The sequence below is a fragment of the Streptomyces sp. NPDC005955 genome, assembly GCF_042871255.1.
Taxonomy (GTDB): Bacteria; Actinomycetota; Actinomycetes; order Streptomycetales; family Streptomycetaceae; genus Streptomyces.
In genome coordinates this window covers 112475-223516 of the sequence record NZ_JBIAIF010000014.1, presented here as the reverse complement: position 1 = coordinate 223516, position 111042 = coordinate 112475, and the positions used below count along the sequence as shown (strand labels likewise).

Genomic DNA, 111042 nt, shown 5'->3' with positions numbered 1-111042 from the left:
ACCAGGCCCAACCCGTGGGCGTGGTCACAGATCGCCCGGATCTCGTCGGGCGTGTAGACGGTGCCCAGCTCGGTGTTCTGGGTGAGGGAGACGACCTGCGGCATCGCCCGGTGCTCGTCCTCGAAGCCCCATGCCTGACGGTCGATCAGCTCCGGGGTGAGCTTGCCGTCGGGGGTGGGAACGGTGAGCAGCTTGAGCCCGCCGACCCGCTCCGGTGCGCCGCCCTCGTCCACGTTGATATGTGCGCTCTCCGCGCAGATGACCGCGCCCCAGCGGTCGGTGACCGCCTGGAGCGCGACGACGTTGGCGCCGGTCCCGTTGAAGACCGGGAACGCCTCGGCGGTGGCACCGAAGTGGCTGCGGATGACTCCCTGGAGGTGTGCGGTGTAGTCGTCCTCGCCGTAGGCGACCTGGTGGCCGCCGTTCGCGAGGGCGAGCGCCGCCATGACCTCCGGGTGGGCCCCCGCGTAGTTGTCACTGGCGAAACCGCGGACCTCCGGATCGTGATGGCGCTTCGCGTCGGTGCGGGGAGGGTTCACGGCTTCTCGGTGAGCCACAGACGGGTTCCGTTCACTTCGCTGGCGGGCCGCTCCCAGACCCCGGCGATCCGGTCGGCCAGGTCCTTGACGTCGGTGAAGCCCGCGAACTTCGCGCTGGGGCGCTCGGCGCGCATCGCGTCGTGCACCAGTGCCTTGACCACCAGGATCGCAGCCGCCGCGGCGGGGCCGTCCTCGCCCCCGGCCTTGCGGAAGTCGTCGCCGAGGGCGAGCGTCCAGGCTTCGGCCGCGGCCTTGGCCGCGGCGTAGGCGGCGTTCCCCGCGGTGGGGCTGCTGGCGCCCGCGGCGCTGATGAGCAGGAAACGTCCCCGGTCGCTGCGCTTGAGGGGCCCCTCGAAGGCCAGCGAGGTGTGCTGGACGGTACGGATGAGGAGCTTCTCCAGCAGGTCCCAGTCGGCCAGGTCCGTCTCGGCGAACGACCGGCCGCCCCGCCAACCGCCGACGAGGTGCACCAGGCCGTCGATCCGCCCGTACTCCTGCTCGATCCGCTCGGCCCAGGCGTGGGTGGCCGGCTGGTCGAGGAGGTCGACGGTCTCACCGGTGACGGTGGCTCCGCCGTGCGCGTAGCGCGCCGCGTCGACCGCCTCGGCCAGTCGTTCCACGTCGGCGTCGGCGCCGACCACCGTGGCTCCGGCCTCGGCGAGGCGCAGCAGTGTCGCCCGTCCCGCCGGGCCCGCCGCTCCGGCCACCGCGATCACCGCACCGTCCAGCGCGTCCTTGCCGTCCATCGTGCTCACCTCCGGGCTGCCCTCCGGGTTCACGCGGCCACCTCGCGGGTGCCGACGGGGTCGGCGGACCCGGTGTCCGGGGTGGACGCGGTGATGCCCCTGGTCGAGGCGATCACGTTCTTGAGCTTCTTGGCAAGCGCCTCATAGAACATGCTCAGGGGAAACTCGTCCGGAAGCACGTCGTCCACGAGCTTGCGGGGCGGCAGGGTGAGGTCCAGGGCGTCGGGACCCTTGGCCCAGCGGGAGCCGGGGTGCGGAGCGAGATAGGTGGACACCAGTTCGTAGCCGGCGAACCAGTGGACGAGCTTCGGGCGGTCGATGCCGTCCCGGTACAGCTTCTCGATGTCGGCGCACAGCTGGTTGGTGACCTGCGGTGCCCGGTCCCAGTCGATGTGCAGCTTGTTGTCGGTCCAGCGCACCACGTCGTGCTGGTGGAGGTACGCGAAGAGCAGCTGACCGCCGAGGCCGTCGTAGTTGCGGACGCGCTCACCGGTCACCGGGAAGCGGAACATCCGGTCGAACAGGACGGCGAACTGCACGTCACGCCCCTGCGGGAAGCCGTCGGCCTCCAGCTTGACGGCCTCCTTGAAGGCCGTGAGGTCACAGCGCAGCTCCTCCAGGCCGTACATCCAGAACGGCTGACGCTGCTTGATCATGAACGGGTCGAAGGGCAGGTCGCCGTGGCTGTGGGTGCGGTCGTGGACCATGTCCCACAGGACGAACGCCTGCTCGCAGCGTGCCTGGTCGCCGATCATCGCGTCGATGTCCGGGGGCAGCTCCAGCCCGAGCAGGTCCACGGAGGCGCTGGTGACCCGACGGAAGCGGGCGGCCTCGCGGTCGCAGAAGATGCCGCCCCAGGTGAACCGCTCGGGGGCCTCGCGCACGGCTATGGTCTCGGGGAAGAGCACCGCGGAGTGGGTGTCGTACCCGGCGGTGAAGTCCTCGAAGGTGATCCCGCAGAACAGCGGGTTGTCGTAGCGGGTGCGCTCCAGCTCGGCGAGCCAGTCGGGCCACACCATGCGCAGGACGACCGCTTCGAAGTTGCGGTCCGGATTGCCGTTCTGCGTGTACATGGGGAAGACGACCAGGTGCTGGAGGCCGTGCTCACGGCGCGCGGCCGGCTGGAAGGCCAACAGCGAGTCGAGGAAGTCGGGCACCCGGAAGCCGTCGGCGGCCCACCGTCGCAGGTCGGCGACGAGGGCGGCGTGGTAGGCGGCGTCGTGCTCCAGCAGCGGCGAGAGGTCCTCGACGGCCGCGGCGACGCGCTCCACCGCGGTGGCGGCTTTGGCCGGGTCCGGCGCGCGGTCGGCGTCGAAGTCGATCGACCCGTCCTTCGACTGCCAGGCCCTGATCTCTTCCACGGCGGCCTTGAGCAGGGGCCAGGACGGGTGGTCGACCACCCGCTCCGACGGAGAAACCCGCCCCTCCGCACCCGTCTGCACAAGAACATCCGTCATATCTCACCCTCCACGGGAGAACCTTCCGTATGGACACCGTATGCGGGCAAGGATCTCCACAGCAAGAGGGGCACCGGAAAATATCCTGCCCAGAGTCACTACGACGGTGATTCTTCCTGTCTCCACTCCGTCACTCAAGGGTCGAGGGCCGACGGCGCCCCTCCGGGGAACCGCGCTCCGGCCCCGCCCGCGGTGGCGGATAGGCTGCGCCGAGCCCCAGGGCGGCACCCCGGCGGCGGCCGGGCGCTGCCCGGTGGACCGCACGGGACCGTCCGCCGTCGACGGAAGCGAGCACCCGTGCACCTCCTCACCATCGGTCACCGCGGCGTCATGGGCGTCGAGCCCGAGAACACCCTCCGGTCCTTCGTCGCCGCCGAGGAGGCCGGTCTCGACGTCATCGAGCTGGACCTCCACCTCAGCAAGGACGGCGCCCTCGTCGTCATGCACGACACCGAGGTGGACCGGACCACCGACGGCAGCGGTCCCATCGCCGGACACACCCTCGCCGAGCTGCGCGCCCTGGACGCGGGGCGCGGGGAGCGCGTCCCCGTCTTCGAAGAGGTCCTGGACGCGGTGCGCGCCCCGCTCCAGGCGGAGATCAAGGACGTCGCCGCGGCCCGTTCCCTCGCCGCCGTGATGCACGCCCGCGACCTGGTCCGACGGGTCGAGGTGCTGTCCTTCCACGACGCGGCGCTGGCGGAGGTCTCCCAACTGGTCCCCGGGGTGCGCACCGCGCTGGTGGCGAGCCGGTACGGACTCGACGTGGTGGACCGGGCCACCGCCGTCGGCGCGGGCACGCTCGTCCTGAACATCCGCCGCCTCACCCTCGAACTGGTGGAGCGCGCCCGCAAGGCCGACCTGCGGATCATCGGATGGGTCGTCAACACCCCGGAGCACCTGGCCCTGGCCCGGGCGCTCGGCCTCGACGGGGCGACGACCGACTACCCGGAGATCAAGCGGGCCGCCGCCGGCACCGACTGAGCCGGGCGCGCCCGAAGCGTCCGGTGCGCCCCGAGCAGCCGCCGGTGCGGTGGTGTGAAGCCCTCGGGGTACGTGACGAGTTCCTCGCCCATCGTGGTGAACGGGTACGCCCCGCCATCCGTTGTTGGGGACGAAGGCTCGGTGCGCAAGCGGCCCCGGGGGTCTCCTGGGACCGGCTCCCGACGCGCGCCGAGCCACTCGGCCTCGGGCTCGTGCACACACCCGGAAGCGAGTCCGTCAGAGGCCGGGTAGGAGACCGTACGCCCGAAGGGACACCGCACCATGACCGTCTCCCGGCCGCCACGCGACCGCGTTCCCGTTCTCGACACCGCCTTCCTGGGTGCCGCCTGCATCGGCCACGAGCCCGAACTCTTCTTCCCCCGGGGGGAATCGGAGCGTTGGGAACAGTCCATCGAGAAGGCCAAACACATCTGCGGAAGCTGCACGATACGGGTCGACTGCCTACGGCACGCGGTCGACAACTCCGAGGCCGACGGGGTGTGGGGAGGTCTCACCCCCGCGGAACGCCGTAGGTTCCGGCGCGCCCTGCGCACCCTCTACGGGGCGGACGACGCGCTGGTGCGACGGCTGCTGACCGGTGAACGGCTGGTGGTGCCGCCGGAGCACCTGGGTTCCGTCGTCTGGCAGTTGGCCTGGCACGGCTGGCGCATCGAGCGCATCTGTCTGGCGACCGCGGTGCCCCGACCGCGGGTCCGGCGCTCCCTGGCGGCGGCCCAGTCGTCGGCGGACTTCCTGCGCGCCGCCGGGATCGACCCGCGTCCCCGGTCGACGCGCGTCACCGGTTCGGGGACCCCGGACCGCGCCGGACGACCGGGCGCCCCGGCACCGGGCAGCCAGCAGGTGGCCTGATCCCCGCCGGGGCCGTCGGAACGTGGCGGCGGGAGCGACGGCCCCGGCGGCCGGTGGTGGGGCGGCTTCCGGGGCCGCCCCACCGCCTCCGCACCGCAGTGGGCGCGCCAAGATGGGTGCGCCGAGGTGGGCGGGACACGCCCGGCGCGCTCCGCACGGCCCCCCTCGCACGCCCGTGTGCACGCCCTTCTGCACGCCTGTGCGCCCGGTTCGTCGGCCTCCCCGCGGGCAGCCATCACCCCAGGGCGTCGAGCGGGAGGTGCGCGGTGCACACACCGGTCCCGGCCGCCTGGCTGCTCATCGCGCTCGGCGCACTGAGCGGGGGCTACTGCCTGGCGCGGATGCTCACCGGTACCGGACGGCAGCGCCGGACGGCGGGGGGCGAGGCGCTGATGGGGTTCGGGACCGTCGTGATGGCCCTGCCCACGGCGCTGGTCGCGGTGCCCCGCCCCGCATGGGCACTGTGCACGGTGGTCTTCGCCGCGGCGGCACTGGGCGCCCTGCGGTACGCGCGGGACTCGGTGCACCAGCTGCACCACCTGGTGGGCACGGGCGCGATGGCCTACATGTCGGTGGTGATGGCGACGGCTCCGGCCGGGCACGGGCACGCGGGCTTCGCCCCGCTGACCGTCGCACTGCTCGGGTACTTCGCCGTGTACGTCCTGTGGACGGGCGCCCGGCTCGTCCCCGCTGCGCCCCCGCCCGGCGGTTCCGCCCGCCCGGACAGAGCGACCGGGGCGACAGAAGCGACCGGGGCGGCCCACCGACCGGAGCTGGCCCGGGCCTGCCGCCTCTCGATGGCGTTGGCCATGTGCGCCATGCTGCTCGCCGTCTGATCGGCCGTGCTCACGGCGCACGGACGGCTCCGGGGCTCGCCCCGACGAGCCCGCCCCCACCACGGACGAAACGTGTCCTACGTCACTTGCGCCGATCATCCGTACCACCACGTCACCACACGCAAATAGGCTGGTGGCATGACGGTATCCGTGGCACTGCTGCTGCTCGGCGCCCTTACCGCTGTCCTCGCGCCGCGGCTCCTGGCACGGGCCGACTGGCCCGAACGGGAACCCGTGGTCGCCCTGTGGGTCTGGCAGTGCGTGGTGGCGGCGGTCCTGCTGTGCTGCGCGCTGTCGATGACGCTCAGCGCGGCAGCGGCCTGGCAGGCGGTCCGCGGGCGGTTGTTCGCCCCCGCGCCCAGCGGTGTCGTCGAGGCGTACGCACTGGGAGCCGCCGGACCCTGGGCCGCGGCGACGGCGCTGCTGCTGGCCGGCGGCGGCGTGTGGACCGCCGCCATGCTGACCAGGGAGATCGTTCGCACCCGGGCCGCCCGCCGTGCCAGCCGCGCCGAACTGCGGGTCCGTTCCCCGCTGTTGCCGGGCGAGGAACCGGGCACCGACCGACTGGTGGTGCTGGAGGGCGAGCGGCCGGACGCCTGGTGGCTGCCCGGGACGGCGCCCCGACTCGTCATCACCACGGCGGCACTGCGACGGCTGAAGGGGCGGCAGCTCGATGCGGTGCTCGCCCATGAGCAGGGCCATGCACAGGCCCGCCACGACTGGCTGCTGCACGCGTCCTCGGCACTGGCCAACGGGTTCCCGCAGGTCCCGGTCTTCGCCGCGTTCCGCGACGAGATGCACCGACTGGTCGAACTCGCCGCCGACGACGTCGCCTCACGCCGGTTCGGAAGGCTCACCACCGCCCTGGCCCTGGTCGAACTCAACGAGGACCGCGGCGTGTTCGGACCGTGCCCGACCCCGCACGCACTCGTTCCGCAGCGAGTGAACCGTCTGCTCACCCCGCCGCGCCGGCTCACCCCGGCCAGGCGGCTGCGGCTCACCGCGGCGGCGGCACTGGTCCCGGTGGTGCCGGTCCTGGTGGCCTTCGTACCCGGGCTGCACGCCCTGCGCTGACCGGTCCCGGCCGCTTCCGGAGATCCCTCCCCGGGGCGACGGGCGCACGGGACCCGATCCGGCCACCCGTGCGGGCACCCCTCGGCCGAACACCCCGACCGCCCCGTGGATCCCTGCGGATTCCTGGCCTGCTGCACGCGGGGTCGGGGAGGATCACCCCCATGCACAAGGTGTCCCCACTCCCCCCATCGAGCCCACCCCGCCCCCTGACCTCACGCGCCCCACGCGTCGCGCTGGTCCTGGGCGGGCTCGCCACTCTGCTCCTGGTCCTGGTCGCGGCCCGCTGGAGCCCGTTGCTGGACGTGGACGAGCAGATCGCCCGCACCACGCACGACTGGGCCGTGGCCGACCCCGGTCTCACCCACGCCAACCGCATCCTCACCGACTGGGCGTGGGACCCGTGGACCATGCGGGCCTTGCTCGCGGTGGTCGTGGGGTGGCTGCTGTGGCGCCGCGACGCATGGTTCGCCGCCTGGCTCGCGGTTCCCTGCGCCCTGGGAACGCTGCTCCAACAGGCGCTCAAGGCCGGCGTCGGGCGGGAGCGCCCCCGCTGGCCCGACCCGGTGGACTCGGCGAACTACTCCGCGTTCCCCTCCGGACACGCGATGACCGCGACGGTGGTGTGCGGGCTGCTCCTGTGGACCCTGTACCGGTACGGCGTCCGACTCTCGCTCTGGCGGGTGGCGCTGGTCGTCGCCGCGGTCTCCGTCCTCGGCGTGGGGTTCACCCGCATCTGGCTGGGCGTGCACTGGCCCTCCGACGTGGTGGAGGGATGGCTTCTGGGCGGTCTGACCGTCTCCGTGGCGGTCCTGTCCTACGAACGGTTCCGCGGCCCGAGCCGGCTCCCGGACGCCGACCGCACCGGGCCGCTCCGCGGCCGTCCGTGACCGGACGCACCGCGCCGGCTCAGGACTGGTAGCCCTCGACCTGGGAGGACGGCCGCACCCGGGCCTCGTCGGGGTTCTCGCCGTACTCGGACTTGGCCCGCCGCTGACGGAGCAGGTCCCAGCACTGGTCGAGTTCCCGTTCCAGTTCGGCGAGCCGGGCGCGTTCCGCGGTGCGGTCGCGGCCCTCCGTGAGCCCGTCGCGCAGTCGCCGCTCGTCCTCGACCATGGCGGTGATCCGCTCCAGGATCTGTCGCTGGTCCATGTCATCGCCTCCTCGGCCCCGTCCCCACTGTAGGGAGCGGGGAGGAGTCCCGCGAGAAGAGCACGCGGCCCGGGCCACCGGGCCCGGGCCGCGTTCGTGCACCGCCGTCCGCATGGACGCTCCCCCGCTGCGCCCATGCGGACAGCGGACCGGGTGGGGCCGCGAGGCCACCACCGACTCCGCTGAGTATATTGGCTGGAAGCCAGTCAACGCAGGAGTACAGGATGACCCCGCGCAGCGCATCGGTCAATGAGGAGCTGCGACGGCGCAGCCGTGAGCGGCTGTTGCGGGCGACCGTGGAGCTGGTCGCCGAGCGGGGGTACGAGGCGACGACCCTGTCCGACATCGCGGACCGGGCGGGCACCGCCCGGGGCCTGGTGTCCTACTACTTCCCCGGCAAGCGCCAGCTCTTCCAGTCGGCGGTGCACCGGCTGATGCACACCGCCCTGGCCCAGGCCCTGGAGCGGGAACCGCGCACCGAGGAGGGCCACGAGCGGATGGCGCGCGCCATCGACGCGGTCCTGGGGCTCGCACGGGACAGCACGGTGTTGATGCGCGCCCACATGGCGGGCATCCTCCAGGCCGAGGGGTTCGTCCGCTGCGCTGAGCAGCAGCGGCTCGCGGAGTTGCTGCGCGACACCGTCGAGCGGTACGGGTCGCCCGCTCCGGACACGGACTATCCGCTGTTGCGGGCGTTGTTGATGGGGTCCGTGTTCGCGATCCTGCTGCCCGGCGCGCCGATGCCCGCCGAGGTGCTGAGGGCGGAGTTGTTCCGTCGGTACGGGCTGGCGTGGGAGTTGGGGACGCCGCCGACCGAGCGGCCACCACGGGTGGCGCCGCAGGGAGGGCCGCCGGCGGACTTCTCCGGGCTGTTCGGCGCGGGTCGCGGCGAGCCGGGGGACCCAGAAGACCGCTGACCGCTGGCGGTCTCCCCGCCCCGGTGCGGGGGCGGGGAGACCGCCAGCGGTCGGGCACCCCGGCGAGCTGGGGGTTCCGTCGCCGGCGAGCCCACTGCTTCGTCCGGGCCCGATCGGCCCGGTCGGGGTTCAGTCGGAGCGGGTCAGTCGTCGTCCCACTCGTCGTCGTCCCGGTCGAAGTAGTCCGGCTGGGTCTGGACGTTCAGCTCGTGCAACCTGACCCGTTCCGCGGCGTTGGTGCGGCGGTCGTCGAGCTTGAGCACGTCGAAGCCCTTGGCCATGTCGTTGGAGTAGATGTACCCGTTGTAGTAGTACGCCGACCACGATCCACCGGCGACCAACCTGGTCGTGCTCAGCGGGCCGCGCTCGAAGTAGGCGATCTCCTTGGGCTCGGTGGAGTCGGTGAAGTCCCAGACCGAGACGCCGCCCTGGTACCACCCCTGGACCATGAGGTCCTTGCCCCGCACCGGGATGACGGATCCGTTGTGGGCGACGCAGTTCTCGGTGTCGGCCTGGTGGCGCGGGATCTTGAAGTAGCTGCGGAACACCAGTTCGCGGTGGTCACCCCGGCCGACGATGTCGTAGATGCCGTTGGCGCCGCGGTCCGGGCCGATCGCCGCGTTGCAGGTCGCGGCGCCGCCGCCGCCCAACTCGTCGGTGAAGACGACCTTCTTGGTGTCCTGGTTGAAGGTGGCGGAGTGCCAGAACGCGAAGTTCACGTTGTCCTGGACGACGTCGATCACCTTCGGGCGTTCGGGATCCTTGATGGAGAAGAGGATGCCGTCGCCCATGCAGGCGCCCGCCGCCAGGTCCTTCGACGGGAGCACCGTGATGTCGTGGCACCCGGTGGTCTTGGAGACGCCCGGGTTGGTGGGTCCGCCCGGGTTGCCGCCCCCGTCGGGGCCGCTACCGGGGAAGAGCACCGGGAAGTTGACGACCGCGGCCTGCTGGGGCGCCTTCTTCGGCACCTTGATGACCGAGATGCCGTCGTGCGGGGGCTGGCAGTCGGGGAACGCCGCGTTCGGGGAGTACGACGAGACGTAGACGTAGACGTTCTTCCGGTCCGGCACCAGGGTGTGGGTGTGCGAGCCGCAGGCCGTCTCCACGGCGGAGACGTACTTCGGGTTGCGCTTGTCACTGATGTCGAAGACCTTGACGCCCTCCCACGAGTCCTTGACGCTCGCGGGTTGGGACGTGCTGGCACAGGAGTTGTCGCTGCGGGACGAGTCGGTCGACAGGAACAGCAGGTTGCCGGAGACCGAGATGTCGTTCTGCGAACCCGGGCAGAGCACTTGCGAGACGGTCTTCGGTGCCTTCGGATCACTGATGTCGAAGATCCGGAAGCCGTCGTAGTTGCCGGCGAACGCGTACTTGCCCTGGAAGGCCAGGTCCGAGTTGGTCCCGGGGAGCGCGTCCTTCGGGATGTTGGCCAGGTGCTTGATGTTGTCGGAGTGGACGATCTCGTCCTGGCCGGGTATCTCGCCGGCGGTTATCGCCTCCCTGGTGTCCCGGGCGTCCTCCTGGGACACCCGCTCGGGGGTCGACGGGGCGTCGCCGGGGTCGGGGATCGCCGCCGCGGGTGCGGCGGTGACCAGCGTGGCGAGCAGCCCCACCACTGCGGCGGCGACTCCCAGGCGTCTGCGCCGCGTTCGGGGATCGTTCGACAGGGTCACTGCGTCCTCCCTCTTCGCCGTTCACGGTGTGGAACGGTTCAGGAACACCCGCAGTATCGTCTTCATCATGCTCATATCAATAGGGGGGCAACGCAATCGTCACAAAGGCTTTCGATCACCGCCCGCGGAAGGGTGCTAAGACGGTAGACGGCACACCCAACCCGTCCCCTCCGCCCGACGGCGACCCCACAGGGGCCGCCGACACCCCCTCCACCCCGCCGTCAACTCCCCCCGCTTCGCAGGAGGATGCCTTGTACCGCAGTCGCAGCAGCCAGGACGAAGCACGTCGGACGCCGGCCGCAATCCGCCGCAACCCCCGCCGCCAGCAAGGCCGTTCGGGTGTCGCACTGCTCTGTGCGGCCCTGCTGCTGACCCTCGCGGGTTGCGATGCGGAAGGGTCCGGCGGGGCGGCCCCGCAGAAGGCGGCGGGGCCCTCGGTGATCGCCCCGGGGAAACCGGGCGAGGGGGCGGCCACCCTCTCGGCGGGGGAGGCGAAGAAGCGGCTCGGTGACGATTCGCCCAACTCCGCGGACTTCGACTACGTCCAGATGATGATCAAGCACCACGCCCAGGCCCTGGTGATGACCGAACTCGTCCCGGCGCGCGCCGGGTCGGGAAAGGTCAAGCGGCTCGCCGCCCGGATAGCCGCCTCACAGAAGCCCGAGATCGGCGCCATGGAGGGCTGGTGGGAGAGCAACGGCGGACCGAAGCACAGCGCCGGCAGCGGCCACGCCCACGCGTCCATGCCGGGCATGGCCACCGAGGCCCAGTTGGCGAAGTTGCGGGCCGCCCGGGGCGGGGCGTTCGACGAACTGTTCCTCGCTCTGATGATCACGCACCACGAAGGGGCCGTGACGATGGCCGCCGACGCGCTCTCGGAGGGCAACAACGTCCTCGTGGAGGAGATGGCCAACGACGTGATCGCCCAGCAGACGGCGGAGATCGGACGGATGCGCGGGCTGCTGTGACGCGGCCGCCCCGCGACCGGAGCACCCGGGTGCCGTGGTCCGGTCGACGCCCGGTCGCGGGGCACGCCCACTGATGCCGAGCCGACGAAGGGCCCACCGGAGCCTCACCCGGGCCGGGCTCCGCCTGGGCCCTGTCGGGTCGCTGCTCAGGGGGTGACCCGACGCGCCTCCTCGGCCGCCGCGGCGGCGAGCACGCTGAGGACCAGGCCGGGGAAGAGCGCGTCGAGGTCGCCCTCCCGCAGCCTGCTGTACTTCGCGGTGCCGCGGTAGTGCTGTTGGATGACGCCCGCCTCGCGCAGCACCCGGAAGTGGTGCGTGGTCGTCGACTTGCTGACCGGCAGCGGGAAGTGTGAACAGGGGAACTCATCGCCGGATTCGGCGAGTTCCCGTACGACGCGCAGCCGCATCGGATCGGCGAGGGCGTGCAGCACGGCTTCCAGGGTGATCTCTTCGCGGCGCGGGTGCGCCAGTTCACGACTGCTGGTGGTGGCGGTCACGGCGGCTCCCGGGTCTGTTCGGTGGGTCCAGTGTACGGCTTGGTTCGACACTCATCGTAGTTTGACAGTTGCCGTACTACGAGGGCTATCGTACTACCCAACGCCCCGTTCGCCGGCCCCGGTTCACCACATCCGCGGGCCGCGCCACGGAGCGTCCGCCGCCCGGCCCCCTGAAGGGAAACCGCCATGAGCGCCCTGTTCGAACCCCTCACCCTGCGGTCGCTGACCATCCCCCACCGGGCCTGGATGGCCCCGATGTGCCAGTACTCCGCCGCGCCCGTCGGACCGCAGGCCGGGGTCCCCACCGACTGGCACTTCGCGCACTACGCGGCACGCGCCGCCGGCGGCACCGGACTGATCCTCACCGAGGCGACCGCGGTCAGCCCCGAGGGACGGATCTCGATCGCCGACGTGGGTCTGTGGAACGACACCCAGACGGAGGCGTTCCGCAGGATCGTCGACTTCCTCACCGAGCAGGGCACCGTCCCGTGCGTGCAACTCGCCCATGCGGGCCGCAAGGCCTCGACGGACGTCCCCTGGCGCGGTGGCGGTCCGGTCGGCCCCGAGGCGCACGGCTGGCAGACCGTCGGACCGAGCCCCCTGCCCTTCAGCCCCGAGCACCCCGCCCCTCGGGAGCTCACGACCCAGGAGATCGCCGAGATCGTCGAGCAGTTCGCAGGCGCGGCACGGCGGGCCCTGGCGGCCGGGTTCAAGGTGGCCGAGATCCACGGGGCGCACGGCTATCTGATCGGCGAGTTCCTCTCACCGCACGCCAACCGGCGCACCGATGCGTACGGCGGGTCGTTCACGAACCGGAGCCGCTTCGCGCTGGAGGTGGTCGACGCCGTCCGCGCGGTCTGGCCCGACGAGTTGCCGCTGTTCTTCCGGATCTCCGCGACCGACTGGCTGGAGAGCGACGGTTGGACCGTGGACGACACGGTCCGTTTCGCCGCCCTGCTCCAGGAGCACGGGGTGGACCTGCTGGACGTCTCCTCGGGCGGCACGGCGTCCGGAGTGCGCATCCCGACCGGCCCCGGCTACCAGGTCCCGTTCGCGGCCCGGGTCCGCGCCGAGACGGGGTTGCCGGTGGCGGCGGTGGGTCTGATCACCGGGGCGGAGCAGGCGGAGCGGATCGTGGCGAGCGGCGAGGCCGATGCCGTCCTCCTCGGCCGGGAACTGCTGCGCAACCCCTCGTGGGCCCAGCACGCGGCCCGGGAACTCGGCACGCGGATCACGGTGCCGGACCCGTACCTGCGCGCGGCCTGATCCCGCGGACGGGGCGGGGGACCCTGCGGGGCGGGGACGGGCTAGCTTCGGTGGTGTGCACACCACCGCCACCGGGTCGGCCCGGTTCCCGCGCCCCTCCCTGGTCACCGCCCTGACCCGGGGTCCGCTGGTGCTGGACGGCGGGCTGTCGAACCAGTTGGAGGCGCAGGGCGAGCGCGTCGACGGCGACCTGTGGTCGGCGCGGTTGCTCGCGGACCGTCCGGAGGCGGTCGTCGCGGCGCACCGGGCGTACTACGAGGCGGGTGCGGACATCGCCACCACGGCGAGCTACCAGGCGACCTTCGAGGGGTTCGCCCGGCACGGCACGGATCGCGCGCGGGCCGCGGAGTTGCTGCGGGCGAGCGTGACCCTGGCGCGGGAGGCGGCCCGGACGGCACCGGGCGGGCGCCCGCGCTGGGTGGCCGCCTCGGTGGGTCCGTACGGGGCGATGCTGGCGGACGGCTCGGAGTACCGGGGTCGGTACGGCCTGACGGTGGCGGAACTGGAACGGTTCCACCGGCCCCGGCTGGAGGTCCTCGCCTCCGCGGGGCCCGACGCGTTCGCCCTGGAGACGGTGCCCGACGTGGACGAGGCCCGGGCCCTGCTCCGTGCGGTGCGCGGGCTCGGGGTGCCGGCCTGGTTGTCGTTCAGCATCAGCGGGGACCGCACCCGGGCGGGACAGCCGCTCGCCGAGGCATTCGCGGTGGCGGCCGGGGCGGCGGAGGTGTGTGCGGTGGGCGTGAACTGTTGCACCCCGGCCGCCGCGGACGCCGCGGTGGCGCTGGCGGCGCGGATCACCGGCAAGCCCGTGGTCGTGTACCCCAACAGCGGTGAGCGCTGGGACGCCGCGCGGCGCGCCTGGGTGGGCCCCGACCGGTTCGCCGCCACAGCGGTGGACGGCTGGCTGGCGTCGGGCGCACGGCTGGTGGGCGGCTGTTGTCGGGTGGGACCGCGCGCACTGGCCGGGGTCGCGGAGCGGGTGGCCGCACGGTCGCGGTGACCCCGCCGGACGGGGGCCGGCCACGGTCGCGGCCCCCGTCCGGGGTGCGCGCGTCCCGTGGCGGCCGGCCGGCCCTACGGCGGAGGTGCCGGGCGCACTGGACGGCGGGGCGAGCCGGACCCCGTCGAACGCGGGCGGGCCGGCGGTGCTCCGGCCCGATGTGGACCCGGACCCCCGCGGGGGCGCCCACGGGGGTGCACCGGACCGTCCGGCCCCCGGTCCGGCTCCCCTGCTGCGCGGCCGCCGGAACGTGTACCCCCGCGACGGTGCGGGAGCGCTCCCGCACGGGCGCCGGTCGGGGGCGCCGTCGACCCGCGGCACCGCAGGGACGGCGGGAGCGGGTCGTTCGGGGCGAGCGCGGGGGCGTCCACCAGGCTCCGCTGCGGGTCGACCGCCCGCTGACCGGCGCCGTCCTGCGTTCCGCGGACCGGACGGGGCGGCGGGCGGGCGGTCACCGGCGCGCGAAGTCCCCTGCGGCACGGCCCTCCGGGAGGCCCCGCGCATCGACCGGGGGACCCCCCACGAGCGGGTCCCCCAACGATCGCAACGGCGAATTATATGCCCCGCCGAACGGCGGAGAGGTCCGGGTCCGCCCCGCCCCGCATCCCTCGGGCGCCCCGTGTGTGCACGCCGCAGTCACCCCATAACACGGTGCAACAGAGGGCCATTTCAGCCACGCGGCCGAAAATCACCGTGACGAAAAACATCATGGAGTCTTCATTCCCTTTCGAAACCTGCACACGCTCGTACCCGTTTCTCTAAGGGAGGGATAAGGAACCGACATCCCCTGTCATGGAAGGAGACCACCGTGGTCCCCGTATGCCCGTACTGCAAGCGTGTGGAGTGCATCTGCCGGGCCCTCGGGGGCGTCACGCCAGGGGAATCGCGTGGCCGTCCCGGGGCAAGGAACCGCATGACACGGCGGTACTCTTCGAGCCGCGCGGGCGCCCACCGCTCCGCGTGGGTCTCACCGCACACCTGAGCATCCTTGGGGGCACGTCCGCGTGGCAGCACGACCTTTGCACGAGATCGTCGAAGCGGGTTGGGCCAAGGCCCTGGAACCCGTCGCCGACCAGGTCGCCAGGATGGGCGACTTCCTGCGCGCGGAGATCGCCGCGGGCCGCACCTACCTGCCCGCCGGAGCGCACGTGCTGCGTGCCTTCCAACAGCCCTTCGACGAGGTGCGGGTCCTGATCGTGGGTCAGGACCCCTACCCGACGCCGGGGCACGCCGTGGGGCTGTCGTTCGCGGTGGCGCCCGAGGTGCGCCCGCTGCCCGGCAGCCTGATCAACATCTACCGGGAGCTCACCAGCGACCTGGGGGTCCCCCCGCCCTCCAACGGTGATCTGACCCCCTGGACCCGCCAGGGGGTCCTCCTGCTCAACAAGTCCCTGACCACCGCTCCCCGCAAGCCGGGAGCGCACCGGGGCAAGGGCTGGGAGGCGGTCACCGAGCAGGCCATCCGTGCACTGGCCGCCCGCGGGCGGCCCCTGGTCTCCGTCCTCTGGGGCCGGGACGCCCGCAACGTCCGCCCCCTCCTGGGCAACCTCCCCGCCGTCGAGTCCGTCCACCCCTCGCCGATGTCCGCGGACAACGGCTTCTTCGGCTCCCGACCGTTCAGCCGCACCAACGACCTCCTGGTTCAGCAGGGCGCGCAGCCCGTCGACTGGCGGCTGCCGTGACGGCCGGCCCCGTCGTCCTCGCCGTCGACTCCGGGGGCTCCGGGCTGCGCGCGGTGCTGGCCGTGGACGGACGCCCCCGCTCCGCGCCGCTCCGCTCGGCCCGACCGGTGCGGACCGGGCCGCAGGGGATCGACGCCGAACACTTCCTGGAACAACTGGTCCCGATGGCCCGCGCGCTGCTGGCCGACGCCCAGGTCACCGAGGTGCCGGCGGCAGCCGTCGGGGCCGCCGGCATGGCGACCCTCGGCGACCGGCTGCGCGCCGAACTGCCGGGCGCACTCGCCCGGGAGTGGGGCGTGCGCCGGCTGGCGCTGGCCGCCGATGCCGTCACCGCCTACGTGGGGGCCCTCGGGTTCCGCCCCGGCGCGGTCGTCGCGGGCGGCACCGGCATGATCGCCACCGGAACGGACCTCGTCTCCTGGCGGCGCGCCGACGGCTGGGGCCATCTGCTGGGCGACTGCGGCGGCGGGGCCTGGATCGGCCGGGCGGGACTCGACGCCGCGATGCGCGCGCACGACGGGCGGCGGGGCGGCTCGGCCGCGCTGCTCGCGCGCGCCGAGGCCGTGTTCGGACCCGCTCCGGACCTGCCCGGGCTGTTGTACCCGCGCAGCGACCGACCCGCCGTCCTCGCCTCCTTCGCACCCGAGGTCGCCGCCTGCGCGGCCGAGGAGGTCGCCGACCCCGTGGCGCAGGACGTCCTGCGGCGGGCCGCCGCGCACATCGTGGAGGCCGCGGCGGCGGTCGCGCCGCGGTCCGCGCAGTGCGAGGTGGCGTTCACCGGCGGGGTGTTCAAGATGGGCGCGCCCCTGCTCGATCCGCTCGCGGAGGAGTTGGCCCGACAGTTGCCCGGCGCGCGCAGGACCGAGGCCGAGGGGGACCCCCTGCTCGGTTCGGTGCGGATCGCGACCGGGCTCCTGACCGACGGTCCCGGACTGCCGATCGACGGGCGCATGTTGTCGTCCCTGCACACCGAAGCGGACGATGAAGAACGGGTGTTCCGGGCTCATTCGTCCGGTAAATCTGATGAATCAGACAAAATATGACAGATACCGCTCACCCGCCCCCTCCCCGAACAGAGAGGGGGGCAAAGCCAGTAGCATGCGGCGCCATGAGCACCCCCACTGGGCCGGCCAACGACCTGCCCGTACGAATGCCGCGCCCCCGCCAGTCGGGGCGCCATCGCCGCCCTGAACCCGCGGTGGCACCCGACGGAGCACCCGCCCTGGTGCTCGCGGTTCCGGGCACGCCCAGTGGACCCGTCCGGCTGCTCGCCGACGAGGTCGTGAGCATCGCCCGTTCCGAGCTGCCCGGCCTCAACGCCCGGATCGGCTACCTCGACGGGGACGACGACGAGTTCCCCTCGCTCTCGACCGTCCTCGCGCGCACCGCGCAGGACCGCACCGCCCGCTACGAACTGGCCCGCGCGGCGGGCTCCGACGCGGCGGAGCCCGATGGCCCCGTCGCCGTCGTCGTCCCCCTGCTCGCGGGTGCCGACGGCGCCCTGCTGCGGGAGATCCGCCAGGCCATCGCCCGGAGCAAGGTCGCCGCCGAGCTGACCGACGTCCTCGGCCCGCATCCGCTGCTCGCCGAGGCGCTGCACGTGCGGCTGTCCGAGGCCGGGCTCGCCCGTGCGGACCGTGCCCGGTTGTTCACCGTGGCCACCGCCGCCGACGGCATCGTCATCGCCTCGGTGGGCGGCGAGGAGGCAGCCCAGGCAGCCGGCATCACCGGCATGCTGCTGGCCGCCCGCCTCGCCGTGCCGGTGATGGCCGCCGCCCTCGACAAGGAGGGCTCCATCGCGGACGTCGCCGAGCAGTTGCGCTCCTCCGGGTCGGGGCAGCTCGCGCTCGCGCCGTACCTGATCGGTCCGGAGATCGACCCGAGCCTGCTGGAAGCGGCGGGCAAGGAGGCGGGGTGCGCCGTGGCCGAACCGCTCGGCGCCTACCCGGCCATCGGCAAGCTGGCCCTGTCGAAGTACGCGACCGCACTGGGGATCCCGCAGACCGGAGCCGGCGCTCCGGTGCGCTGACGGGGGCGCCCGGCCCGCGTCCGCCCACCGGGCGGAGCGGAACCCGGGCCCCCCTCAGGACAGTACGACGCAGGACGCGGCGGGAACCTCCACGGAACCCGCGTGCCGCGGCAGGCCGGTTTCCGTGTCGACACCGAACCAGGTCACGTCGCCCGAGCGCTCGTTCGCCACGTAGAGACGGCTCCCCGTGGCGTCCAGGGCCAGGTCACGCGGCCAGTGGCCGCCGCAGGGGACCGTCGCGAGGAAGCGCAGGCGAGCGCCGCCCTCCTCGACCGCCAGGACCGAGATGACGTCCTCACCGCGGGTGGCGGTCCACACGAACCGACCGTCGGGCGCCACGACCACCGCGGACGGGTACGCGTCGCCGTCCGGGGCGCCGGGCAGCACGGAGGTCTCACCGAGCGGCCGGAGCACCCCCCGGGCGGCGTCCCAGTGGCAGACCGTCAGGGTCGGGGCCAGCTCGTTCAGTACGTAGGCGTGCGTCCCGTCCGGATGGAAGGCCAGGTGGCGGGGGCCGCAGCCGGGGCGCAGGGCGATCTCCCGGTGCACCTGCGGCTCCCCCTCGCGGTCCAGGTCGAAGACCCGGACGGAGTCCGTCCCGAGGTCCACGCTCACCGCCCAGCGCCCGCCGGGGGCGGGCAGCACCTGGTGCGCGTGCGGAGCGTGCTGGCGCTGCGGGTGCGGGCCGTTCCCCTGGTGGACGAGCACCCCGGAAGGCCCGTCGGCGAGGGTGCCGTCCGCGCGCAGCGGCACGGCGCTGACGCTGCCGGAGCCGTAGTTGGCGGTCACCACGTGGTCCGCGTACAGGGCGAGGTGGGTGGGCCCGTCGCCGCCCACCGGAACGGGCGCCCCCAGGGGGCGGGGGTGCCCGTCGGTGACGTCGAAGGCGGCGACCGCACCGACGGAGGTCTCGCTCACCGCGTACAGGGTCGACCCGTCCGCGGCGAGCGCGAGGTACGAGGGGTCGGCCACGGCGTCGGTCGCGCCGAGCAGGGCGAGAGCACCGGTGGTCGGTTCCACGGAGGCCGCCACCACGCCCGGCCCCCCGGCTGCGGTGAACGATCCGACGTACGCTCGACCGGCTTCCCTGCGCCCCGCTGTCACTGCTGTCCCCTCTCGGCTGCCAGATTGCTGCGCCGACGGTAGCAGCCGAAGATGATCGGTCTAGACCAAGTCCGGAACGACGTCTTCAGCACCCCGCTGCGGGGGCTGCGGGTGGTGGACGAACGCCGGCCGCAGCTGCGTGTCGTCGTAGGTCCGGTGGAAGACGGGGGTCGCGCTGCCGGAGATCGGCGGCACGATCCACGACCAGTCGGCGCCCACCGCACGGCCGACCCGCTCCTCGCGTTCCAGATGGGTGAGGAAGCGTCGGGACTCGGTGTGGTGGTCGGTGACGGTGACGCCGGCGCGGTCGAAGGAGTGCAGGACGGCGAGGTTCAACTCGACCAGGGCCCGGTCCTTCCAGAGCGTGCGGTCACTGCTGGTGTCGAGCCCGAGGTGGCGGGCGAGCACGGGGAGCAGGTCGTACCGGTCGGTGTCGGCGAGGTTGCGGGCACCGATCTCCGTGCCCATGTACCAGCCGTTGAACGGGGCGGCCGGGTAGCGGACGCCCCCGACCTCCAGGCACATCCCGGAGACCGCCGGCACGGCGTGCCACCGCAGGCCGAGGTCGGCGAACCACGGGTACCCGGGATGGCTGAGGGGGACCTCGTGCACGGCGTCGGACGGCAGCTCGAACCAACGGGGAGGCCCTTCGGCACCCCGGACGACCAGCGGCAGCACGTCGAAGGCGGTTCCGGGGCCGCCGGGCCAACCGAGGCGCAGGGCGAGGGCGGTGAGGTCCGCGTTGGCCGGGTCGCCCAGGACGGTGCCGTCCGCCCGGCGGTAGCCGGCGTACCTGACCAACTGGTCGTTCAGGATGCGGGGCCCGGGGCGGCCGGGGGCGTCGGGGGCGAAGACCGTGATCAGCGGGCGTATCCGCCCGTCGCGGCTGGCTGTGCGCAGGTGCTCCACCGCGGCTGCGGCGATGTCCTCGGCCGAGCGGAGGTGGCGCAGGTCGCGGACCCGCAGCGAGCGCCAGTACAGACGGCCTATGCACCGGTTGGAGTTGCGCCAGGCCACCCGGGCGCCGTACGTCAGCTCCTCGGCGGTGTGCCGGTACGTCCCGGTGCGGGCGATCTCGTCGTGCACGGCGGCGATGCGGTCGGCAGGGCACCCCTGGCCCTCCTCCTCGTGGTGGAGGGCCAGGAACTCGGTGGCCGCCCGGCCCAGCGCCGCCGTGCCGGCCGGGTCGGGGGTCGCGGGTCCGCCGGAGCGGACGGGCCCGGCGCCCACGGGCTCCCCGGGCGGCGCGTCCGGCGACGGGCCGTCGGGGTGGGGCGCGGAGTCGGGGTGTGCGGCGTCGAGGGGCACGCCCCTCGGGCACCCGGCCTCGCGCTCCACGGACGGGTGGCCCACGGACTCGGACAACACGGACCCGGGGAACACGGGACAGACCGCCGTCGCGGTCGTCGTCACGGTCCCGGTCCGGTACGGCAGGTTCGGCATGCACGTCCTCAGCCGACCCGGACCGCTCGCTGCGGCCCCGGACGGCACGTCGTCGTTTCGCCGCGCGGCACTTCCCGGCGGCCCGGTCAACCCCACTGGCGCCCCGCGCTGCTGATGAGCGCACGGCTTCCCCCTCCGCCGAGTTCCACTCCCGCCCCGCGCGGCGGGCCGACCCACGGTCCACACCGAACATCCGGAGAGTGACGGAGGAGATTCGGAGCGTATCCGGGACGAGGTCGGGGCGCAGGCCGCCCCGGGAGACCGGGGGGCACGAATCGATAACAAGGGGGCGCGCTCATTGATGCGCGCGCCGTCGATCCCGGCGGCTCCAGCGCCGCCCTCCGATCGGACCGCGGCCGCCGCCCGGGCAGGCGCCCCCGGAGGCGCGGCCGCCGGGGGCGCACCCGCCTCAACTGGGTTTTGGTCCAGACCTATTGACGGTAGGTCTGGACCAACTTACGGTATGGGCGCGCGCACCTCCCCCACTGCGACACCTCCCCCACCCCCACCCCCACCCCCACCCCCACCCCCACCTCCGCGCACCCAGCCGACCCCACCGCCCCACCGCACCGCCCCTCCCTCACGTTCCGCGTACGTCTCCGGGTTCCCCCCACCCGGGAGTCGGCACGCCCCCACCGTGCGTCGACTCCTGCCGTCCACCGCCGAGGCACGCCACCCCCCACGTGTGCGTGACCCGGTTCGAAGGGAGCACACAGCATGTTCCGCAGCATCGGCCGGCGCGTCCGGCTGTTCGGCATCGGCATCGCTCTCGCGACTTCCGCCCCCTTACTCGGCGCCGCCGCCTCCGGCGCCGCCCACGCCGCCCCGACCGCCCCGGAACGGGCCGCCGTCAGTACCTGTCCGGTGAAGTCGAAGCCCGCCGGCAAGGTCCTCCAGGGGTACTGGGAGAACTGGGACGGAGCCGCGAGCGGCGTCCATCCCGGCCTCGGCTGGATACCCATCAACGACAGCCGGATCGCCCAGCACGGTTACAACGTCCTCAACGCCGCCTTCCCCGTGATCCGTTCGGACGGAACGGTGCTGTGGGAGGACGGCATGGACAACCGGGTCAAGGTGCCCACCCCCGAGGAGATGTGCGCGGCCAAGGCACAGGGGCAGACGATCCTGATGTCGATCGGCGGCGCCGCGGCCGGGATCGACCTCAGCTCCAGCACGGTCGCCGACCGGTTCGTCGCGACGATCGTCCCGATCCTCAAGAAGTACAACTTCGACGGCATCGACATCGACATCGAGACCGGCCTCGTGGGCACCGGCAACATCAACACCCTGTCCGCCTCCCAGGCCAACCTGATCCGCATCATCGACGGGGTCCTCGCCCAGATGCCGTCCAACTTCGGCCTGACGATGGCCCCCGAGACCGCGTACGTGACCGGTGGCAGCGTCGTCTACGGGTCCATCTGGGGCTCGTACCTCCCGATCATCAAGAAGTACGCGGACAACGGCCGGCTGTGGTGGCTGAACATGCAGTACTACAACGGCGCCATGTACGGCTGCTCCGCCGACTCGTACAACGCCGGGACGGTCGCCGGGTTCGTCGCGCAGACCGACTGCCTCGACCGCGGGCTCGTCATCCAGGGCACCACCATCCGGGTCCCGTACGACAAGCAGGCGCCCGGCCTGCCCGCCCAACCCGGCGCGGGCGGAGGCCACATGACGCCCTCTCAGGTGAGTCAGGCGTGGAACCACTACGGTGGCCGACTCAAGGGCCTGATGACCTGGTCACTGAACTGGGACGGCTCGCGCAACTGGACCTTCGGCGACAACGTGAAGGCCCTACAGGGTCGCTGACGACCCTTCAGAACCTCCGGGCCGAAGTCGTGGGCGGCCCGGGGAATCGGGCGGGGTCCCGAGCCATGGAAGCGGCCATGGTTCGGGGCCCCGCCCATCCTTGTGGCCGGCCCCGGTCGGCGCACCCCGCCGCCGACCGCCCCCCTCCGGAGACCCCGGATCAGGGGGCTTCAAAATAACAACCCTTCTTTTTCTGCCCGTTACGCAAGATCAGTAATGGTCTAGACCTTGACGCGGCCTCCCCCCAAACGCTTGGGTAGCTCGTACACCCGTTACGGCGTGCCCAGGGACAGAGTCAACTGGGCTTGTCTGGCACGCCTGTTGACGCGCGAAAGGGAAAGTCGTGCTCAGAGAACGTATGAAGTCGCTCATGGTGGGTCTCGCCACCGCGGGCTCACTCGCTGCAACGATCATGGTGCCGGCCACCACGGCGAACGCCGCGACCGGCACGGACGAGTGCGCCATCGCACCCACCTGGTCCGCCGGAGCGAACTACCAGACCGGTGACATCGTCAAGTACTCCGACGGAAGCGTGTACGTCGCCGAGCGCGACAACCCCGGGTACAACCCCGTGACCAGCACGTACTACTGGGACCCGTACACCTGCGGGGGCAACGGGAACCCGAACCACAACAGCTTCGTGGTGAGCGAGGCCCAGTTCGACCAGATGTTCCCGAACCGGAACCCGTTCTACACGTACAAGGGTCTGACGGACGCCATGAAGGCGTTCCCGAAGTTCGCCCACACCGGTACGGACACGATGCGCAAGCAGGAGGCCGCGGCCTTCCTCGCGAACATCAGCCACGAGTCCGGCGGCCTGTTCTACATCACGGAGATCAACAAGGACAACTACCCGCACTACTGTGACCGGGACATGCCCTACGGCTGCCCGGCCGGACAGGCGGCCTACTACGGGCGGGGCCCGATCCAGCTCAGCTGGAACTTCAACTACAAGGCCGCCGGTGACTTCCTCGGCATCGACCTCCTCAACGAGCCCTGGCAGGTGGAGACGAAGCCCGACGTCTCCATGATGACCGCCCTGTGGTACTGGAACACGCAGGACGGCCCCGGTCCGGTCACCGCCCACGACGCGATGGTCAGCGGCGCCGGGTTCGCCCAGACGATCAACGCGATCAACGGCACCCTGGAGTGCAACGGCGGCAACCCCCGGCAGGTCGAGAGCCGGGTGAAGCGCTACAAGCAGTTCACCCAGATCCTCGGCGTTCCGACGGGCGCCAACCTGTACTGCTGACGCCCGTGGCACTGCCGCACGGACGTGACTGAACGGCGACGGGCCGGGGGGGATCCCCCGGCCCGTCGTCGTTGCCCGTCCCACGGGTGCGGTCAGGTACCCGACTTCCGGCCGTACACGAAGACGTCGTCACCGTTGCGGAGGTAGGACCAGTACTTCTTGGCGTCGGCCTTGCGCAGGTTGACGCAGCCACGGGAACCGGGCGGGTTCCACATGCTGACGCTCGCGGCGTGGAACGCCTGCCCCCCGTCGAAGAACTGCGCGTACGGCATCGGAACGTCGTAGAGGCTGGAGTGGTGGTCGATGTTCCGCAGGTAGACCTTCTTCGAACCGGTGCGCGTCTCATCGCCGTTGCGACCGGTGCGGACCGGGACGGGGCCGTACTTGAGCCTGCTGCCGTCCTGGATCCAGCTGATCTGGAGCGTGAGGTTGACGCAGGCGATGCGCCCCCGGTTCGTGGGACAACGACCGTCCCTGTTGGGCCTGTTGCCCACGGCCTTCTGCTTGTTCATCAGATCCATGACGCCCCAGGTCACCGAGCCCGCGTAGCCGGCGGCCGGGGTGATGCCGTGCTTCTTCTGGAAGGCCCGGATCGCGGTGCAGTCACCCGCCGACTGCCTGCCGTCGACCGTCCGCCCGAGGAACTTCTCCACCTTCTTCTGGTGGGGCCCGGCCTGTGCGGTGCAGGACGCGGCACTCGCCGGCGCCGCACCCAACGCGAGCGTCAACGGCGCCAGCAGTCCGGCGACCCCCAGCAACACGACGGCCCCCCTGCGCTTCTCCCCCATGTGAACCCTCTCCCCTTCCCCGCGTGCCCCGCACGCCGGTCTCCGCGCCCACCGCGCCGACCCGATCCCGATGGCGCCCGATTCCGCTCGGTGCCGCCCTGCTAGACCCGGCTCCGGACCCACGGGTTGTCTGCATACGGCACCTGTCACGCAGCTCGGACGATTGTCACCGGAACCGGACATTCGGCGCCGCCCGCACCCCTCCGGAAGCCCACCCCCGAAGCCTGCGCGCCAAGGAACCCCCTCCACAAGTGCGTTGCCGGCCCATTACCGGCTGTTGACAATCCCCCCACCGTGAACTTAGGTATGCCTTACCTAAGTCGAACGGGTGTGGCGCCCTGAATCCACACCCGCTTCCCGTGCAAGAAAGGTGCTCACCAGATGAGTGCTGTGCTGTCCACCCGTACGGTCGCCCGCGCCGGTCTCGCCGTGGTCTCCGCCGCCGCGCTGACGCTCGGTCTCGCCTCCTCCGCTTCGGCGGCCACCGCGAACCGCACGATCGTCGACGGGTCCACCACCTACAACCTCTCCGTCACCGGCCCGAACACCGCCCCCGCCACGGGCGCCAACGTCACGGTCACGGGTACCGGCTACAACTCCTGGCAGGGCGTCTACGTCGGTCTGTGCGCGGTGAGCGGCGGGCAGGGCGCCAACAAGCCGACCCCGTGTCTCGGCGGCCAGGACGAGGCAGGCACGACGGGCGCTTCCTACTGGGTGTCCAACTTCGGTGGCGGCCTCCTCCCGAACAGCTCCACCTTCAAGAGCGGCGGCAGCTTCACGGCCAAGATCCACATCAAGGCCGACCTCGGCGGCGGCAACATCTGCGGCGACACCGTCGACTGCGCCATCGTCACGCGCGCGGACCACACCGACTCCAGCGACCGCAAGTACGACGTCCACATCCCGGTGACCTTCTCCTGACCCGACCCCCAGGCGGGTTCCGGCACCCGGTGCCGGAACCCGCCTTCGGTCGCGTACACCGGTCCCGTACGACAAGGAAGCCATGAAAGACACATCCCCCCGGGCACGCGACCACGCCGGCCCGAGATCCCGGACCATCGCCCTGGCCACCCTGGCCGCGCTCGGTCCGGCCGCGGTGCTCGCGGTCTCGATCGGTACCGGCTCCCCGGTACTGGCCGCGGCCGACACCCCGGGCTCCGGCACCGGTGCGCACGGTCAGGAACTGACGGTGTCGGCGACGAAGGGGCTCGACCCCACCGGCCAGACCGTGCGGGTCACCGGCAAGGGCTACGACGCGACCAAAGGCATCTACGTCGCCCTCTGCAAGGACAACGGTCCGGGCCGCACGCCCTCCCCCTGCGCGGGCGGCGCCGACATGACCGGCAGTTCCAAGACTTCGGCGTGGATCGTTCCCGAGAACGACCCCTATGCCGGCGAACTGGCCAAGGCGTACGGCCCGGGCGGCAGCTTCGACGTCGAGTTGGAGTTCGAGGCCACCTCCTCGTCGGTCGACTGCGCCACGGTCGCCTGCTCGGTCGTGACCCGCTCCGACCACCGCGCGCTGGGCGACCGTTCCCAGGACGTCCGCATCCCGGTGACCTTCGCGGCGGGCCCCCCGCCCGGCGGCATCGGCGTGGACGTCCCCGAGGGAACGGTGTCGTACCGCACCTCCGCGGAGTTCACCACGGCCGGGAAGCCGTTGGACGTCCTGGTGCACCCCGAGTCCCGCAAGCTGTACGTCGGCGCGGACAACCTCCCCGACACCGCGGACCTCGACGAGCGGGGCCTGTACGTCCTCGATCCCGCCGACGGCAAGGTCCAGTCGCACATCAGCCAGGCGCCCGGCCCGGGGGGCGCCCTGCGCACCGCGGCCGTCGCCCGGATCGTGGCACCGCTGCCCGGGGACGGGGTCCGCTTCCAGTACCCGCTGCGCGGCATCGGCAGTGCCAAACCGGGTGACACGGCGGCCCAGGGCGTGTGGCTCACCGGCTCGTCGGTCACCGACGCGGGGCCGGGCACCTCCGCGGCGACGGCCGTCCTGGTCGCGCAGGGCAGCAAACTGACCGAGGTCGATTCGGCGACCGGTACGACCCTGCGCGAGCTGACCCTGGAGAGCGGCAACCGCTTCGCGGTGGACACGGCGCGCAAGACCGTGTGGTTCGCCGACATCGGCGGCGGCAAGCTCTACCGGGTCGACACCGAGTCCCTGACGGTGAAGCAGACCGTCGAGCTGCCGCCCGTCGAGGGCGGCGTCACCGGCTTCGTGGAGGTGGACCCCACGACCGGCGACGTGTGGGTGGGGTCGGGCTCCGCCGTCCTGGTGCTGGGCCCCGACGGCAAGCTCGCCAAGACGCTGACCGGACCCGACCGGGCGATCGCGGTGGCGTTCGACGCCGCCAGCAAGCGGGCCTTCCTGGTCCGCCAGGACGGCGGCAACCCGAGCGAACCGGGCAACGACAACAACGGTTCGCTCACCACGTACGACACCGAGGACCACGCCCAGACCACCGAGCCGGTGTCACTGCCGGGCAACCACGGTCAACTCGGTTCGGCGACGGTCGCCGTGGAACCGGGCGGTGCCACCGTCTACGTGACGCACCCCGCCGAGGGCAAGGTCGTCAAACTGGTGCGTCAGATGTCGCCGAAGGTCACCGAGTCGCCCACCGACGTCTCCACCAAGCCCGGCGAGGAGGTCCGGTTGGCCGCCGCGGCCGAGGGCACCCCGGAGCCGACCGTGCACTGGCAGGTCAGCGAGGACGACGGCGAGACCTGGCGACCCGTGACGGACGCCGTCTCCGGGACGCTGACGTTCACCGCGACGCTGGCGCAGAACGGTGACCGGTACCGGGCCGAGTTCAAGAACGACGCCGGCACGACCCGTACCCGACCGGTGACGCTGACGGTCGCCGAGGAGTCGGAGACGACCGCCGGCACCACGTCCGGAACCGACGGCGGCGGCGCGGACGGCGGCACCACCGAAGGGAGCACGGACGGCGGCACCGACGGCGGTACGGACGGGGGCACCGACGGCGGCGGCACCGGTGGTTCGGACGGGGGCACGGACGCCGGCGGGACGACGGGCGGCACGGACGGCAGCTCCTCAAGCGGCACCTCAAACGGTGGCTCGACCGGCGGATCGAGCAGCGGCACGAGCGGCACGAGCGGCGGTGACGCCGGCGGGTCGAACAGTTCGAACAGCTCGGGCGGCTCGGTGGGCGGCGGCAGCGCCGGCGGATCCACCGGCGGCAGCGGTGACTCCGGCAGCGGCGGCGGAACGGGCGCACTCGCCTCGACCGGCACGACGGTGCTGTCCGCGGCAGCGGTGGCGGTGGGCCTGGCCGCCGCCGGCACGGTGCTCGTACGGCGCCGCGCGGGTTCGCGGAACACGGCGACGGCGCCGACAGGGCCGGACGGCGTCACGAGCTGACGTCCGTGTGCGGGGTCGTCGGTTCCGGTTCCTTCCGGGGCCGACGACCCCCGCTACGGTTCGGCCGGAACCCGTCCGGGCACCGCGCGCCGATCGAGGTAACCGTGCAGCCCGCCCGCCCCCGCGAGCATCGCCCGGGAACGGCGGGTCAAGGACCGTTGGCGTTCGGCGACGGCGTCGTGCAGCGCCTCGCCGCCGGCCGTGCCGTGCAGCCCGTCGAGCACGGTCCGGATCCGGTCGAGCGAGTAGCGGCCCTGCCGCAACAGCGCGACCATCCGTGCGTCCCGCAGTTCGGCGGGGCCGTAACAGCGGTAGCCGGTGCCCGCCTCGCGCATCGGGGTCAGGAGGCCCGCCGCCTCCCACACCCGTAGGGCCGAGGTCCGCACTCCGAGCCGGGCCGCCACCTCACCGATCCTGAGCCCGCCCCGGGGGACCCCGACGCCATCGTCCGCGCGGCTCCCGGCCTCCCCCGCCACCGCGTGCAACGCCGTACCGACCTCCCGCAACGCGGCACGCTGCTCGTGCAGTTCGGCGTGGCCCGCATCGAGCAGGGACAGCGCGAGCGGCACGTCGTCGGCGTGCACCGCCCGCATGATCGCACCGGCCCGCTCCACCCCGTACCCGAGGACCAGCGCCCGGTAGGTGAACAGGGCCTGTCGGTGCCCCTCGTCGAAACAGCGGTATCCGGATTCGGTGCGCGGGACGTGGGGCAGCACGCCGGCGACCTCGTAGTTGCGGATCTGCTGGGTGGAGACCCCGGCGTCACGTGCGAGGTCGACGGGGCGCAGCGCACGCCGCTCCGCCGCCCGGGGGTTCTTCGCCACACGGATCACCCTAGCCCGGCCCGGTGCGCCCGTGCTCCGGCCGCCGCCCGCACCCCGGCCTTCCCCCAGTGTCGTGGCGCGCGTGGCCGGTCCGGCATGTCGGACCGCCCGGGTCGCACCCGCTCTGGCAGCGTGGCCGTTCCGTGCCGTCCCCACCGTGAAAGGGCACACTCATGCGACACGTCTCCCTCGGCGGTCTCGACGTCCCCCGGCTCGGTCTCGGCTGCATGGGCATGTCGGCCTTCTACACCGGAGCGGGTACGGACGAGGCCGAAGCCGTGCGCACCCTGCACCGGGCCGTCGACCTGGGGGTGACGTTCCTGGACACGGCGGAGGTGTACGGGCCGTACACCAACGAGGAGTTGCTCGGCCGGGCGCTGGCCGGGCGACGGGACGAGGTGGTGCTCGCCACCAAGTTCGGCATCCTCTCCCACGAGGGGCGCCGGGGTCTGGACAGTTCGCCGGCCAATGTCCGGGCGGCCGTGGAGGGGTCCTTGCGACGGCTCGCCACGGACCGCATCGACCTGTACTACCAGCACCGGGTGGACCCCGACACGCCGATCGAAGAGACCGTGGGCACGCTCGCGGAACTGGTCGCCGAGGGGAAGGTCCGGTACATCGGGCTGTCCGAGGCCGCGCCCGAGACGATCCGCCGGGCACACGCGGTGCACCCGGTCGCCGCGCTCCAGACCGAGTACTCGCTGTGGACCCGGGACCCCGAGGCCGAGCTGCTTCCGCTCACCCGCGAGCTGGGCATCGGGTTCGTCCCGTACTCGCCCCTGGGCCGTGGTTTCCTCACGGGCGGCATCCGCAGTCGTGAGCAGCTGGACGACGGTGACTTCCGCAAGGACAACCCCCGGTTCAGCGAGGAGAACCTGCAACGCAACCTGCGGATCGCCGACGAGGTCGCGGCCGTCGGGCGGGACGTGGGGGCCACCGCCGCGCAGACCGCGCTCGCCTGGCTGTTGGCGCAGGGCGACACGATCGCGCCGATCCCCGGGACGAAGCGCGTGGCCCGGCTGGAGGAGAACGCGGGGGCCGATGCGGTGCGGCTCGGTCCGGAACAGCTGTCCCGGCTCGGTGCGCTGTCCGCCCCTTCCGGTGACCGCTACACGGACATGTCCCCGCTCAATGGCTGACCACCGCCGCACGGTGGGCTCAGGGTTGCTCCTGCGGTCGTCGTCCGGTTAGGGTCCGGGACGTGACTGCCGGGTCGGCCTTGCGCCGCGCACGAGTGAGGGTCCCGGCCCCGGAGTGATTCCGGGGCGGGCGAGGGCCCCGCCTTTCTGCTTCCTTCTCCCCGCACCGGGCTCCGCCCGGTGCTCTTGCCGACCCGTAGACGTGGTCGCGGCTCCCCTGAGCACGGCCCTTCCCTCCCACGGGACGTCCCGGGCGCATTTCGCGCTGCCGTCCGGTCGGACGGGCGGCCGCTCCCGCACGCGCGCCGCCGCACCCAGGTCGTGCGCGTGCCCCTCCCCCCGCCGAGACGGCTCCCTCACATCAGCCGCGGCGGCCCTGAGAAGCAAGCAGAAAGCAGGACATGCCCCAGAGTTTCAATGACCAGGTCATCGAGGAGTTCCGCGCCAACAACGGCCGGGTCGGCGGCCCTTTCGCCGGAGCCCGACTGATCCTCCTGACCACCACGGGCAGGCGCAGCGGTCGACCGCACACGACTCCCGTCGGCTACCTGCCGGACGGTGGTGAGCGCATCCTGGTCATCGCCTCGGCCGGCGGGGCGCCCCGGCACCCCGCCTGGTACCACAACCTCCTGGCGGAGCCCGAAGTACAGGTCGAGGACGGTGTCTTCGTCTTCCGGGCACGGGCCCAGGAACTGACCGGCGCGGAACGTGACGAGGCGTTCGCCCGGGCGGCCGAGGCGGACCCCGGTTGGGCCGAGTACCAGGCGAAGACGGACCGGGTGATCCCGGTCGTGGCGCTGGTGGAGGTCGCGGCAGGACCGCCGGTGATCAACTCGCCGTCGTTCGCGGACGGCCTGAAGGTCGTGCACGACGGCTTCCGACGGGAACTCGCCACCATCCGCGCGGAGATCGCCGCCGCGGGCCCCGAACTGGGCGCCCAGTTGCGGATGAACTGCCTCACCGTGTGCCAGGGACTGAGAAACCATCACCAGGGCGAGGACCAGGGCCTGTTCCCGTACCTCGGCACCCAGCACCCCGAGCTGAGGGCGGTCATGGACCGTCTGGAACGGGAGCACGAGTCGATAGCGGAGCTCGTCGAGGCGCTACGAAAGCTGGTCGCGGAGCGGGACGCGGAACCGACCGCGCTGCTCGCCGAGTTCGACCGGCTCACCCGTGAGTTGGAGCGGCACCTCACCTATGAGGAGGAACAGTTGATCCCGGTCCTCGCCGCGGCCGGCGGGTGACGCACCGCGCCCCGGGGCGGCCGTCGTCGGTGCGGTGAGGAGGGGGAGTCGTCGCCTAGGGCGTTTCCCTCGGCTCGTCTCGTCGACCGATGTGGATGGCGGCGAGGTAGATGGTGACGGTCTTGTCGTGTCGAGTGGCTGGGCCGCGCCACCATCTGAGCTTGTTGATGCACCGGTCGACGGTGTTGCGCTGCTTGGATGCCTCACGGTCGCAGGCCGGCGGGCGGCCACCGGATCGGCCTCGCTTCCTGCCCTTGGCGAGCTGGTCGGTGGGCTGCGGGATCACCGTCCGGATCCCGGCCGACGAAGGCAGGTTCGGATCACCCGGGAACGAGTACGCTTTGTCGGCTAGGACCGCCTCCGACATGGTCTGTGCCGGCCGACTGGTCGGGGAAACCGTAAGCGGGCCATGACCTGCGGGAATGCAGGTGGGCATGAACATCCGGTTCACCAGCTGGGTCCCTAGTTCTGCGTGCAGATGTACGCGGAGCTACTGCCGAGTGGGCGCCACATGCTGAAACTCGACGACAACTACCCCGTGCCGACGTGGAACGAGGTCTGCGGTCGAGCCGCCGTCCCCGCACGGTCCTGGCTCGGATTCGCCGCACCGGTGACGGGCGTGGGTATCCTTCCCTGCCTCTGGTGGCAGGGAAGGAAGAAGGGAGTGGCGTTCCATGAGCGAGATGAAGGGTGTCGAGGCGGTGCCCCAGCTCTGGCAACGCTTCACGGAGTGGCTCAGGCACAACGCCCCTGAGGACCACACAGTGCTGTTGCCGGGGATCGGGGCGGAGGAGATCGGCACGCTGGAGCGGGAAATCGGCTTCCCTCTGGACGACGGGCTGAAGGCGCTGCTGTCGGTTTGCTGTGGGGTCGTGCCTCCTACGTCGAGCATGGAGCCCGGCGCTTTCTTCCTCCAGTACAGCTTGCTGGACGCCGCCGGGATCGTGGAGTGCCAGCAGTACTTCGCCAACGCGGAGCGGGACCTTGTCGCGGACGGAGACGACTGGGGCGTCGGGATGCTGGCGCACCACTCGTGGGTGCCCTTCGCCCGAGCCAACACCGGGGACGTGTTGTTCGTGGACCACCGGGACGGCCACGGAGGAGAGGTGGGGGAGATGTCCTTCGGTGACCCCCAGTACCGGCTGCTGCGGCCCGGTCTCACGGAAACACTGCACGACATGTGCGTCGCGGTCGAAGAGTCCGCCCCATTCCTGTTGCCCGAGTTGAGGCGGCGTCCTGTGGTGCACGAGGGGCGCATGCTGGAGTGGCACTAAGGGACTCGCAGAGCAACAAGCTGCGTTTTCCGCGCAGACGTTGTGCCCTTCTCCGTGTGGCGCCATTCCCTGCGGCGTCGCCACACGTTCGCGGGGCGGCCTCCGTGAAGCCGCCCCGACCACCCACCGGCCCGCCACACTCCCGCCGCCCGGCGAAGACCAGAGCCCAGGCAGCGAGATCCTGCTGGAGTACTAGTACTCGATGGCGGGGAGCAGTCCCGTGACCGGGGCGACCAGATCGGTCACCTGCCGGAGTTGCTGGAGCTGGGCGAAGCCGTGGCTGATGGTGCCGACCTGCCCGGTGACGGTCGGCATCTTGGCCTGGTGCTCCGGGCCCACCGACTGGGCGGACAGGGAGTCGACCTGCCCGATCACGGACGGGACCTCCACGCCCTGCTGGAGGGCGGGAGCGGCGGACGCGGCCGTGGCGGTCAGTGCGGTGACCCCCGAGGCGAGGGCCACGGCGGCGAGAATGCGGCGAGTTGCGGTCATGTACGGAGCAACGGGTGAGGGCCCGCGGGGTCACGGCCGCGGCTCCCGGCTCACTCGTGGGGCTCACGGCCCGGTGGTGGCGGCACGGCAGGGAGCCCCTCCCCACGACCGGGGAGGGGCTCCGAAGCCAGGTACTGCGCACGGTGGTTCAGGGGCAGCTCGCGATGGTGCTGCGGGCGCGTTCCGGGCTGGCGTGCACCACGTTGCACTGGTCCGTGTCGAGGCCGCCGTCGACGAGGCCCCAGCCGGGGCCGGCACGCAGGACGGTGTCCTTCGTACCGCGGATGGTGTCCTTGCCGGGACCGCCCTGGATGACGCCGCCGGCTTCGGGGCCGACGCCCTTCGCCTCGATGAGGTCGTTCTCGCTGCCTCCGAGGACCCGGCCGCCGAAGTCGATGACGCCCGTGGAGATGGCGTCGGCCCCGTCGTTGCCGAAGACCTGGCCGCCGCCGCGCGCGTGCTGGCCGGGGGCTCCCGACACGGTGCCGACGGTGATGCGGTCCTCCCCCTGGTCGCCGTAGATCGTGGCGCCGTTCTCGGTGCTGCCCATCACCGTGGGCACGATGATGGTGTCGTCACCGGTTCCGCCGCGGACCGACGCCTGGTCCGCGCGCGGGTAGAGGTGGCTGGTCTGGATGCGGTCGTCGCCGTCCCCGCCGAGCACCTGTGCGTCGATGATGAGGCCCTTGACCCGGATGTTGTCGTCGCCCCCGCCACCCCAGATGATGACGTTCTCGACGTCGTTCTCACACTCGATGACGTCGTCGCCCGGGGTGCCTTGTACGGTTTGGCCCGGCGGCACGGAGGAACCGTTGACCACGCAGTGGTGCGAGGGCAAACCCTCGTGGGCCTGGGCCGGGGCCGTCGACAGGGACGCGGCGAGCAGGGTGGCGGTGACGGCCAGGCCGCGTGCGACCGGGCGCGACGGACGAGGGCTGAGGGGCATACGGGTCTCCTGGGGGCAAAACGATATGAACTCGCCTACCGTGCGCCCCCACCGCAGGACACGCCCGCACATCCTTGCCCCGGGTCACCCGCCCGGCCCTGCTCCGGGCCCTCACCTGCGGACGGTCACGGGCCCGCCACGCCGGACGTGCCGGCAAGCGGGTGACGGACCGTCGCCCACCGCTCCCGTATCCCGCGCCGTCGCCGCGTCCCCGTCGCCCCGTCGCCCCGTCGCCCCGTCACATGGTTCCGTCACGACGCCCTCGCCACCGCACGCCCTCGCCGTAGGGAGAAGGACGCATGCTCCGCATCCACTTCACCGCCCGCGACCTCCTGAACGTCCGGATCGCCCGACAGCCGGACCCGTTGTGGGAGCTGATGTGCAGCGTCTGCCGCATCCAGACCCGGGAAGGGCCCGTCGACTTCGATCCGTGGCGGGACGCCGCCCGCCGGGTCCTGCGGGCCGACCCCCTCGCGCTGCGGAGCCTGCACGTACTGCGGACGGTGATCCCCCCGCTGGGGTACATCCCCGACTTCCTCACCCCGGCGCCCGATCCGGCGGGCGCCGAGCTGGCCGCGGGCCTCGACCTGGTCCGCGCGACCCCGCGCACCCGGCGGGAGCGCGAGTTGGCCGAGCTGTCGGGCGCCCGCAGGCCGAGCGGCCGGCTGGCGGCGCTGACCGGGAGCGACGGGCCGGCGCTGCTGACGGACGCGCTGCGCACGTACCACGACGGTCTGCTCGGGCCCCACTGGGCGCGGGTGCGGGCCGCGGTGGAGAACGACGTCCGGGCGCGGACGCACGGTCTCCTCTCGGGTGGTACGCAGGCACTGCTGGACGGGTTGCGCCCGTTCGCCCGGTGGCGGCCGCCGGTGTTGGAGGTCGACTTCCCGGTGGCGCGCGACCTGTTCCTGGCGGGGCGGGGCCTGCTGTTGCTGCCCTCGTACTTCTGCTGGCGGCGGCCGACCGCCCTCGCCGATCCGGACCTACGGCCCGTCCTGGTCTACCCGGTGGTGAAGACGCCGTTCGACGCGGGGGCCGCGACCGCGGACGGAGTGGTGCGCCTGCTGGGACGCACCCGGGCCGCGGTGCTCGCGCGGATCGCGGACGGCCGGACCCGGACCACCTCGGAGGTCGCCGCGGCGGTGGGGGTCTCGCTGCCGAGCACGAGCCACCAGATCGGCGTGCTGCGGGAGGGCGGGCTCATCACCAGTCGGCGCGACGGCCAGTACGTCGTCCACACGGCGACCCCGCTCGGATTGAACCTGCTGGGTGCCGCCGCGCCGCCCGGTCCGGGCTCAGCCCCGGTGGTGGATGACGGCCGGTCCGGGGGCCGCCGGGGTTCCACCGGGTGACACGGGCTCCTGGGGCGGGGCCTGCGTGGAGCCGGGCGCCGAGGACGGCGGAGGCTGCTCGGAGGGCGGGGGCGGGGGCGGGGACTCGGGTGCGGGCGACCCCGACCCCTCCGTCGGCGCGGACGGCGGGGACTCGCCGGTCGACGTACCGCCCGGCGACTCGGACGTCCCCTCCGAGGGCGGCGAGCTGCCCGGTTCCGGGCTGCCCGAACTGTCGGAGGGCGAGCCGTCGGGACTGGGGGTCGGGTTCTTCGGGGGCTGGGTGGGCCGGTCCCCGGCCCCGGTGTCACCGCGCTCGCGGGTGAACCAACCACCGCTGTCGGCGTCGTACATCACGAACGACTCCACCGGGTGCGGCGCGGGCTTCACGAAGACGACGTTGGACTCCCGGTAGCCGGGCCACGGGTCCCCGATCTGCTTCGGGTTGCCCCGCAGGGCGACCGGCTCCGCCAGCGGGTTGCCGCAGGCGCAGCGCACCTTCGGCACGCCCCGGTCGTCGACCAGAACGGCGGTGCCGGCCTCCAGCACCGCCTGGTACGCCGTCGCCCTGCCCCCGCGGTACCCGTGGTTGGTGACCCTGGTGTCGAGCCGCAGCTGAACGGGGGTCAGCGCCCGCAGATAGGCCGGCACCCCGGACGGTTCGACGTCGAGGACGGCGGCGAACGCCGTGTTCTTGGCGCTGTCGCGGCCCAGGTACTCGATCTGCTTCGTGACGTCGCAGCTGCCCACCTTGCGGGTGCCGCCGTACAGTCCGGGTTCGGCGCCCGAAACGCCCTGGGTGACGTACCCGCTCGCGGACTCCGAACGGTCGGACAGGGAGGGCGTGCTGGGCGGCGGGGAACTGTCCCGGGCGGTGGACGCGGTGAACGGGTCCCGGCCCGTGCTGTTCGCTGCCTGGAGGAAGACCTCACCGCTCCCGCCCCCGGTTCCGCCCCCTCCCCCGCCCCCGCCGTCGGGACGGGTCAGCACGACACCGAGGACGACCGCCGCGACCACGCCCAGGGCGAGCAGGGCCACCCGCGGGGCGCTGCGCCACCAGGGGGTACCTCCGCCGGCGCCCGGGCCGCCCGTCCCGGAGCCGTCGTCACCGCCGCCGCCACCCGAGCCGGGCGGTCGACCCGAGCCGGGCGGTGGTTCCGCCGCACCACCGCCCGCACCACTGCCCGTACCGCCGCCGGTGCCGCCGCCGGTGCCGCCCGTACCGCCGCGCGTGCCGTCCGGTGCGGCATGGGCGTCGTCGCTCGTCGGACCGGACGGGGGGCCCGCGGGCCGACCGGCCGGCGGGGGCGGCGGAGTCGGTGGGCGGGACGGTTCGGAGAGGGGGCCGGACGGCGGCCCGGACGGGCCGGTGGCGGAACGGTCCGACGGATCGCCCGGCCCCGTGGGGTCGGTCGGGCGGTCGGAAGACGGTGGTTCGGCGCTCACGGATCTCAGCTCCCGGTCTCGAACGACCCCCCGGGGCGCCACTGCGCCCGACCATTGTGTGCAGTGCCCCCGCGCACCCTGCAAGCGGACGCGGTCGGCCCCTCCCGGGGGGCGCCGGGGCGCGGGGCTGCTTAGCGTGGCTGCGTGAGCGACTGGCGAGCATCCGACCGGGGGGCCGCCGTTCGCGACCCCGCCCGGCCCGCGGCACACGGCTGGCTCCTGGCGCTCGCGACGGTGCTCGCCGCCCTGTTCGCCATGACGGTCCTCGCGGCGGCGGGGCTGTGGGCGGCCGGTGCGCACGGGTTGCCCAACGCGGCGTTCCCCCGGGTGGTGGTGGCGGTGGTGCTGCTCGCGGTCGGCGGGGACGTGGGGCTGACCGGCGGCAGCGGGGGGCTGGTCGAGGCGCACGGGGACCTCGTGGTGCTGCCGTTGTCGGTGAGCCTGGCGGGTGCGCTGGTCGTGGGGGCGGGGTTCCTCGCGCCCCTGCGGCACCGGGCCGTGGTGGGCGGACGGGAGTTGGCGGGGTGGGCCGGACGGATCGCCGTGCTGTGGCTGGCCGCGCTCCTCGGACTGTCGCTCGGCGCCCGCCAGGAGTTCACGGTGTCCCTGGGGGACCCGGCCCTGAAGGACGTCGGCGACCTGCTGGGGCTCACCCCCACCGTCGGGTTCGCGGCCGACGTGTGGACCAGCGTGCTCCTGGGACTGGTGTGGCTCGCCGGAGTGCTGCTGATCGCGTTGTTGGTGGCGCGCAGGGCGCCGCTCCCCGCGCGGCTGGTGCGGTTCCACGCGGCGGTGCGGCCCGCGGCGCACGCGGCCCTGGACGTCCTGCTCACCTACGTGGTCGTGGGACTGGTGGTCGGGGTGGTGGTCGCGGTGACCCACGGACACGCGGCCGACACGATCGCGGTGCTGCTGCTCGGCCTGCCCAACCTCGTGTGGCTGGCCTTCACCCTGGGGCTCGGAGCGGTGTGGGACGGGCGGGTCGACGGTCCGTTCGGGCTGCCGATGCCCCCGGCGCTGGACCGGGTGCTGCGGGGCACCCAGGACAGTGCGCTGAGCGTGCGGACGCTGGCCGAGCAGGACGGCCGGGCGTGGTGGTTGGTGCCGTTCGCCGCGGTGGTGCTGTTCGCCGCGGCGTACGTGATGGCCCGGCGGGCACCGGTCGGTACACCCCTGTGGCGGCACGCCGTGCACCTGGGAGTGGCGCTGGCGCTCACCGTCCTGACGGTGTGCCTGACCGTGCGGGTGTCCGCGCACTACGGCTTGTCGCTGCTGGGCATCGGCAACCTGGGCGGTGGGCTGTCCGGGCGGGTGCGGCTGGATCCGCGGACGGGCCAGGCGGTGGTGGTCGCGGTGGCCTGGGGCGTGGTCATGGGGGCGCTGGGCGGGTTGGCCGCGCGGTGGCGGCGCTGATCGTCCGACGGGCGGCGCGGACGCAGGCGCGGGCAGGGGCCGGGGCTGGGGCGGGGCTGGGGCGTGGCTGGGGCGGGGCCGGGGCACGTTTCGGGAGCGTCCGTGGTCACGGGTGTTCGGCCGCGCCCCGGAACACCGGGCGGGCCCAGGCGGGGGGCGCGGGTGGCGGCCCGGGGCGCCGGTCGGCCGCCCCGACGGCCCCGGTGTCCGGGGTGCCCGGGTGGTGGCCGCCCGGGTCCGCGCCCGTGGCGGCCCGCAGCGCGCCCACGAAGGCGAGGCAGGAGTCGTAGCGGTCGTCGGGGTGCTTGGCCAGGGCCTTCGTCAGGACCGCGTCCACTCCCGGGGGCGTGTCGGGGCGCCGCTCGGCCAGCGCGGGCGGCTCGTCGTACTGGTGGGCCCAGAGCAGTGCCATGTCGTCGTCGCGTTGGAAGGGCGGGCCGCCGGCCAGCGTCTCGTACACCACGCAGGCCAGGCTGTACACGTCGCACCTGCCGTCGACGGGGCGCCCCGAGATCTGCTCGGGCGCCACGTAGTCGAGCGTGCCCACGAACTGGCCCACGGTGGTGAAGCCGGTGAGGGACAGGGACTTCTTGGTGAGTCCGAAGTCGGTCAGGTACACGTGCTCCGGGTGGTCGCTGTCGGTGCCCCGGGCGACGAGGATGTTGCCGGGCTTGACGTCGCGGTGCACCAGACCGTGGTCGTGGGCGGCGTCCAGGGCGGAGGCGACCTGGGTGGCGATCCGTACCGCGGTGTCCCACGGGAGCACTCCGGCGCCCGCGGGGTCCGGGTGCTCGGCGCGCTGGTCGAGGAGGTGCCGCAGGTCGAGTCCGGCGACGTAGCGCATGGCGATGTAGAGGACGCCGTCCGCCTCCCCCGCCTCGAACACGGGCACGATGTGCGGGTGGTCGATCGCGGCGGCGACCCGCGACTCATGGGTGAAGCGGCGACGGAACGTGTCGTTGCGGGCCAGTTCGGGGGCGAGGAGCTTGAGCGCCACGGTGCGGTCGAGGCGCAGGTCCTTGGCCCGGTACACGACGGCCATGCCGCCCCGGCCGATCTCGCCCTCGATGCGGTAGTCGGCCACCTGCTGTCCCACGAGCCCCGACGGACGCCCCGTGTGTCCGTTCGGTTCGGGGCGGGACGCGTCCTGTCTCATGGAGCGCCACCGCCGGAACGCGGGTCGGGTCCCGGCCGGTCGGCGGGGCGGGTGAGGCGGCGGGTGCGGGTCCCGGACCGGTCTTCGGCGGCGGCGTCGGCGTCACGGCCGGGGTCGGCGTCACCGCTGGTGCTGCGGCCGGGGTTGCGCTCAGGTTCGCGTTCGGGTGCGGCTTCGGGGGGTGGTTCGAGGACGGTCGGGGGCTCCGCCTGTCCCGCGGCCGGGCCGGTGCCCGCCGCACCCGGGTCGTCCACGACCCGGGTGTGCGCCACGCCCCCGTCGCCCGGCGGCGGCTCCGGTTCCCGTCCGGTGGTGACCACGCGGGTGGGCGGGTACGGGTCGGGTGCCCGTTCGACCGCTCCCCCGCCGTGGCGGGCGTCCGGCGCGGCTCGGTCTCCGGGGGTCCCGGCGCTCGGAGCGGGAGCCGGTGGCCGCGGGGTGTCCCCGGTGGCGGCCCGGTCCGTCGCGAAGCCGCTCAGCCGCCGCCCGTCGCAGTAGACCCAGCGTTCGTGTTCGGCGTCGTACAGCCACAGCGACGTCCCGTCCACGACCATCCCCACCCGCAGCCCCCGGGTCCGCCGGTGGAAGGACTCGGTGTCGAGGGTGCCGTCCGCGAGTTCCCCGGCGGCGGCCCGGTAGCGGGTGACCGCCTCCTGGGCACGGGCCAACAGGGGCCGCGGGTCGGCCGTGTGGGTGGTGGGCCCGCCCGTGTCGGGAGGCTGCTGGGGCACGGCCACCAGGAGCCGGCCGTCGACCCAGGCGGTCCACCCGTTCGCACACGCCACCCGGCCCCAGTCGCCGAGCCGTTCGGTCAGTTGCACGGGCAGCAGCGCGTCCAGCGGCGCCGAGGGCCGGGCGGTGTCGGGAACCTCCCAGGTGGGCAGGCCACCGGGCGGAACGACATGGGTGGGGCGGAACTCGACGGTGGTCATGGGCGGCTCCCCTCGCGGTGCCTCACGGGACCCGGGCGCCGGAGCGCCCCGGCTGGATCACTTGCGCATCACGGCGGGTTCCTGGTGGCGCAGCAGCCGGGAGACGGCGAACAGGAAGACGAGGGACAGCACCACGAGCATCCCCATGTCGAGCAGCCAGGTCCCCGCCGTGTGCTGGAACAGTGCGTCGGCGCTCTGGTCGCCCGGCACGATCCGGGCGAGTCCGATGGTCGACGCCATCGCGGCGAACGCCCATCGGGCCGGCACCAGCCAGGAGAACTGTTGGATGCCGGGCACGGTGAGTTCGAGGAGGGCGCCGCAGAACACCACCTGCACGATGGCGATCAGCACCAGGAGCGGCATCGTCACCTCCTCCTTGGGGACCACCGCGGAGATCAACAGACCGAGCGTCATGGCGGTGAAGGCGAGCAGCGCGACGGCGAGGATGATCTCCACCAGGGGTGGGAGGAGCACCCCCGACCCGCCGGGCGCGTTGAGGTCGACGCCGAGCAGGGCGACCAGGGTCAGCACCACGGCCTGGAGCACGGTGATGGTGCCGAGCACGACGACCTTCGACATCAGGTACGCCGATCGGGACAGGCCGACCGCGCGTTCCCGGCGGTAGATGGCGCGTTCCTTCACGAGTTCCCGCACGGCGTTGGCCGCGCCGGTGAGGACGCCTCCGACGCACAGGATGAGGAGGGCGTCCATCGCGGACTGCGAGGTGAGGCGGCTCCCCGCGAGTGCGCGGGCCATCGCCCCCATGATGAACGGCAGGGCGATCATGATCGCGAGGAAGGTCCGGTCCGCGCTGAGCGCGGCGCCGTAGCGGCGGACCAGGGTGCCCACCTGGGCCCGCCAGCTCTGCGGCTTCGGCGGCGGGGGCGCGCTGGGCCGGCTCCCGGTGGGGACCGGGGGCCGTGCGGTGGCCTCGGTGATGTAGCGACGGTGGAACGGCGAGGCCCGGTACTCGCCCGCCCAGTCGCGCGAGTGGTCGGTGTCGAACGCCTCGAACGCCTCCGGCCACTGCGTGTGACCGAAGAAGGGGAGGGCGTCGTCCGGTGGACCGAAGTACGCGATCCGGCCGCCGGGCGCGAGGATCAGGAGCCGGTCGCAGACGTCGAGGCTCAGCACGCTGTGGGTGACGACGACGACGGTCCTGCCGTCGTCCGCCAGCCCGCGCAGCATGTGCATCACCGAGCGGTCCATGCCGGGGTCGAGGCCGGAAGTGGGTTCGTCCAGGAACAGCAGGGAGGGTTTGGTGAGCAGTTCGAGGGCGACGCTGACGCGTTTGCGCTGGCCCCCGGAGAGGCTGTGGATGGGCTGGCTCGCCCGCGCTTCGAGGCCGAGTTCGCGGAGGACCTCGTCCACCCGGGCCCGGCGTTCGGTCTCGGCGGTGTCCTGCGGGAACCTCAGTCGGGCGGCGTAGCCGAGGGCGCGGCGCACGGTGAGCTGGACGTGCAGGATGTCGTCCTGGGGGACGAGTCCGATGCGGCTGCGCAGTTCCGCGTAGTCCCGGTACAGGTCACGGCCGTCGTACAGCACGGTTCCACGGTCGGCGGGGCGCAGCCCGGTCAGGGCGTTCAGCAGGGTGGACTTGCCCGCTCCGCTCGGCCCGACGACGGCCAGCAGGCACTTCTCGCCGACCGGGAACGTCACGTCGTCGAGCAGGGTCTTGCGTCCGTGGTCCACGGTGACGCTCAGGTCCTGGGCGTCGAGGGAGACCTCGCCGGTGTCCACGTACTCCTGGAGTTCGTCGCCCACCAGGCAGAACGCCGAGTGTCCGACACCGACGATGTCGCCGGGGAGCACGGCCGCCCGGGTCACCGGTCGACCGTTGAGGTAGGTGCCGTTGTGGCTGCCGAGGTCCACGATCTCGTACGTGGCGTCCGGCCCGGTGCGCAGTTCGGCGTGGTGGCGGGAGACGACCAGGTCGTCCACCACGAGGTCGTTGTCCCGGCCGCGGCCGATGCGGACGGTGCGGGCGGGCAGCGGGCGGACGGTGGTGGGTTGCCGGAAGGTGCCGGTGGCGGCGGGGCCGTGAACGCCCGAGGGCCGGTCGGGCGGGGCGGGCGTCGAACCGGTCGCGGGCGGTGGTCGCCCGGTGTCGGGGTGGTCGGGCGGGGCGGGCGCGCGCGTGCTGCTCACCGGGGGCACGGGAGCCGGGGGCACGGGAGCTGGCGGCACGGGAGCCGGCGGCGCGGCGGTGGGGGGCGCGGTACCGGGCGGGGTCGGAGCGGTGGGTCGGGGGCGGTCCGGGGCGACGAGCAGGGCCCGGGGGCCGTCGGCCGCGCCGCCGAAGCGCAGCACGCTGCCGGGGCCCACGCCCCATTCGTGGATCCGCCGGCCGTCCGCGTAGGTGCCGTTGGTGCTGTTCTCGTCGGCGACGGTCCAGTGGCCGGCCGCCGCGCGCAGGACCGCGTGGTGCCAGGAGACCCGGTCGTCATCGATGACGATGTCGCTCGTGGGGTCCCGTCCGACGTGATAGTCGCGATCGGGTGTCAGCACCGTGGAGCCCGTGTCCGTCTCCACGACGAGCGCGGGCGCAGTCGGCACTCCGGGCCGCTCTGCCATGTCTGAATTCTAGCGATGTACGGCGTTTGCCGCCCTGGCTGGACCGCCCGGCCCGCCGGACCGCCGCGCACCGTCCGCACTCCCGGCACCCGCCACCCGTCCGCGCCACCTGCTGGCACCCACTGCAACCCGCTGCCACCCGCCGGCGCCCACACCATCGGCGCCGGCGGGCGACCCCCGCGACCGCCTCAGTGCCGCCCGTACACGGTCAGCCCGACGGGCACCCGGGCGTCCACCTCCTCGATGACGGCCTCCGCCACCTCCGGCCCCGGCGCCCCGTAGATCTCGATGAGGGCGAGTCCGGGGCCGAGTTCGCCGGCGACCCGGGCCGCGGCCTTCGCATCGGGCACGGCGACGATGGTGATCGGCCCGCCGTCCGAGGGCTTCTCGTACCGCGCCCGGTCCTGCACGGGGTCGGCGCCCCCGTGGACGACCAGGAACGCGTCGGCCAACGCCTCACCCGTCCCGAACCGCTCCTTGTAGGCGGCGATCGCGGTCAGCGACTCGAAGCCGTAGTAGACCGCTCCCACCCCGGCCCGGTCGCCCACCTCGCGGGCGATCCGTGCGTGCCAGACGGCGCCGAAGCTGCCGCACAGTTCGATGAGGTCGGCACCCTCGGTGACGAGTCGGGTGGCGAGTTCGACGGCCTGCGCCGGGTCGCCGACGGCACGCACCCGGGTGCGCCCGTGGGAGGTGCTGACCGACAGCAGGTCCACGGCCGGATCTCCGCCCTCCATCTCGTAGATGACGACCCGGTCCTGCGCGTCGATGGTCTCGGACATGGTGTTCCCTCCGTCCGACGGCGCCGGAGCGCGCCGTCGGAGCCATCCTGCGACCTCAACCAAGGTTGACGTCAACCTGGTTGGGCACACCCCCCGGGTACGGGAGGTCAGCGCCGTGCGGCCAGCCGCTCCAGGGTGCGCAGCACGGGCCGTACGCCGTCCTCCGCGGCCAGCCGACCGGCGAAGCTCCGGGCCGCCACCGCGTACGGGGATCCTTGGGCGGTCGCTCGGACGAGGGCCGCCGACAACTGCCCGGCGGTCAGCTTCCGCAGCGGCACGGCGGCCGGGGCGACGCCCAGGGCGACCAGGCGCGCGGACCAGAATCCGGCGTCGAACTGCACGGGCACCGGAACCGAGGGCACGCCCGAGCGGAGCGCCGCCGCCGTGGTGCCGGCACCGGCGTGGTGGACGATCGCCGCCATCTGCGGGAAGAGCAGGGCGTGCGGCAGATCGTCGACGGTGAGCATGTCGTCCCCGCTGACCGCCCCGTCCGCGCCCAGACCGCTCCAGCCGCGTTGGATCACACCCCGCAGGCCCGCGGCGCGCAGGGCCCGCACCACCGTCGCGCTGAGCCGCACCGGGTCGGGCACGGTGGCGCTGCCGAGTCCCACGTAGACGGGTGGCGGGCCCGCGGCGAGGAACGTCCGGACGTCTTCGGGCAGTCGGGCGTCCGACGGGTCACGGGGCCACCAGAAGCCGTCGACGGTCAGGCCGGGGGGCCAGTCACGGGGGCGGGGCACGACGAGGGGGCTGAAGCCGTGGTGCACGGGCAGCCCCTTGCGCTCCCGGGCGCGCCGGGCGGCGTGGACCCCCAGCGACGGGGCCCCGAGTCGGGCCCGTAGGGCGCGGACGGCGTCGGCGAAGAGGTGGTCGAGCCCGGCGTTCATCGCCTGCCCGGCGAGGCGGTTGGCGAACGGCCCGAAGGAGCCGGCGGTGATCAGCGGCGGGGCGAACACCCGGGTGGGGGCCTGTGGTTGGAGGTGCAGCTCCACCGCGGGCAGGCCCAGGCCGTCGGCGATCGCGTGCCCGAGCGGGGCGACCGCCGGGGCCAGCAGGAGGACGTCACTGCGTTCGGCGACGTGCAGCAGGTCGTCGGCGAACTCGCCCACCCGGTCCCGCAACATCGCGAACAGTCGGTTCAGTCGACGGATTCCGCTGGTGGTGCGGTGCAGTTCCTGGCCGGCGGTGGAGGCGAGTTCGGCGCGCGGGTCGAACGGCAGTGCGTGGAAGTCGAGTCCGGCGCCGGCCACGAGCGGCGCGAAGCGTTGGTGGGTCGCGAGGGTGACCTGGTGTCCGGCCACCGCCAACCCGTGCCCGAGGCCGGTGAAGGGGGCGACGTCGCCCCGGGAACCCGCTGTCATCACCGCTACCCGCACGCGCCCAGTATGGCGGAGCGGACGTCGGGTCACCAGCGGTTCACCGGGGCCGCGCCGGTATTCAGCGGGCCCGCGCGCCGGGTTCAGCGCGGGGGGGGGTGCGTCGGGGATCAGCGCGGGTCGTGCGCCACGGCCGGCCCGGTCCGCTCCGGTGGCAGCACTCCGGGGAGCCAGAGGACCACGAGGGCGATGCCCGCGAGCGTCAGGTTGCGGGCCGCGGCGTCCAGCCCGTTCCACTCGGACGACTGCCACATGGCGAACCACTCACCACCGATCGCGAGGAACCCGAGGCCGAACAGGAGCAGCACCATCACCAGTCCGAGGGTGCCGGTGCGGCGGGCGCGGGCGACCGCGGCGGGGTCGGGGTCGCGTCGGGTCAGGGCGCGCGCCCACTGCCACCCGGAGCACAGCAGGACGAGCGCGGCCAGCGTCTCCCACCCGATGACGGCGACGTACGCGAGGTCCGCGACGGTATGCGATTCGATGGCGCGCCACATGAGGTCCTCGTCCTTGAACGTGGTGTCCATGGCGAGGACGTGCCGGACGAACTGCTGGTTGGTCCCGAAGTCGGTGATGTTGCCGAAGGCGACGAGGGCCATGTAGACGGCGACGGTCACGGTCAACGCGGCTGCCGCCACCGGCAGCCCGCCGAGCCGGTCGAAGCGGGCGGCTCCCCCGGCGCGCCGAGCACCCCCGGCCCGCTCCGCACCGCCGGCCCGCTCCCCGCTCCCGGCCCGCTCCGCACCCCCGCGGGTGTCCGTCCCCTCGCCCACGTCCGGCATGTCGTCCTCCCCCGTGCGTCCGCCTCCGGTGCGGGCGGTCTCCCTGTGACCATGGCCCGCCCACGGCGCCGCCAACCGCCCGGCCGCCGGTGGAAAGTGACGCAACGGCGTGCGGTCGACCTGGTGTCCCGGCGGCGAGGGCGCGGCCCACTGCGCAGGAGCGGGTGAAAATCGACCACCGATGGTGAATCCGGCCCACGCGCCCGCGCGCCGGTGCGGGCTAGCGTTCCGGCCATGTCGCTACAGCCCTGGTTCCGTGACGCGAAGCTGGGCGTCTTCGTCCACTACGGCGTCTACGCCGTGGACTCGGTCGCCGAGTCGTGGTCCTTCTACACCGGAGAGGTCTCCCACGAGCGGTACATGAGCCAACTCGACCGCTTCACCGCCGTCCGGTACGACCCGGCGGCGTGGGCCGACCTGTTCGCCCGGGCGGGCGCCCGGTACGCCGTGCTGACCGCGCGCCACCACGACGGCGTCGCGCTGTGGGAGTCCGCGCAGGGCGGGCTGGACGTCGTCCGGCACACCCCGGCGGGGCGCGACCTGCTCGCCGGGTACGCGTCGGCGCTGCGCGAGCGCGGGCTCCGGGTGGGGCTCTACTACTCCCACTCGGACTGGAACCACCCCGACTACCCGACGCTGGTCCACCCCGATCCGCCCGCCCACGACGACGTCCTGGCCAGTGCCTACGTGACCCCGCAGGACGGGGTCGAGGACCCGGTGGCGTGGGACCGCTACCTCGCCTACCGGGACGGGCAGGTCGCCGAGTTGATCGACCGGTACCGGCCGGACCTGCTGTGGTTCGACGGGGAGTGGGAACGCACGCCCCGGCAGTGGCGGATGGCGGAACTGGCGAACCTGATCGGGGCCGCCGCGCCGGACACCGTGGTCAACGCCCGTCTCACCGGCCACGGTGACTACGCGACGCCGGAGCAGGGGCTACCGGTACGGGCGCCGGACGGGCCGTGGGAGCTGTGCCTGACGGTCAACGACTCCTGGGGCTACCGTCGCGGCGACGACCGCCACAAGTCCGTGCGGATGTTGGTGCGCTACCTCACCGAGACCGTCGGGATGGGCGGCAACCTGCTGCTGGCGGTGGGCCCGCGGGAGGACGGAACGTTCACCGCCGCGCAGACGGACCGGCTCACCGGGCTCGGCGACTGGGTACGGGCGCACCAGGAGGCGGTGTACGGCACGGTGGCGGGGGCGCCGCCGGGGCACCACTACGGCCCGAGCACCCTCGCGGCGGACCGGCGCACGCTCTACCTGGTCTGCTTCGACGTGCCGCGCGAGGCGGTCACCGTCCGCGGGCTGCGCACCCCCCTGCGGCGGGTCACGGTGCTCGGTACGGGAACCGAGCTGGGGCACCGGGTGGTCGGCGGACTGCACGAGGTGCCCGGCACGACGGTGATCGACGCACCGGACCCCCGGGACGTGGACCCGTACGCGACGGTCCTGGCGGTGGAGTTGGACGGGGAACTCGACCTCTACCGGGGAACCGGGTTGCGCTGATCCCCGGCCGGGGCCGGCACCGCGCCGGAGGCCGTGCGCAGCGCCCGCGGCGAGTGGCCGAACGCGCGCCGGCACGCCTTGTTGAACGCCTGGAGGTCCGCGATGCCGACGGCGGCGGCCACCGCCGTCACGCTCAGCGTCGACTCACGGAGCAGGTGCCGGGCGCGGGCCATCCGGCGTTCCCTGACGTAACCGACGACGGTCGTCCCCGTCCGGGCGCGGAACAGCCGGGTCAGGTGGTTGTGCGAGACGCCCGCCACCCGGGCCAGTGCGGGCACGGTGAGCGGGTCGGCGAGGTGCGCTTCGACGTGCGCCATGGCGGCGGCGACCGGGTCGGGCGGCCTGGCGGGGCCGCCGGGGACGCCGAGTTCGGCGATCCGCCACAGGGCCGTCCACAGCTCGGCGGCGGCCCGGGCGGGATTGCGCGGGGCCACGACGACGGCCCGGTGCAGGAGCGTGCCCAGGGCGGGGGCCTCCGCCCCGGCGTCCTGCACGAGCGGCACGTCAACGGTCGGGCCGGCCGGGCCGGAGCCGGGAAGGGCGAAGTGGGCGTACAGGTGCTCCGAGCGGCCCCGGTAGCGGAACCGCACCTCGGCGCCGGGCGGCACCAGGCTGACCCGGCCCGGTCGGACCGCGTGCACGACGGAGTCGACGGTCAGTTCGGCGCAGTACCCGTAGAGGTGCAGTTGCCACAGGTCGGGGAGGCGGAAGACCTCGGTGGTCGCGCCGGTGCCGTGGACGCCGACGCCGAGGCTGGCGACCCGCGGCGGGGCGTCGAGTCGCAGGGCCACGGTCGGCGACTGCCCCGGGGTGATCATGGTGAGAACGTACCAGTGGGGGTGTGCGCAGATGCGGGACTGGCCCGGGCGGGTGAAGCTGAAGACGGAAGAACCCCTGTAGGAGGTGGGCCATGTCCATGATGGACAAGCTCAAGAACATGCTCAAGGGGCATGGGGACCAGACGTCCAAGGGCGTCGACAAGGCCGGTGACTACGTCGACGGCAAGACGCAGAACAAGTACCAGGGCCAGGTCGACAAGGGGCAGGAAGCACTCAAGGACCGGCTCGGCAACCCGGACCAGGGTCAGCAGCCGCCGCAGACCTGACCCGGCGGCGGCGCCGGCCCGGCCGCCCGGGCCGGGCTCCGCCGACGGGCCCTCCTCCGGCGCGGAACCACCGCTGCGACCCGGCCCGCGCGGGCGCCCGGCACCCCCGGACGGCGTCCGGGAGCCGGCACGGAGCCGCGTTGCGTCTACTTGACGATAAGACCCGATCCCCTTTACCGTCAGACAGACGAAAAGGGGGTTCACCATGGCCGACATCACCCGGCGCCTGGGCTGGCGACACCTGCGGAGCGCGCCCACCGCCCATGTCCGTCACCACCGCGGCGGAAGGCTGGCGCACGAGGGCGCGGGGCTCAGCTTCTGGTACCGCTCGCTGTCCGCCGCGCTCTCCGAAGTCCCGGTGGACGACCGTGAGCTGACCATGGCGTTCCACGCGACGACGGCGGACTTCCAGGACGTCACCGTGCAGGCCACGGTGACGTACCGGATCAGTGACCCGGAGACGGCCGCCGCCCGGATCGACTTCTCGATCGACCCGGACACCGGCCTGTGGCGGGGCGCCCCGCTGGAGCAGTTGTCGACCCTGCTCACCGAGACGGCCCAGCAACACGCGCTGGACACACTGGCGGGCAGCCCCCTGGACGAGGTGCTCCGCTCGGGGGTCGCCGCGGTCCGCGGGCGGATCGACGCCGGGCTTGCGGACGAACCGCGCCTGGCGGCGACCGGGCTCACCGTGGTCGCGGTGCGCGTCGTCGCGATCCGTCCCGAACCCGAGGTCGAACGGGCCCTGCGGACCCCGACCCGCGAACGCATCCAACAGGAGGCGGACCGGGCCACGTACGAACGCCGGGCCGTCGCGGTGGAACGCGAGCGGACGATCGCCGAGAACGAACTCGCCAGCAAGATCGAGCTGGCCCGGCGCGAGGAAGGACTCGTCGAGCAGCGGGGCACCAACGCACGGCGACAGGCCGAGGAGTCGGCCGCGGCCGATGCGGTCCGGGCGGAGGCGGAGGCCGCGCGCACGGTGCGACTCGCCCGGGCCGAGGCCGAGGCGGCCCGCGAGGTGGGCGAGGGCCGCGCCCGGGCGCAGGCGGCCTGGCTACGGGTGCACGCCGACGCGGAGCCGGCGACCCTGCACGCCCTGGCGCTGACCCGGCTGGCCGAGAACGTGCCGAAGATCGACAGCGTCACCCTCTCCCCCGACGTCGTCACCGGGCTGCTGTCGCGGCTCGGCGGCCCGGCCGGCGGCCACGACCCGGCACCCCGGCCGTGATCCTGAGCCCGCGGGTGGTCCTCGTCCACCGCCGCACGGAGTACGAGGAGTTGATCGCCCGTCACGGCACCCACGGCCAGGCGGAGTTCTTCCTCGCCGCGCGCGGGCACGATCTGCGGGAGACCGCCGAACGGCACGAGCGCAACCGGGTCGCGCTGGCCGGGGCCACGGCCGCGGTGCCGCTGAACTGGCGCCAGGCCCGGGTGGAACGCGCCGATCTCGACCGGTTCCTGTTCGGGCCCGAGGACGTGGTCGTGGTGGTCGGGCAGGACGGTTTGGTGGCCAATGCGGCGAAGTACCTGACCGGCCAGCCGGTCATCGGCGTGGACCCCGACCCGGGGCGCAATCCCGGTGTGCTGGTGCGCCACCGGGCGGCCGAGGTGGCGGGGCTGTTGCGGGCGGCCGCGGCGGGCGGCGCCCGGGGCGAGGAACGCACGATGGTGGAGGCGGTCACGGACGACGCCCAGCGACTGCTCGCGCTCAACGAGGTCTACGTGGGGCGCCCCGACCACCAGACCTCGCGCTACCGGTTGGGCGCCGACGGCGACTCCGACGCACCGGAGGCACAGGCGTCCTCCGGCCTGGTCGTCGGTACCGGGACCGGGGCGACGGGCTGGCTGCGCTCACTGTGGCTGACCTCCCGGGCGCCGCTCGCCCTGCCGGCCCCGACGGACCCGGCGCTCGCCTGGTTCGTCCGGGAGGCGTGGCCGTCCCCCGTCACCGGCACCTCACGGGTGTCGGGCACCCTCGCCGGTGACGGACGACTGCGGCTGACCGCCGAGTCGGAGCGTCTGGTGGCCTTCGGCGACGGCATGGAGTCCGACGCGCTGGAGGTCACGTACGGGCAGACGATCCGGATCGGGGTCGCCGACACCCGGCTGCGCCTCGCCGGGTGAGGGCGCCGCCGCAGCCGGTCGGGCTCACCAGGGGGACGTGCCCACGGGCACCGCGGGTCCGGCGCCGGTGCGCCGCATCCGGAGGGTGTCCACGGACTCGGCCATCAGCTCGTACTCCGTGGTGTCGTCCTGGGCGGCGAACCGCAACAGCCGCCCCTGGGAGAGCTCCTCGGCGGCCCGGCCCTGCCGGTCGGGTTCGCGACACCACTCCCGCAGCGCGGACGGCACGTCCAGGGTGCCTTCGCCGACCGGGACCAGGGCGCCCGCGGGGTAGGCGCGGCCGCCGGGGTGGGGGTCGAGGCGGTCCGCGATCCACAGGGCGCGGTCACGCAGCCACCACAGGGCGAGCGGAAGGGTGGGGGCCCGGTAGGTGCCGAGCGGAACGCCGACCCACCTGCCTCCACAGACACCGTAGGCAGTGACGTGGCACAGGAACTCGTCGTGCACGGTCATCACCTCCGTGGTGACGCGCTTCGGGGGGCCGATGGGTGACGGCGGGAACGAGGGCACGGGTGCACCCCCCTTCTCTAGTTCACTCCATGACTGAATGTCACCACGCCGATCCGGCCAGTGTGCGGTGTTTCGAGCCGCCCGCGTTGACCGAAAGCGGCGCTGAGCCGCTTCGACCTGCCGGCACCCCGGGATCCGCCCGGCGGGAACGTGACGGGAAATCTTCGGCCGGGAACCCCAGGAGCCCCGTGGGCCCCATCCCTCGGAGCCTTCGGGTCGGGGGAGCGCGCCGGCGGCGAGTGCGCCCCACCCGTGACACCACCCCCGCCGGCGCGCGCCGGCCGCGTACCGTCGGACACGACGCGCCGCGCACACGGCGCGCGGAGCCCGCGCGCGGACGAGGGACTGGGGTAGATGACGACGGACGGCGGCGGCGACAGCGACGGCAGCGACGGTTGGCGGCTCGATGCGGCGGAACGGCAACTCGACGCCGAGGTCATCCGGGTCGCACCGGGCGGGGAGTACACCTCACCGGCCCCGGAGGCCGGCGACCTCTTGCTGTACGTGACGGCCGGCAGCGGGCACCTGGAGTGCGGTAGCCGCCTGGAGGCGGTCGACCCGGGCTGTGTCACCTGGGTGCCGCCCGGGGCCCGGCACACCCTGACGGCCGGGGCCGAGGGCCTCGGCTTCCTCGCGGTCCGCGCGCAGCCGACGCCGTCGACACCGCCGCCCCCGCCCGGGCGGGACGGGACCGGGCCGTCCGGCGGGGAGCCCGCGTGCCTGCTCCACCGGGTGTGCGCCCGCTGCGGCCGGCTGGCCCCGCAGGTGGCGGACCGGTACTGCGCGCAGTGCGGCGACCCGTTGCCGTCCTGACCCGGGCCGGCGCCGCGCATGCCCCACCCCACGAACGGACATATGGTGCATTTGTGTCCACGGTCGCCGGTGACCGTGCGCTCACGCCGAGGAGGCACGCACCATGTCCGAACTCATCGTCATCGGATACGAGGACCCCACGGTCGCCCACCAGGCGTACGAGCGCGTCCAGACGCTCCAGAAGGACTTCGTCGTGGACCTCGCCGGGCTCGCGGTCGTCACCGTGGACCAGGAGGGCAAGAACCACGTCGAAACGCCCAGCAAGATCGTCGGAGTGTCCGCGGCCTCGGGAGCCCTCTGGGGAATGATCTTCGGGCTGCTCTTCCTCGTCCCCGGATTCGGGTTGCTGGCCGGTGCGGCGTTCGGCGGGCTCTTCGGCAAGCTCAGCAAGTCGGGCATCAACGACGAGTTCCGGGGGCAGGTGCAGTCCCTGCTCACGCCCGGCTCTGCGGCCGTGGTGATCATGGCTGCGAAGATCACCGAGGACAAGTTCGCCGACGCCATGCAGCCGTTCGGCGGAACGCTCCTCAAGACCTCGCTGAGCACCGAGGACGAGAAGGAACTCGCCGAGCACCTGGGCACCGGACAGGCGCCGTGACGACGGACCGCGCGGACGGGCAGGACGGACGGCACCGGTCGTACGGACGGCACGGACGGCACCGCACCGGCCGCCGGCCCGCGCCGACGGCCACCGTCCGGGGCCTACTGTCCGTCGTGCGCCCGGCGCAGCGCGGCGATGTCGAACTTCGTCATGGTGAGCATCGCCTCGGTGGTACGGGCGGCCTTGTGCGGGTCCGGGTCACCGATCAGCGCGGGCAACTCGGTGGGCACCACCTGCCAGGACACCCCGAACCGGTCCTTCAGCCATCCGCACTGCCCCGGTTCCCCGCCGTCTTCCGCCAACCGGCTCCAGTAGTAGTCGACCTCGTCCTGGTCGGCACAGTGGATCTGGAACGAGACGGCCTCGTTGAAGGTGAAGTACGGCCCCCCGTTCAGGGCGACGAACCGCTGCCCGTTCAGGGTGAAGTCCACCGTCATGGCCGTCCCCGCGGGACCGGGCCCGGCCTCGCCGTAGCGCGTGACCGCACCCCGCTCCGAGTCCTTGAAGACGGATAGGTAATGAGCGGCGGCTTCCTCCGCCTTCCCGTCGAACCACAGGCAGGTGGTGAATGCTTCGCTGGTCATGGGTGACGCCTCCCGCTCACGCGATCGCTCCGACGAATGGATCTCACCCGTATGACCGATGCTCCACCGAAAACTCATCGCCCGCGCGCCGGAGGACGACGGACGCCTCAGGGCGGCCCCGGCCGGGTCCCCACCACCAACCGGAGGTACGGGCTGCCGTCCGGCCGTCGCTCCAGGCCCGGCAGGGGCAACGGGTACAGGGCCGTGGCGAACCCGGCCCGGTCCAGGTCGGCGAGCACCCCGGACAGCGGGAAGGTGCGGTAGTACATCACGAACGGCGGGTGCCACAGGGCGTTGCGGACCCGCATCGCGGCATCGAACCCGACCGTCTTCCAGTAACCGCTCGACCCGGGCACCGGTGGCGCCGCGACCGGGAAGGCGAACCTGCCGCCGGGCCGCAGCACCCGGTGCGCCTCGGTGAACAGGGCCGGCCGCTGACCCGGCAGGAAGTGCCCGAAGGCGCCGAAGCTGACGACCAGGTCGAACGCGTCCGCGAAGGGCAGTGCCAGCGCGTCCGCCCGCACCGCGCTCACCGCCGGCCCGCCCGGTGGCGCCGCGGCCCGGCCCGCCCTCAACATGCCGGCGCTGAGGTCCACCCCGACGACCCGCTCCCGACACACCGCGCGCAGCACCCGCGTCCCGGCGCCCGTCCCGCAGCACAGGTCGAGCCCGTGCGAGAACGGACCGAGCGGGCCGAGGACGCGCTCCGTCGCGTCGAGGACGTCGTCCGGGGTGCGGAAGGGGGTGCGGTCGAACTTCGGCGCCAGCAGGTCGTAACCGTGCTCGACGGAGGACAGCGCCTGGACGGCGAGTTCACGCAGCGTGGGACCTTCGGGACTGAACACCCCGCCCAGCATAGGTCGTGCGGCGCGGGGCCGGCCCGGACGGCGGCAGGGTGACCACGGCACCGCACCCGAAGGACGGGTGGCGCGCCCGGCTCGCCCGCGGCTTCCGCCGGTGGCGCGATCCGGTGGTGGTCCAGATCCTGCGGTCCACCGCGGCGGCCACCATCTCGTACGCCGTCGCCCTCCAGCTGAGTGACGTCGCGGCCCCGCTCACCGCCCCGCTCACCGCACTGTTGGTGGTCCAGGTGACCCTCTACGCCACGATCACCACCGGGGTCCGCCGGGTGAACGCGGTGGTGATCGGCGTGCTGATCGCGGTGGGCTTCAGTTCGCTGGTGGGACTGAGCTGGTGGAGCCTCGGCCTCATCATCCTGGCCTCCCTGACGGTCGGCCAGTTCGTGCGGGTGGGCGAGTTCGTGCCCGAGGTGGCGATCAGCGCGATGCTGGTGCTCGGGGTCACCGAGGTGGGGGCCTCCGCCTGGGACCGGGTGCTGGAGACGCTCATCGGCGCCGTGGTCGGGCTCACCTTCAACTTCGTCCTGGCTCCGCCGGTCTGGGTCGACACCGCCGGGGAGTCGATCGAGGGGCTGGCCCGCCGGCTACGACAGCTGTTGCTGCGCGACGCCGAACAGTTGGTGACGCCCACCCCGCCGCGCCTCGCGGACAAACGGCTCCACGAGGCACGCCAGTTGGACGACGACGTGGCGGACGTGGACGCCGCGCTGCGCCAGGCGGAGGACAGCCTCCGGCTCAACCCCCGCGTCCGGGAGGGCCTGCTCAACCGGGTGGTGCTGCGCACCGGATTGGACACCCTGGAGATCTGCACGGTCGTCGTCCGGGTCCTGTCCCGCACGCTCAGCGACCTGAGCCGGGTGCGGGCCGGGGCGCCCCTGCTGCCGCCGGAGCCCGGGGCCGCCCTCCGGGAGACGCTCGTCCACGTCGCCGACGCCCTGGTCAGCTTCGCCGTGTTGGTGACCGCCCAGGCGAGCAGTAGTGCCGACGCGGCCGAGGGCAGGCTCGCCGAGCAGTTGAACGCCGCGACGACGGCCCGGGGCCGCGCCGCCCAACTGCTCCTGGACGACGTCCGGGACGACCCCCGGGGCTGGCAGCTCCAGGGCGCCCTGCTGACCGAGGTGGACCGGATGCTGGCCGAGCTGGACCTGGAGCACCGGACCCGTCGGCTGATGGAGGAGCTCGACCGCAGCTCCCGCGAACAGCACGAGCGCTTTCCGTGGCTGGCACGGCTCCGTTCCCTGCTCCCGGGCGGACGGACGGGGTCCTGAGGTCCGGCCGCGCTCCCCTCCCGAACGCGCGTGCCCCGCTGCGCGCCCTGCCCCCGCGATCACCGTTGATCTAATCTTCCGATCACACGACCCGTGCATGGACCGGGACGCCACGCGGACCGGCGAGGTCCGGACGGGCCGGCACGGCACGCCGCGGCCCGGCACGGCCCAGCAAGAGGAGCACGTCATGCGCCGAGTGATGGACGCCCAGCCCCTGCCGGGGGAGCCCGAGGACCCGCACCTGGTCGACGTGCGCGCATGGCGGACGTACCCGCTCGACGCCCTCCGTTGGCGTGGCGACGACGGCGCCCCCCTGACCGTCTCCGGCCTGCCCGGGCTCACCCCCGCGGACATCGACCGCACCGCACGCTCGTTGTGGCGCTACCGCGCCGCGCTGCCACCGGACATCGAGCGGCCGATCAGCCTGGGCGAGGGGATGACGCCCCTGGTGGCGGGCGAGTGGTCCGGGGCCCCGGTCCGCTTCAAATTGGAGTGGTTCAACCCGACCGGCAGCTTCAAGGACCGGGGCAGCAGTGTGATGGTCTCCGCGCTCGCCTCGCGCGGGGTGACGGAGGTGATCGAGGACAGCTCCGGCAACGGCGGCTCGTCCGTCGCCGCCTACTGCGCGGCGGCCGGACTGAGCGCCACCGTCCTGGTGCCGGAGGGCACGTCGACCGCCAAGGTCCTCCAGACCCGGGCGTACGGTGCGCGCATCACCCCGGTGCCCGGCGGGCGGGACGCCACCGCCGCCGAGGCCCTGCGCCGCGCGGAGCACGTTCCGTACGCCGGTCACAACTGGCACCCGTACTTCCTCCAGGGGACCAAGACCCTGGCGTACGAGCTCTGGGAGGACCTGGGCTTCAGGGCCCCGGACGCGGTGGTCACCGTGGCGGGCGCGGGCAGCCTGGTCCTCGGCTGCGACCTCGGGTTCACGGAACTGTTGGGTGCCGGACTGATCGCCCGGCGCCCCCGGTTGCTGGTGGCCCAGCCCGCCGCCTGCGCTCCGATCGACGCCGCGTTCCACTCGGTCCCGACCCCGGCGTTCGGGCCCACCGTCGCGGAGGGCGCGGCGATCCGGGAACCGGTGCGGCTCGCCGAGGTGATCTCGGCCGTGCGCCGGTCCGGCGGCGACCTCGCCGCGATCCCGGAGGACGACATCGTCAGCGCGGTGCACCGGCTGGCCGCCCGGGGCCTGTACGCGGAGCCGACCAGTGCGGTGGCCGCCGCGGCGGTGGACGTGTTCCGGGCCCGGGGCGCACTGCGGGACGACGAGACCACCGTCGTCGTCCTGACGGGATCCGGGCTCAAGGCCACCGGGGCCATGGCCGGGCTGATGCCGCCCGCCGCGGACCCGGACGCCGAGCCGGACGCGGCGACCGACGCACCGTGAGGGGCGCCGTGGGCAGGGCCGGGGGCGCGGACGGGCTCACGCGGTCCCGTCCACCACCCCGAACAGGGGCAGCGCCGCCTCCAGTCCGGTGACCGCGACCCGAACGGTGCGGCGTTCGTCCCAGGTCCGGCGGTCCAACCGCACCCGCCGCACGGTGCGCGACTCACCGCGGACGGCAGCGATCTCCGTACCGTCGTCGCGGTAGCCGAGCTTGCGGGACACGGCCAGCGAGCGGGGGTTGTCGATCATCGCGGAGGACACGGCCCAGTGGGCGCCCAGCCCCGCGAAGGCGAGGTGCAGGGCCGCGGCGCGCATCTCCGTACCCAACCCGCGGCCCTGGTGCTCCCGCCCGAGCCAGGAACCCGTGCTCACCTGTCGGGTGACCGCGAAGTCGTCGCCCGACAGGTCCTGGCGGCCGACGATCCGGCCCTCGTGGCGGACGGCGAGACTGAGGGTCCACGCGTGCGGGGACCAGGCGGCGACGGTGCCCAGCACGTGCTGGAAGACGGCGCGCCCGCGGGCGGCGGGACCGGCGTCGCTCCACGGCACCGTGAAGGGCATGACGTCCGGGTCGTGGACCCCGTCCGCCGCCACCCGCGCCAGTTCGGACAGGGCGGCCAGATCGGGGAGGCCGAGTTCAAGACGCTCGGTGGTGAGCCGGAGTCCGTACGGGGGCCATGCGTGGGTGAGGAGTTCTGCCATGTCAGGAGACTGCCCGTCCGGACGGGCGCCGTCGACTCGACGGGCCCGGCCGACGGCGCCGCGCCGCCCCCCGCGTCCCGGCCCTACGGGGTCCGCGAAGGGGCTCGTGCAACCCGTCGACGGGGTGTTAGGGTCCGGTCCGGTTTCGCAGTTCCGACGAGGAGCGTCCATGGCCAAGGTCACCGTCAGCATCGACGCCGAACTCGTGGTGGAGGTCATGGTCCTCGCCGGCGTCGGATCGCCGCAGGACGCCGTGGAGCTGGTGGTGCGGGACTACATCGCCCGTGGGCACCGCACCGAGGAACGGACGGAGTCGAAGGGCGAGAGCGCGCGCACCGCGCCCCCCGTCCGGATCGATCCCCAGCAGGGCTGAACCGGAGCTCCACCGCCGGCGCCCGTCTCCCGGCACCGCACGCCCGCACGCCCGCCGCGCAGACGTCGTCCCCGCGGTCATGAGCACCGGCCCCGGCCCGGGAGACCCGGGGGGCTGCCGCCTGCTGCGCCGGTCCGGACCGTGTTGCGCGGCGTCCCCCTCCAGCACCCTCCGGATGGCGGGAGGACCGGGCGTACCCGACTGTTGCCCACGCAACCACCCTTCCTCAAAGCCTTGTTGCGCATGAGTCTGCTGTGCCAGGGTGTGCACCGTTCCCGCACGGACACGACCGGTCACCGAACGGTACGTCTTCCGCCGGCCCGCCGGAGGGTGCGTCCTTCCGTGCCCGAACGGCCCTGGTGCGGGGCCGCGTACGTCCCGGAAGGAAGACCCTCTGTTGCCCCTCCCCCTTCCACCCCGACCGAACCGACGACCACGCGCGGTCACGGAACCCGGTGGGTCCGACGTCGAGCTCATGGCCGCCGTGCGGTCGGGGGGCGGCGGCGGATCCCGCAGCCGCGCGGCCCTGTTGAGCCGCCACGGGGAAGCCGCGCACGACTACGCCGTCCTCTGCGCCGGAGCGACACCGGGCGGGGCTCCCGCCCTGGTGGCAGCCGCCTTCGACGCGGTCCTCGACGCACCGACCGCTCCCGGGACGTACCTGGCGCTGAGGCCCCGGCTGCTGCTCGCGGTGCGGGACGCGGCCGGAGAACGGTCCCAGGACGGACCGGATCGACCGCGCCCCCTCGCGGACCGTGCGTTCGGTGCCCTGTCGGGCCCCGCCCAACACCTGCTCTGGCACACGGAGGTCGAGGGCGAACCGCTGTCCGTTCCGGCAGCCCTGCTGTCCCTCGACCCCGTCGGGGCGGCGAGCGAACTGCACGGTGCGCGGCGGGACTTCATGGCGTCGCTCGCCCAGGCGCACCTCGCCCTGACCACCGGCCGGGAGTGCCGTCAGCACCTCCGTCTGCGCGACGTCCTGACCCGCCAGGGCGCCCCGCTCCCCCCGGAGGTCGACGCGCACCTACGGGAGTGCGGGCACTGCCGGTCGGTCGACGCGCACCTGCGGCGGGCGGCCGAAGAACCCGGCACTCTTCTGGTGGAGTCCGTGCTCGTCGACCACGCCGCCGCCTATCTGTCCCTCCGGGGCGGTCGCCACCAGCAGCCCACCGCCCCGCCGTTGCCGCCCGCCCACGCTCCCTTCCCCACCGAGGGGACCAGCGACGGGGCCACCGAGGGCGCACGACCACCGCGCCCGGGTCGCCACCGGGCGCGCGGCAGGGCGCGCGGCAGGGCACCGAACCCCGCGGACGGCGCACCGACGGGGGACGGCCCGCACCCGGCCAGGAGCCTGCTCGCCGGCGCTGCGGTCGGCGGGGCGGTACTGACCGCCGCCCTCCTGACGGCGGCCCTGTGGCCGGGGGGCGGGGGCGGCGCGGTGGGCTCCGCCCTGCCCGGAGCACTGCCCGGAGTGCCGCCCGCGCGTTCCGCCGGCCCCTCGGCGGCGCCCGGGTCGTCCGGACACGGGACCACTCCCTCCACCGACACCGTCCGACCGGTGGGGGCGTTGCGCGGAGAGCTCCGCAACCTCGCGGCCGGGCTCTGCCTCGACGTGGTCGGCCGGCATCCGCTCGTCGGCGCCCGGGCGACCCTGCTGCCGTGTGCGGACCGACGGACCCAACAGTGGTCGTACGAGGGCGACGGGCTGCTCCGCAGCGGGGCCGACCCGGGCCTGTGCCTCGACTCGCACGCGCACGAGGGCGTGGCGGCCCTCGGCAACTGCGCCGGCCGCGATCCGGACCACAGCACCGACGTGCGCTACGACCTCACCGTCCAGGGCCAGTTGGTGCCGCGGTGGAAGGACGACCTGGCGCTCGCGCCCACGGCGCCCGAGGCGGGTGCCGATGTGGTGGTGAAGGTCCGTGACCGTTCGGCGGCCCAGCGCTGGACGGTCGAACCGGGGTCGGCCGACGTCCGGATCTCGGCGGCCCTGGGACTGGCTCCGGATTGACCCGGTCGGGGGAACCGACGGCGTCGTGGGGATGATCCGGTGGACGGACGGCGTTGACGGGGTGGGGGAACCGACCGCAGTCGACCGATAGGACACGGCATGCCGCTGACAGGTGAGTACCAGCCCACTCCGACCGCATGGGTGCGCGACCAGGTGGAGTTGTACGAGAGCTCGGGCGGGACCGAGGGCACGACGATCGAGGGCATGCCCGTGGTCGTGCTCACCACCGTCGGGGCGAAGAGCGGCAAGCTCCGCAAGTCGCCCGTGATGCGGGTGGAGCACGAGGGGCGGTACGCGGCGGTCGGGTCCTACGGCGGCTCCCCCAAGCATCCCGTCTGGTACCACAACCTCCTCGCCGACCCCCGGCTGGAGCTCCAGGACGGGCCCGTGCGCCGGGACATGACCGCCCGGGAGGTCACCGGCGAGGAGAAGGCCCTGTGGTGGGAGCGGGCCGTGGCCGTGTTCCCGCACTACGCCGTCTACCAGGAGCAGACGGAGCGGGAGATCCCGGTGTTCGTCATCGAACCCGCCCCGCGGCCCCACTGACCCCGACCGCCGCCCGGCCCGCCCGCCCGCCGGTGGTGCGGGCCGGGCGCCGCACCGGCATCAAAGGAGATGCCCGCCCCGGCGGCCACTGCCTAGGCTCGGCGCATGCACGATCTACCTGCCGATGTGAGTGAAGCCGAACTGCGGGAGGCACTGCTGAAGTGGGGGGTGCGATCCGTCTCGTTGGCGTATGCGCCGGTCGGCTTCGGCGACTACCACTGGAGTGCACGGGACGACGAGGGGCGCCGCTGGTTCCTGACCGTGGCCGACCTGGCGAACAAGCCGTACTGCGGGGAGGGAACCACCGCCGCCCATGCAGGGCTGCTCGCGGCGATGGACACGGCGGGCGCACTGAGCGCCGCGGGACTCGACCCGGTGCTCGCGCCGCTGCCGACGCTGGACGGTGCCCGTCTCCACCGGCTGGGGGAACGGTACGCCCTGAGCGTGCAGCCCTGGGTGGACGCGCCGTCGGGTGCGTTCGGTCAGCGACTGACAGCTCGGGAACGGGCGGACGTCATGCGGGTGTTGGCGTCCCTGCACCGGTCCGCCCCGCCCGCCCCGGCACCCGTCCTGCCCCCGGGGCTACCGGGGCGCCGCCGTCTGGAGGCCGTGCTGCGCGGTGCGGACGACGGCTGGGCGGACGGCCCGTTCGCCGGACCCGCCCGGGAACTGCTCCAGGAGCGGGCGGCGGGACTGCGCGACCGGTTGGAGGAGTTCGACCGCCGGGTGGCGGCCCTTCCCACCGGCGCCGGCGCGCTGGTCGTCACCCATGGCGAGCCCCATCCGGGGAACCTCCTGTGGGGCCCGGACGGCGGCTTCCGCCTCGTCGACTGGGACACCTGCGGCCTCGCGGTCCCCGAACGCGACCTGTGGCACGTGGCCCTGCGGGAGGACGGCGGTTTCGACGCCGAGGCGCTCTCCGTGTGGGCCGAGGAGAGCGGACGGACCCCCGACCCGTCCGCCCTGGAGTTCTACCGGCTGCGCTGGGACCTGGACGACCTGTGCGCCTTCCTGGACGTGTTCCGTGCGCCGCACGGGCGTTCGGCCGACACTGAAGCCTCCTGGGGATGGTTGCGTGAGACGGTCGCCCGGCTGGTGGACGGCGGGCGCTGATCGCGAGCGGGTGACGGCGGGTGCCGACCGGGCGGCGCCTCAGGCCGCCAGCGGGCTTCGAGCGGGTTCCACAGCGGTCGCGCGACGCTGCGGGGAGGTCGGCAGGAGGCGTCCGGGACGACGTCGGACCGCTCCCAGGACGGGCGTCGGCCCGCGGCGGACGAGCGGGACGCCCTCCACCGATTCCACCCGGCGCGAGAACCACACCACCTTGCCGCCGCCCGGGGTCCGCCAACTCCCCCAGCCGTCGCTCAGCGCGGCCACCTTCGCCAGGCCGCCGCGCCGCGCGCCGAGCAGGCGCGGCCGGCGGTGGTCCCGGTCGGCCACCGAGGCGATCAGGTGCCGTCCGGTCCAGCAGAGTTCCACCACGGCGGTGGTGTCGTCGGTGTGCTCGACGACATTGGCGAACAGTTCACCGACGCCCCCGCACACCGGCTCCACCTGGTGGTCGAGCGCCCAGTGCGCGAGGTGGGCCGCGAGGATGCGCCGCACATGGGCGCCCCGCTCCGGGCTCGCTTCCACTTCCACGCCGTAGTAGCAGGGTCGGGGGACGGTCATGGTGTCGACTCCTCTACCCGCACCGCTCCCCCACCGCGCCCGTCGCCCGTTCGGCCGAGCAGCGGACACGAAGCGTGAGCGGTGGTGTCTGCTGGGTTGCCTCCAGCCTGCGGGCGTTGCTCCACTCGTGCAACACGAGTACGTTCCCGCAGTTCGGAACGGGTGTCGGCGGCGGCGTCCGGGTGACGGCGAAGTCCTCGACGCACAGGCGCCGGTGAGCCGGTGGAGCGAATCCTCCCCCCGCCCGACAGGAGGACCGCGCCCCGCCGGGTGAGGATGGGGCCACCGCACGACCGCGAGCGGCACGGGCCCAGTCTGGAGGTGGGAGACACGATGCTGCTGCCGGACAAGCCGCAGGTCGACACCCTGCTCAAGCGATACCGGGCGTGGGAACGCCTGATGCTCGCCAATCCGTCCAACGGAACCGTCCGAGGACGGTTCGAGGACACCGCGTACACCTTGTGCGTGTTGATGGGGCGGCGCAGCGCGCGTGAGGCGGCGCTCGCCGCCGAGCACTATCTACGACCGCGCGGAACTCGGTGTACCGCCTCGGAGCCGCTCGGGTAAAGTGCGCCTGTCCGCGTCGGCGCCCACCGGGGAGGTGAGACTCATTTCTGTCCGTTCAGGCAGGGTGCTCTCATCTGTCGGCCGCCCGGTACACCACCTCTAGCTCAGCGCCGGGTTCCGCACGAGCACCCTTTCGACGCCCGAAAGGTTCCTGTGCTCATGCCCGTTCCCCCGGTGCACCCCGTCCGCTCCGCCGCCCACGTCGACCCCGCGTCCGCCGCGGACCCCGCATCGCCCGATGCACCGCTCCCCCCTCAGGTGGCGGAGCTCGCGGCCCGACTGCGCGCCGCGGGTTGCGTGTTCGCCGAGGACGAGGCGCGCCTCATCCTGGCCACCGCCCGTACGCCGGACGAGGCCGCGGCGATGGCGGCCCGGCGGGCGTCCGGCCCACCCCTCGAACACGTCCTCGGTTGGGCCGAGTTCCTCGGTCTGCGGATCGCGGTGGGGCCCGGGGTGTTCGTACCGCGCCGCCGTACGGAGTTCCTGGCGTCCTCCGCGGTCGCCCTCACCTCTCGACGTCTTCCCGCGCCTCCCGTGGTGGTCGACCTGTGCTGCGGGTCGGGCGCGGTGGGGGCGGCGGTGCTCACCGCCGTTCCGGGGGCGGAACTCGTCGCCTCGGACATCGATCCGACGGCGGTGCGGTGCGCCCGGCGCAATGTGGAACCCCTCGGCGGGCGCGTCCTGACGGGCGATCTGTTCGACGCCCTGCCCCCGGCACTGCGCGGCCGGGTCGACGTGTTGATCGCCAACGTCCCCTATGTGCCGAGCGAGGAGGTGGCGTTGCTCCCGGGCGAGGCGCGCGACCACGAACCGCTGGTCGCGCTGGACGGCGGCGCGGACGGGCTCGACGTGCTGCAGCGGGTGGCCGTCGGGGCACCGCACTGGCTGGGGCCGGGCGGGGTGCTGCTCGTGGAGACGAGCGGGACGCAGGCGCCGCACGCGGTGGCGGCGTTCCGACGGGCGGGCCTCGGGGCGCGGGTGCGGGTGTGCGACGAGACGCAGGCGACGGTCGTGCTCGGCACCCGTCCGACCGGAGACGGCCGTCCGATCGGGTGAACACACGACCGGCCGGACGGAGGTGGCTCCTCCATCCGGCCGGTCCCCCACTGGGACCCCCCACACGGGCGGTCGGACCCGCCCCCCACAGGCAGGTGTCGACCGCGCCAGGTCCCGGTCTAGTGGGTGAGGGCGAGCACCCCTCGGGCGCTCCTCACCCGGTCGTCGCCGAACGTGCGTTCCGCCGCGGCCGGTCCGATCCGTACGAGCCCCACAGCTCGTACTCCGGCGGCTCCGGGCCGTCTGACCCGCCCGCGGTTCGGTGCCGCCGCACCGCTCCGCGGGCGGACGCGCCCGGCACCGCCCGTGCCGGTCGCGCCTCGGGAACCGACGGGGTGGTCCGTTCCCGGGATGACCGCCTCGCACGTCCCGAGGGTGGTGTTGCGCGCACTGTCCACCATTGCGTGCATCCTTCCGCTCGGAGAGGCATGACCCGTGGATCGGCGGGGCATCCGTTCGGCGTCGGTGAGTCTGCCGAGTCCTGCGCCGAAGTTCACGTCGACCCCCTGCATTTCGGTAACCTTGCGTATTGAAACAGTGGCGAGAAGTAACGGACCCATGCGGCCCGCCCACCCGCACGACCCGGGAATCAGGCGGAATCCCCCTCCTTTTCCAGGCCCCTTGGCCGAATAGGAGCGCCCGCGCAATCGGCCGGATTCCTTCCGCCCGGGGAAGCCCGGGGAAGCCCCACATCAGACCGGCGACGCCTTTCCCCGCGAAGTGCGAGCGATATCGCCCGCCGAGAATCCGAGCAACACGCAACGAACGGGGAGGAACATCCGTCCGTGAGAGGTACGGAGGAATTCCCCCATCTTTGCGGCAAGTGACCTCCTCGACGGGCACGCGCGACCCGGATCCGCGCCCCGGGCACCGGTCACGAAGAGCCATGAGGACGTCCTACGCGTACGGCCACCACGCCCCCGGAGGGGATCGCGGCGCACCCCGACCGCACCCGAACCGGCCCCGCCGCATCCGAGTGGCCGTGGACGACTTCCTCGGCGCGCCCGGTGGCCCTTCCCACCAGTTTCAGCTAGGTTAGGCAAGGCTTACCTAACACTGGAGGTACGAAATGGGTGTCCGCCCGGCTCGCACGACCGCACCCACCGCGGCGGAACGTGCCCGTTCGGTCCTGGCCGCCGCGTGGTCCTGCGCGGTGACGACGGACCACTGCCACGAGGAGCTGGTGGGCGCGCACTCCGTAGCCGCCGACGGTGCCGTCCGACTCTGCGTGCCGGCGGACAGCGCCCTCACCGCGGCCGCGGTCTGCGCCCCCCGGGGCGAGCCGACGGCCCTGCTGGAGTTCTCCGACCCGGCACCGGTGCCCGTACGCGAGCGTATCCGCTCACGGCTGTGGATGTCCGGACGGTTCGTCCAGGACGGTGACCACCTCGTGTTCCAGCCCGCCTGCGCGGTGCTGCACGTGCCGTCCGGTCACATCGGCATCGACATCGCCGACTTCGCCCGGGCCGAGCCCGACCCGCTCGCCACCGCCGAGTCCCGGCTGTTGACCCATCTCGCGGACGCGCACGCGGACGCGGTGGAGTGGCTGACCCGCCTCCTCGACCCGGAGAGTCTGGCCGAGGTCGTTCGGGTGCAACCGCTCGCCCTGGACCGGCACGGCCTGACCCTGCGCCTCGAACGGCTGGGCGGTCAGGAGGACGTGCGGCTGCCGTTCCACCGGCCCGCCGACGACCTCGCCCAGGTCACCGAGCGGATGCACGTCCTGCTGTCGTCCGCGCGGGCCACCCGGCGCCCCACCCTCAGGTCGGTGGCGCCGAAGGAGTGAGCGCCCGGGCGTTCACTCCTCGGCGCCCACCCGGTGCCGCGGGCAGCGGGCAGCGGGCAGCGGGCAGCGGGAGCAACCGCTCGTCCGGTGAAACCGCGCGCGGCGTACGGCAGTCTTACGGACCATGTCTGCACTGCCCCTCCAGCCTCCCCCCACCGCCGCCGAGCACATGGTCGTCTGCGGGGACGACGCCCTGGCCCGACGGCTCGCCGCCGAACTGCGGAGCGTGTACGGCGAACAGGTCACGCTCGTGGTCCCGCCCGCCGGACAGGCCCCCGGCCCGCCGGTCGTGGGCCGGGCCCGGGCGTCCGCGCTGTTCGGGCGGGTGTCCGCCGCGGTGCAACGCGCCACCGGGAGCACCGGAGTCAACGGGGGCAACGGGAACGCCAACGGGGACGGTGAACCGGCCGCTCCCGCACCTCAGTTGGAAGCCGCCGAACTCACCGACGAGGTGCTCGCGGAAGCGGGCGTCGAACGCGCCGCCGCACTCGCCCTGGTGCACGACGACGACGAGACCAACATCCGCGCCGCCCTCGCCGCCCGGCGCCTCAACCCACGGCTGCGGCTGGTGATCCGGCTGTACAACCGCCGGCTCGGCCAGTACCTGGAGGACGTGCTCGACCAGGCCGCCGCCCTCGCCTCCCCGGGCGTCGACCCGCACGCCTTCGACGCGTCGACCACGATCCTGTCCGACGCCGACACGGCCGCGCCCGCGCTCACGGCGGCGGCCGTCGCGGGAAGCAGCAAGGTCGTCCAGGCGCACGGGGTGTTGCTGCGGGCCGCGGAACGTTCGGCGGCCGCTCCCGGCGATTCGGCCCTGTGCACCCTGGCCCTGCTCAGCGACGCCGCGACCGACACCCAGGGGCCCGGCACCGCTCTGCCCCAACTGCTGCCGGACGAAGCGAGCGTCACGGCGGCGGACGGACGCGGCAGGATCGTGCTGGAGACCGTGTCGTACTCCGGCCCCGCCCAACCCGTCAGCCGGAGCCGACCGCTCGGCTCGCTGCTCTCGCCGCGACTGCGCTGGTCGTTCGTCGGAATCGTCCTCGGCGTGGTCGCCCTCGCGGTCACCGCCGTGTTCACCACCGGGGAACACCCGCTGCGCGCGGTGTACTTGACCCTGCTCGACCTGTTCTCCATCAACGAGCCGGCGATAGGGGAATCGACGTTCCGTCAGGTCCTCCAACTGCTGTCCGGGTTCGTCGGTTTGCTCCTGCTTCCGGTGCTGCTCGCGGCGGTCCTCGAAGCCCTCGGGACCTTCCGCAGCGGCGTGGTGACCCGTCGTCCGCCGCGGGGTCTTTCGGGACACGTCGTCCTGCTCGGTCTCGGCAAGATCGGCACCCGGGTCCTGGCCCGGCTACGGGAACTCGACATCCCCGTGGTCTGCGTCGAGTCCGACCCGGAGGCGCGCGGGATGGCGCTGGCCAGACGGCTGCGGGTCCCCGTGGTCCTCGGGGACGTGACCGAGGAGGGCGTCCTGGAGGCGGCCAAGATCCACCGGGCCCACTCGCTCCTCGCGCTCACCAGCGTGGACACCACGAACCTGGAAGCGGCCCTGTACGCCCGCTCGGTCGACCCGGAACTGCGGGTCGTGATGCGCCTGTACGACGACGACTTCGCGACCGCCGTGTACCGCACCCTGCGGGCCGCCCATCCGCGCGCCCTCACCCGTAGCCGCAGCGTGTCCTACCTCGCCGCACCCGCGTTCGCCGGGGCGATGATGGGCCGACAGATCCTCGGGGCGGTGCCGGTGGAACGCAAGGTGCTGTTGATCGCCGCCGTGACCGTCGCGGGCCTCGCCCCGCTGGAGGGTCGCACCCTCACCGAAACGTTTCGCCCGGGATCCTGGCGGGTGCTCGCCCTGGACACCTCGACGGGGGGTCCGGAGCAGCGCCCGGACGGACGGGAACGGCCGGAGGGCGTCGCTCCCCACCGTTCGGGCGACCCCTCCCCCGGACTGGTGTGGGACCTGCACCCCGGATACGTGCTCCGCCCCGAGGACCGGGTGGTGCTCGCGGCCACCGGGCGCGGCCTCGCGGAACTGCTGGGCCGTCGCCCGCGAACGGCTGCCCCGGCACCCGACGGCGGGGGCTGAGCGGAGCCGTTCCCGGCTCCGGGGCGGCGAGCCGTCAGATCAGGCATCAAGAACGCGTAAAGATTGCCGTCATCCGGAAATGAACGAAGACGCACACTCGTGCGAACATGGTGCAGGCCACGGCGGATCGCACAAGGGGGAGGCCAGGGCATGCAGTGGTTCCTCGGTCTGGGTATCGCCGGTCTCGTCCTGCTGGCGTTCGCGCTGGTCTTCGACGGATTCCTGGAAGGGCTCTTCGACTCGTTCAGTGCGCTGGACGGGGTCTTCGACGGTCTGCTGTCCCTCCCGGTGATCGCCGGATTCGTGTCGATGCTCGGCTTCAGCGGGGCGATCGTCCTCGGCACCACCAGTCTGGGGGTCGTGCCCGCCACCGTCGTGGGCGTGACGGCCGGAGCCGGAGCGGGGTGGCTGACCGCCCGGTTCAGTCGGGCCCTGATGCGGGAGCACACGCCGCCCGCGCCCCGCGCCGACGACCTGCTCGGCAGCACGGGCCAGGTGGTCACGGCGATCCCCGTCGGCGGCTACGGCGAGGTCCTGCTCCGACTGGCCGGCCAGCCCACGAAGTACGCGGCCCGCAGCACGGTCGCCGTCGAGCGGGGCGCCGAGGTCTGGGTCGAGTCGGCGCCCACCGCCACCTCCGTGGTGGTCCGTCCGGTCCGCGAGGGCGAGGACTGAGCCGCTCCGCGGTCCCCCGCTCGCACTCCCTCCGTCACCACCTGCACCACCGTCGTCCCCGTCACCGTTCTCCATCCGAGTCGTCCGAGCCGTCTGCTTCACCCACTCCAGCTGCTTCACCGCCTTCACCGGCGTCCCATTCACGCGAACTGCCGTCCCCGGAGGGCAGGGGGGATCTTCCATGAGCCCAGTAGTCATCGCCGTCATCGGAGTCGTCGTACTCCTCGTTCTGCTCGGCCTGGTGGTCATCACCCGGTACAAGGTCGCCGGGCCCAGCGAGGCGTTCATCGTCACCGGGCGGCGCGGCAAGCAGTCCACCGACCCGAGCACCGGTCAGGTCTTCACCGACAACAGCGGCCAGAAGGTCGTGGTCGGCGGCGGCGTGTTCGTGGTGCCGTTCGTCCAGCAGAAGTTCACCCTCGACCTGTCCAGCAGGCACATCCCGATCTCGGTGCGCGGCGCGGTGACGCTGCGCGGGGTGAAGGCCAACCTGGAAGGGGTCGCGATCGTCAAGGTCGGCGGCAACGAGGACTCGATCCGCGCCGCCGCCCAGCGGTTCCTCGCCCAGCAGGACGGCATCGTCGGCTTCACCCAGGAGGTGCTGTCGGGCGCGCTGCGCTCGATCGTGGGCCGGATGTCGGTGGAGGACATCATCCGGGACCGGGCCGCGTTCGCCGGTCAGGTCGCCGAGGAGGCCGAGGCGAGCCTGTCCGGACAGGGCCTGGTGCTGGATGCGTTCCAGATCCAGGACATCACCACCGAGGGCTCCTACCTGGAGGACCTGGGTCGCCCCGAGGCCGCCCGCGCCAAGCAGGAGGCCGACATCGCCGAGGCCGTCGCCCGACGGGCCGCCGAACAGGCGCGCCTGAAGGCGGAGGAGGAGATCGCGGTGGCCCAGCGGACCCTGTACCTGAAGCAGGCCGAGATCAAGGCGCAGACGGACGAGGCCGCCGCGCAGGCCAATGCGGCCGGTCCGCTGGCCGAGGCGGCACGCCGTCAGGAAGTCCTCGCGGAGCAGGAGAAGGTCGCCGCCCGACAGGCCGCGCTCACCGACCGCGAACTCGACACCCAGATCCGCAAGCCCGCCGACGCCGCCCGGTACCAGGCGGAGCAGGAGGCGGAAGCCCGACGGGTCGGCCTCGTCAAGGAGGCGGAGGCCGCGGCCGACCGGGCGCGGCTGACCGGTGAGGGTGAGAAGGCGCAGCGTGCGGCGCTGGCCGAGGCGGTGCGGATCGAGGGGCAGGCGGAGGCCGACGCGATCACCGCCCGGGGGACCGCCGAGGCCGACGCCATGCGCAAGAAGGCGGATGCGTTCGCCCAGTACGGCGAGGCCGCCGTCCTCCAGATGCTGGTCCAGGTACTGCCGGAGGTCGTGGGCAAGGCGTCCGAGCCGCTGAGCGCGGTGGAGAAGATGACCGTCATCTCCACGGACGGCGCCGGGCAGTTGTCGCGCACCGTGGCCGACAACGTCGCCCAGGGCGTGGAACTGCTCAGCGCCACGACCGGCGTCGACCTCGGGGCGCTGCTGAAGAACGCTGCGCGGAACGCCTCGCAGAACACCTCGGACGGCAACGCCCCGGGGGACGACGGGAAGATCCCGGTCACCGACTGACCGATGGCCAAGGACCGTCCGGGCCGACACGGGGGTGGGCCCGGACCCCTGCGGCGCCCTTCGCGGCGCCGAACAGGGTACGGGGGCGGTCACCGCGGGTGCGGTGACCGCCCCCGTACGCGTGTCCGGGTGGGCTACAGGCGCCAGCCGCGGTGGGTGTTGACCGTCTTGGTGTTGTCCCAGCGGAAGCGGAGTTGTTCGGCCGAGGCGCCGTCCGGGAGGGCGAACACCGCCCATGCGGTGACCTGTTCGCCGAGGAGCAGTTCTCCGTCGGCGTCCAGGGCCTCCCCTACGGTCAGTTTCTTGACGTCGGTCAGGGCCTTGTGCGCGCGGCCCTCGGAGTCCAGCACCGACAGGGACCTGGCCAGGATGCCGTCGTAGGTGTCCCAGCCGGTGTTGGCGATGGACACCTTCACGGCCTCCCAGTGCTGTCCGGCGGCGGGGGCCGTGCCGCCGCCCTTGGCGGGTAGGGCCCCGACGACCACGGACTTGGGGGTGACGGTGAGTTGGTACTGCGGCTCGTCGCCGTCGCCCGCGTCCGACCCGGGGGCGCTGAACCGGCGCCCGTCGCCCAGGTAGGCGGCACCGTACGCACCCGCCTGGTCCCGGACGCCCGCCGACACCGCGGCGTCGGCGCCCGAGAGGGGGCCCGCGGCCGGGGCGGCGGCGCCGCGGGCGCCGGGGGACGAGGAGGGTGCGGCGGTGTCCGTGCCGCCCTTCCCGCACCCCGTGCAGGCGAGAGCGATCAGGACGGCGGAGGCGCCCAATGCGCTGAGTGATCGATACACCACCGCATCATGACCCACGCCCCTGGCGTGACGGCCGAGGCATGGCTCCCCCGTTCGAGTGACTTTTCTGATGGAATCACCTGAGGTTCACTCTTTCCAGGTACCCCGGGCAGCGGCGTCCCGTGCGTAGGCGGAGAAATCGCGTGCCGGGCGGCCGAGCGCCTCCTCGACCCCGTGCACCACATGGGCGTTGCGTCCGCTGGTCATCAGGTCGACCAGTTCCAGGAAGTCCAGGGGCATCCCGGCGCCCTCCAGCACGGCGCGGAAGTCGTCCCGGGTCACGGCGACGTACCGGACCTCGCGGCCGACGGCCCGGGTGAGTTCCGCCGCGACCTCCGTGAAGTTCAGCAGCCGGGGTCCGGACAGCTCGTAGGTGCGCCCGATGTGCCGGTCGTCGGTCAGGGCCGCGACGACCACGTCGGCGATGTCGTCGACGTCCACGAACGGCTCCACCGAGTCTCCGACGGGGAGGGCTATCTCACCGGCGCGCACCGAGTCGACGAACATGCCCTCGTCGAAGTTCTGGGCGAACCAGCTGGCCCGGACCACCGTGAGGTCGACGCCGGAAGCGCGCACCGCGTCCTCGCTGCGGTGCGCCCCTTCCTCTCCGCGGCCCGACAGCAGCACCAGGCGCCGCACGCCCCGCTCGACGGCCGTCCGGGCGAAGGCCCCGACCGTTTCGGCCGCCCCGGGGAAGCCGAGGTCCGGGTAGTAGGTGAGGTACACCGCGCCCACCCCGTCCAGGGCGGCGTCCCAGGTGGCCGGCGACTCCCACCGGAAGGCCGGCTGGGCGGACCGCGACCCGATCCGCACCGGCAGCCCTCGTGCGGTGAGTCGCTCGGCCACCCGGCGTCCGGTCTTGCCCGTCCCGCCGATGACCAGGGTGGGCCGGCCGTCCGGGTCGGGGGCGCCGTGCGTCCGTTGCTCGCTGCTCATGTTCGTCGTCCTGTCTCCGTAGGGGCTTCCCGGCGGACCGTCCGCCGGGGTGGCCCGGGGTGCTCCGCGGGCCTGTGTCCAGCCAACCCCGCCGGGCCCCGGGCGGACCATGGCCGGGGAACTCACGCCCATGCGCGAGCGTCCAGACCCCGCACGTCCACCACCGTCGTGGGGCCGGGGTCACCGGTTCGGCCCACCCCCTCCTCCGTTCCGCCCCGTCCCGGCGGGGGCGTACGCCTATCCGGATCAAGCCGATCTGCGCGGCGCCCGGTCCGTTCCTACGGTGACTGAATGGTCATCAGATGTATCTCGCGCGCGGCCCTGGCCCGTTCCGTGGCACTCGCGCTCGGTGCCGCGCTGTTGTTGCCGGCGCCCGTGGCGGCGGCCAGGTCCCGGGAACCCGAGCCGCCGAAGCCGCGGCCGATGCCCGGGCGGACCCTGCTGGAACGTCCGGGCACCCAGGCCAACCCGGGCGGGCCGGGCACCCCCGCCCCGCCGGCCGGGCTGTCCGCGCTCTCGTGGCTCGTCGCGGACGCCCGTACCGGTGAGGTCCTCGCGGCCCGGGACGCGCACCGGAAGCTGCCGCCCGCCTCGACCCTCAAGGCGCTCTTCGCCGTGACGGTGCTGCCGCACGTCAAGGGCGGCTCCGCGCACACGGTCACGGACGAGGAACTCGCCGACATCGGCTCGGGCAGTTCGCTGGTGGGGGTGGAGGCGGGGTACCGGTACCGGGTCGAGGACCTGTGGCGGGGGGTGTTCCTGAGCTCCGGCAACGACGCCGTACGGGTCCTCTCGTCGCTGAACGGGGGCGTCGACGAGACGGTGCGCCAGATGCAGGCCAAGGCCCGTGAGCTGGGCGCGATGGACACCCGGGTCGTCTCCCCCGACGGGTACGACGCCGAGGGGCAGGTGTCCTCCGCCTACGACCTCGCCGTCATCGGACGGGAAGGACTCACCGACCCGGACTTCATCCGGTACGCCTCCACCAAGCTCGCGGACTTCCCCGGTGGCCGGGTCACCTTCCCCATCCAGAACACCAACCGCCTGCTCACCGGAGAGGACGGGGTCTCGGCGTACCGGGGGCTGATCGGGGTGAAGAACGGCTACACCACCCATGCGGGCTACACGCTGATCGCGGCGGCCGAGCGCGACGGACGGACCGTCATCACCACGGTGATGAACCCCCAGGACGGCGGCCACGCCGTGTACGAGGAGGCGCGGGAACTGCTCGACTGGGGGTTCGCGGCGATCGGCCGGGTGCGTCCGGTCGGTTCGCTGCTGCCCCCGCCGCCGCGGCCCGCGCCGGCTGCGGCCACCCGACCCGCGGCGGCCACGCCCCGGCCGCTGGCGGTGCCGGCGGCCGGGGCGGACGCCGCCGACGCCGAGTGGTCGACGGCGTCGTGGCTCGGCGGCAGCGCCCTGGTGCTGCTGACCGGTCTGACCGTCGTACGGGCCCGCCGGCGCGGCCGGGCCGAGCAGGAGTTCTGAGCCGGCGGGGCTCCGGAGCAGCGACCGCTGCTGCAACCGTCACGGGACGCCGTTCGTCTCAGGAGCACACAGGGGGAAACGACCGTCCTGGCGCAGTGCGCCGGGTGCACGGGGCACCACGGCACGGGCGCGTCCGCACCCCCACCGGGCACCGCACGACGAACAGGGGAACCAGGAATGCGCGTTCGTTCCGTACTCGCGGCCTCGGCCGTCACCACCTCCCTCGCCCTCCTCCTGCCCGCGACGCTCGCCGTCGCGGCCCCGCAGGACGCCCGGGCGACCCCCACCTGCCGCGAGGCCGGGGTGAAGGTGAAGGCGACCAAGACCGACCAGCGCACCATCGTCCGCATCACCGTCGAGAACACCACCCGCCGCACGTGTGTGGTCGACCACGTCCCGACGGTGACCTTCGGGAACCTGGACGGGGCCGCCCAACCGGTCCCGGCCACCACCAGCAGGCCGTACACGCTCCGCGCCGGGGCGAAGGCGCACGCCAAGGTCCGCACCGTCGAGCGGCCGGGCGACCCGTCCGCCCGGACCGTGCGGACGGTCTCCGTCGCCACCGACCCCGGCCACCGGGGCACGTCCTTCGGCGCCGGGGCCCTCGGCTCGCCGAACGGCGTCAAGGTCTACGAGCCGGTGACGACCTGGTGGCACGCGACGCAGGCCCTGGCCGACCGCGCGCTCCGTCGGGCCGGCTGACCGGGTCGGGACGTCTGACCCGTCCGGGCACCCCGCTAGCGCCCGGCGCCCGGACGGGTCACCCTGGTCGCAGCCGCCCGCCGAGGACGGCTGCGTACCGGGCGACCACCAGGAAGGGCCACGCCACATGAGCCAGCCGCGCGAGACCGTCACCGTCACCGACGTACCGGGTGAGCAGCGCTACGAGGCCCGCCTCGGTGACACCCTCGCGGGTTTCGCGCAGTACATCCGCACCTCCGAACTGATCGCCTTCGTCCACACGGAGGTGGACCCCGCGTTCGAGGGCCGCGGGATCGGCGGGGCGTTGGTGCGGGAATCGTTGGACGCGGCGCGGGCGGCCGGCGCCTCGGTACTGGCGGTGTGTCCGTTCTACTCGGGCTGGATCGCCCGGCACCCCGAGTACCGGGACCTGCTCTACACCCAACAGAGCAAGGTCAGCGACTGACGGCCCGGCGGGAGCGGAGCGAACGCCGTGAGCGGGGATCCGAAGGTCGGCCGGGAGCGGGACGACGGCCCCGGGGTGCGACTGTCGTCGGCCCGCGGGCGCTGGGTGCTCGCCTGCGTGGTGCTCGCCTCCGGGATGGCGATGCTGGACGGCACGGTCGTCACGGTGGCGCTGCCGCGGATGGGCCGCGACCTGAACGCCTCGCTGTCGGGTCTGCAATGGGTGGTCAACGCCTACATGCTGACGCTGTCGGCGCTGCTCCTGCTGGGCGGTGCCCTCGGTGACCGGATCGGCCGCAAGCGGACCCTGGTCATCGGCGTGGTGTGGTTCGCGGTGGCGTCCGCGCTGTGCGGGATCGCCCCCGACGACGCCACCCTGATCGTCGCCCGCGCCCTCCAGGGAGTGGGCGGCGCGCTGCTGACCCCCGGGTCACTGGCCCTGGTCCGTTCGACGTTCCACCCGGACGACCAGTCGCGTGCCGTGGGTGCGTGGTCGGGGCTGACCGGGGTCGCGGGCGCGCTCGGTCCGTTCCTCGGGGGATGGCTGATCGACGGGCCGGGCTGGCGCTGGATCTTCCTGATCAACGTGCCGCTGGCCGCCGTCGTCGTCGTGATCGCGGTGTGGCACGTGCCGGAGAGTCGTGACCCCGAAGCCGCCGGGCAACGCTTCGACCTGCTGGGCGCCTGTCTGGGCGCGCTGTGCCTCGCCGGCGTCAGCTACGCCCTCATCGGTGCGTCGGGGGGCCTGTCCGCGGCGGCGGTCACCCTGTCGGCCGCGGGGGGCGTGCTGGCCGGGATCGTGTTCCTCGTGGTGGAGCGGCGCACGGCGGCGCCCATGCTGCCCCTGTCGATCTTCCGGTCCCGGCTGTTCTCGGCCACCAACGCGATGACCCTGTGCCTGTACGCGGCGATCGGCGGCATCCTGTTCCTGCTGCCCGTGCAGTTGCAGACGGCGCTGGGCTGGAACGCGTTGGAAGCGGGAACGGCGACCCTGCCGATCACCGTGCTGATGCTGCTGTTGTCGGCGCGTGCCGGTGAGCTGACCCGACGGGTGGGACCGACGTTGCCCCTGGTCACCGGCCCGTTGGTCGCCGCGGTCGGGGTGCTGCTGATGGTGCGGGTGCGCCCCGGGTCGTCGTACGTGGCGGACGTGCTGCCCGCCGTGGTGGTGCTCGGCGTGGGCATGAGTCTGTTCGTCGCACCGCTGACGGCGACCGTGCTGGCGTCCGTGGACGCGACGCGCGCGGGACTCGCGAGCGGGGTCAACAACACGGCCGCGCGGATCGCGCAGTTCCTCGTGGTCGCCGCGTTGCCGCTCGCGGTGGGGCTCTCCGGGGACGCCTACACCTCGGCGGACGCCGTGAACACGTCGTTCCACCGGGCGGTGTTCGGCTGTGCGGGGCTCTTCGCCCTGGGGTCGCTCACCGCCGCGCTCCTGATCCGGCCGGTGTCCCCCCGGCTCCAGGACGCCCCCGCACCGCTGTGCAAGTCGAACATGGCGGCGAACTGCCCGCCGTTGGAGCCGGGCCCGCGCGCTCCGCAGCCGCAACGACGGGCACCGGACCCGGAACCCTGACCCCGCAAGGCCCGGCAAAAGCCGGGTCCGGGGACGAACGAACAGGCCACGGGCCCCACCGCTCGGGAAGGAGCGGTGGGGCCCGTGGCCGGCGGGGAGCGGATCAAGGAGGGGGGATCCGCCCACCACCCGTCAGGGGGGTGACTCAGTCACCGCGCTTGCGGGACGCCCGGAAGCGGCGGCGCAGGAGCGCGCCTCCGAGCAGGGCGAGCCCGGCGGGCGCCACCAGGGCCAACGGGTCGTCGGCCCCGGTCTGGGCGAGCGTCGCCGGACCCTCGGGGGCCTGGGTGCGCTCCTCCTCTTCCCGCTCCTGCTCCGGCACCACGGTCGCCGGAGGCTTGGCCTCCTGCTGCGGAGCGTGCTTCACCGGCTCCTTGACGGGCGGCTTCTCGGGCTTCGGTGCGACCGGGGGCTCCGGACGCACGGGGGGCTGCGGCGGCTTGGGTCCGGACACGTTCTCGGAGTGGTTGCCGAAGACCGGGTTCCCGACGCCCACGACGTTCACCGAGTTGCCGCTGACGTTGACGGGGAGGTCGATCGGCAACTGGACGCCGTTGCCCGAGATCACCCCCGGTGAGCCCACTGCGGCGCCCTCGGCCGTCGCGCCGCCGCCGTTCGAAGTACCGGATCCGACCTGCCCGCCGGGCGCCGCCGGGTCTCCGTACCCTCCAGGTGCCGCCGCGCTTCCCCCCTGGTTGGCGCACGTGTTGCCCGCCGCCGGATTGAGGAGACCGACCACGTTCACCGTGTTCCCGCACGCATTGACGGGGACGTGTACCGGCAGCTGGATCGTGTTCCCGGACACCGCACCGGGGGAGCCGACCGCCGCGCCGTCAGCCGCCGCGTCGGCGAACGCCGGTGCCGCACCGACGACGGCGCCTGAGGCGACGGCCGCGGCGATCAAGCCATTCCGGGCAACCCGCTTCATAGGTTCCCTGCCTTCCAGATCGTCTGCGGGCAGTCGCCCGCACTGGAGGAAACGCGAGAGAACGGTTCGAGTTATGGCCAATCAGGCTTTCACCCCATTGGGCTATCAGACGGTCGAACTGACCCACGTCGCCCTCACGAGCGATCACCTGTGCGAGAAACGCACCGGCCCGCGAGGGGCACGGTGCCCACGGCTCGCTGGGCGCGCTCCCCCGGACGGGCGCCGCGCATCGCCCAGGACGAGCACCCGTCCCCCATCGGGGGACGGGTGCTCGCCTGCCTCTGCTCGGGTCGGCGTCGCCGTGCGCCCGGATCAGCCCACCGCCCCGCGGACGACGCGCGCCAACGCCATCGCCGCGTCCTCCTCGACGCCGGTGCGGAACTCCCGTTCGTAGCTCTCGTCACCCAGTGCCTCGCGGGCCGCGCGTTCGCACTCCTCGCGGATCGGGCCCAGTTCCGGGGTGCCGCGCTGTGCGTGGCCCACCCCCCGCCAGAACGCGAGCCCGGTGCCGGCGAGCCGGGCGGCAGAATCGTTCTCGCCGCCGGCCGCCAGCGCGGCGGCCAACAGGTCGAGGCCGAGCGCGATGCCGAAGCTGTCGCCGAGCCGACGCTTGCCGTCGAGCATCGCCCGGGCGTGCTCCGCGGCCTCCCGGGGCCGGTCCTGGAACAGGGCGATCAACGACAGTTGGTAGTACGTGTAGTTGCGGGCCCAGTACTCGCCGCGCGCCACGCACCCCCGGCGCAGCCGCTCCGCCTCCTGCGCCGCACGGTCCAACTCCCCGCCACCGGTCAGGGCGAAGATCCGCACCAGGTGGCAGCGGAGCACCGACGCCGAGGCGAACGGGCCGTCCGGTGCGGTGGCCAGGGCCCGGTCGGCGACCTCTTCCGCGGCCGTCGGACGGCCAGACAGCAGATGGGTGATGCCCAGGAGGTAGGCGGCCGAGCGGCGGCCCTCCAGGTCGTCGTCGCGATCGGCCTCCCGGGCGCACGACTCCCCCAGCATCCTCGCCTTGTCGTGCTCGCCCTGGAGCAACGCACAGCAGCCGAGCGCCCACTGGGCCCGGGTACGCGTCGGACCGGGCACGCCGTACTGGGCGAGTGCGGACTCCAGGTAGCCGCGGGCCTCGTGGAGGTGGCCGCAGCAGGCCCAGAAGAAGCCGACCCGGGAGGCCATCTCGGTGGCCGCGTGCGGATCGTTGGCCAACAGGTGGTCGAGCGCCCCGCACACGTCCGGATGTGCGGCGGCGAGCCTGCGGTACCAGCCCGCCTGGCCGGGGCCGAGCCACCCGTCGTCGGCCCGGCGGACCAGGTTCAGGAAGGCCCGGGCGTGCCGTCCCTCGGCGGCCTTCTCCTCGCCGAGTTCGGCCAACCACATCCGGCCGTACTCGCGGACGGTGTCCAACATCCTGAAGCCGTTGCCCCGCCGGGACACCACCGACTTGGCGACCAGCCCCGCCAGCGCGGGCGCCACCGCGTCGGCGTCCAGCGGCCCGCCCGCGCAGACGGCCCGGGCCGCGGACTCGTCGAAGGTGCCGCGCAGCACGGACAGCCGGGCCCACAACAGCCGTTCGAGCGGGGCGCACAGTTCGTGGCTCCAGCCGATGGCGGTGCGCAGGGACTGGTGCCGGGCGGGGCGCACCGGCTCCGCGGTGTCGAGGGCGGAGAGCGCGGTGCGCAGTTGTTCGGCGACCTCCTCGACGGTGCCGTTGCGCAGTTGGGCGCCGGCGAGTTCCAGGGCGAGCGGGATGCCGTCGAGCCGTCGGCAGATGGCCGCGACCGCCCTGGACGGCCCGGGGCCTTCGAGGCGGATGGTGGGGTTGGCGGCGCGCGCCCGGTCGACGAACAGGGTGAGCGCGTCGCCGTCCCGGGGCAGGGGACCGACCTCGAAGCGCAGTTCCCCGGGGATGCCGACGGGTTGGCGGCTGGTCGCCAGGATGGTCACGTCCGGACAGGCCGTCAGCAGGTCGCCGACGAGGTCACGACAGGCGTCGACCAGGTGTTCGCAGGAATCCAGGACCAGCAGCATGCGTTTGTCGGCGAGCCATGCGCACAGGGCGTCGGCCGGCATCCGCGGCGTGTGGTCCGCGAGCCCGGAGGCGTCGGAGACCGTGGCCGCGAGCAGCCGTTCGTCCTGGAGCGGCGACAGGTCGGCCCAGGCGACCGCTTCGGGCGGACCGAGGATCCCGGTGGTGACGGCGTGCAGGGCGAGCCTGGACTTGCCGACGCCTCCGGGACCGGTCAGCGTCACCATGCGGTGTCCCGCGAACGCATCGACCAGCCGGGCCAGCTCGGACTTGCGTCCGACGAAGCTCGTGGACTCATCAGGAGTGCTTCCCACCACGGGGAACAGTGTGGACCAGCTCACACCGCTGTGCACCGTCCGTCGGGAAAAGCAGCCGGAAACGGTCACGGCGTGCCCGGAGTTGACCGATACCTGTTCTGGCCGGGTCCGGGCTTGCCGATCGCCGTATGAGGGAAAGTGACCGGTTGCGGACGGACGGGATCTCCACGCCCGGTGCGGGGAGGGTGTCCGCCGTCCCCCGGGCCACCGGTCATCCGGGCCGACCGGCCCCCTGCGAGAGGAGTGGTCAGCATGCACGTGCAGTGGCGCAGCAGCGGTCGTGCGACCCGTGCCGAATTCGTCCTGCCCAAGGGTCGGGCCTCCCCGAGACGGGCCCGGTGGTTCATCCGGGCGCTGCTCGCCCAGGGGCCGGACCGTACTCCGGGGCAGCTCCAGGACGCCCAGCTCGTCGTCTCGGAGCTCGTCGCCAACGCGACCAGGGCGGCCCGGCGCCCGTGCCGGCTGAGCCTGCACGTGAACGACCGCGAGCTCACCGTCCAGGTGCAGGACGACAGTCCGGGCCGGCCGGTGCTCCGCCCGCCGTCCGCGTCCGCCGAGTCCGGGCGGGGTCTCGCCCTGGTGCACGCGCTGTCCCGGCACCTGAGCGTGGTGGACGACCGGCGGGGCGGCAAGACGGTGCGGGCGGTGCTGGCGCTGGACTGACCGTCCGGGTCACGGACCGGGGCGGCTCCGCCCGGCAGTCCGTTCGGCAGTCCGCCCGGCGGTCAGGCTTCCACGGACACGGAGGTCGGGGTCCGGTCGGCCCGGTGGCGCACGACCGGCCAGTAGCCGTCCGGGAAGTGGTCGCCCGAGGTGTCGTCGAAGTGCACCTCGAAGTCGCCCGACCGGTAGACCACCAGGGCGCCCGGACACAGCGCGTCCTTGAACCGCCGTTCGTCGTCGGCGGTCTCGGTGCCGTCGCGTCCCCAGGACCACAGGAACTCCCGGCCGGCCGCCTCGACCGGGGCGAAGCCGGCGACCAGGTCCCGGGCGTGCGGGAGGAGTTCGGTGACCTTCTCGACGCCCGCGCCGTCGAAGGTCAAGCGCACCTCCTGGTCGCCGAGGACGAGGTCGGTCCCGTACCCGCCGGCGCCCCTGGCGTAGCCGATCGTGCCGAGCACCGCGTCGTGCACCGCGGGCGTGCGCCCGGGCGTCCAGGAACGGTCGGGCAGGAGCGCGGTGGCGAGGAACGCCTCGGTCAACCGGACCTCGTACCGCGGGTCGTCGTCGGGCGGCAGCAGCAGGACGTGGGTGGCGAACTGTTCGGGGGTGGCGCGCACGGTGCGACCGTCCGCGGCGCGGACGGTGAAGTGGGTCGCGTCATGGGTGAGGTGTTCCACCCGGAACGTCCGCGGCAGCGCGACCCGCGTGACGGTTCCGCCGCCGGAGGGCCCCACGGCGGCCAGTACGGCCTGCTGCTCGCCGTCGGACCCGGTGCCCACCCGGAAGACGGCGGACAGTTCCGTTCCCACGCTCAGCGCCCGGGCGCCCCGTCGCAGGGAGTCCAGGCTGACCCCGTCCCCCCGCAGCGCCCCGGCGAAGGCTTTCAGCTCGTGCACCACGACCTCCCCGGGCCGCAGCATATCCGCCCCGCTGCCGGGCCCGGGAGCGCTCGCCCCCGGGCCCGGCCGGGGCCGGGGGTGCGGTTCAGTGCCCGCGCCGGAGCCAGGCGTCGAGGTGCGGGGCCTCCGCGCCGATGGTGGTGGAGTCGCCGTGCCCGGTGCGCACCACCGTGTCGGCGGGCAGGGTGAGCAGACGGTCCCTGATGGAGGCGACGATCGTCGGGAAGTCGCTGAAGGACCGGCCGGTGGCTCCGGGCCCGCCCGCGAAAAGGGTGTCCCCGGTGAACACGGTGCTCAGCTGGGGGGCGTGCAGGCTGACGGCGCCCCGGCAGTGCCCGGGGGTGTGCAGCACCCGCACGACGGTGCCCGCGACCGTGATCTCCTGCCCGTCGGTCAGGTCGCCGTCGGGCGCCCGATCGGGGTGGGTGAGCCGCCACAGTTCGGTGTCGTCGGGGTGCAGCAGGACCGGCGCGCCGGTGCGGTCGGCGAGTGCGGGGGCCGCGTCGACGTGGTCGTCGTGGGCGTGGGTGCAGACGATCGCGACGAGTCGACGGTCGCCGACCGCCTCGGCGATCGCGTCGGCGTCGTGGGCCGCGTCGATGACCAGGGCCTCGGTGTCGTCGCCGATGATCCAGACGTTGTTGTCGACGTCCCAGGTCCCGCCGTCCAGCGAGAACGTGCCGGAGGTGACGAGGTGTTCGATGCGCGCGGTCATCACAGCACCACCACCGAACGCAGTACGTCGCCCTGGCTCATCCGGGTGAACGCGGCTTCCACGTCGTCGAGGGTGATGGTCTCGGTGACGAACGCGTCGAGGTCGAGCCGGCCCTGGAGGTACAGGTCGATCAGGATCGGGAAGTCCCGGGAGGGGAGGCAGTCCCCGTACCAGGAGGACTTGAGGGAGCCGCCGCGGCCGAAGACGTCGAGCAGCGGGAGGTCGATGCGCATCTCGGGGGTGGGGACGCCGACCAGGACGACGGTGCCCGCGAGGTCACGGGCGTAGAAGGCCTGTTCGTAGGTCTCCGGACGGCCGACGGCGTCGATCACCACATCGGCGCCGTGACCGCCGGTGAGTTCCCGTACGGCTTCGACGGGGTCGGTGGTGCGGGAGTTGACGGTGTGGGTGGCGCCCAGGGTGCGTGCCGTCTCCAGTTTGCGGTCGTCGATGTCCACGGCGACGATCCGGGCGGCTCCGGCGAGCCGGGCGCCGAGGACGGCGGCCGCGCCGACCCCGCCGCAGCCGATGACGGCGACCGAGTCGCCCCGGCCCACTCCCCCGGTGTTGATGGCGGCGCCGATGCCGGCCATCACTCCGCAGCCGAGCAGGCCGGCGGCGGCCGGCGAGGCGGCCGGGTCGACCTTGGTGCACTGGCCGGCGGCGACCAGGGTCTTCTCGGCGAACGCGCCGATGCCGAGGGCCGGGGAGAGTTCGGTGCCGTCGGTCAGGGTCATCCGCTGGCGGGCGTTGTGGGTGTCGAAGCAGTACCAGGGGCGTCCGCGTCGACAGGCGCGGCACTGGCCGCACACGGCGCGCCAGTTGAGGACGACGAAGTCCCCGGGGGCGATCTCGGTGACGCCCTCGCCGACGGACTCCACGGTTCCGGCGGCCTCGTGGCCGAGGAGGAAGGGGAAGTCGTCGTTGATGCCGCCCTCCCGGTAGTGCAGGTCCGTGTGGCAGACCCCGCTGGTCTGCACCTTGACCACCGCTTCACCGGGGCCCGGGTCGGGCACGTTGATCGTCTCGATGCGGACCGGCTCGCCCTTCGCCCGTGCGACGACGCCCCGCACCTGTTGCGTACCCATGTCCGTCCCCAATCCGTTCCGTGATGCGCGTGCCGCCCGGTCCTCGGGGGCCGCCCGTCCGGCCCCTCGGGCCCGACCCCTGGAGCGTACGTTCCCGCAGGCGGGGGCGGCACCCGGGGGCGGGTGGGCGGGCCGTCGGGCTCCCGGCGCGGATCTAGGGTGGGTGGATGCGTGATCCTTCGACGGGCTCCCCCGGTACCGGTCGCCGTCCGGCGGCGCTGGCGGCCGACACCCTGCTCCCGGTCAACGGGGGGCTCGCGGCAGCCCTGGTGCTGCTCCTGGTGGTGGCCGCTGCGGTGGCCGCGGTGTACCGGCTGGCGCCCGACGGGTCGCGGTCGCGGGCCCGGGAGGTCGCGGTCGCGGGAGGGCGGGCCACCGCGCAACTCGCGGCCGTGTCGCTGGTGATCGGCTGGGTGGTGCAGTACCTGGCGGCGACGACCGCGTTCCTGCTGCTGATGTGCGCGGTCGCCACCCGTACCGCGGGACGGCGGCTCACCGCGGGCCGCGGCTGGTGGTGGGCGGCGGTGCCCGTCGTGGCACCGGTGGCACCGCTGGTCGCGCTGCTCCTGGCCACCGGGCTGCTGCCCGCCCGCGGCATCGCGATGATCCCGGTGACGGGCATCCTGATCGGGGGCGCGCTGACCGCGACGGTACTGGCGGGGCGACGGGCGCTGGCCGAGTTGACGGCCCGCGCCGGGGAGGTCGAGGCGTGTCTGGCCCTGGGCTTCCTGGAACGCGAGGCCCGGTTGGAGATCGCCCGGCCGGCCGCGTCCGACGCGTTGCTGCCCGGACTCGACCAGACCCGGACCGTGGGTCTGGTCACCTTGCCGGGCGCGTTCGTGGGCATGCTGTTGGGCGGGGCGTCCCCGGTCCTCGCGGGGGCGGTGCAACTGTTCGTGCTGATCGCGCTGATGGCGGTCCAGGCGCTGGCCGTGGCGTGCACCGTGGAACTCGTGGCCCGGGGGCGGCTGCGTCGACCCTCGGCGCACGGAACCGCACCGTCCGCCCGTTCGTGATACCAGCGGGGACCCCGCCCGCCGGACGGGCGGCGGGGCCGACGCAGCAGACGAGCCAGCAGAGGGGAGCCGGCATGGCCACGAGCGCCGCCCGGATCGACGGGGACGCAACTGTACTGGGAGGGGTCCGGGTGCGGTTCGTCCGTACCCTCAGGCTGCCGGAGACGGGGACGCACCCGCTCCCGCCCGGCCTCGGCACCTTCCCGATCCGACGGGTGGAGGACTACGCCGGGTCGGTGCCGCCCGAGTGGCTGGCCAAGGGCGGGGTGATGCTGCCGGTGTACCTGCGCGAGGCGATGTGGCTGAGCTTCTCGGGCACGGTGGAGCCGTCCGCCCTCCAGGTGGGGGTGGGCAAGGTGTGCGCGGTCTCCGGGAGGCCGTGGAGCAGCACCCTGGGACGGCGTCCGCAGAACTACCTGGTGCTGCCGCGGCAGCCGTGGCTCGACGGGATCAACTCCGGCAGGGGAACGGTGCGTCAGTTCGTCGCGGTGCCGCTGGGCCTGGGGGCGACGGTCGAGGGCCAGGTCACCGGCGAGGAGACGGTGGGCGGCGTGCAGCTCCAGGCGTTCGGGCTCGGCGACGCGGCCCGGCGCGCGTGGGAGGCGGAACGCGCGGCGGCCCGGCAGCGGACCACCGCGGCGTACGGGGCCGTGGGATCGGCGCTGCCCGCGCCGGGCGGCCCGCCGCCTGCGGGTGCGGGTGCCCCGCAGACTCGGGGCGGTCCGCCGCAGCGGGCCGCGGCGATGGGCCTGGGCGCGGGCGGGTCGATGCGGCAGCAGGTGTTCCAGGACGACCGGCCGCTCACCGACTGGGCCCGGGAGCCCTCGGCCCGCACGTTCGTGCATCTGGTGACGGCACCCCAGTGGCGGCAGATCACCGGTGAGCGGCCTCCCGCGTCCCCGGTGGACCGGGCCGCGTACACGGCCGCCGGACTGCCCTGGTTCGACTACTACGACGAGGACGCGGCGGCGGTGGACCTGGCGCCCGCGGACCCCCTCCGGGCGGTCAAGCCGGTCGGCGACTGGATCGGCGACGACCACGAGCCCTGGCAGGCGCCGGGCGCCCCGCAGATCAAGCCGCTCGGCGATCCCCGGCCGGGCCGTCCGGTGGCGGACGGCGACTGGTGAGCCCGCGCCCCTGAGCCGCGGTCCGGGGCCGGCGACCGCGGGTCGCCGGCCCCCCGTCGGGGGCGACGGCTCGCGCGGAGCCCGGTCCCGTCGCAGGATGGCCGCATGCTGCTCGCCCGACTCGCCCAGGTGTCCCGGGACGTCGGCGCCACCTCGGCCCGGACCCGGAAGGTCGCGCTGCTCGCGGAGCTGTTCCGGGAGACGGATCCGCAGGACGCGCCGGTGGTCGTCACGTACCTCGCGGGGCGGCTGCCGCAGGGGCGGATCGGCGTGGGCTGGAGCGTGCTGCGGGACCGGGTGACGCCCGCCGCGCAGCCGCAGCTCACCGTGCGGGCGGTGGACTCCGCGCTGACCTCGCTGGCCGCCGTGTCCGGGGCGGGGGCCCGGGCCACTCGGGTGCGGCTGGTCGGGGAGCTGTTCGGTGCGGCCACCGAGGAGGAACAGCGGTTCCTGCGCGGGCTGCTGAGCGGTGAGCTCCGGCAGGGGTCGCTGGACGCGCTCGCCGTGGAGGGCCTGGCCGGCGCCACGAACACGCCCCCTCAGGCGGTGCGCCGCGCGGTGATGCTCGCGGGTTCCCTGCCGGACGTGGCGGGGGCGCTGCTCGCCGACGGCCCCGGGGCGCTGGACGTGTTCCGGCTCACGGTGGGTCGGCCGGTGCTGCCGATGCTCGCCGGGAGCGCGCCCTCGGCGGGTGCGGCGGTGGACCGGCTCGACGGGCCGTGCGCGGTGGAGGAGAAGCTGGACGGCATCCGGGTGCAGGTGCACCGGGACGGCGACACGGTACGGGTGTTCACCCGGACCCTCGACGAGATCACCGGCCGGCTCCCCGAACTCGTCACCCTGGTACTGGAGTTGCCCGGCGAGCGGTTCATCCTGGACGGTGAGGTGCTCGCCCTGGGCGCCGACGGACGGCCCCGGTCGTTCCAGGAGACCGCGGGCCGGGTGGGCTCCCGGGCGGACGTGGCGTCGGCGGCGCGGTCGACCCCGCTGTCGCCGGTCTTCTTCGACCTCCTCGCGGTCGACGGCCGTGAGCTGGTGGACCTGCCGCTGGAACGCCGGCACGAGGAGTTGGCCCGGCTGGTGCCGGCCGCCGCGCGGGTCCGGCGCACGGTGGTGGACCCCGGTCCGGACGGGGGTTCCCCGGCCCGGACCGCCGCGGAGGCGTTCCTGACGGCGGCCTTGGACCGCGGCCAGGAGGGCGTGGTCGTCAAGGCGCTCTCCGCCCCGTACAGCGCGGGCCGCCGGGGCGCGTCCTGGCTGAAGGTGAAACCGGTGCACACCCTGGACCTGGTGGTCCTGGCGGCGGAGTGGGGACACGGCAGACGGACCGGGAAGCTGTCGAACCTGCACCTGGGCGCGCGCCGGCCCGACGGCACCTTCGCGATGTTGGGCAAGACGTTCAAGGGGCTCACCGACGAGATGTTGGCCTGGCAGACCGCGCACCTGTCGGGGATCGCCGTCAGCGACGACGGGTTCGTGGTGACGGTCCGGCCGGAGACCGTGGTGGAGGTCGCCTTCGACGGGCTCCAGCGGTCGAGCCGCTACCCGGCCGGGGTGACCCTGCGCTTCGCGCGGGTGGTGCGGTACCGGGAGGACAAGTCGGCCGACCAGGCCGACACGGTGGAGTCGGTGCTCGCGGTCGCCGGGACGCCGACGGGCAGGGGGCCGACGGGATGACGGTGAAGCGCAGCGCGGGCCTGTTGCTCTTCCGGCACCGCCCGGGTGGCCCCGAGGTGTTGCTCGGGCACATGGGCGGGCCGCTGTGGGCGCGCCGGGACGCCGGGGCGTGGAGCGTGCCGAAGGGCGAGTACGTGCCGCCGGAGGAGGCGTGGGACGCGGCCCGGCGGGAGTTCCAGGAGGAGTTGGGACTCCCGCCGCCGTCCGGTGCGGCGGTCCCGCTCGGCGAGAGCACCCAGGCGAACGGGAAGGTCGTCACCGTCTGGGCCGTTGAAGCGGACCTGGACCCGGCGGATGTGGTGCCCGGCACGTTCACCATGGAATGGCCACCTCGGTCCGGCCGTACCGGTACCTTCCCGGAGCTGGACCGGGTCGCCTGGTTCGGCATCGACGCCGCACACGAGGCGCTGGTGAAGGGCCAGCGGGTGTTCCTCGACCGGTTGACCGCATCGCCGGGGCCCTGACGACGGGCACCGCGTTGCGGTGCGGTCCACGCCGGGTGAGGGTCGAAGAACCGCGCACCAGGAGGTACCCGATGTCCCCCGCTCCCCCGTCCCTCACGACCGTCAACCCCGCCACCGGCGAACAGGTCGCCGCCTTCGACGCCCTGGACGCCGACGGCGTCGAACGCAAGCTCGCGACCGCGGTGGCCGCCTTCGAAGGGTTCCGGCTGCTGCCGCCGTACGAGCGGGCCCGGCTCATGCACAGCGCCGCCGACCTGTTGGACCACGACGGACCCCAGATCGCGCGGGTCATGACGGTCGAGATGGGCAAGCCGATCACGCAGGCCCGGGCCGAAGCCGCCAAGTGCGCCAAGGCGATGCGCTGGTACGCGGAGCACGCCGACGCGCTGCTCGCGGACGGGGTCCCGGACCCCGTCGACGTGACCGACTCCGGTGCGGTGGGCGTCCGGGTGGTGTACCGGCCGCTGGGCGTGGTGCTGGCGGTGATGCCATGGAACTTCCCGCTGTGGCAGGTGGTGCGGTTCGCGGCTCCGGCCCTGATGGTGGGCAACGTGGGGTTGTTGAAGCACGCCTCGAACGTGCCGCAGACGGCGCTGTACCTGGAGGACCTGTTCCGGCGCGCGGGCTATCCGCAGGGGTGCTTCCAGACGCTGCTGATCGGTTCCGGCGCGGTGGAGGGCCTGCTGCGGGACCCGAGGGTGGCGGCGGCGACCCTGACCGGGAGCGAGCCGGCGGGCCGTTCCGTGGCGGCGATCGCCGGGGACGAGGTCAAGAAGACGGTGCTGGAGTTGGGCGGCAGCGACCCGTTCGTCGTCATGCCCTCCTCCGACGTGGAGCGGGCGGCCCGGGTCGCGGTCACGGCACGGGTGCAGAACAACGGCCAGTCGTGCATCGCGGCCAAGCGGTTCGTCGTCCACGAGGACGTGTACGACGAGTTCACCGACCGGTTCACCGAGGGGATGCGCGTGCTGCGGGTGGGCGATCCGCTGGACGAGGCGACGGAGGTCGGACCGCTGGCGACGGAGCGGGGGCGGGCCGATCTGGAGGAGTTGGTGGACGAGGCGGTGGAGAGCGGTGCGACCGTGCTGTGCGGCGGACGCCGGCCACCGGGCTTCCCCGACGGCTGGTACTACGAACCCACCGTCCTGGCCGACGTCACGGCCCAGATGCGCATCCACCACGAGGAGGCGTTCGGTCCGGTCGCCACCCTGTACCGGGTGGCGACCCTCGACGAGGCGGTGGCGGTGGCGAACGACACGCCGTTCGGGCTGAGCTCCAACGTGTGGACGCGGGACGTCTCGGAGGTCGAACGGTTCACCCGCGACCTGCGGGCCGGTGGGGTCTTCGTCAACGGGATGACGGCCTCGCACCCCGCCTTCCCGTTCGGAGGCGTCAAGCGCTCCGGCTACGGGCGGGAGCTGTCCGGGCACGGCCTGCACGAGTTCTGCAACATCACCACGGTGTGGCAGGGCCCCTGACCGGAGCAATCCGGCGGCCATCGGCGCGGGACGGCCGCGGCGGGCCCCCCGGCGGATACGATCCAGTCCGTCGTCGTCCCCGGGAGGAACCAGTGGGCCGGGAAGTCACGCCCCCTGTGATCATCGACAGTCACGGCAGCCTGCATGTGGCCGCGGCGGATGTCAGCAAGCTGCTGCGCGGGATCGGAGCCCACTGGCTCCATCTCGTGGAGCGGGAACGGCCGGGCCTGGACGAGGACACGGTGGCCGCCCTGGCCATCGAACTGGCCAAGCTCGCCGACCGCATCGACGTCGCCTGCATCGCCCACCAGACGACCGCGACGTCCTGACCCCGTAGGCGGCACGGACGGACCCGCGAAGGTGTGCTCCGGGCCCGTACGGGCCCGCGGAGGGCTGCGCCCGTAGCCGGGGTGCCGGCGCGGTCAGCTCCGGGCGGGAGGTCCGGTGGGGCGACGGGCACCGCGCGGCCCGCCGTGCCCCTGCGCGGCTCCGGGCACGTCGGGACGCGGCCGTTCTTCGGTACCGTGCGCCGTCGAGCGGGAGCGCCGGTAGGGCCGGGAGCCGGTGGGACGGCTGGAGATGCGGACCCGGACCGACTCCGGCTGACCCGCGGCGCGACCGGTGCCGCCGCGCCCCGTACCCCCGGTCTGGAGTAGTCCGACGCGATATCCCCGCCGACGCGGGTCATCGTGGGTGGACCACCCTTCGTCCGGGGGGCGAGAGAAGGCACGTACATGGCGACACTGTGCAGACCCGCTGTATCCGTTCCGGAGCACATCATCACGATGGAGGACACGCTGGCGTTGGCGAGCAGTCGCCACGCCGACCACCCCCAGTTGCCGCTGGCGCTGCGTCTCATCAGGAACACGGGCGTCAGGACCCGGCACATCGTGCAGCCCATCGAGGAGACCCTGAAGCACCCGGGCTTCGCGGACCGCAACAAGCTGTACGAGGCGGAGGCCAAGGCCCGGGTGCCGGCCGTGGTGCGGCGCGCGCTGGAGGACGCCGAGCTCCGGGCCGCGGACGTCGACGTCATCATCTACGTCTCGTGCACGGGCTTCATGATGCCGTCACTGACCGCGTGGCTGATCAACGCGATGGAGTTCTCCAGCGACACCCGACAGATACCCATCGCCCAGCTCGGCTGCGCGGCGGGGGGCGCCGCCATCAACCGTGCGCACGACTTCTGCACCGCCTATCCGGAGGCGAACGCGCTGATCGTGGCGTGCGAGTTCTGCTCCCTGTGCTACCAGCCGACCGACCTCGGGATCGGGTCGCTGCTCTCCAACGGCCTGTTCGGGGACGGGGTCGCCGCGGCCGTGGTGCGCGGCCGGGGCGGCACCGGCGTCACGCTGGAGCGCAACGGTTCGTACCTGATCCCGAAGACCGAGGACTGGATCGCCTACGACGTCCGGGCGACCGGGTTCCACTTCCTGCTGGACAAGCGGGTTCCGGCGACGATGGAACCCTTGGCCCCGGCGCTCAAGCAGCTCGCGAACGTCCACGGCTGGGACGCCACCGACCTGGACTTCTACATCGTCCACGCGGGCGGCCCGCGCATCCTGGACGACCTGAGCAAGTTCCTCCAGGTCCCCGCGGAGGCGTTCCGCTTCAGCCGCGCCACCCTCACCGAGTACGGCAACATCGCGAGCGCCGTGGTGCTCGACGCCCTGCGCAGGCTGTTCGACGAGGGCGGCGCCACGCACCGCGCGCGCGGGCTGCTCGCGGGGTTCGGCCCGGGGATCACCGCCGAGATGGCGCTCGGGCGCTGGGTGAACGCGGACGAGCCGCTGACGTCCTCGGTGCAGGCACCCCGTCAGGTCCTCGCCTGAGGGCGCGGGCCCGCGCGCACCGGCGCGTCCCGTCCGTCCTGGGGCCCGCTGCGCGGTCCGGCGCGTGCCCCTGGCGCGCCGGACCGGGGCGCGGACCCGGCCGCGCGTCGTCGCCCGCTCCCGTCCGTCCCGCTCCCCGCTGCCCGAAGCGCTCCGCTGACCGGCTCCACCGACGACGAAGGCCATCGGCATGACCCACGAGACGACCCGTACGACCGCCCCTCCGCCCGTGCGGTTCTGGCCCGCCCTGGACCTGACCGCAGTCGACTTCGATCCGGTGCTCGCCGAGTTGATGCGGGAGGGCCCCGTCAACCGCGTCCAGTTGCCCAACGGGGAGGGCTGGGCCTGGCTGGTGACCCGCTACGACGACGTGCGGGCCGTGACGAACGACCCGCGGTTCAGCCGGGCGGCGGTGATGGGACGCCAGGTGACCCGGCTGGCACCGCACTTCATCCCGGTGCCGGGCGCGGTCGGTTTCGCCGATCCGCCGGACCACACCCGGTTGCGGCGCGCCGTCGCGGCGGCGTTCACCGCGCGGGGCGTGCAGCGCATCCGGGAGCGCTCGCAGGAGATGCTGGACGAGTTGGTGGACGGTCTCCTGCGGGACGGACCGCCCGCGGACCTGACCGAACGGGTGCTCGCCCCGTTCCCGATCTCCGTGATCTGCGAGCTGATGGGCGTGCCGGCCGCGGACCGGCAACGGATGCACACCTGGACCCAGCTCATCCTGTCCTCCTCGAACGGTGCCGAGGTCAGCGAGCGGGCGAAGGACGAGATGGTGGCGTACTTCACGGACCTGGTGCGCTCGGGGCGGGACGGGGAGTCGGAGGACGTCGTCGGGCTGCTGGGGGCCGCGGTGGGCCGGGGGGAGGTGAGCGAGGAGGAGGCCGTGGGGCTGGCGGTGCTGGTGCAGATCGGCGGCGAGGCGGTGACCAACAACACCGGTCAGTTGATCTACCTGCTGTTGACCCGGCCGCAGTTGTGGGAGCGCTTGCGGACCGACCCCGGGGTGCGTTCGCAGGCGATCGACGAGTTGATCCGGTACATCCCCCACCGCAGCGCGGTCGGACTCTCCCGGATCGCGATGGAGGACGTGGACGTGCGGGGCGTGCGGATCAGCGCCGGGGACCCGGTGTACGTGTCGTACCTCGCCGCGAACCGCGATCCGGACGTGTTCCCCGAACCGGACCGCATCGACTTCGACCGGAGCCCCAATCCGCACGTGTCCTTCGGGCACGGACCGCACTACTGCGTGGGCGGCATCCTCGCGAAGATGGAGGCCGAGCTGATGGTGTCCACGCTGGTCGACCGGCTGCCCGGACTGCGGCTCGCCGTACCTCCGCAGGAGGTGCCGTGGCGCAAGGGCGCGCTGATCCGGGGACCCGAAGCCCTGCCGGTGACCTGGTGACCCGGCGGGAGGGCCACGGATGACCGCACTGATCCCGCCCGAGGGGGTCCGCTCGGTGGGCGAGGGGCTGCTGGTGCCACCGGGGCACGGCAAGCGGGTGCTGACCCCGGCCCAGGACGTCACGTTCAAGGTGACGGGCGAGCACTCCCAGGTCGCGTCGAGCTTCGAGGTGGTGGTGCCGCCCGGCTTCGACGTGGGCGCCCATGTGCACACCCGCAGCGAGGAGTTGTTCTACGTGCTGGAGGGCGAGTTGGACGTGCTCGCGTTCGAGCCGAAGGTCCGCACCGCGGAGCGCTGGCAGCGGTGGGAGTCCCCGGGCGGGCGGCGGGTGGTGCGGGCCACCCCGGGCACGGTGATCGTGGTTCCGCCGGGCTGTCCGCACGCCTTCGCCAATCCCACCGACTCCCCGGCGAGGATGTTCTTCCAGTCGTCCCCGCCCCCCGACCACGAACGCTACTTCAACGAATTGTTGGAGATCCTCTCGGCGGGCGGCGCCCCCGACCACACGGCGATCGCGGAACTGCGCGCCCGCTACGACATCGAACAGCTCACACCGCTGCGCCACGGCCACCACGCCCTGCCCGGCCAGTGACGGGTCGGGCCGGGGCACCCTGGGAGCCGGTGCGCACCCCGCCCGGCGTACCCGTCGGGCCGGTCCGACGCGCCCGCGGCCGTGCCGCGTCGTCACCGGCGGGCGGAGGCTGCCGACACCCGGTCGGGCACCCGCCGAAGGGGGGCTCGCAGCCCGGGGCGGCGCGGCCCGGGGTGTTAGTTTTCGCTGGCGTCATCGAGATTCATTCGGGGTGGGGAGAGATCATGGAGACCACACAGCGGGGCGATCAGAAACGGTCCGCCGACCGGCGCCGGCGCGAGCTGCTCGAAGCCGCGGACCGGGTGGTGCTCCGGGACGGCCCGGGTGCCTCGATGAACGCCATCGCCGCCGAGGCCGGCATCACCAAACCGATCCTGTACCGCCACTTCGGCGACAAGAGCGGGCTGTACGCGGCCCTGGCCCAGCGGCACACCGATGCGCTCCTGAGCTCCCTGCGGTCGGCCCTGGACGCTCCGGCCGAGCGGCGCGAACGGGTCGAGGCGACCCTCGACACCTATCTCGCCGCGATCGAGGCCAGGCCCCAGGTGTACCGGTTCCTGATGCACCCCGCGGAGGGCGGCGCGCCCACCGACGGCGCGTTCGACGCGGGACAGCACTCCGCTCCCCTGTTGCGGCACCTCGGAGAGGAACTCGCCCGGGTCATCGAGGAGCGGCTCGACCTCGGCCCCGACGGGGACCGGCTGTCGCGGGTCTGGGGCCACGGCATCATCGGCATGATGCACGCCGCCGGTGACTGGTGGCTGGGCGAACGCCCTTGTTCCCGGGCGGAGTTGGTGCGCAGCCTCGCGGACCTGCTGTGGGGCCGGCTGGCCGCCGCGGGTGACCGCGCGGGCAGCCCCGGCTTCTGACCCGGCGTCACGGGAGGCCGTCGGACGCGCTAGTCCTGCCGCTCCCGCTCCAGCGTGCGCCGCACCCGCCGGGCCCGCCACCCGGTCGCCCGGTCCACGTACAGCCCGCCGTCGAGGTGGTCGCTCTCGTGCTGGAGGCAGCGCGCGAAGAACCCCGTCCCGTCGAGGTGCACCGGCTCGCCCCGCACGTCCACCCCCGCCACCACCGCGTGGTCGAAGCGTGCGGTGCCCGCTTCGAGTCCGGGCAGGGACAGGCACCCCTCGGGGCCCCGGATCACGATGCCGTCGACGCTGAGCAGCGTGGGGTTGACCACATGGCCGAGGTGCCGCTCGTCCTCGTCGTCGGGACAGTCGAACACGAACACCCTCAGGGCTTCGCCGACCTGGTTGGCGGCCAGCCCCACCCCCCGGGCCGCGTACATCGTCGCGAACATGTCCTCGACCAGACGCTCCAACGGCGGCCCGAACGCGGTGACCTCGGCGCAGGGCTCGCGGAGCACCGGATCGCCGTGCGGGACAAGGGGTCGTACGTGTCCGGAGGCTCCGGGGATGGTGCGGTGCGGCATGGGGGTAAGGGTACGTTCACCGGACCCACGCAATCGGGGACGGTGCCGTGGTTCGGGCAGGTGACCGTATCTCGATAGGCTGAGGGTCATCGAGGCCGGTGCAGGCGCGGCGCCGTACGCAAGGAGGACGCAGAACGATGGCAGCAAACCCGGACCCGCTGTCGCCACGAGCCAAGCTGGCCGTGACGGCGGGCAAGGCGGCCGCGGCGGTCTCGCGCGCGGCGGGCCGCGGCAGTGGATCGGTGATCGGCGGCCGGGTGGCGCTCAAACTCGACCCGGAACTGCTCGGACGTCTCGCGCAGCACCTGGACGTGGTGCTGGTCTCCGCCACCAACGGCAAGACGACGACGACCCGACTGATCGCGGAGGCACTGCGCGCCGCCGGACCCGTGGTGTCGAACGCGCTCGGCGCGAACATGCCCGCCGGGATCACCTCGGCGCTCGCGGGCGGCTCGGACTCCCGCTACGGCGTGATCGAGGTCGACGAGAAGTACCTGTCCGGAGTGGCCCGTGACGTGGAGCCGAAGGCGATCGCGCTGCTGAACCTCTCCCGCGACCAGCTCGACCGGGCCGCCGAGACCCGGATGCTGGCCGAGCACTGGCGTGAGGGCCTGGCCGGCACCAAGGCCGTGGTGATCGCCAACGCGGACGATCCGCTGGTCGTGTGGGCGGCGTCCTCGTCGCCGAACGTGATCTGGGTGGCGGCGGGCCAGATGTGGAAGGACGACGCCTGGTCGTGCCCGTCCTGCGGCGGTGTGATGCAGCGCCCCGGCGACGACTGGTACTGCGGCGAGTGCGGCTTCCGCCGTCCCGCGCCCAGCTGGGCCCTCCAGGGGGACTACGTCCTCGACCCGCACGGCTCGGTCTGGCCGATCCACCTCCAGTTGCCGGGCCGCGCCAACAAGGCCAACGCGGCGACCTCCGCCGCGGTGGCCGCCGTGTTCGGGGTGCCGCCGCAGGTCGCCTTGGAGCGCATGTACCAGGTGCAGGCGGTCGCGGGCCGCTACGACGTGGTCCAGTTCATGGGTCGCGACCTGCGGCTGTTGCTGGCCAAGAACCCGGCCGGCTGGCTGGAGACGTTCTCCTTGATCGACCCGGCGCCGGCGCCGGTGATCCTCTCGGTGAACGCGCGCGGTGCCGACGGCACCGACACCTCGTGGCTGTGGGACGTGGACTACACGCGGCTGACCGGGCACCCGATCTTCGTGGTCGGTGACCGCAAGTTGGACCTCGCGGTCCGCCTTGAGGTGGCCAACCAGAGCTTCCAGGTCTGCGACTCGGTCGACCAGGCGGTGCAGTTGGCCCCGCCGGGGCGCATCGAGGTGATCGCGAACTACACCGCGTTCCAGGACCTGCGCCGCCGCATCGGCAACTGACCCGGCCGACCGAGCCGCGTTCCCGCACGCCCGCCCCGCACGATGGGCCTTTGAGCCAAGGATTTTGAGGATGAGCGAAAGCAGTCTGCGTCTGGTGTGGATCTACCCGGACCTGCTCAGCACGTACGGCGACCAGGGCAATGCCCTGGTCGTGGAGCGCCGGGCCCGCCAGCGGCGCCTGGACGTCACCCGGATCGACGTCCGCAGTGACCAGCCGATCCCGACCTCGGGTGACATCTACCTGATCGGCGGCGGTGAGGACCGTCCGCAGCGGCTGGCCGCCGAGCGGCTGCGTCGGGACGCCGGGCTGCCGCGGGCCGTGGAGAACGGCGCGATCGTCTTCGCGGTGTGCGCCGGGTACCAGATCCTCGGCCACGAGTTCATCAACGACCTCGGCCAGCGCGAGCCGGGCCTCGGGCTGCTCGACGTCAAGACGGTCCGCGGCGAGGGCGAGCGGTGCGTGGGCGACGTCCTCGGGGACATCGACCCGCGGCTCGGGCTGCCCCCGCTCACCGGCTTCGAGAACCACCAGGGCGTCACCTACCTGGGCCCGACGGCACGGCCGTTCGCCCGGGTGCGGATCGGTCGGGGCAACGGCAGCGGGGACGGGACGGAGGGCGCGTACAACGACACCGTGTTCGGTACGTACATGCACGGGCCGGTCCTCGCCCGCAATCCGTTGGTCGCGGACCTGCTGCTGAAGCTCGCGCTCGACGTGAACGCGCTGCCGCCGACCGACGACCGCTGGTACGAGGCGCTGCGCAACGAGCGGATCGCCGCCGCGCAGCAGCCCGCCTGAGCGGAGCCGCGCGCCCGCCCGTGCGGAGCGCCGCACACCTGAGCGGAGCCCCCGTCTGACGGGGGCTCCGCTCAGGTGTGCGGGGGTGTCCACAAGGCGGACGGGCCGTTCGGCACGGGCCGGATACGCCGGTAGGGTGGCGGCGTCCCACCGGACGGCGTGGTCCGGTAGCACGTCCACGTTGCAAAGGTTTTCCGAGCCATGCGTCTTGGTGTCCTCACTTCCGGCGGTGACTGCCCTGGCCTGAACGCCGTCATCCGATCCGTCGTCCACCGTGCCGTAGTCGATCACGGTGACGAGGTGATCGGTTTCAACGACGGGTGGAAGGGCCTGCTGGAGTGTGACTACCGCAAGCTCGACCTCGACGCCGTCGGCGGCATCCTCGCCCTCGGCGGCACCATCCTCGGTTCCTCGCGGGTCCAGCCCGCGCACCTCGTGGACGGCGTGGAGCGGGCCAAGGGCCACGTCGCGGAGCTGGGCATCGACGCGATCATCCCGATCGGCGGCGAGGGCACCCTGAAGGCCGCCCGGCTGCTCTCCGACAACGGGCTGCCGATCGTCGGGGTGCCGAAGACGATAGACAACGACATCGCGGCCACGGACGTCACCTTCGGGTTCGACACGGCCGTCGGCGTGGCGACGGAGGCCCTCGACCGGCTGAAGACGACCGCCGAGTCGCACCAGCGGGTGCTGATCGTGGAGGTCATGGGCCGCCACACCGGGTGGATCGCCCTCCACTCGGGGATGGCCGCCGGAGCGCACGCGATCGTGGTCCCGGAACGCCCCTTCGACGTGGCGGAACTCGCGGAGCGGGTCGGCGAGCGGTTCTCGGCCGGCAAGAAGTTCGCGATCGTGGTGGCCGCCGAGGGCGCGAAGCCCCGGTCGGGCTCGATGGAGTTCGACGAGGGCGGCAAGGACGTCTACGGTCACGAGCGCTTCGCGGGGATCGCCCGACAGCTGTCGATCGAGTTGGAGCAGCGCCTCGGCAAGGAGGCGCGCCCGGTGATCCTCGGCCACGTCCAGCGCGGCGGCACCCCGACCGCGTACGACAGGGTGCTGGCCACCCGCTTCGGCTGGCACGCGGTGGAGGCCGCACACCGGGGCGAGTTCGGGCAGATGACCGCCCTGCGCGGCACCGAGATCGTGATGGTGCCGCTCGCGGAGGCCGTGGAGACGTTGAAGACGGTCCCCGACGAGCGCTACGCCGAGGCCGGCGTCGTGCTGTAGTCCGCGCGCGGCCCCGGCGACGCCGTGCCGGGGCCGCTCCCCCACCGGATGCGCGACCCGTACGGAGTTCCGACCGCCCCCGACCGCGACCGCGGTCGGGGGCGGTTCTAGTCTGGTGGACGGACACCCGAACCCGTACGAAACAGGAGCCGCCGGATGGATCACAGCGGTCACGGCACGTCCATGGACCTGCCGCCGTTCACGCTGGAGCGAGGGCTCCAGTGGTCCCCCGAGCCGTTCTTCCTGATCGGCTGCCTGCTGGCGCTGGCCCTGTACGGCTGGGGCGTGACCCGACTGGTCCGGCGCGGGGACAAGTGGCCGGTGGGGCGGACGGTGTCGTTCGTCCTGGGCGTGCTGTCGGTGATGCTGGTGATGTGCACCGGGCTCAACGACTACGGCATGGTCATGTTCAGCGTGCACATGGTCCAGCACATGGTGATCAGCATGCTGTCCCCGATCATGCTGCTGCTGGGCGCCCCGATCACCCTGGCCCTGAGGGCGCTGCCGGTCGCCGGGCGGGGCAACAAGGGACCGCGCGAACTGCTGCTGGCGCTGCTGCACAGCCGGTACCTGAAGGTGATCACGCACCCCGGGTTCACGATCCCGCTGTTCATCGCCAGTCTGTACGGTTTGTACTTCACGCCGCTGTTCGAGTTCCTGATGGAGTCGAAGCCGGGCCACCTCGCGATGATGGTGCACTTCCTGGCGACGGGCCTGGTGTTCTTCTGGCCGATCATGGGCGTGGACCCGGGCCCGCACCGCCCCGGCTACGTGATGCGGATGCTGGAGCTGTTCGCGGGCATGCCCTTCCACGCCTTCTTCGGCATCGCGCTGATGATGGCGAGCACCCCGATGATCGGCCCCTACCAGAACCCGCCGGAGTCGCTGGGGATCGACGCCCTCGCCGACCAGACCGCTGCCGGCGGGATCGCCTGGGCGTTCAGCGAGGTGCCCTCGGTGCTGGTGCTGATCGCCCTGGTCTTCCAGTGGTACGCCTCCGACCAACGCCAGGCCCGCCGTCTGGACCGGGCCGCCGACCGGGACGGGGACAAGGAGCTGGCGGCGTACAACGCCTATCTCGCCTCGCTGCACGCACGCGGTCGCTGAGCGTCACCCCGGCACGGTCAGTTCACGGGGTGCGGCCCGACGCCTGGCGCGCGGGCCGTCCCGGGGGCGACCATGGGCGGGAGGCCACGGCCCGGGCGCGGGAAGTCCGGGCGGGCGTGAGGAGGGTGTCACGATGCCCAAAGCGACGCAGCGGTCGACCAGGACGATGGGGGCGCTCACCCTCGGGACCCTGGTGGCCGTGTCGGCCTACTCGGTGGCGCTCGGCAGCAACGGCTGGCTCTGGTTCGGTTGGGTGGTGGTCGGGCTGACCACCCTGGGCATGGTCGTCGCGCGCGACTCCTGACGGAAGACACGGGACGTGCCCCACGGCACGTCCCGTACCGTTCCCCCATGACCAGCGACCACCTTGCCCCCGCCCTCGACCTCGACGCCTACCTCGACCACCTCGGCTGGAGCGGCGGACGGACCCCGACCCCCGCGACCCTGCGCGGCCTGAACCGCGCCCATCAGCTCGCCATCCCCTTCGAGAACCTGGAGGCGGCCTTGGGGGCGGCTCCCTCGCTCGACCTCGCCGAGGTGACGGCCAAGCTCCTCGGTTCCCGGCGCGGCGGCTACTGCTACGAGCACAACACCCTCTTCACCGCCGTGCTGCGCCGGCTCGGCTTCACGGTGACCGGGCTGATGGCCCGGGTCCAGGTGGGTGCCCAGCCGGGGGTGCTCCGGCCCCGCACCCACATGACGCTGCTCGTCGAGGTGCCCGGTGAACCGCACCCGTACCTGGCGGACGTGGGCTTCGGCTCCCCGGGCTCGCTGCTGGAGGCGATACCCTTCGTCGCCGATTCGGTGACGGAGACGGAGGGCGGCCGGCGCCACCGACTGGTCCTCGGGGAACGGACCGGACCGCTGCGGTCCTGGCTGCTCCAGTCCTGGCAGTCGGGGGCCTGGGAGGTCCAGTACGCCTTCACGGAGGAGCCCTTCGAGGCACCCGACTACGCGGTGGCGAACTGGCACGTCGCGACGCACCCGCGGTCCCCGTTCAGTTCCTCCGTGTACGTGCTGCGCACGTTCACCGATCACCACCTCCAGTTGGTCGGCAACGAGCTGACCCACCTGGACCTGGCCGGCACCCGGTCGGTGCGCGCGCTCACGGGCGACCCCGAGCGGCTGAAGGTCCTTTCCGCCGAGTTCGGCATCGACCTGCCCGAGGGCACCCGGCTGCCCTGACGGCCGGACGGGCGAAGGTCCGCACCCACGGGTCAGGAGCTGACATCCTGTCCCGAGTCAACCGCGGCGGTCGTCCAGGGCCGGTCCGGCGCACGGGCGTCCGGCCCGGCCCCGCGGCACCCGGCACGGGTGCCGGGCGGTGGAGTTGGGAGAGACGCCTTGTTCTACTACGCGCTGAAGTACGTGCTCCTGGGGCCGTTGCTGCGGCTGCTGTTCCGGCCCAGGATCGAGGGGCTCCAGCACGTACCGGAGTCGGGGGCGGCGATCGTCGCCGGGAACCACCTCTCGTTCGCCGACCACTTCCTCATGCCGGCGATCCTGAAGCGCCGCATCACCTTCCTCGCGAAGGCGGAGTACTTCACGGGGCCCGGGGTGCGGGGCCGGCTCACCTCGGCGTTCTTCCGCAGCGCCGGGCAGATCCCCGTGGACCGCTCGGGCAAGGAGGCGGGGGCCGCGGCGATCCGGGAGGGTCTCGGCGTCCTCGCCGAGGGCGAGTTGCTGGGCATCTACCCGGAGGGGACCCGTTCGCACGACGGCCGCCTCTACAAGGGCAAGGTGGGGGTGGCGGCGATGGCGCTCGGCGCGGGCGTGCCGGTGGTCCCGTGCGCGATGATCGGCACCTTCGAGGCCCAGCCCCCGGGGCAGGTGCTGCCCCGGCCCCGGCCGGTGACGATCCGGTTCGGCGCACCGCTGGACTTCTCCCGCTATGCGGGGATGGAGCACGAGAAGGCGGTCCTGCGGGCCGTCACGGACGAGATCATGTACGCGGTGCTGGGTCTCTCCGGCCAGGAGTACGTGGACCGCTACGCGGCGGTGGTGAAGGCCGAGGAGGACGCCGCGGGCCGGAGCGCGACGGGTGCGCGGCGCAGACGGCTGCCGCGGCGCTGAGGCCCCGTCCGCCCCGTTGCCGGTGGGAGCCGGCGCGCCCGGCCGGAGCCGGGCGCGCCGGACCGGTCACGGCTTCGGTGCGGCGTGCGGGGCGCAGCTGACGTTCTTGCGGTCGACCTCGCCGGTCAGCAAGTACGTGTCGACGCGGTCGTTGACGCACGGGTTGGCGATCCCGGTGACGCCGTGCGAACCGGCGTTCTCCTCGGTGATCAGCCGGGAGCCCTTGAACCGCTTGTGCAGTTCGAGCGCGCCCTCGTACGGCGTGGCCGCGTCACGGGCGGCCTGCACGATCAGCACGGGCGGCAGCCCCTTGCGGGTGGTGACCTCGACGGGGGTGTGCTGCTTCGACTTCCAGGTCGCGCAGGGCAGGTTCATCCATGCGTTGGACCAGGTGAGGAAGGGGTACTTCTGGTGGAGCCGGGTGTTGTCCCGGTCCCAGGTGCGCCAGTCGCGCGGCCACTTGGCGTCGGCGCACTCCACGGCGGTGTACACGGCGTTGCCGTTCTCGGTGGAGGCGTTGCCCGCGGTGTCCGACAGGTCGGGGGCGGCGGCGTCGACGAGTGCCTGGGTGTTCCCGGCGACGTACTGGCTCCACACCCGGGCGACGGGCACCCAGCGGGAGTCGTAGTACGGGGCCGACTGGAAGTAGCCGATCAGCTCGGCCGGGCCGACCACCCCGCCGAGGGGGTCCTTCTTGGCGGTGGCCCGCAGCGTGCGCCACTGCTCCTCGACCTCGGCGCGGGTGTCGCCGAGGTGGAACACGGCGTCGTTCTTGGCGACCCAGGTCAGCCAGTCGTTCCAGCGCGTCTGGAAGGCCACGTCCTGGTCGAGGTTGGCCTGGTACCAGATCTTCTCGCGGGACGGGTTGACGACGCTGTCGGCCACGAGGCGGCGGACGTGGTCGGGGAAGAGCGTGCCGTAGACGGCGCCCAGGTAGGTGCCGTAGGAGACGCCCAGGAAGTTGAGCTTCTCCTCACCGAGTGCGGCCCGGATGACGTCGAGGTCGCGTGCGGTGTTCGGCGTGGTCATGTGGGGCAGCATCTCGCCGCTGCGCTCGGCGCAGCCGTCCGCGTAGGCGGCGGCGAGCCCGCGCTGGACGCGCTTGTCGGCCTCGCTGTCGGGCACGGGGTCCATCTTGGGCGCCTTGACGAACTCCTGCGGGTCGATGCAGGAGATCGGCGCCGAGTGGCCGACGCCGCGCGGGTCGAAGCCGACGAAGTCGTACGCCTTGGAGGTCTTGACCCAGAGCGGGTTCTTGGCGGTGACCCGGACCGGGAAGCGCAGGCCGGAGCCGCCGGGTCCGCCCGGGTTGTAGACGAGGGCGCCCTGGCGCTCCTCGGGGGTGCCGGTGTGGCCGATCCGGTCGACCGCGAGCTTGATCTGCTTGCCGAACGGCTTGGCGTAGTCGAGCGGGACCGTCACCCATCCGCACTGGATGGGCTTGGGGAGCCCCCAGTCGGTCGGACAGTCCTTCCAGTCGACCCCGGCCTCGGCGGCACGCGTCGCGGCGATGGCGGCGCCGATCTGCTGGCGCTCCTGACCGCGCACCTCGTCGCGGTCCCGGTCGCGGCCCTCGTACGCGCTGGCGGCGGGAGCGGCCAGCGCGCCGGCTATGAGGGTGGCCGCGATCATGGTTCCCGCGGAGCCGAGCGCGGTGGCCCGACTTGCTCGTGTCCGTCTCAAGTGGGATCTCCCGTAGGCAGATGCGAGTAAAGGCAGCGTGATCCTGTCCTGTGAGGGGTCCCTGACAACAGACGGGGTTCGACTTCTTTGCCAATCCGATAACCGGGATGCCGCGTACCGCTCACCGGCGTGTCCGGTGGCGTCCGGTATCCGGCGGTTGGCACCGGGGGCGCGTGGTGACGCGTCGCGCGTTCCTCGACGAGGTCGGTCGTGGTGGCACCGCATCCGGTCGCCGAAGGTGGTCGCCGAAGGCGCCTTCGCTGTCGGCCGGCACGAGGCCCCGGCCGTCCGCCGTCCGGGCGCCGTTCCGTACCATCCGCTGGTGACGTCCCGTCTTCTCTCCACACCGCGCCGCCGATTCGCAGCCGTGCTCACAGCGGCGGCGGCCGTCGTCGCGTTCGGGTCGTGGGCGCTGTGGCCGGTCCACGACCCGTCGTGCGTCGTCCACTCCAGCGCGTACCTGCCCATGGGTGCGTCGAAGGCGGAGGTCGACGCCGCCGTGCGGCAGGGCTACGAGGAGGCCCTCGCCGACGGCGCGTGCGGGCCGGAGCGCGCGCGCTTCCACCACTGGACCCGGTGAGGTCGGTCCTGGTGCCACCCCGAGTGGTCGCGGGGGCGTACCGGCCCGGGTTCCTCGGGCTCCGGTGACCAGTCGGGTGGCGGAGGTCCTGCCGCGCTGCTGCTGCGGGACGCCGGTCCGCCGCGGGTGGGCGCGGAGGCGGACCGGGTTCATCGGCCGTCCGGGCCGACGGCCGGCGAAGAGCCACGGTGAGCTTCTGCTGCCGGCACGGGGCGGGTACCGGCGGGACCGGGTGTGGGCCCGCACGGGGTCAGCGACGGCATCCGGCAGCGGAGCAGGCACATCTCCCAGTCGGACGGCGACGATGGCGCCGCCGCCGAGGACGTCGTCGCCGGTGAGACGGACGAGGCGGGCGGTGTGCGAAGGTGCGGCCTCGGTCGGCGAGCCGGGCCGACGAGGGCGCGGCGGTGTCGGACAGGCACGGGGGGACGACCCAGGGGCGTCACCGAGCGCCCCTCGGGTGCGCCGGGCGGCAACGGAGCGCCCGACTGGAGGACGACGGCGGCGGGCACGGCGGGCACGGGGCGAGGGCGGGCAGGGGGGCGGCGGGCACGGGAGCGGTGGTCGTGCCGTGCCGCCCGTGGGACTTCGGGGGGGGCGGCGCCGGGTCAGTCCACCCGACCGGTGACGGCGACGGTCACCCCGAGGCCGATCATCGTGCAGCCGCCGACACCGCCGACCACGGCGTAACGCTCCGCGGAGCGGGCGAACCAGCCCCGGGCGGTGGCCGCGACGAGACCCCACACGCTGTCGCAGACCAGGGCGATGACGTTGAAGACGACTCCGAGCACCAGCATCTGGGCGACGGCGTCGCCCTGCGTCCGGTCCACGAACTGCGGGAGCACGGCCGCGAAGAACACGATGGTCTTGGGGTTGGCCACGCCGACGAGGAAGCCGTCCCAGAGCGTGCGCAGACCGCCCCGGGCCACGCCCTGCGCCGCGGCGGCTTCGGGCGTCACCCGTCGCTGTCGCACCGCCCTGACCCCGAGGTAGACGAGGTACGCGGCGCCCACCAGCTTCAGCGCGGTGAAGACGACCACGGAACGCTCCACGATCGCCCCCACCCCGAACGCGACGGCCACGACGAGGACATAGGCACCGAGCGCATTGCCCACCACCGTCGTCAGGGCCGCGCGACGCCCCTGGGCGAGGGCCCGTCCGATGACGAACAGCACGCTGGGGCCGGGGATGACGATGAGGGCCAAGGACATCGCCGCGAAGGCGAGTAACCGATCGGGGGACACCATGCCCCCATTGCAGCACTGCACCGCACCGCGTCTCCAGGGGTGTGACCGCAGCAGCGCCGCCGGAGGGCCGAGGGGAAGCCACCCTAGAAACAGACCGTCAGGTCGGTTATCCGGGGCCGCCTGGTCCGTTCCCCGCCGTCCGGCCCCTCCCGGGGGCTCCCATCCGGCCCCGTCCGTTCGAGGGGTGATCCCGCAGGGCGGACGTCCGGACCCGGAGCGCACAGCAGCGCCCGCGCACTGATGGGGCGTGCGCGGGCGCGAAGTCTTGCCAAGGGGCGCGTAGACGCGCTAACGGGCGTCCGGACCCCGGTGCTCCGCCGTGATCCCGAAGCGGCGCCGTTCGCCCGGAGCGGAGGGAAGGGGGTGCAAGGACGACACGGAACTGATCGTCGGCTCGCCCTCACGCTCCTTGAGCTCATTGAGTTTCCCCAGGTCATCCGCCGAGACCAGTGCGACGAGGGGCTTGCCGTGCCGGGTGAGCACGACCGTCTCACCGCCGTACACGACGCGGTTGATCAGGTCGGCCAATTCGGCACGTGCTTGCGTGACCGGGATCTCGTGAGCCATGCTCCCATCATAACGACATGTACATCCTGTACATTTTTTCTCGAAGGAGACGATCGTCGTGACCCTCCGATCGGCGGCCCGCCACGTCCTGCCCCAGTTCACCGAGCGGACCTCCTGGGGCCCGCGCACGCTCGACCCGTACGGAAAGCTGCTGGACGAGCGGATCGTGATGCTGGGCACCCCCATCGACGACGCCGCGGCGAACGACGTGACGGCCCAACTGATGCACCTGGAACACGCGGCGCCCGACCGGGACGTCTCGCTGTACCTCAACTCGCCCGGCGGCTCGTTCACGGCCATGACCGCGATCTACGACACGATGCGCTTCATCACCTGCGACGTGGAGACGATCTGCCTGGGACAGGCCGCCTCCGCGGCGGCCGTCCTCCTGGCGGCGGGCACGCCGGGCAAGCGACTCGCCCTGCCCGGGGCGCGGGTGATGCTCCATCAGCCCTCGCTGGCCGAACCCGTCCGGGGCCGGGCCGACGACCTGGCGGCCCGGGCCGACGAGCTCCAGCGCACCCGCGACCTGCTGGAGGAACTGCTGACCCGGCACACCGGGCAGCCGCGCGAGCGGGTGGCCGCGGACATCGAGCGCGACCTGTTCCTCGATGCGCCCCGGGCCCTGGAGTACGGACTGGTCGACCGGATCGTGCCGAACCGCAAGGGCACCCCTGCGGTGCCGGCCACCCGGTAGGCGACGGTGGTTCCCGACCTGCCCCCGCTGCCGGCGCTGACCCGTGCCGAAGGGGAACTCATCGACCGGTACCTGGAAGCCGTGGACCTGCTCGGCCGGATCAACCCCGCGCGCGCCGACGACACCTATCGAGGCTTGCGCGCCGCGCAGGCGCTCGTCGGCAAGGCCGTGGAGCTGCGGGACGCGCTGGCGCTGATGCACCAGCGCGGCGAGAGCCAGGTGCACGCCGACACGCTGGCCCGTGCGCTGCGCACCCTGGACGGCGTACGACGGGCGGCGCGCGTCGGGGTGCCACCGGACGGCAACTGACCCGGCGTCCGGAAGTCACCTGAAACGACCCGGACGAGGTACCCCCGATCAGCGTATTAAAGGGTAGACATCCATGGGGTTCCGACTTGCTTCATATGTCTACCCGATCCTTAGCAAACGACGTTTCACCGCTGGTACAGACGTCGTCCGATGTCCGCGGCTCCGCCCGCTCGGAGGACTGTCCACCTGAACGGGTCAGGGGTGAGGAGACTCACAAACCAGCGGTAACGTTCGGTTTTTCGGGTGTTCATGCGTGAAGATCCCTTCCGACGACAAGCCCCCGCCACAGCGGCGGGGCGGTCCGGGCGGACGCCGAGTCCTGCCGCCGCCCGGACGCCAGGTCGACAGGAGTGGATCGGCAGGAGTGGAGGACCCGAGCAAGACGGGCCGCCGGAGAGATCCGGGCGGGCCCTTGGGGTGAAGCCGCGTGAGCGGCCGGGCATCTTCGCCTGCCCGAACCCGACAGGTCATCCTTCACAGGCGGCTGACGAAGGGTTGCGCAATGACTGCGCTCAATCGTGTCCCGTCGCTGCTGACCAGGGCCGGAACGGCCTCGGCTCTGACGCTCGTCGCCGTGGGCGGCGGCATAGTGGCTCCCGGCGCCGCCTCAGAGGCGTCCGCCGCGACGTCCGCGACCAAGGCACTCAAGGTGGCCGCCTCGAAGAAGGGCGCTCCCTACCGGTACGGCGCGACCGGGCCGAGCAGATTCGACTGCTCCGGACTCACGCTGTACTCGTACAAGAAGGCGGGCAAGAGCCTGCCCCGTACGGCTGCGGGCCAGTACAACAAGACCAAGCGCGTGAAGGCGAGCAACCGCAGCAAGGGAGACCTGGTCTTCTTCTACTCGGGCAGCAACGTCTACCACGTCGGCATCTACGCCGGCGGCGGCAAGATGTGGCACTCCCCGAAAACCGGCGACGTGGTACGGCTCACGAAGATCTGGACCAAGAGCGTCAAGTACGGACGGGTGCGGTGAGCGATGCGACGAACTGAGCGGGGCGCACGGGGACCCGTGTGCTGACCGTCTGACGGGGTGGGGAACGGGGCGTGTGCGTTCCCCACCCTTTCGGTCCCCGCTGAAGCGCCCCGGACCGGTTACCCATGACACATGACTGATGACCGGTCCGAGCGTCCCCCCGCGGAGAGCTCGGTGCAGCGGGCCAACCGGAACTTCGGGGAACTCCTCCAGGAACTCCGCGTCACCCAGACCGGTGTGCAGATCCTCTTCGCCTTCCTGCTGACCCTCGCGTTCACGCCCCGCTTCCCGTCCCTCGACCTCGTGCAGCGCAGCACGTACGTGGTCTCCCTGTGCCTGGCGGTCCTCGCCGCGGCCCTGTTCACGGCCCCCGCGGCGATCCACCGCTACCTGTTCCGACGGGGCGCCAAGCCCGACATCGTGTGGGTGTCCTCCCGGCTCACCGAACTCGGACTGGGGGCGTTGTCCCTGGCGCTCACCGGATCGGTGCTGCTCGCGGTGGACGTGGCCGTGGGCCGCGCCGGGGGCGTCCTCGCCGCCGCGGGCACCCTGGCGGTGTGCGCGGGGCTGTGGGTCGTCCTGCCCTGGCAGGTGCTGCGGCGTCTGAACCGCCGCTCGGCCGCACGGGCCCCGGGGGAGGGCGACGGACGGAATCCGGACGGGACCCCGGGGGCTCGGGGAGGGAGTCCGGGACCGGGCAGTGACGGCCCGCCCTGACCGGTTCTCGTCGTTGCGCACGCCCCCGCACCTCAGCGCTGGGCGGGACGGTCAGCCCGGGGCGAGCGCCACCACCGCTGCACGGGCAGCGCGATCCACACCGTCTTGCCGCCCTCGGGGGTGGGACTGACGGACAGCCGACCCCCGTGTTCGACGGTGAGCGAGCGGATGATGGCCATGCCCCGGCCGTTGTCCTGCTGGACGGCCGCCGGGAGGCGCTGGGGGTGGCGTGGATGGCTGTCGGTGACCCCGACGCGCAGTTGCTCGTCCCTGAGCAGTTCCACGTCGACGGTGAACGTGGGCGACTGACCGAGGGTGTGCTGGATCGCGTTGGTCGCCAACTCCGACACGATCAGTCGGACCGTGTCGGTCACCCCCGTATCGGCGGGGAGGCCCCAGTCCGCGAGGACGTCACTCACGTAGGCACGCGCGACGGGGACCGAAGCGGGCTCGCTCGGCAGGGTTACGGATGCTTCCTGATGGTCTGCCATGGCGACGTCGTCCCTTTCCCACCGGGACCGGACTCCGGCGTGAGGCGGATGGTTCGCGGACGGTCCCGGACTGGTGCTGCGGCCAGCCTGCCATCTGCGCGCCGGTCACGGGGGCCGATCCACGAGGATGTGCATATATCTGTCGCTCGAAGCGGTGAACTCTTCCGCGCCGGGCGGCAAGTCCGGCAGTACGCCCCTTCGCCACCTCCGCACGCCGCTCGCGCCCCCCATCGTCGCGGCATCCTCTACCGTCTGGCGGTGGGCCACCCCCGGCCGGAAGGAGTCGGCCATGCAGCACCGCCCCGCCGTGCGCCGCCGCAAACTCGGCTCCGAGCTGCGCCGGTTGCGCCTCGATGCGGACCTCACCAGCGGGGAGGCCGCGCGGCGAGCGGGCTGGAACCAGTCGAAGGTGAGCCGGATCGAGACCGCGCGCAGCGGCGTGAAGGCCGATGACGTGCGGCTCCTCCTCGACCTCTACCGGGTCGACGACGCGTCGCTGCGGGACCTGCTGCTCGCGCTCGCCGAACCGGACGGCGCGTCCGGCCACCGCTGGTGGCACGACTACCGGCAGTTGCTGCCGCCCGCCTACCGGGACTTCATCTGTCTGGAGGAGCAGGCGAACCGGGTGCGCACCCTGGAGACCGTGGTGGTGCCGGGGCTGCTCCAGACCCCCGGCTACGCACGGGCGGTGACCCGGGCCTCGGTGGTGGGCCTTCCGGAGGGGGAGCTCGAACGGCTGGTGGACGTGCGGCTCGCCCGGCAGGAGGTACTGCGCCGCGCGGCGCCGCCCCGGCTCGAAGCGGTCCTGGACGAGGCGGTGCTGCGGCGCCCGGTCGGCGGGTCCGCCGTGATGGCGGGGCAACTCGACCACCTGCTCGCGACGGCGCGCCGCGGGCTGGTGCGGCTGAGCGTGGTGCCGTTCTCGGCCGGCGAACACATCGGGCTCACCGGCCCCTTCGTCCTGTTCTCCTTTCCGAAAACCGACGATCTGGATGTGGTCGTTCTCGATGACCTCACGAGTAGCCTCTACCTCGAGGGAAAACCTGAGGTGAAGGCGTATCTCGACGCTTTCACCTCATTGGAGGCGCAGGCCCTTTCTCCCGAGGACTCCCTGGACTTCATCGCGGGGGTCCGTCACGGCGCGTGAAGGAGGCACCATGTCCGACCGGTCGAGGCCGTTTCCCTGTCGCACCACCTCACTGATCGACAGCACCTCACTGGGCGACGTCCACTGGCATCGCAGCAGCCGGAGCACGGGGATGAACAACTGCATCGAAACGGCCCGGCCCGCCGGTGGCCCGGCCGCCGGGCGGCTCGCCCTGCGCGACTCGAAGGCCCCCCGGGGACCGGTGCTGCTCTTCGCCCCCGGTACCTGGACCGCGTTCCTCGACGGCATCGCCCCTCGGTGATCCCCCCGTCGGTCCCCGTCGCACTCCCCCGGGCGCCCGAACCCCTCAGCGCCGCGCGCCCGCCGGTGCCCGGTCCACGACCACCCGGACCGCCTCCCGCACCTGGGCGTCCGTGAGGTCGGCGCGCGCCGTCAGGCGCAGCCGGGAGATCCCGTCGGGTACGGACGGCGGTCGGAAGCAGCCGACCGCGAGCCCTGCCGTGCGGCAGTCGGCGGCCCAGCCCAGCGCCGCCCCGGGTGACGGGGCCCGCACGGACACCACGGCGGCATCGGGGCGCACGGCGGTCAAGCCGGCGTCGGTCAGCAGACCGTGCAGCCGGGTGGCGACGGCGCGGACCCGGGCGGGCCGGTCGGGTTCGGCGCGCAACACCTGAAGGGCCGCCAGCGCGGCGCCCACCGCCGCCGGGGCGAGGCCGGTGTCGAAGATGAAGGTGCGCGCGGCGTTGACCAGGTGTTCGATGACCCGGGCGGGGCCCAGCACCGCGCCGCCCTGGCTGCCCAACGACTTGGACAGGGTCACCGTGGCGACGGTGTCGGGCGTGCCGGCGAGGCCCGCGGCGTGCGGGGCGCCCCGGCCGCCGGCGCCGAGGACCCCCAGCCCGTGGGCGTCGTCCACCAGCAGCGCGGCCCCTGCCGAGCGGCAGACGGCGGCCAACTCGGGAAGGGGGGCGGCGTCGCCGTCGACCGAGAAGACCGAGTCGGTGACGACCAGGGCGGGCCCGCCGCCCGACGCGAGCGCCTTGCGGACGGCGTCGGGCGCGGCGTGCGCGACGACGTCGGTGGTGCCGCGGGCGAGCCGGCAGCCGTCGATGAGGGAGGCGTGGTTGCCCGCGTCGGAGACGATGCGGGAGCCGGTCGGCGCGAGCGCGGTGAGCGCGGCCAGGTTGGCGGTGTAGCCGGAGGACAGGACGAGCGCGGATTCGAAGCCGCAGAAGGCGGCGAGTTCCGTCTCCAGTGCGGTGTGCAGTTCGGTGGTGCCGGTGACCAGCCGGGAGCCGGTGGCACCGCCGCCCCACCGCAGCGCCGCGTCCGCGGCGGCGGCGGTGACCCGCGGGTGGCGGGTGAGCCCCAGGTAGTCGTTGCCGGCGAGGTCGAGCAGGGGCGAGTCGGCGGGGCGCGGGCGCAGGGTGCGCAGGAGTCCCTCGGCACGGCGGCGTTCGGCCCGTGCGTCGATCCAGTCGAACGGCGTTGCCCGCACGCGTGCCTCCGGGGTGGTGGGTGGTCCGGAGCCGGGGCGCGCCCGCCCGGGTGTTCCGGAGCCGGCGGGGCCCGGTGGTTTTGTAGGCAGTGCACAGACCCTAACGGCCGCTCCGCCGGGCCAGGATGTGGCAACACCCACACGTCGGTGCGACAGAGTTGTGCAAAGTCTCCTTGGCCTGCCGGGGTGGCGTAGGCCAGGATCAGCGCCATGGACCTGCTGAACACGCTGGTGGACAAGGGGCTCCGGTGCGAGCTGCCGACCCGGGACGAGGCGCTCGCGGTACTGGCGACCTCCGACGACGACGTGCTCGACGTGGTGGCGGCGGCCGGGAGGGTGCGCCGCCACTGGTTCGGACGGCGGGTGAAACTCAACTATCTGGTCAACCTGAAGTCCGGGCTGTGTCCCGAGGACTGCTCCTACTGCTCCCAGCGGCTCGGTTCCACGGCCGGCATCCTCAAGTACACGTGGCTGAAGCCCGAGGAGGCGACCGAGGCGGCGGCGGCCGGGCTCGCGGGCGGGGCGAAGCGGGTGTGCCTGGTGGCCAGCGGGCGGGGCCCGACCGACCGGGACGTGGAGCGGGTCTCGGACACGATCCGGGCGATCAAGGACCAGCACGAGGACGTCGAGGTGTGCGCCTGCCTCGGGTTGCTGTCGGACGGTCAGGCGGAGCGGCTGCGCGACGCGGGCGCCGATGCGTACAACCACAACCTCAACACCTCCGAGGGGACGTACGGGCGGATCACGACCACCCACACCTACGCCGACCGGGTGGACACCGTGCGCCGGGCGCACGCGGCGGGCTTGTCGCCGTGCTCCGGGCTGATCGCCGGGATGGGGGAGAGCGACGAAGACCTGGTCGACGTGGTGTTCGCGCTGCGGGCGTTGAACCCGGACTCGGTGCCCGTGAACTTCCTGATCCCGTTCGAGGGGACCCCGCTGGCCAAGGAGTGGAACCTCACGCCCCAGCGGTGCCTGCGCGTGCTGGCGATGACCCGGTTCGTGTGCCCCGACGCCGAGGTGCGGATCGCCGCCGGTCGCGAGGTCCATCTGCGCACCCTCCAGCCGTTGGCGCTGCACCTGGCCAACTCCCTGTTCCTGGGCGACTACCTGACCAGTGAGGGGCAGGCGGGCCGGGCCGACCTGGAGATGATCGCCGACGCCGGCTTCGAGGTGGAGGGCACGGACCGGGTGACCTTGCCGGAGCACCGGGCCGCGGGCTCCCACGGCGGCGGGTGCGGCTCCTCCGGCGGGTGCGGCCCGCACGACGGCGGGTCCGGATGCGCGTCCGGCGGGTCCGGGGCGCCCGGCGCGGAAGCCGCCGAGGGCGCTGACGGGACGGACGCCGCCCCGGTGGCGTCCGGGGGCTGCGGGCCGTGCACCGGCCCGGCGCCCGCGGCGGCCGCCGGAGCCGCCCCGCCGCAGACGGCGTCGCGGGCCCGCACCGACCTGGTGGCGGTGCGCCGACGGGGCGCCGGAACGCAGGTGGCGCCCAATGCGTGAGCCTTCGGGCGGGGCGTCGACCGACGGCGGACTGCGGAGCCTGATCGCCCTGGACCGCCAGCACGTCTGGCACCCGTACGGTCCCATGCCCGGTCGTCAGGAACCGCTCGTGGTGGTCTCCGCCGACGGGGTGCGGCTGCGGCTCGCCGACGGCTGCGGTGAGCGGTGGGGCGGCCCCGACGAACTGGTCGACGCCATGTCCTCGTGGTGGTCGGCGATCCACGGCTACCAGCACCCCGTCCTCGACGAGGCGGTGCGCGACCAGCTCGGCCGGATGAGCCATGTGATGTTCGGCGGGCTCACCCACGAGCCGGCGGTGCGGCTGGCGAAGAAGCTCGTCGACATCACGCCGGACGGGCTGGAGCACGTCTTCCTCTCCGATTCGGGTTCGGTGTCGGTCGAGGTCGCGGTGAAGATGTGCCTCCAGTACTGGCGTTCCCTGGGGCGG

General features: G+C 73.3%; 108 protein-coding genes, 1 pseudogene and 1 riboswitch (2 of these 110 only partly in view). Of the genes and pseudogenes, 70 read left to right on the top strand and 39 right to left on the bottom strand.

Annotated features, from left to right (window positions below):
- The 3 genes in view from ACFYOU_RS28240 to ACFYOU_RS28230 are tightly spaced (at most 29 nt apart) and all read right to left on the bottom strand, a layout consistent with a single transcriptional unit that may run on beyond the window.
- Positions 1-539 carry the 5' portion of a threonine aldolase family protein gene (locus tag ACFYOU_RS28240; protein ID WP_389773726.1) on the bottom strand. Its footprint begins 532 nt before the window's first position, so only the first 539 of its 1071 coding nucleotides appear in the window; it begins with the start codon at positions 537-539; its stop codon lies off the left edge, out of view.
- Positions 536-1285 carry an SDR family NAD(P)-dependent oxidoreductase gene (locus tag ACFYOU_RS28235; protein WP_391309461.1) on the bottom strand — a complete coding sequence of 250 codons (750 nt, stop codon included), beginning with the start codon at positions 1283-1285 and terminating at the stop codon, positions 536-538. Before ACFYOU_RS28235 ends, ACFYOU_RS28240 begins: the two co-directional genes overlap by 4 nt.
- A gap of 29 nt (positions 1286-1314) precedes the next feature.
- The gene (locus ACFYOU_RS28230; protein ID WP_391309439.1) at positions 1315-2742 is read right to left on the bottom strand and encodes a DUF6421 family protein; all 1428 of its coding nucleotides are present in this window, start codon (positions 2740-2742) and stop codon (positions 1315-1317) included.
- A 297-nt stretch (positions 2743-3039) separates the two neighbouring features.
- On the opposite strand from ACFYOU_RS28230, the gene ACFYOU_RS28225 reads away from it, so the two are divergent.
- From ACFYOU_RS28225 to ACFYOU_RS28205, 5 genes are all read left to right on the top strand, one after another.
- On the top strand, positions 3040-3723 hold the full coding sequence (locus ACFYOU_RS28225) for a glycerophosphodiester phosphodiesterase family protein (RefSeq protein WP_391309438.1): 684 nt from the start codon (positions 3040-3042) through the stop codon (positions 3721-3723).
- A gap of 282 nt (positions 3724-4005) precedes the next feature.
- A complete protein-coding gene (locus ACFYOU_RS28220) occupies positions 4006-4593 on the top strand; it encodes a WhiB family transcriptional regulator (RefSeq protein WP_385496392.1) in 588 nt (195 codons plus the stop codon).
- A gap of 266 nt (positions 4594-4859) precedes the next feature.
- Positions 4860-5429, top strand: coding sequence for a DUF5134 domain-containing protein (locus ACFYOU_RS28215; protein ID WP_391309437.1), 570 nt, complete (start codon positions 4860-4862; stop codon positions 5427-5429).
- A gap of 138 nt (positions 5430-5567) precedes the next feature.
- Entirely contained in the window at positions 5568-6503 is a 936-nt protein-coding gene (locus ACFYOU_RS28210) for a M56 family metallopeptidase (protein ID WP_389773716.1), read from the top strand.
- Between the two features lie 161 nt (positions 6504-6664).
- A complete protein-coding gene (locus tag ACFYOU_RS28205; protein ID WP_391309434.1) occupies positions 6665-7390 on the top strand; it encodes a phosphatase PAP2 family protein in 726 nt (241 codons plus the stop codon).
- Positions 7391-7409: 19 nt separating this feature from the next.
- Here ACFYOU_RS28205 and ACFYOU_RS28200 read toward each other — a convergent pair whose 3' ends face one another.
- Positions 7410-7652 (bottom strand): DUF2630 family protein, encoded by a 243-nt coding sequence (locus ACFYOU_RS28200; RefSeq protein WP_389773712.1) that lies wholly within the window; start codon positions 7650-7652, stop codon positions 7410-7412.
- Between the two features lie 224 nt (positions 7653-7876).
- Between ACFYOU_RS28200 and ACFYOU_RS28195 the strand changes: the two genes are divergently transcribed.
- Positions 7877-8569 carry a TetR family transcriptional regulator gene (locus ACFYOU_RS28195; RefSeq protein ID WP_391309431.1) on the top strand — a complete coding sequence of 231 codons (693 nt, stop codon included), beginning with the start codon at positions 7877-7879 and terminating at the stop codon, positions 8567-8569.
- 143 nt (positions 8570-8712) lie between these two features.
- Here the strand turns inward: ACFYOU_RS28195 and ACFYOU_RS28190 are convergent, their stop codons facing one another.
- Positions 8713-10242 carry an LVIVD repeat-containing protein gene (locus ACFYOU_RS28190; RefSeq protein WP_391309429.1) on the bottom strand — a complete coding sequence of 510 codons (1530 nt, stop codon included), beginning with the start codon at positions 10240-10242 and terminating at the stop codon, positions 8713-8715.
- A gap of 302 nt (positions 10243-10544) precedes the next feature.
- Between ACFYOU_RS28190 and ACFYOU_RS28185 the strand changes: the two genes are divergently transcribed.
- A complete protein-coding gene (locus ACFYOU_RS28185) occupies positions 10545-11210 on the top strand; it encodes a DUF305 domain-containing protein (RefSeq protein WP_391309459.1) in 666 nt (221 codons plus the stop codon).
- A 146-nt stretch (positions 11211-11356) separates the two neighbouring features.
- Here the strand turns inward: ACFYOU_RS28185 and ACFYOU_RS28180 are convergent, their stop codons facing one another.
- Positions 11357-11707, bottom strand: coding sequence for an ArsR family transcriptional regulator (locus tag ACFYOU_RS28180; RefSeq protein WP_391309427.1), 351 nt, complete (start codon positions 11705-11707; stop codon positions 11357-11359).
- 186 nt (positions 11708-11893) lie between these two features.
- Between ACFYOU_RS28180 and ACFYOU_RS28175 the strand changes: the two genes are divergently transcribed.
- The 5 genes from ACFYOU_RS28175 to ACFYOU_RS28155 all read left to right on the top strand — a co-directional run bounded on the left by ACFYOU_RS28175 (position 11894) and on the right by ACFYOU_RS28155 (position 17684).
- Positions 11894-12973, top strand: a complete 1080-nt coding sequence (locus ACFYOU_RS28175; protein WP_391309426.1) for a tRNA-dihydrouridine synthase — start codon at positions 11894-11896, stop codon at positions 12971-12973.
- Between the two features lie 55 nt (positions 12974-13028).
- The gene (mmuM, locus tag ACFYOU_RS28170) at positions 13029-13973 is read left to right on the top strand and encodes a homocysteine S-methyltransferase (protein ID WP_391309424.1); all 945 of its coding nucleotides are present in this window, start codon (positions 13029-13031) and stop codon (positions 13971-13973) included.
- A gap of 1004 nt (positions 13974-14977) precedes the next feature.
- Entirely contained in the window at positions 14978-15655 is a 678-nt protein-coding gene (locus tag ACFYOU_RS28165; protein WP_389773698.1) for a uracil-DNA glycosylase, read from the top strand.
- On the top strand, positions 15652-16698 hold the full coding sequence (locus ACFYOU_RS28160) for a BadF/BadG/BcrA/BcrD ATPase family protein (RefSeq protein WP_391309420.1): 1047 nt from the start codon (positions 15652-15654) through the stop codon (positions 16696-16698). Before ACFYOU_RS28165 ends, ACFYOU_RS28160 begins: the two co-directional genes overlap by 4 nt.
- Before the next feature lie 65 nt (positions 16699-16763).
- The gene (locus ACFYOU_RS28155) at positions 16764-17684 is read left to right on the top strand and encodes a sirohydrochlorin chelatase (RefSeq protein WP_391309418.1); all 921 of its coding nucleotides are present in this window, start codon (positions 16764-16766) and stop codon (positions 17682-17684) included.
- A gap of 54 nt (positions 17685-17738) precedes the next feature.
- Here the strand turns inward: ACFYOU_RS28155 and ACFYOU_RS28150 are convergent, their stop codons facing one another.
- Together ACFYOU_RS28150 and ACFYOU_RS28145 are read right to left on the bottom strand one after the other, a co-directional pair.
- Positions 17739-18788, bottom strand: a complete 1050-nt coding sequence (locus ACFYOU_RS28150) for a beta-propeller fold lactonase family protein (protein WP_391309417.1) — start codon at positions 18786-18788, stop codon at positions 17739-17741.
- Between the two features lie 60 nt (positions 18789-18848).
- The gene (locus ACFYOU_RS28145) at positions 18849-20231 is read right to left on the bottom strand and encodes a nitric oxide synthase oxygenase (RefSeq protein ID WP_391309415.1); all 1383 of its coding nucleotides are present in this window, start codon (positions 20229-20231) and stop codon (positions 18849-18851) included.
- Positions 20232-20960: 729 nt separating this feature from the next.
- On the opposite strand from ACFYOU_RS28145, the gene ACFYOU_RS28140 reads away from it, so the two are divergent.
- A complete protein-coding gene (locus tag ACFYOU_RS28140) occupies positions 20961-22040 on the top strand; it encodes a chitinase (protein WP_389773744.1) in 1080 nt (359 codons plus the stop codon).
- Between the two features lie 343 nt (positions 22041-22383).
- The gene (locus ACFYOU_RS28135; RefSeq protein WP_391309412.1) at positions 22384-23292 is read left to right on the top strand and encodes a glycoside hydrolase family 19 protein; all 909 of its coding nucleotides are present in this window, start codon (positions 22384-22386) and stop codon (positions 23290-23292) included.
- 92 nt (positions 23293-23384) lie between these two features.
- On the opposite strand, the gene ACFYOU_RS28130 is transcribed toward ACFYOU_RS28135, so the two are convergent.
- Entirely contained in the window at positions 23385-24080 is a 696-nt protein-coding gene (locus ACFYOU_RS28130) for a L,D-transpeptidase family protein (protein WP_391309411.1), read from the bottom strand.
- Positions 24081-24461: 381 nt separating this feature from the next.
- Between ACFYOU_RS28130 and ACFYOU_RS28125 the strand changes: the two genes are divergently transcribed.
- Both ACFYOU_RS28125 and ACFYOU_RS28120 read left to right on the top strand, forming a co-directional pair.
- On the top strand, positions 24462-25001 hold the full coding sequence (locus ACFYOU_RS28125) for a hypothetical protein (protein ID WP_391309409.1): 540 nt from the start codon (positions 24462-24464) through the stop codon (positions 24999-25001).
- Positions 25002-25083: 82 nt separating this feature from the next.
- The gene (locus ACFYOU_RS28120; protein ID WP_391309408.1) at positions 25084-27468 is read left to right on the top strand and encodes a hypothetical protein; all 2385 of its coding nucleotides are present in this window, start codon (positions 25084-25086) and stop codon (positions 27466-27468) included.
- A gap of 53 nt (positions 27469-27521) precedes the next feature.
- Here the strand turns inward: ACFYOU_RS28120 and ACFYOU_RS28115 are convergent, their stop codons facing one another.
- Positions 27522-28298, bottom strand: a complete 777-nt coding sequence (locus ACFYOU_RS28115; protein WP_391309458.1) for a MerR family transcriptional regulator — start codon at positions 28296-28298, stop codon at positions 27522-27524.
- 167 nt (positions 28299-28465) lie between these two features.
- On the opposite strand from ACFYOU_RS28115, the gene ACFYOU_RS28110 reads away from it, so the two are divergent.
- Both ACFYOU_RS28110 and ACFYOU_RS28105 read left to right on the top strand, forming a co-directional pair.
- Entirely contained in the window at positions 28466-29431 is a 966-nt protein-coding gene (locus ACFYOU_RS28110; RefSeq protein ID WP_389773678.1) for an aldo/keto reductase, read from the top strand.
- A gap of 401 nt (positions 29432-29832) precedes the next feature.
- Complete coding sequence (locus ACFYOU_RS28105) at positions 29833-30675, top strand: nitroreductase/quinone reductase family protein (protein WP_391309406.1); 843 nt, start codon at positions 29833-29835, stop codon at positions 30673-30675.
- 55 nt (positions 30676-30730) lie between these two features.
- On the opposite strand, the gene ACFYOU_RS28100 is transcribed toward ACFYOU_RS28105, so the two are convergent.
- Positions 30731-31126: a hypothetical protein gene (locus ACFYOU_RS28100; protein WP_391309405.1), complete on the bottom strand. Its 396-nt coding sequence runs from the start codon at positions 31124-31126 to the stop codon at positions 30731-30733.
- Between the two features lie 223 nt (positions 31127-31349).
- Between ACFYOU_RS28100 and ACFYOU_RS28095 the strand changes: the two genes are divergently transcribed.
- Entirely contained in the window at positions 31350-31949 is a 600-nt protein-coding gene (locus ACFYOU_RS28095) for an SMI1/KNR4 family protein (RefSeq protein WP_391309403.1), read from the top strand.
- A gap of 192 nt (positions 31950-32141) precedes the next feature.
- On the opposite strand, the gene ACFYOU_RS28090 is transcribed toward ACFYOU_RS28095, so the two are convergent.
- A complete protein-coding gene (locus ACFYOU_RS28090) occupies positions 32142-32441 on the bottom strand; it encodes a hypothetical protein (protein ID WP_387010732.1) in 300 nt (99 codons plus the stop codon).
- Positions 32442-32589: 148 nt separating this feature from the next.
- Positions 32590-33387, bottom strand: a complete 798-nt coding sequence (locus ACFYOU_RS28085; RefSeq protein ID WP_389768405.1) for a hypothetical protein — start codon at positions 33385-33387, stop codon at positions 32590-32592.
- Between the two features lie 299 nt (positions 33388-33686).
- On the opposite strand from ACFYOU_RS28085, the gene ACFYOU_RS28080 reads away from it, so the two are divergent.
- On the top strand, positions 33687-34739 hold the full coding sequence (locus ACFYOU_RS28080; protein WP_391309400.1) for a helix-turn-helix domain-containing protein: 1053 nt from the start codon (positions 33687-33689) through the stop codon (positions 34737-34739).
- On the opposite strand, the gene ACFYOU_RS28075 is transcribed toward ACFYOU_RS28080, so the two are convergent.
- Positions 34683-36164: a DUF6777 domain-containing protein gene (locus tag ACFYOU_RS28075; RefSeq protein WP_391309398.1), complete on the bottom strand. Its 1482-nt coding sequence runs from the start codon at positions 36162-36164 to the stop codon at positions 34683-34685. The two genes, ACFYOU_RS28080 and ACFYOU_RS28075, sit on opposite strands and share 57 nt — an antisense overlap.
- Before the next feature lie 144 nt (positions 36165-36308).
- Between ACFYOU_RS28075 and ACFYOU_RS28070 the strand changes: the two genes are divergently transcribed.
- Positions 36309-37577, top strand: coding sequence for a streptophobe family protein (locus ACFYOU_RS28070; protein ID WP_391309396.1), 1269 nt, complete (start codon positions 36309-36311; stop codon positions 37575-37577).
- Between the two features lie 106 nt (positions 37578-37683).
- On the opposite strand, the gene ACFYOU_RS28065 is transcribed toward ACFYOU_RS28070, so the two are convergent.
- From ACFYOU_RS28065 to ACFYOU_RS28040, 6 genes are all read right to left on the bottom strand, one after another.
- A complete protein-coding gene (locus ACFYOU_RS28065; protein WP_389768397.1) occupies positions 37684-38733 on the bottom strand; it encodes a serine/threonine-protein kinase in 1050 nt (349 codons plus the stop codon).
- Positions 38730-39665 (bottom strand): hypothetical protein, encoded by a 936-nt coding sequence (locus tag ACFYOU_RS28060; RefSeq protein WP_391309394.1) that lies wholly within the window; start codon positions 39663-39665, stop codon positions 38730-38732. The genes ACFYOU_RS28065 and ACFYOU_RS28060 overlap by 4 nt, the downstream gene beginning before the upstream one ends.
- Before the next feature lie 57 nt (positions 39666-39722).
- The gene (locus ACFYOU_RS28055; protein WP_391309392.1) at positions 39723-42239 is read right to left on the bottom strand and encodes an FHA domain-containing protein; all 2517 of its coding nucleotides are present in this window, start codon (positions 42237-42239) and stop codon (positions 39723-39725) included.
- 188 nt (positions 42240-42427) lie between these two features.
- Positions 42428-43021: a DUF6506 family protein gene (locus ACFYOU_RS28050; protein ID WP_391309390.1), complete on the bottom strand. Its 594-nt coding sequence runs from the start codon at positions 43019-43021 to the stop codon at positions 42428-42430.
- Between the two features lie 107 nt (positions 43022-43128).
- On the bottom strand, positions 43129-44382 hold the full coding sequence (locus ACFYOU_RS28045; protein WP_391309388.1) for a nucleotide disphospho-sugar-binding domain-containing protein: 1254 nt from the start codon (positions 44380-44382) through the stop codon (positions 43129-43131).
- Between the two features lie 125 nt (positions 44383-44507).
- Positions 44508-45179, bottom strand: coding sequence for a DUF2165 family protein (locus ACFYOU_RS28040; protein ID WP_391309387.1), 672 nt, complete (start codon positions 45177-45179; stop codon positions 44508-44510).
- A 213-nt stretch (positions 45180-45392) separates the two neighbouring features.
- Between ACFYOU_RS28040 and ACFYOU_RS28035 the strand changes: the two genes are divergently transcribed.
- Entirely contained in the window at positions 45393-46688 is a 1296-nt protein-coding gene (locus ACFYOU_RS28035) for an alpha-L-fucosidase (protein ID WP_391309386.1), read from the top strand.
- Here the strand turns inward: ACFYOU_RS28035 and ACFYOU_RS28030 are convergent.
- On the bottom strand, positions 46664-47506 hold the full coding sequence (locus tag ACFYOU_RS28030) for a helix-turn-helix domain-containing protein (RefSeq protein ID WP_391309384.1): 843 nt from the start codon (positions 47504-47506) through the stop codon (positions 46664-46666). The genes ACFYOU_RS28035 and ACFYOU_RS28030 overlap by 25 nt on opposite strands.
- Before the next feature lie 92 nt (positions 47507-47598).
- Here ACFYOU_RS28030 and ACFYOU_RS28025 point away from each other — a divergent pair, with 92 nt between their 5' ends.
- From ACFYOU_RS28025 to ACFYOU_RS28015, 3 genes are all read left to right on the top strand, one after another.
- Entirely contained in the window at positions 47599-47793 is a 195-nt protein-coding gene (locus ACFYOU_RS28025) for an antitoxin (protein WP_387010720.1), read from the top strand.
- Between the two features lie 205 nt (positions 47794-47998).
- The gene (locus ACFYOU_RS28020; protein ID WP_391309382.1) at positions 47999-49024 is read left to right on the top strand and encodes an SPFH domain-containing protein; all 1026 of its coding nucleotides are present in this window, start codon (positions 47999-48001) and stop codon (positions 49022-49024) included.
- On the top strand, positions 49021-49920 hold the full coding sequence (locus ACFYOU_RS28015) for a hypothetical protein (protein ID WP_391309381.1): 900 nt from the start codon (positions 49021-49023) through the stop codon (positions 49918-49920). The genes ACFYOU_RS28020 and ACFYOU_RS28015 overlap by 4 nt, the downstream gene beginning before the upstream one ends.
- Positions 49921-49944: 24 nt before the next feature.
- Here ACFYOU_RS28015 and ACFYOU_RS28010 read toward each other — a convergent pair whose 3' ends face one another.
- Positions 49945-50367, bottom strand: a complete 423-nt coding sequence (locus ACFYOU_RS28010; RefSeq protein ID WP_391309457.1) for a hypothetical protein — start codon at positions 50365-50367, stop codon at positions 49945-49947.
- Between the two features lie 417 nt (positions 50368-50784).
- Between ACFYOU_RS28010 and ACFYOU_RS28005 the strand changes: the two genes are divergently transcribed.
- A complete protein-coding gene (locus ACFYOU_RS28005) occupies positions 50785-51243 on the top strand; it encodes an AraC family ligand binding domain-containing protein (RefSeq protein WP_391309380.1) in 459 nt (152 codons plus the stop codon).
- A gap of 103 nt (positions 51244-51346) precedes the next feature.
- On the top strand, positions 51347-51841 hold the full coding sequence (locus tag ACFYOU_RS28000; protein WP_385495363.1) for a DUF1269 domain-containing protein: 495 nt from the start codon (positions 51347-51349) through the stop codon (positions 51839-51841).
- A 104-nt stretch (positions 51842-51945) separates the two neighbouring features.
- Here the strand turns inward: ACFYOU_RS28000 and ACFYOU_RS27995 are convergent, their stop codons facing one another.
- Positions 51946-52428, bottom strand: coding sequence for a VOC family protein (locus ACFYOU_RS27995; protein WP_391309378.1), 483 nt, complete (start codon positions 52426-52428; stop codon positions 51946-51948).
- A 107-nt stretch (positions 52429-52535) separates the two neighbouring features.
- A complete protein-coding gene (locus ACFYOU_RS27990) occupies positions 52536-53273 on the bottom strand; it encodes a methyltransferase domain-containing protein (RefSeq protein WP_391309376.1) in 738 nt (245 codons plus the stop codon).
- A gap of 50 nt (positions 53274-53323) precedes the next feature.
- Between ACFYOU_RS27990 and ACFYOU_RS27985 the strand changes: the two genes are divergently transcribed.
- Both ACFYOU_RS27985 and ACFYOU_RS27980 read left to right on the top strand, forming a co-directional pair.
- Positions 53324-54556, top strand: a complete 1233-nt coding sequence (locus ACFYOU_RS27985; RefSeq protein WP_391309374.1) for an aromatic acid exporter family protein — start codon at positions 53324-53326, stop codon at positions 54554-54556.
- A gap of 187 nt (positions 54557-54743) precedes the next feature.
- On the top strand, positions 54744-55946 hold the full coding sequence (locus ACFYOU_RS27980) for a pyridoxal-phosphate dependent enzyme (RefSeq protein WP_391309372.1): 1203 nt from the start codon (positions 54744-54746) through the stop codon (positions 55944-55946).
- A 36-nt stretch (positions 55947-55982) separates the two neighbouring features.
- Here ACFYOU_RS27980 and ACFYOU_RS27975 read toward each other — a convergent pair whose 3' ends face one another.
- On the bottom strand, positions 55983-56648 hold the full coding sequence (locus ACFYOU_RS27975; protein WP_391309370.1) for a GNAT family N-acetyltransferase: 666 nt from the start codon (positions 56646-56648) through the stop codon (positions 55983-55985).
- Positions 56649-56817: 169 nt separating this feature from the next.
- On the opposite strand from ACFYOU_RS27975, the gene ACFYOU_RS27970 reads away from it, so the two are divergent.
- From ACFYOU_RS27970 to ACFYOU_RS27955, 4 genes are all read left to right on the top strand, one after another.
- Positions 56818-57021 (top strand): type II toxin-antitoxin system VapB family antitoxin, encoded by a 204-nt coding sequence (locus tag ACFYOU_RS27970; protein WP_385495356.1) that lies wholly within the window; start codon positions 56818-56820, stop codon positions 57019-57021.
- Between the two features lie 475 nt (positions 57022-57496).
- Complete coding sequence (locus tag ACFYOU_RS27965) at positions 57497-59032, top strand: ricin-type beta-trefoil lectin domain protein (protein WP_391309367.1); 1536 nt, start codon at positions 57497-57499, stop codon at positions 59030-59032.
- Between the two features lie 99 nt (positions 59033-59131).
- Positions 59132-59578: a nitroreductase/quinone reductase family protein gene (locus ACFYOU_RS27960; protein ID WP_391309365.1), complete on the top strand. Its 447-nt coding sequence runs from the start codon at positions 59132-59134 to the stop codon at positions 59576-59578.
- 105 nt (positions 59579-59683) lie between these two features.
- Entirely contained in the window at positions 59684-60691 is a 1008-nt protein-coding gene (locus ACFYOU_RS27955) for a phosphotransferase (RefSeq protein ID WP_391309363.1), read from the top strand.
- A 39-nt stretch (positions 60692-60730) separates the two neighbouring features.
- On the opposite strand, the gene ACFYOU_RS27950 is transcribed toward ACFYOU_RS27955, so the two are convergent.
- On the bottom strand, positions 60731-61249 hold the full coding sequence (locus ACFYOU_RS27950; RefSeq protein WP_391309362.1) for an ATP-binding protein: 519 nt from the start codon (positions 61247-61249) through the stop codon (positions 60731-60733).
- 333 nt (positions 61250-61582) lie between these two features.
- On the opposite strand from ACFYOU_RS27950, the pseudogene ACFYOU_RS27945 reads away from it, so the two are divergent.
- From ACFYOU_RS27945 to ACFYOU_RS27920, 6 genes and pseudogenes are all read left to right on the top strand, one after another.
- A pseudogene (locus ACFYOU_RS27945) lies at positions 61583-61774 on the top strand (DUF5133 domain-containing protein); the annotation flags it as partial.
- Positions 61775-61975: 201 nt separating this feature from the next.
- Complete coding sequence (locus ACFYOU_RS27940; protein ID WP_391309360.1) at positions 61976-62872, top strand: putative protein N(5)-glutamine methyltransferase; 897 nt, start codon at positions 61976-61978, stop codon at positions 62870-62872.
- A gap of 1069 nt (positions 62873-63941) precedes the next feature.
- Positions 63942-64658 (top strand): DUF2470 domain-containing protein, encoded by a 717-nt coding sequence (locus ACFYOU_RS27935; RefSeq protein WP_391309358.1) that lies wholly within the window; start codon positions 63942-63944, stop codon positions 64656-64658.
- A 169-nt stretch (positions 64659-64827) separates the two neighbouring features.
- Positions 64828-66753 carry an NAD-binding protein gene (locus ACFYOU_RS27930; protein WP_391309455.1) on the top strand — a complete coding sequence of 642 codons (1926 nt, stop codon included), beginning with the start codon at positions 64828-64830 and terminating at the stop codon, positions 66751-66753.
- Positions 66754-66903: 150 nt separating this feature from the next.
- A complete protein-coding gene (locus tag ACFYOU_RS27925; protein WP_391309357.1) occupies positions 66904-67428 on the top strand; it encodes a hypothetical protein in 525 nt (174 codons plus the stop codon).
- A gap of 181 nt (positions 67429-67609) precedes the next feature.
- Positions 67610-69040: an SPFH domain-containing protein gene (locus ACFYOU_RS27920; RefSeq protein ID WP_391309356.1), complete on the top strand. Its 1431-nt coding sequence runs from the start codon at positions 67610-67612 to the stop codon at positions 69038-69040.
- A gap of 134 nt (positions 69041-69174) precedes the next feature.
- Here the strand turns inward: ACFYOU_RS27920 and ACFYOU_RS27915 are convergent, their stop codons facing one another.
- On the bottom strand, positions 69175-69828 hold the full coding sequence (locus ACFYOU_RS27915; RefSeq protein ID WP_391309354.1) for a hypothetical protein: 654 nt from the start codon (positions 69826-69828) through the stop codon (positions 69175-69177).
- Between the two features lie 87 nt (positions 69829-69915).
- Positions 69916-70764: an NAD(P)H-binding protein gene (locus ACFYOU_RS27910; RefSeq protein WP_391309353.1), complete on the bottom strand. Its 849-nt coding sequence runs from the start codon at positions 70762-70764 to the stop codon at positions 69916-69918.
- A 291-nt stretch (positions 70765-71055) separates the two neighbouring features.
- On the opposite strand from ACFYOU_RS27910, the gene ACFYOU_RS27905 reads away from it, so the two are divergent.
- The 4 genes from ACFYOU_RS27905 to ACFYOU_RS27890 all read left to right on the top strand — a co-directional run bounded on the left by ACFYOU_RS27905 (position 71056) and on the right by ACFYOU_RS27890 (position 74974).
- Positions 71056-72252, top strand: a complete 1197-nt coding sequence (locus ACFYOU_RS27905) for a serine hydrolase (protein WP_391309352.1) — start codon at positions 71056-71058, stop codon at positions 72250-72252.
- Positions 72253-72429: 177 nt separating this feature from the next.
- Positions 72430-72954 (top strand): DUF4232 domain-containing protein, encoded by a 525-nt coding sequence (locus ACFYOU_RS27900; RefSeq protein ID WP_391309351.1) that lies wholly within the window; start codon positions 72430-72432, stop codon positions 72952-72954.
- A gap of 127 nt (positions 72955-73081) precedes the next feature.
- Complete coding sequence (locus ACFYOU_RS27895) at positions 73082-73399, top strand: GNAT family N-acetyltransferase (protein ID WP_391309350.1); 318 nt, start codon at positions 73082-73084, stop codon at positions 73397-73399.
- A gap of 135 nt (positions 73400-73534) precedes the next feature.
- Positions 73535-74974 carry an MFS transporter gene (locus tag ACFYOU_RS27890; protein ID WP_389768426.1) on the top strand — a complete coding sequence of 480 codons (1440 nt, stop codon included), beginning with the start codon at positions 73535-73537 and terminating at the stop codon, positions 74972-74974.
- A gap of 145 nt (positions 74975-75119) precedes the next feature.
- On the opposite strand, the gene ACFYOU_RS27885 is transcribed toward ACFYOU_RS27890, so the two are convergent.
- A complete protein-coding gene (locus tag ACFYOU_RS27885; protein ID WP_391309348.1) occupies positions 75120-75902 on the bottom strand; it encodes a chaplin family protein in 783 nt (260 codons plus the stop codon).
- Positions 75903-76214: 312 nt separating this feature from the next.
- Positions 76215-78242 (bottom strand): ATP-binding protein, encoded by a 2028-nt coding sequence (locus tag ACFYOU_RS27880; protein WP_389768336.1) that lies wholly within the window; start codon positions 78240-78242, stop codon positions 76215-76217.
- A gap of 252 nt (positions 78243-78494) precedes the next feature.
- Here ACFYOU_RS27880 and ACFYOU_RS27875 point away from each other — a divergent pair, with 252 nt between their 5' ends.
- Positions 78495-78905, top strand: a complete 411-nt coding sequence (locus tag ACFYOU_RS27875) for an ATP-binding protein (protein WP_389768334.1) — start codon at positions 78495-78497, stop codon at positions 78903-78905.
- A 62-nt stretch (positions 78906-78967) separates the two neighbouring features.
- On the opposite strand, the gene ACFYOU_RS27870 is transcribed toward ACFYOU_RS27875, so the two are convergent.
- The 3 genes from ACFYOU_RS27870 to ACFYOU_RS27860 form a co-directional block, all read right to left on the bottom strand.
- Positions 78968-79801, bottom strand: a complete 834-nt coding sequence (locus tag ACFYOU_RS27870; RefSeq protein WP_391309346.1) for a hypothetical protein — start codon at positions 79799-79801, stop codon at positions 78968-78970.
- A gap of 88 nt (positions 79802-79889) precedes the next feature.
- Positions 79890-80519, bottom strand: coding sequence for an MBL fold metallo-hydrolase (locus tag ACFYOU_RS27865; RefSeq protein WP_391309344.1), 630 nt, complete (start codon positions 80517-80519; stop codon positions 79890-79892).
- Positions 80519-81607, bottom strand: coding sequence for an S-(hydroxymethyl)mycothiol dehydrogenase (locus ACFYOU_RS27860; RefSeq protein WP_389768328.1), 1089 nt, complete (start codon positions 81605-81607; stop codon positions 80519-80521). Before ACFYOU_RS27860 ends, ACFYOU_RS27865 begins: the two co-directional genes overlap by 1 nt.
- A 167-nt stretch (positions 81608-81774) precedes the next feature.
- On the opposite strand from ACFYOU_RS27860, the gene ACFYOU_RS27855 reads away from it, so the two are divergent.
- The 10 genes from ACFYOU_RS27855 to ACFYOU_RS27810 all read left to right on the top strand — a co-directional run bounded on the left by ACFYOU_RS27855 (position 81775) and on the right by ACFYOU_RS27810 (position 92070).
- Positions 81775-82623: an ABC transporter permease gene (locus ACFYOU_RS27855; RefSeq protein WP_391309341.1), complete on the top strand. Its 849-nt coding sequence runs from the start codon at positions 81775-81777 to the stop codon at positions 82621-82623.
- 74 nt (positions 82624-82697) lie between these two features.
- Complete coding sequence (locus ACFYOU_RS27850) at positions 82698-83750, top strand: hypothetical protein (protein WP_391309340.1); 1053 nt, start codon at positions 82698-82700, stop codon at positions 83748-83750.
- A 105-nt stretch (positions 83751-83855) separates the two neighbouring features.
- Entirely contained in the window at positions 83856-85427 is a 1572-nt protein-coding gene (locus ACFYOU_RS27845) for an ATP-dependent DNA ligase (RefSeq protein WP_391309338.1), read from the top strand.
- Positions 85424-85891, top strand: coding sequence for an NUDIX domain-containing protein (locus tag ACFYOU_RS27840; RefSeq protein WP_389768320.1), 468 nt, complete (start codon positions 85424-85426; stop codon positions 85889-85891). Before ACFYOU_RS27845 ends, ACFYOU_RS27840 begins: the two co-directional genes overlap by 4 nt.
- Positions 85892-85962: 71 nt before the next feature.
- On the top strand, positions 85963-87369 hold the full coding sequence (locus ACFYOU_RS27835) for an NADP-dependent succinic semialdehyde dehydrogenase (protein ID WP_391309335.1): 1407 nt from the start codon (positions 85963-85965) through the stop codon (positions 87367-87369).
- 92 nt (positions 87370-87461) lie between these two features.
- Positions 87462-87698, top strand: coding sequence for a DUF6213 family protein (locus ACFYOU_RS27830; RefSeq protein ID WP_387011012.1), 237 nt, complete (start codon positions 87462-87464; stop codon positions 87696-87698).
- A 405-nt stretch (positions 87699-88103) separates the two neighbouring features.
- A complete protein-coding gene (locus ACFYOU_RS27825) occupies positions 88104-89201 on the top strand; it encodes a type III polyketide synthase (RefSeq protein ID WP_389768316.1) in 1098 nt (365 codons plus the stop codon).
- A gap of 190 nt (positions 89202-89391) precedes the next feature.
- Positions 89392-90609 (top strand): cytochrome P450, encoded by a 1218-nt coding sequence (locus ACFYOU_RS27820; RefSeq protein WP_391309333.1) that lies wholly within the window; start codon positions 89392-89394, stop codon positions 90607-90609.
- A 19-nt stretch (positions 90610-90628) separates the two neighbouring features.
- A complete protein-coding gene (locus tag ACFYOU_RS27815) occupies positions 90629-91201 on the top strand; it encodes a cupin domain-containing protein (RefSeq protein WP_391309331.1) in 573 nt (190 codons plus the stop codon).
- Positions 91202-91425: 224 nt separating this feature from the next.
- A complete protein-coding gene (locus ACFYOU_RS27810) occupies positions 91426-92070 on the top strand; it encodes a TetR family transcriptional regulator (protein ID WP_389768310.1) in 645 nt (214 codons plus the stop codon).
- 29 nt (positions 92071-92099) lie between these two features.
- Here ACFYOU_RS27810 and def read toward each other — a convergent pair whose 3' ends face one another.
- Positions 92100-92636: a peptide deformylase gene (gene def, locus ACFYOU_RS27805; protein ID WP_391309329.1), complete on the bottom strand. Its 537-nt coding sequence runs from the start codon at positions 92634-92636 to the stop codon at positions 92100-92102.
- Positions 92637-92773: 137 nt separating this feature from the next.
- On the opposite strand from def, the gene ACFYOU_RS27800 reads away from it, so the two are divergent.
- The 7 genes from ACFYOU_RS27800 (at position 92774) to ACFYOU_RS27770 (ending at position 99218) form a co-directional block, all read left to right on the top strand.
- Complete coding sequence (locus tag ACFYOU_RS27800) at positions 92774-94012, top strand: MurT ligase domain-containing protein (RefSeq protein ID WP_385495317.1); 1239 nt, start codon at positions 92774-92776, stop codon at positions 94010-94012.
- Between the two features lie 70 nt (positions 94013-94082).
- Positions 94083-94811: a type 1 glutamine amidotransferase gene (locus ACFYOU_RS27795; RefSeq protein ID WP_387011005.1), complete on the top strand. Its 729-nt coding sequence runs from the start codon at positions 94083-94085 to the stop codon at positions 94809-94811.
- Between the two features lie 201 nt (positions 94812-95012).
- Complete coding sequence (locus ACFYOU_RS27790) at positions 95013-96038, top strand: 6-phosphofructokinase (RefSeq protein WP_387007868.1); 1026 nt, start codon at positions 95013-95015, stop codon at positions 96036-96038.
- A gap of 156 nt (positions 96039-96194) precedes the next feature.
- Positions 96195-97145 (top strand): cytochrome c oxidase assembly protein, encoded by a 951-nt coding sequence (locus ACFYOU_RS27785; protein WP_387007866.1) that lies wholly within the window; start codon positions 96195-96197, stop codon positions 97143-97145.
- A gap of 133 nt (positions 97146-97278) precedes the next feature.
- The gene (locus tag ACFYOU_RS27780) at positions 97279-97449 is read left to right on the top strand and encodes a hypothetical protein (RefSeq protein WP_385494651.1); all 171 of its coding nucleotides are present in this window, start codon (positions 97279-97281) and stop codon (positions 97447-97449) included.
- A 47-nt stretch (positions 97450-97496) separates the two neighbouring features.
- Complete coding sequence (locus ACFYOU_RS27775; RefSeq protein WP_391309326.1) at positions 97497-98330, top strand: arylamine N-acetyltransferase; 834 nt, start codon at positions 97497-97499, stop codon at positions 98328-98330.
- Positions 98331-98489: 159 nt separating this feature from the next.
- Positions 98490-99218 carry a 1-acyl-sn-glycerol-3-phosphate acyltransferase gene (locus ACFYOU_RS27770; protein WP_391309324.1) on the top strand — a complete coding sequence of 243 codons (729 nt, stop codon included), beginning with the start codon at positions 98490-98492 and terminating at the stop codon, positions 99216-99218.
- A gap of 66 nt (positions 99219-99284) precedes the next feature.
- Here ACFYOU_RS27770 and ACFYOU_RS27765 read toward each other — a convergent pair whose 3' ends face one another.
- Positions 99285-100850, bottom strand: a complete 1566-nt coding sequence (locus ACFYOU_RS27765; RefSeq protein ID WP_391309453.1) for an alpha/beta fold hydrolase — start codon at positions 100848-100850, stop codon at positions 99285-99287.
- A gap of 373 nt (positions 100851-101223) precedes the next feature.
- Between ACFYOU_RS27765 and ACFYOU_RS27760 the strand changes: the two genes are divergently transcribed.
- Complete coding sequence (locus ACFYOU_RS27760) at positions 101224-101481, top strand: hypothetical protein (RefSeq protein ID WP_391309322.1); 258 nt, start codon at positions 101224-101226, stop codon at positions 101479-101481.
- 608 nt (positions 101482-102089) lie between these two features.
- Here the strand turns inward: ACFYOU_RS27760 and ACFYOU_RS27755 are convergent.
- Both ACFYOU_RS27755 and ACFYOU_RS27750 read right to left on the bottom strand, forming a co-directional pair.
- The gene (locus ACFYOU_RS27755) at positions 102090-102728 is read right to left on the bottom strand and encodes a LysE family transporter (RefSeq protein WP_391309321.1); all 639 of its coding nucleotides are present in this window, start codon (positions 102726-102728) and stop codon (positions 102090-102092) included.
- A gap of 288 nt (positions 102729-103016) precedes the next feature.
- On the bottom strand, positions 103017-103295 hold the full coding sequence (locus ACFYOU_RS27750; protein WP_391309319.1) for a type II toxin-antitoxin system prevent-host-death family antitoxin: 279 nt from the start codon (positions 103293-103295) through the stop codon (positions 103017-103019).
- A 58-nt stretch (positions 103296-103353) separates the two neighbouring features.
- On the opposite strand from ACFYOU_RS27750, the gene ACFYOU_RS27745 reads away from it, so the two are divergent.
- The 4 genes from ACFYOU_RS27745 (at position 103354) to ACFYOU_RS27730 (ending at position 105994) form a co-directional block, all read left to right on the top strand.
- Positions 103354-103992 (top strand): ATP-dependent Clp protease proteolytic subunit, encoded by a 639-nt coding sequence (locus ACFYOU_RS27745; protein ID WP_391309317.1) that lies wholly within the window; start codon positions 103354-103356, stop codon positions 103990-103992.
- Between the two features lie 6 nt (positions 103993-103998).
- Complete coding sequence (locus ACFYOU_RS27740) at positions 103999-104301, top strand: hypothetical protein (protein WP_389768293.1); 303 nt, start codon at positions 103999-104001, stop codon at positions 104299-104301.
- A 300-nt stretch (positions 104302-104601) separates the two neighbouring features.
- Positions 104602-104799: riboswitch (cyclic di-AMP (ydaO/yuaA leader) on the top strand.
- Positions 104800-104803: 4 nt separating this feature from the next.
- On the top strand, positions 104804-105277 hold the full coding sequence (locus ACFYOU_RS27735; protein ID WP_385760073.1) for a C40 family peptidase: 474 nt from the start codon (positions 104804-104806) through the stop codon (positions 105275-105277).
- A 132-nt stretch (positions 105278-105409) separates the two neighbouring features.
- Positions 105410-105994, top strand: a complete 585-nt coding sequence (locus ACFYOU_RS27730; RefSeq protein WP_391309315.1) for a DUF6328 family protein — start codon at positions 105410-105412, stop codon at positions 105992-105994.
- Positions 105995-106026: 32 nt separating this feature from the next.
- On the opposite strand, the gene ACFYOU_RS27725 is transcribed toward ACFYOU_RS27730, so the two are convergent.
- A complete protein-coding gene (locus ACFYOU_RS27725; protein WP_389768288.1) occupies positions 106027-106485 on the bottom strand; it encodes an ATP-binding protein in 459 nt (152 codons plus the stop codon).
- Positions 106486-106774: 289 nt separating this feature from the next.
- Here ACFYOU_RS27725 and ACFYOU_RS27720 point away from each other — a divergent pair, with 289 nt between their 5' ends.
- Entirely contained in the window at positions 106775-107632 is an 858-nt protein-coding gene (locus tag ACFYOU_RS27720) for a Scr1 family TA system antitoxin-like transcriptional regulator (protein WP_391309313.1), read from the top strand.
- Between the two features lie 10 nt (positions 107633-107642).
- The gene (locus ACFYOU_RS27715) at positions 107643-107894 is read left to right on the top strand and encodes a DUF397 domain-containing protein (RefSeq protein ID WP_391309311.1); all 252 of its coding nucleotides are present in this window, start codon (positions 107643-107645) and stop codon (positions 107892-107894) included.
- A 45-nt stretch (positions 107895-107939) separates the two neighbouring features.
- On the opposite strand, the gene ACFYOU_RS27710 is transcribed toward ACFYOU_RS27715, so the two are convergent.
- The gene (locus ACFYOU_RS27710; RefSeq protein ID WP_391309309.1) at positions 107940-109091 is read right to left on the bottom strand and encodes an aminotransferase class I/II-fold pyridoxal phosphate-dependent enzyme; all 1152 of its coding nucleotides are present in this window, start codon (positions 109089-109091) and stop codon (positions 107940-107942) included.
- A 210-nt stretch (positions 109092-109301) separates the two neighbouring features.
- Here ACFYOU_RS27710 and bioB point away from each other — a divergent pair, with 210 nt between their 5' ends.
- Positions 109302-110594 carry a biotin synthase BioB gene (gene bioB / locus ACFYOU_RS27705; protein ID WP_391309307.1) on the top strand — a complete coding sequence of 431 codons (1293 nt, stop codon included), beginning with the start codon at positions 109302-109304 and terminating at the stop codon, positions 110592-110594.
- On the top strand, positions 110587-111042 hold the start of the coding sequence (locus ACFYOU_RS27700) for an adenosylmethionine--8-amino-7-oxononanoate transaminase (RefSeq protein WP_391309305.1). The gene runs 870 nt beyond the window's last position; 456 of the gene's 1326 nt are visible here — the first part of the coding sequence; the start codon lies at positions 110587-110589; its stop codon lies off the right edge, out of view. Before bioB ends, ACFYOU_RS27700 begins: the two co-directional genes overlap by 8 nt.

Excerpts from the sequence above, each read along its gene's own strand:
- ACFYOU_RS28235 (WP_391309461.1), bottom strand. The coding sequence starts at position 1,285 with ATGGACGGCAAGGACGCGCTGGACGGTGCGGTGATCGCGGTGGCCGGA.
- ACFYOU_RS27840 (WP_389768320.1), top strand. The coding sequence starts at position 85,424 with ATGACGGTGAAGCGCAGCGCGGGCCTGTTGCTCTTCCGGCACCGCCCG.
- ACFYOU_RS27755 (WP_391309321.1), bottom strand. The coding sequence starts at position 102,728 with ATGGTGTCCCCCGATCGGTTACTCGCCTTCGCGGCGATGTCCTTGGCC.
- ACFYOU_RS27900 (WP_391309351.1), top strand. The coding sequence starts at position 72,430 with ATGCGCGTTCGTTCCGTACTCGCGGCCTCGGCCGTCACCACCTCCCTC.
- ACFYOU_RS28025 (WP_387010720.1), top strand. The coding sequence starts at position 47,599 with ATGTCCATGATGGACAAGCTCAAGAACATGCTCAAGGGGCATGGGGAC.
- ACFYOU_RS28205 (WP_391309434.1), top strand. The coding sequence starts at position 6,665 with ATGCACAAGGTGTCCCCACTCCCCCCATCGAGCCCACCCCGCCCCCTG.
- ACFYOU_RS27795 (WP_387011005.1), top strand. The coding sequence starts at position 94,083 with ATGAGCGAAAGCAGTCTGCGTCTGGTGTGGATCTACCCGGACCTGCTC.
- ACFYOU_RS27775 (WP_391309326.1), top strand. The coding sequence starts at position 97,497 with ATGACCAGCGACCACCTTGCCCCCGCCCTCGACCTCGACGCCTACCTC.
- ACFYOU_RS28000 (WP_385495363.1), top strand. The coding sequence starts at position 51,347 with ATGTCCGAACTCATCGTCATCGGATACGAGGACCCCACGGTCGCCCAC.
- ACFYOU_RS27850 (WP_391309340.1), top strand. The coding sequence starts at position 82,698 with ATGGCCACGAGCGCCGCCCGGATCGACGGGGACGCAACTGTACTGGGA.
- ACFYOU_RS28055 (WP_391309392.1), bottom strand. The coding sequence starts at position 42,239 with ATGGCAGAGCGGCCCGGAGTGCCGACTGCGCCCGCGCTCGTCGTGGAG.
- ACFYOU_RS27815 (WP_391309331.1), top strand. The coding sequence starts at position 90,629 with ATGACCGCACTGATCCCGCCCGAGGGGGTCCGCTCGGTGGGCGAGGGG.
- ACFYOU_RS27860 (WP_389768328.1), bottom strand. The coding sequence starts at position 81,607 with ATGGGTACGCAACAGGTGCGGGGCGTCGTCGCACGGGCGAAGGGCGAG.
- ACFYOU_RS27970 (WP_385495356.1), top strand. The coding sequence starts at position 56,818 with ATGGCCAAGGTCACCGTCAGCATCGACGCCGAACTCGTGGTGGAGGTC.
- ACFYOU_RS28155 (WP_391309418.1), top strand. The coding sequence starts at position 16,764 with ATGAGCACCCCCACTGGGCCGGCCAACGACCTGCCCGTACGAATGCCG.
- ACFYOU_RS27790 (WP_387007868.1), top strand. The coding sequence starts at position 95,013 with ATGCGTCTTGGTGTCCTCACTTCCGGCGGTGACTGCCCTGGCCTGAAC.
- ACFYOU_RS28005 (WP_391309380.1), top strand. The coding sequence starts at position 50,785 with ATGACGACGGACGGCGGCGGCGACAGCGACGGCAGCGACGGTTGGCGG.
- ACFYOU_RS27905 (WP_391309352.1), top strand. The coding sequence starts at position 71,056 with ATGGTCATCAGATGTATCTCGCGCGCGGCCCTGGCCCGTTCCGTGGCA.
- ACFYOU_RS28200 (WP_389773712.1), bottom strand. The coding sequence starts at position 7,652 with ATGGACCAGCGACAGATCCTGGAGCGGATCACCGCCATGGTCGAGGAC.
- ACFYOU_RS27980 (WP_391309372.1), top strand. The coding sequence starts at position 54,744 with ATGCGCCGAGTGATGGACGCCCAGCCCCTGCCGGGGGAGCCCGAGGAC.
- ACFYOU_RS28085 (WP_389768405.1), bottom strand. The coding sequence starts at position 33,387 with ATGCCCCTCAGCCCTCGTCCGTCGCGCCCGGTCGCACGCGGCCTGGCC.
- ACFYOU_RS28130 (WP_391309411.1), bottom strand. The coding sequence starts at position 24,080 with ATGGGGGAGAAGCGCAGGGGGGCCGTCGTGTTGCTGGGGGTCGCCGGA.
- ACFYOU_RS27950 (WP_391309362.1), bottom strand. The coding sequence starts at position 61,249 with ATGACCGTCCCCCGACCCTGCTACTACGGCGTGGAAGTGGAAGCGAGC.
- ACFYOU_RS27895 (WP_391309350.1), top strand. The coding sequence starts at position 73,082 with ATGAGCCAGCCGCGCGAGACCGTCACCGTCACCGACGTACCGGGTGAG.
- ACFYOU_RS27845 (WP_391309338.1), top strand. The coding sequence starts at position 83,856 with ATGCTGCTCGCCCGACTCGCCCAGGTGTCCCGGGACGTCGGCGCCACC.
- ACFYOU_RS28210 (WP_389773716.1), top strand. The coding sequence starts at position 5,568 with ATGACGGTATCCGTGGCACTGCTGCTGCTCGGCGCCCTTACCGCTGTC.
- ACFYOU_RS28105 (WP_391309406.1), top strand. The coding sequence starts at position 29,833 with ATGCCCCAGAGTTTCAATGACCAGGTCATCGAGGAGTTCCGCGCCAAC.
- ACFYOU_RS27955 (WP_391309363.1), top strand. The coding sequence starts at position 59,684 with ATGCACGATCTACCTGCCGATGTGAGTGAAGCCGAACTGCGGGAGGCA.
- ACFYOU_RS28040 (WP_391309387.1), bottom strand. The coding sequence starts at position 45,179 with ATGCCGGACGTGGGCGAGGGGACGGACACCCGCGGGGGTGCGGAGCGG.
- ACFYOU_RS28110 (WP_389773678.1), top strand. The coding sequence starts at position 28,466 with ATGCGACACGTCTCCCTCGGCGGTCTCGACGTCCCCCGGCTCGGTCTC.
- ACFYOU_RS28080 (WP_391309400.1), top strand. The coding sequence starts at position 33,687 with ATGCTCCGCATCCACTTCACCGCCCGCGACCTCCTGAACGTCCGGATC.
- ACFYOU_RS28060 (WP_391309394.1), bottom strand. The coding sequence starts at position 39,665 with ATGACCACCGTCGAGTTCCGCCCCACCCATGTCGTTCCGCCCGGTGGC.
- ACFYOU_RS27715 (WP_391309311.1), top strand. The coding sequence starts at position 107,643 with ATGTCCGACCGGTCGAGGCCGTTTCCCTGTCGCACCACCTCACTGATC.
- ACFYOU_RS28145 (WP_391309415.1), bottom strand. The coding sequence starts at position 20,231 with ATGCCGAACCTGCCGTACCGGACCGGGACCGTGACGACGACCGCGACG.
- ACFYOU_RS28050 (WP_391309390.1), bottom strand. The coding sequence starts at position 43,021 with ATGTCCGAGACCATCGACGCGCAGGACCGGGTCGTCATCTACGAGATG.
- ACFYOU_RS28065 (WP_389768397.1), bottom strand. The coding sequence starts at position 38,733 with ATGAGACAGGACGCGTCCCGCCCCGAACCGAACGGACACACGGGGCGT.
- ACFYOU_RS28230 (WP_391309439.1), bottom strand. The coding sequence starts at position 2,742 with ATGACGGATGTTCTTGTGCAGACGGGTGCGGAGGGGCGGGTTTCTCCG.
- ACFYOU_RS27885 (WP_391309348.1), bottom strand. The coding sequence starts at position 75,902 with ATGAAGCGGGTTGCCCGGAATGGCTTGATCGCCGCGGCCGTCGCCTCA.
- ACFYOU_RS27785 (WP_387007866.1), top strand. The coding sequence starts at position 96,195 with ATGGATCACAGCGGTCACGGCACGTCCATGGACCTGCCGCCGTTCACG.
- ACFYOU_RS27855 (WP_391309341.1), top strand. The coding sequence starts at position 81,775 with ATGCGTGATCCTTCGACGGGCTCCCCCGGTACCGGTCGCCGTCCGGCG.
- ACFYOU_RS27765 (WP_391309453.1), bottom strand. The coding sequence starts at position 100,850 with ATGATCGCGGCCACCCTCATAGCCGGCGCGCTGGCCGCTCCCGCCGCC.
- ACFYOU_RS27960 (WP_391309365.1), top strand. The coding sequence starts at position 59,132 with ATGCCGCTGACAGGTGAGTACCAGCCCACTCCGACCGCATGGGTGCGC.
- ACFYOU_RS27825 (WP_389768316.1), top strand. The coding sequence starts at position 88,104 with ATGGCGACACTGTGCAGACCCGCTGTATCCGTTCCGGAGCACATCATC.
- ACFYOU_RS27725 (WP_389768288.1), bottom strand. The coding sequence starts at position 106,485 with ATGGCAGACCATCAGGAAGCATCCGTAACCCTGCCGAGCGAGCCCGCT.
- ACFYOU_RS27935 (WP_391309358.1), top strand. The coding sequence starts at position 63,942 with ATGGGTGTCCGCCCGGCTCGCACGACCGCACCCACCGCGGCGGAACGT.
- ACFYOU_RS28095 (WP_391309403.1), top strand. The coding sequence starts at position 31,350 with ATGAGCGAGATGAAGGGTGTCGAGGCGGTGCCCCAGCTCTGGCAACGC.
- ACFYOU_RS28220 (WP_385496392.1), top strand. The coding sequence starts at position 4,006 with ATGACCGTCTCCCGGCCGCCACGCGACCGCGTTCCCGTTCTCGACACC.
- ACFYOU_RS28195 (WP_391309431.1), top strand. The coding sequence starts at position 7,877 with ATGACCCCGCGCAGCGCATCGGTCAATGAGGAGCTGCGACGGCGCAGC.
- ACFYOU_RS27865 (WP_391309344.1), bottom strand. The coding sequence starts at position 80,519 with ATGACCGCGCGCATCGAACACCTCGTCACCTCCGGCACGTTCTCGCTG.
- ACFYOU_RS27890 (WP_389768426.1), top strand. The coding sequence starts at position 73,535 with ATGGCGATGCTGGACGGCACGGTCGTCACGGTGGCGCTGCCGCGGATG.
- ACFYOU_RS27925 (WP_391309357.1), top strand. The coding sequence starts at position 66,904 with ATGCAGTGGTTCCTCGGTCTGGGTATCGCCGGTCTCGTCCTGCTGGCG.
- ACFYOU_RS27800 (WP_385495317.1), top strand. The coding sequence starts at position 92,774 with ATGGCAGCAAACCCGGACCCGCTGTCGCCACGAGCCAAGCTGGCCGTG.
- ACFYOU_RS27965 (WP_391309367.1), top strand. The coding sequence starts at position 57,497 with ATGGCCGCCGTGCGGTCGGGGGGCGGCGGCGGATCCCGCAGCCGCGCG.
- ACFYOU_RS27750 (WP_391309319.1), bottom strand. The coding sequence starts at position 103,295 with ATGGCTCACGAGATCCCGGTCACGCAAGCACGTGCCGAATTGGCCGAC.
- ACFYOU_RS27930 (WP_391309455.1), top strand. The coding sequence starts at position 64,828 with ATGGTCGTCTGCGGGGACGACGCCCTGGCCCGACGGCTCGCCGCCGAA.
- ACFYOU_RS27910 (WP_391309353.1), bottom strand. The coding sequence starts at position 70,764 with ATGAGCAGCGAGCAACGGACGCACGGCGCCCCCGACCCGGACGGCCGG.
- ACFYOU_RS28120 (WP_391309408.1), top strand. The coding sequence starts at position 25,084 with ATGAAAGACACATCCCCCCGGGCACGCGACCACGCCGGCCCGAGATCC.
- def (WP_391309329.1), bottom strand. The coding sequence starts at position 92,636 with ATGCCGCACCGCACCATCCCCGGAGCCTCCGGACACGTACGACCCCTT.
- ACFYOU_RS28090 (WP_387010732.1), bottom strand. The coding sequence starts at position 32,441 with ATGACCGCAACTCGCCGCATTCTCGCCGCCGTGGCCCTCGCCTCGGGG.
- ACFYOU_RS28020 (WP_391309382.1), top strand. The coding sequence starts at position 47,999 with ATGGCCGACATCACCCGGCGCCTGGGCTGGCGACACCTGCGGAGCGCG.
- ACFYOU_RS27975 (WP_391309370.1), bottom strand. The coding sequence starts at position 56,648 with ATGGCAGAACTCCTCACCCACGCATGGCCCCCGTACGGACTCCGGCTC.
- ACFYOU_RS27940 (WP_391309360.1), top strand. The coding sequence starts at position 61,976 with ATGCCCGTTCCCCCGGTGCACCCCGTCCGCTCCGCCGCCCACGTCGAC.
- ACFYOU_RS27810 (WP_389768310.1), top strand. The coding sequence starts at position 91,426 with ATGGAGACCACACAGCGGGGCGATCAGAAACGGTCCGCCGACCGGCGC.
- ACFYOU_RS27835 (WP_391309335.1), top strand. The coding sequence starts at position 85,963 with ATGTCCCCCGCTCCCCCGTCCCTCACGACCGTCAACCCCGCCACCGGC.
- ACFYOU_RS28045 (WP_391309388.1), bottom strand. The coding sequence starts at position 44,382 with ATGACAGCGGGTTCCCGGGGCGACGTCGCCCCCTTCACCGGCCTCGGG.
- ACFYOU_RS28125 (WP_391309409.1), top strand. The coding sequence starts at position 24,462 with ATGAGTGCTGTGCTGTCCACCCGTACGGTCGCCCGCGCCGGTCTCGCC.
- ACFYOU_RS27995 (WP_391309378.1), bottom strand. The coding sequence starts at position 52,428 with ATGACCAGCGAAGCATTCACCACCTGCCTGTGGTTCGACGGGAAGGCG.
- ACFYOU_RS27920 (WP_391309356.1), top strand. The coding sequence starts at position 67,610 with ATGAGCCCAGTAGTCATCGCCGTCATCGGAGTCGTCGTACTCCTCGTT.
- bioB (WP_391309307.1), top strand. The coding sequence starts at position 109,302 with ATGGACCTGCTGAACACGCTGGTGGACAAGGGGCTCCGGTGCGAGCTG.
- ACFYOU_RS28175 (WP_391309426.1), top strand. The coding sequence starts at position 11,894 with ATGAGCGCCCTGTTCGAACCCCTCACCCTGCGGTCGCTGACCATCCCC.
- ACFYOU_RS27735 (WP_385760073.1), top strand. The coding sequence starts at position 104,804 with ATGACTGCGCTCAATCGTGTCCCGTCGCTGCTGACCAGGGCCGGAACG.
- ACFYOU_RS27720 (WP_391309313.1), top strand. The coding sequence starts at position 106,775 with ATGCAGCACCGCCCCGCCGTGCGCCGCCGCAAACTCGGCTCCGAGCTG.
- ACFYOU_RS27875 (WP_389768334.1), top strand. The coding sequence starts at position 78,495 with ATGCACGTGCAGTGGCGCAGCAGCGGTCGTGCGACCCGTGCCGAATTC.
- ACFYOU_RS27780 (WP_385494651.1), top strand. The coding sequence starts at position 97,279 with ATGCCCAAAGCGACGCAGCGGTCGACCAGGACGATGGGGGCGCTCACC.
- ACFYOU_RS27730 (WP_391309315.1), top strand. The coding sequence starts at position 105,410 with ATGACTGATGACCGGTCCGAGCGTCCCCCCGCGGAGAGCTCGGTGCAG.
- ACFYOU_RS28030 (WP_391309384.1), bottom strand. The coding sequence starts at position 47,506 with ATGATCACCCCGGGGCAGTCGCCGACCGTGGCCCTGCGACTCGACGCC.
- ACFYOU_RS27820 (WP_391309333.1), top strand. The coding sequence starts at position 89,392 with ATGACCCACGAGACGACCCGTACGACCGCCCCTCCGCCCGTGCGGTTC.